Source organism: Nonomuraea sp. NPDC050643, assembly GCF_040654715.1.
GTDB lineage: Bacteria > Actinomycetota > Actinomycetes > Streptosporangiales > Streptosporangiaceae > Nonomuraea.
Genome location: NZ_JBFAIM010000018.1, coordinates 107,990 through 205,158, shown reverse-complemented (window position 1 = coordinate 205,158; position 97,169 = coordinate 107,990). Strand labels below are relative to the sequence as shown.

The window sequence follows — 97,169 nt, the reverse complement described above, 5'->3', positions numbered from 1 at the left end:
CACTCGTCATGATTCCCGGGCATCACCAGCCCGAGTACGCCCAACCACGATCAGGCAAGCCCCCTGAACTGCGGTTTCAGGTTGGCACATGCCCAGTGGTATCGCCTCCCGATACCAGCGGTTCCAGTTGCCGGCCTTATCGCCTGCTACCAGAAAGATCGCTTCCCGTGCCGGATCGAAGCAGAACAGCATCCGGATTTCACTCGTCCCCGATGAGGGTGGACGTAGTTCCTTCATGTTGTGGTAATGGCTGCCCTGTACCCGGTCGACCAGAGGACGGCGCGCCGTCGGGCCTTCCTACGCGAGCTGATCGATCGCGTCCTTGATCAGGTCTGCAGTCTCCGAATCGGTTGCGCATGTGGTCAGATACCACGCCTCGACCTCCGGATGAAGGCTGACCTCCCAGCTCATGCAGCTATTATAACCATCTAGTCATATTCTCCATATCCGCATCCCTGCTTCCCCTTCGGGCGGGTCGACGGTGGACGAGATGATCAGGCCGCCGATGTGCGCGCGTCGCGCGGGAAACACCAGATCGCGGGCTGATCATCGTGCCATTAGCGTGCCATTAAGGGTGGTAACAAGAGGTCAACCACGGTCACTCACGACCGGTCTCAGCCGCAGGTCAACGCCCCTACGAGCCAAGATCCCTGCAATTCCCGAGCTGACAGCGCGGGTTCGATTCCCGTCACCCGCTCCACAATGCAAGGCCTTCTGCTTTTGGGGCGCTTTGCGCGATCGAGGGCTTCAGACGTGCCTCCCAGGGGCTCTGCCCCCTTCGACCCCCTCACAACCCCGCTCGCTTCGCTCGCCCTCGGCCCGCCCGTTGCCCGATTACACGGTGGGCCGACTAATGCCCGCCCCGAGTGGGCCTCGCTGGCGCTCGGATGTCCCTCCGGGGTTGTCCCTGGGAGGGCGGCCATTGTGTGAGTCGGCGAAGAGCAGCTTGCCACGTAAGACAGAACGTCTTACAGTGGCTGCATGGCTGACACCATCACCATCCGCAGCGACTCGGAGACCGAGCACGCACTGGATGTCCTCACCCATGACGGCAGCTCACGCTCGGCGGCTATCCGCCAAGCCGTGCTGGAAGCCGCCCTCCGTAAGGAGCGCGCTGCCGCTATGCGTCGCGCTGTCCTGCGTATGCCGCTCGGTGAACCGGACGGTATCGACATCGCCGCGGAGATCGCCCACAGCCGCGAGGACGAACGCTGATGATCTATCTCGACTCGGCCGCCGTCGTGAAACTCGTCCACGCCGAGGCCGAGTCGCAGGCATTGCGCGACTGGCTCGACGAACGGGCGGAGACCGGATGGACGAGTTCGGTTCTGTTGGAGATCGAGTCATCACGGGCCCTAGCACGCTACGCCCCAGAAGCCATCGCCCGACTTCACCTAGTCCTCGACCTGATCGAGTTGGTGGACCTGGACGCCAGCATTCGCATCCTGGCCCAAACTGTGAGACCGGTGACCGTACGGAGCCTGGACGCTATCCACCTGGCAACTGCTCTCCGCATCCGCTCCCAGCTCACTTCATTCGTCACGTACGACAAACGACTGGCCGATGCTGCCCAGACAGCCGGACTGACCATCGACATGCCTGCCTGAGACATCTCTCCACCATCGGGATTTTCCTGACAGGGCTCCTGGCCGCGGATACCTGAGACGTCGCGCGAGCAAAGCGGCACCGACAAGACTGACCGTCTCAAGAACAGGCGCGAAAACTAGCTGCACGCGGTCTTCCGGAAGCCGATCGACCAGTGCATGCAATTCTTCACGCATCGCGCTCATGCTCGCGTGCACGCCTCGGCCGTCATGGCTAGCCCCACCCGATCGGCTAGTTCGAACACTTGGGAGACGGTCAGCACTGGGCGTTCTTGCGCGTGCTCGTCGCCGGCCCCTCGGATCCGGCACGGGTTGTGCGGGATGACACGGTCGTCGGCGGCGGTCATCAGCACGGCCCGTAGCAGCCGGTAGGCCTTGGCGGCCATGCTCACCGAGGTTGCGGCCGCTGCCGAGCAGATCAGCCCGCCACTGCCGAACGGTCGAAGTGCTGATCTTGGCTATCTGGACGTTGCCGAGATGCGGCGAGCTGGTGGAGGAACCATCTGACTGCGCAACAGGCAGCCCCTCCACCAGCACCAAGACGCGACGGAATGGCACGCCTGTACTCGCCAACCGTCGCGCCCGCCTATCGAGCCTCACCGTTGAGGAGAGCAATCCAGACGTCATGCGCCTTCTTGGACCGCCAGCGATACGTCTCGTGAACCTGATGCACCACCCCACCGAGACGCGTAGTCCGACGGATGTAGGCAAGGCCGCCCTCGCGACACCGTTCGTAAACCGTGTCCTCGCACTCGCAGGTGTACTCGATCACGCGTGGTGGACCCTGTTCGCGGACCACCTCCCGCCAGACAAGGCGCATGTAGTTCGGCCGAGGCGGACCAACATGAGGCGCGAAACAGCCGACGTAAATGCTCATAGCAGCGCACCCGCCCGTCCGGTCCCGTTGCACCGCCAGCAGTCATCGCGGTGTCGGTCATCGGGACCGACATCGCCTGAGTTGTTCTCGGCCACCACGGCCCGGCGGAGGCTGATGTATTTCCAGCCTCGCCCTGAGCAGGAGTTACACGGCGCAGTCATGCAGCGAGGATTGCCCGAGGACCTGTCACGTCTCGATCGCTCCCAAATACCGTCTGTGATCGACTCGTCTCTTTTCGTCTCCTCTTTGTCTCGTCCGAGCCCGTCTCTGTCGCTAACCTGGGCGTATATGGCACCCCAGCCCGAGGCGCGGATCATGACTGACCAGCCGATCCTGTTGAAGACTCTCCTGACGCAACGCCACTGGCAGACCTACAGCACGTTCTGTAAGGAGTACGACAAAGCCGCCAAGAAGGTTGACCCGTCGTTGCAAGGCGGTTGGCCAAGTCGAGCGCAGCTTCACCGATGGCTGAACGGGGAGCTCAAAGGTTTGCCCTACTCGGGCCACTGCCGCGTCTTGGAAGCGATGTTCCCAGGCAGGTCGGCACATGATCTCTTCACCACGACCGCCGTCGAGATCCCGGCACAGAGGACAGACCCAGAACCAGCCAGAAGCGCCGCCCCCGACACCGCAGCCTGCCCCCATGCCGCAGATGGCCGACGTGACCGCTGTCTTTAGCAGCCGCTCGGCCTTCTCCTCCGCATACCCGGCCTCGTCGATGTTCGACGACGCGAGGGAGATCAACGCAGCAGGCCTGTCGCTTAACATCCTCTGCCAGAGCTATCCCGATCACCGGCTCAAGCGTCTGCTGGACTCCGGCACGCGCATCCGCTGCCTCTTCCTCGACCCGAAGGGCCAGGCGATCCGCGCCCGCGAAGCAGAAGAGGGCTACACCGACAGCACCCTGACAACCCTCACGGCGCTCAACATCAGCATGCTGACCAGGCTGCGCGATCGGCTCGACACCACGTCGGCCCAGCGTCTTGAACTCCACGTCTACGACGAGACGATCCGATTCAATCTGATCATCGTGGACCGGGCATTGTGAGTGGTCCAGCCGTACCTACCGCAGGCACGCGGAGTCGATTCACCTACGTTCGTGATCACAGACGACACCGCAGCAGAGGGGCTGTTCCCCATCTTCGACCAGGTGTTCAGGGATATGTGGGAGCGGAGCAAACCCGTATGACCATCGACGCCAGGACTCTTCTCCCCATCGCTGAGCGCGCCGTGTCCATCGCGAGCGAGATCATCCGTACCAAGGCTCCCGGCGTCATCACGGCCAAGGGTGACCGGGACATGGCGACGGAGGTGGACTACGCCGTAGAACATGCCGTACGGGAGTTCCTGTCTCGCGAGACGCCCGAGATCGGATTCCTTGGCGAGGAGGAAGGTGTCAGCCATCTGGGCGACGGACTGATGTGGGCGCTGGATCCCGTGGACGGAACGGCCAACTTCTCGCACAGCATCCCGCTTTGCGGTGTCTCCCTCGGACTGATCGACAAGGACACGCCCACACTTGGTTTGATCGACTTGCCGTTTCTCAACCTTCGCTACTCGGCGGCCGAGGGTGTTGGCGCTAGCGCCAACGGATCTGCCATCCAGGTGAGTGATGCCCGCGAGTTGCAGACCGCGATCGTGGCGATCGGCGACTACGCCGTGGGGGAGAACGCCGACGAGCGCAACCGGCCCAGGCTCGCCCTGACCCAAGAACTCGCTGCTCGCGTCCAGCGCATCCGGATGTTCGGCTCAGCCGCGATCGATCTCGCATGGGTTGCAGACGGCAAGATCGACGCCAACATCATGCTCAGCAACAACCCATGGGACACCGCAGCGGGGGTCATCATCGCCCGAGAGGCCGGAGCGACAGTGGTCGATCTCGACGGCAGCCCGCACAGCATGACCGCCCACGCGACCATCGCAGCGAGCCCAAAGCTCGTAGCCGATCTCGTAGAACTCATCGCCGAGACCCGCAAGGCCGTGGTGTTCGACCGGAACATTGCCGAATAGCTCTTGTAGGTATCAAGGCGGCGGCGCGGCGCGGCGCCGTACCCCCGGCCCTCCGCCCGCCCGCCGTCCGGGCGTGCGGCCTGGGGGCCGGTCTCGGACGGCGGCGGGACACCGGGCCGGTCGTCGTATGCTGGCCTCGCCGTACTGACCGAACGCTCTGACCGGGGTTGCCCCGCCGCCGCACAGATGCAGCCCAACGATCGCCACGGCATGGCCGGTCGCCGTAGACGGCTGGGGGCGATCGACGATCCAGGGTTCGTTCCTCACTCTGGCTCACTGAGCAGCGTGGCGGACCTCCGATCAGACAGGCGGAGGCATGCGGCGGTATGTGCGATTCCGAGCCATGTTCACGACCCTTGACTGAGAGAGTCCACCGGCCGTTCGGGGCATTCCAGGCAGACGAAGAGGTAGAGCGACCCAGCGTCCTGGATCATGAGATCCGTAGGCTCTCGTATCTCGAGAGGGGCGTGCGGAGCGAGCAGAGAACGCTCTTCGACAGGAGCCCAACGCTTCCCACTCTCGATGTCGAACTCCCGACTAGCAATGGTCAGCAGATGCGCCATTTCATGGCCTTCACTGCATTCGACTTGCTCAGGATCCTGGATCCAGCGCACCCAGCCCGCGACCTTGCTGCCTGGAGCACTGGAGAGGTGCGGGAAATAACTCCAGTCGTCGGGATTTGGGAATTCATCTTCCCATGCCCAGATCCGCTCTCTGAGCTCAGCGGGAAGTCCCCAGCCCGCCGGATACTCTTCGACCCGCTCCGGCGACAGCACGCAAGCCATTGGGAGATACGAGTCGTCGCTATCAGGATCTGGCGTGGGCGCCTCCGTGAGGAGACTGCCGACCGCTTCCGCCCTCCGCCAGCGCACAATCGTGTGCGGCTGGAAGTACGGCTCGTGATCGAGCGGGCACCACAGCACTTGGAGGGTGTCGGCTTCATCGGGGAAGGGGAGTTCGGGAACATCTCGAGCGAAGAGTTGCATGACGGGGACCAGCGGAAGCGGATCCCACCCTTCTGAAGGGTCGTGAGTCTGCGGCTCGGGGCAGATGGGCCACGGTTCATTCGCAGGCCACAACAACGGCCCACCTATGGAACTGTCCGTGATGGTCGGTCTTCCTCGACGCGGATGCAGTCGAACGGTGGTCCTGCGTTGCCCCGCCAGTTCCGGGAAGACAGCCGCCACATCGAACGGCGCCGAGGGCGTCGTCAACCCCATGCTCACCACTCCAATCACAACGGACGACATCGTAATGGCACACCGTAGAGCAGAGGACCGACAGAACGAATCCCAGTTCGCGGCTTTGATCGTCGTGCCATTAGCGTGCCATTAAGGGCGGTAACGAGGGGTCAACCACGGTTACTCACGACCGCTCTCAGACCCAGGTCAACGCCACTACAAGCCAAGATCCCTGCAATTCGCAAGCTGACAGCGCGGGTTCGATTCCCGTCACTTGTTGCAACATCGAAGGCCCAGCTCAAGAATGTGATCTAGAACCGGGCCTCGCTTCATTCCTCTGGCGCCGGCTCTCGAGCAAGCCTGTCGCGGCACCGAGGCGCAGCGGCGTCGCTATATCCGGAATGCCGCCACCGGCCTCGATGCGAGACAGGGCCGGTTGGGACATCCCTGAGCGCTCCGTTACGACCTTCTGAGACAAGCCTCGGCGCTTGCGGATCTCACGCAGTTGGTCTCCGAGCTCCAGGTCACGGCCCGCCTGCTCGTATTCGGAGTGGGCTTGCGCATCCGCTTCCATCTCGCGCAGACGCTTCGCCTTGTAGGTTTCCCAGCGGCTGTGACCCATCATGCGCTCCTCTCGAACACGTGCGTGGTGGGTTAGGTCGTGCTCTGCCTCACACCGCTTTCTGGCAGTGACTGCTCGGTCGATGCCGGCGATCTGCGTTCCATCATGTGTCTTGCGGAAGACCGTCAGGACCACGATCAGGAGTGGGCGAGGCGGTTGTTGATCAGGCGTTGTTGTTCCACCGAAAGACCGCGAGCAGTCATGGCTCTGTTGAGAAGGTCAGCATCGAATCCCTGCGCCGCCATGTGGTCGAGGAGTGGTTCGTATCGATCGGATCGATCACGCAGGAGTTCTGTGGCCAAACGCAGTTCCAGGCGCACCACAGGGACGCGATGCGAGCCGCACGTGATCAGGACGTGGTGCTGCCACGGGCCACGGCCGATGCACTCCATTTCGTCGGAGTCGGTCTCCTGCTCAACCGTGCTGATTTCCAAGTGGACCCCGTTCACCTCGTACCTGGCGAAGTACTGCGAACTCGCGGGGAGCCAAGATGCCGCGTACAGGCAGGGAAAGGACGACAGAGCGGCAGCGAAGGTGTCAACGTCTCTCCGCTGAGCCACCAAGATGTCAACATCTCCGACCGGAAGATGCACACCTTGTAACAGGGCGGCACCCGTGCCGCCCACGCGGTATTTCGGGTCGGCCCTCACAGCCGTAAGGGCGGTGAGGGCCGTCTCGAGCGCCGACGTTACGTCCTCCAGCCGCAGAGACGCCTCACCAACTCCCATGGCGATCAGCGTACCGATCACGAGCGTCCTAGGTCAGGCGTTAGTTGTCCGGCATGCGTCCAGTTGCTCCACGTTGTGAAAAGCCAGGTCAGGGAACGGCTTTCGGTCTTTGGCGTCCGTTACGTGGGAGATCCGTCTGGGCTTTGGCTGTCCGGCATGCCGGAGCGCGTATCCCTCAAACCAGGGCATCAGCCGAACAGCCTCGTCTCTTTGAATGTGGGCGAGCGTGCGCATGACCGTTCACATTGCGTGGGCTCGCGTGCATCCGTACATGAGCAGTACGTCGTACCGTTCGGAGCATGTCTTTCGTCAATCGATCAGCAAGCGCTCAGAAGGGTGGTGTCACTCTGAGTGAGGCGTCGCTCGCCGTGATCGTTCTCGTGTCAGCGCTCGTGGGCGGCGTTGTGGTGAGCTTTCTGCCCTACGGTGACGTATCCCTTCGGGTGGCCGAAGGGCGGGCATTGCTGATGGGCGACGGTTCGGGACTTTCATCGCCAACGACGAGAGCATGTCGGCGTTGATCCCTCCGGGAATCCCATGGACCGACGCCAGCGGCGGTTCTCATATGGGCAACCGCCCGGACTGCTTCTCGTACGGGAAGAACGAGGTTGCGACGCAAGCTCAGGTGAGGGCCGGGTACAGGTGGATAGAGATGCCTGAAGAGCTTGGCATCCTTCCTCGGTTGCTTCTGGTCGCACTGCGTGACGGTCATCAGGGGTGCTGTCGTACTCCAGTTGGGGTTAACAGCCCGGGGGAGTCACCCACGGCGCTTGACGTATTCGATCTTGGGCGGGTCTGTGGAGTCCAGCGGCCCTGCCGGTGACCAGCCACATGCTTCGTAGAAGGCGTTGGCGGTGGTGTTGCCGGTGAAGCTCTCCAGGCGCAGGTCCTGGTACCGGGTGAAGAGCAATGCCTCGGCATGTGAGAACAGGAGCCTGCCCAGTCCTTGGCGATGGTGACGCTGGTCGATCATCATCAGATCGATGGTGGGTCCGTCGAGGATCGTGAATCCGACGATCTGCCCGTCCTGTTCCAGGCAATGGATGTGGCCCTGGTCGAGGTGGGTCGCGATGTGATCGTCTGAGGCGGCGCTGCCGATGAACCAGTCGACGGCCTCATCCCCGAGGAACGAGCGGTAGCCGGCGTTGATGGTGCGCCGGGCCAGGGCTTGGAGCTGCGCCAGGTCCTTTCCGGTGGCAGACCGTATGGAGGGACGGGTTGGCTGGTGTGTCGGCACGCGGACTCCAGGTCGGTACGGATCAGCCCTATTCAGCTTGTCAGGAGCTCGGGGCCTCCTACATGGCAGGGTGCTTCGTGTTGTGCCACACAACCACGGCCGCACAGCCTGATCGGATTCAGTTACTGACAGCAGCTCAGTGTTCGTCGCGCGGGCGCCGCCGGCCTCGCGAGTTGTTGCTCATCCGGCATGCCGGTCAAAGGGCCGCTGGGTTTCCAGCGGTTGCCGCGCGGAACGCTCATCGAGCGGTTGGATCTCCGCATGCCGGGCCGAGTTCCTGGGCAGAATCGGTCGCCCATGCCATGATCCGCCTATGGGTGAGGATGCCTTCTGGGCGCTCATTGAGCAGTCCGCGCGGGAGGCCGGCACGCGGAAAGTCCGCGTGAAGTGGCTGGGGGAGCGCATCGGCAGACTCCCGGTCGATGGCATCATCGACTTTCAAAGTGGCTCTACATCTGCGAATACCGAGCCAACACCTGGGATCTGTGGGTCGCCTATCACGCCGTCTTCCCTCTGGGCTCAACCGACGGCTTTCTATACTTCCGCAGATGGCTCATCGGCCTCGGGCAGGAGATCTTCGAACATGTCGTCGCCGATCCCGACACCCTGATCGAGGTTCCCGAAGTGCTCCGGCTCTGGGAACTCGCGCGACGACGCAGGAGCCGCCTCTGGACCAACGAGGAGGATCCCGAATTCGAATCGCTCGGGTACGTCGCATCCGAGCCGTACAAGAAGCGCACCGGTCTGGGACCGGCCACGCTCCACGGCCAGGCACATGCACGCACCGGCCTGGACGAGGATTGGTACGAGTTGCGCGATGAGCAGCCGAGTCCCATCGGTGAAGAAGGGTTCGCCCGCAGATTTCCGCGCATCCTGAGCTACTGGGGTGGGATGCCCGGCCCTTCGTGAGAGCAAGGGGGGAACCTCTGTGCCACTGCATTTCCGTGTCCGCTGTCTTTCGGTTGCCGGGCCTTATCCGCCCAACGCCTTGGCCGTCGGCGTGCCGTCGCACCCGTACAGTGCCGTCATGGACGGGTCGCTTCCTGTGGCAGATGACGAACCTTCTGCCTGCCCTGCGTGTGGAGCCGGACCCGAGCAGTCCACTGACCCGGGCCGCATGTGGGCCAGCGTCTGTTACTGCGGGCATCCGAGGTTTTATGACTACAAGCATTGTGACGGCACATGTCCCTGCATCGCCGGCCGCTGAATGCGATGCCTTCGGCTCCGGGGAATTGGAGGTGGAGAAGGCAGGGCATGTCCTTTAGGCTGCATTCGTGATCAGGGTAGACGACTATGATCCCGCGTGGCCTGGGCGGTTTGAGGTGCTGCGAAAGGAGTACGCCGCGGCTTTGGAAGCCGCCGGTGTGCCGGCGGTTTCCATTGAACATGTCGGTAGCACGTCAGTTCCCGGGCTGGCGGCCAAGCCGGTTATCGATTGCGACATTGTGGTGGCCGAGCGTGATGTCGAGGCCGCTGCGGACGTACTGATCGGGCTGGGTTTCTCGCCGTTGGGTGAGCTGGGGATTCCCCAGCGATGGGCGTTCAAGGAACCCGCACGACTTGCCGGGACCAACACCTACGTCATCGTTGACGGGTCGCTGTCGCTGCGCAATCACCTCGCGGTCAGGGACATCCTGCGGACCGATTCGGAGCTCCGTGAGCAGTACGCCGCGGTGAAGAAGCGTATTGGTGCGATGGCCGCCAACATTGACGATTACGGCCGAGGGAAGAATGCGATGGTTCAGGCGATCCTCGCGGCGGCTGGTCTGTCCGAGGCTGAACGAGCATCGATAGATGGCAATCAGGTGCCGTCGCACGATGAGGTTCCGAGGTGACGTACGGGTAGTGGCCTGCATGGAAGGGCGCACGGGGCGGCTCGTCGCCCGGTGGGATTGTTTTCTCCATCTGTCTGGGCTTTGGTCAGGAGGCGGTGGCGACCTTCCACAGATAGCCGTCGGGGTCGCTGAAATAGCCGGAGTAGCCGCCCCACTCGGCGGCGATCGCCTCCTTGACCACGGTGCCGCCGGCGGCGACCGCGGCGCTCATGACCGCGTCCACCGCTTCCCTGGAGTCGGTGATGAAGTGGAAGGAGGATCCGCGGAACCCGGATCCCTCCGCGGAGACGCCGGCGTCCTGTGCGGCTTCTTCCCATTCGTAGAGCGCCAGTGACGAGGACCCCTCACCCAGGCTGCACTTGACGAAGCCGGGATAGTCCTGGACCACCTCGCAGCCGAGTCCTTCGGCATAGAACTTCTTGGCGCGGGCTACGTCGTTGACGCCGAGCATGATGGTGCTCACCTGCAACTTGGTGTTCATGGCGGACACGTTAAGGGTGCGTCGATGATGGACGCTTCTCGATTCCTGCTCGAAGTGGGGGCTCGTCCACTTCTTCGCGGCAGGGGGTCGTTTTGGCTCATCGCGGGGTTGAAGGCGCCGGGGTGGTCTCGGGCGAGGCTTGGCTGATCAGGATTGTCGATCTCTGTGGGTCATCGGTTGGAGAGGTATTCGTGGTCGAGCACTGCTGCGAGTCGATGGTTCGCCATGTGGGCTGGGAGTGCGGTCTGCACGCTGACCCGTTTGCCTGTCCGGACGCGCTGATCAGCTTCGACGAGCGATTCGTCGAGTACGGCCTGATCATCCACGATGGCGGTACCTCCACCATTGGCATGTCATTCTGCCCCTGGTGCGGGACGCGGTTGCCCGAATCTCAGCGGGACCGGTGGTTCGATGAACTGGGAGAGCCCGGCAGTGAGGACGTTCCGGTCGAGTAGCAAGGTGGGGCTGGTTGTGGCCACTGCGACCCGTTCCGACCGATCGCCCTCGCCAGAGCGCCGGTGCCGGTGATGGGGGGGCGACGACGTACCGGTTGGGGGGTTGTCGTCTGCGATGCTGGCGAGTTCCGGATCTGTCTCGACCAAGCGTGGAAGGCGTCGCGCCTGGTCAGGTGACGGCCGTTCCGCCAGGTGGTGTAACTCTTCTTGCCCGTGTCCGGCGTTCCTGCTCGCGAGTGTAAGTCTTTTGCGCGAAAATGTGGTCGATCCTCCGCAGGGCATGCTCTGACCTGCGCCATTGGCAGTCGGCCTCTGAGTCGATGGTGGCGAAGGCGCTGTGCCGGGAAGACCATTGCTCGCTGACTGTAACTCTTTCGGTGCTTACGGCTATTTCTCCTGTGTACGGCTGTCGCCTGCACGTGAGGAGGGCTCATGCCTGAGCATCGGTTCAACTCTCCGCCCGGCTGGCCGGTGCCGCCCCGCGGGTGGAAGCCTCCGCAGGGGTGGCAACCGGATCCGTCGTGGCCGCCGGCTCCTAACGGTTGGGAGTTCTGGGTGCTGGAGGAGGTGCCGGTTCCAAGTGCGCCGCAGCCGCTCGAACGGAAAGGCGGCGGGCTCTTCGGCGGCAAGAAGCGGCTGGAAGAGGAGAACGTTCAGTTGCGGCAATGGGTGGAGCGGCTGGGCGGAATGGACGCCATGCGGATTTCGGCCATGACCGAGGCCCTCCACGTGGAGCACGCGGGACTGCGAATCGCCATCGATGAGGCCGGCCGCCGCCTGCGCGAGACCGAACAGCGGATCGTACAGACCGAGGAGACCGTTCTGCTCCAGGAGGTGGGCGTCTACGAGTATCGGCACCCGCTGAGCGACGCGGTGGCCTACAAGGACCGGCTCGCGCGGGTGAAGGCGCGCACCAAGGAGATGGCCAGAGAGGGACGAGCCGTGGTCGGTGCCACCAACTGGCAGGTGAACGGGTCGGCGGCCGAGGGGCGCAAAATGGTGCGCGACTTCTCCAAGCTCATGTTGCGCGCGTACAACGCTGAGGCGGACAACTGCGTACGTACGATGCGCCCGTACAAGCTGCAGTCGGCGATCGATCGGCTGGAGAAGGTGGTGGAGACGATCGTCAAGCTGGGACGGACGATGAACATTCACGTCCATCCCGACTATCACCGGACGCGGATCCAGGAACTGGAGCTGACCGCCGACCACCTGGCCAAGCAGGAGGAGGAGAAGGAACTCGTCCGCGCGCAGCGCGAGCAGCAGCGGGAAGAGGAGGCCGCGCGCCGGGAGTTCGAGCGTGAGAAGGCCCGCCTGCGCAAGGAGGAGGCGCACTACCGGTCGGCGCTGGCCAAGCTCGTCAAGAACGGCGCCGCGTCCGCGGAGAGCGTGGCGGAGTTGAAGGCCAAGCTGGAGGAGATCGGTGTCGCGGTCGCCGACGTCGAGGCCCGCGAAGCGAACATCAGGGCCGGGTACGTGTACGTCATCTCCAACATCGGAGCGTTCGGGGAGAACGTCGTGAAGATCGGTATGACACGGCGGCTGGAGCCGGAGGACCGTGTCCGGGAACTGGGTGACGCGTCGGTGCCGTTCAGGTTCGACACGCACGCGCTGATCTTCAGTGAGGACGCGGTGGGGCTGGAGTCGCGGCTGCACGCGGAGCTGAACGATCGCCGGCTCAACAAGGTGAACCTGCGACGAGAGTTCTTCCGCGCCACCCCGGCCGAGGTGCGCGACCTGTTGCGGAAGATCGCCGGTCAGCACCTCCTGGAATACCGCGACACGGCCGAAGCCCTGGAGTGGCGACAGTCGGTCGGGGCGACTGAGACCGTTTAGCGGGCTCGGCTCCCTTTACCTGGCCCGGGGACGGGGGCGAATCCTCGATATGCGCGGAGTAATGCGTTTTCCGGTCAGAATTTCAGTAGTCGGTTCGCGAGTTGCTCGAGAAAGGGTGGCGCTGGAACGTGTGCCGGGCGGACGCTGTAGCCGGGGAATCCTCCCCAAGAGAATGACAGTCGCAGGTATTCGACGAACGAGATGGACGCCGTCACCGCCACCCCCGTGAGTTGGGGATCGGGGTTTGCTGTGGGCAGATGGATGTCATGGCTTCCGCCGCTGAAATTGGCCTTGGCCGCCTCGTCGGGTGCGATGCTGAAGGCGAATCCCCTCGCATGGAAACCGCACTGCTCGTCTTCTTCCGGGTCCGTGCAGGCGCATCCGAGGCTGAGGTCTCCCACGCTGGAGTTGAGTTGGTTCCAGAGCATTTGGCCTGGGTGGAGGACCAGCGGGTCTGGGTAAAGGTCGCCGGAGGGGAGCGGGGGTGTGTGGTAGCGGACGTGCGGTAGCAAGGGGTCGCCGTCGCCGCACAGGTCGACCGAACCCGCGATTTCCAGACAGGTCCGCACGGCCAAGGGGAGAGGGCCGGTGACGGTTTCGGATTTGGCGAGGGCTTCGAGATCGTCTGCTGATGGGGGGTGCCGGATTTCGGCGGGGTGGGCGAAGGCGTATTTCGCGGAGGAGAGGTGGTCCACCAGGAGGTCGAGGTTGGCGGAGACTCGGTGCATGGTCTCGCGGGCCACCTCCTCGGCATCGTCCCGTAGGTGGTCGGGTACTCCGGTCGCTCCGAAGGCGCGCAGGTCGTTCCACACGGCAATGTGCTCGCCTGACCTGTAGCGGCTTGTCCAGGATGCCATGGCGATCATGTTAGGGCGGCCGGACATGGGGACGTGTTTCGCCTCGGCCTCAATAGGTGATCAGTGGTATTGCGTGTGTGGTTATCGGCGGCGCTGGATGTGTCCGGTCAATGTCCGGTAATAGCCCTGGAGACTCGCCTTTTCCATGACGAAACTCGTGCCATGAAACTTCTGATGAAGGCATTCGTCGCCGGCTCGGCACTGGCCTGTATGGCCGTGGTCGGTGCGGCGGGCACGGCGCACGCCGCCACCGGACGGCTGACATTGATCAGCGGAACCGCCAGCGCCACGGTCACCTACGATTCCTGTCAGCCGCCAAGGCAATACCAGTCGAACCTGTTCCAGCTCGACGCGTTCGACAACCAGCCGGCCCCCGGCTGCCAGGCCGTCCTGATCAGCCGCGCGGGCGCCAGCAAGGTGCTGTGCGTCGGGCGCGGAAACGTACCGGCCGAATTCCGCGATGCGCGGCTCGTTCAGTTCAGGCCCGGCACCGCGCCGAATTGCGGTTTCGAGACGAACTCAGCCGGATGAGCTGAGTCACCTCTCGCGCGGGACGGGGAGCGTGAAATCGGGGCCGTGCTGCGGTGGGCGATTCCGGAGTGAAAGGGCTTGGGTGATGGCTTGGCGCATCGCTCCGGCCCTTCCGGTACGTGGTGACGTCCCGATGCGCAAGGCCACCGGTACGTCATGATGTCCCGATGCACAAAGCGACCGCGTACCACGACGAGTTCGGCGACTTCTTCGCCCAGCATGCCGGCACCAGCCCCTACAACGCCTACATCGACAGACCCGCCATGCTCCGGCTCGCCGGGGACGTCGCCGGGGACAGGATCCTGGATGTCGGCTGCGGGGCGGGGCATTACGCGGCCGAATTGCTGGCGCGCGGTGCCGAGGTGGTCGGGGTGGACGGGAGCGCGACGTTGCTGGGGCATGCGCGGGACCGGGTGAACGGGCGCGCCGAGCTGCATCTGCATGATCTGGAATCGCCCCTGCGCTTCGCCGCCGACGCGTCGTTCGACGGGGTGATCTGCGCGCTCGTCTTCCAGCACGTCAGAGATGTGCTGGGCGCGGGGTTCGTGCTGGAGCGGCTGATCGAGCCGCGCCCCGTCGACGACCTGCGGGACGTCGACGAGGCAAGCTACGACCGGCTCAGCCAGGCTCCGAGTTTCCTCGCCGCGCGGCTTCGGCGTCCCTGATCAAGTCCCTGGTCAAGGTCCAGTAGCGGGCGTCAGATCCAGTACGCCGACCGTCTGGCCCTCGCTCAGCTCGCCCGTGAGCTCGAATCCGAGCCTGCGGTAGAAGCCCTCGGGGCCGTCCTCGCCCGGCTCCCACGTGACGTACATTCGCCTCTCCCCACGCCGCCTGACCTCGGCGGCCACGGACTCGACGGCGAAGCGGCCGACGCCGCGGCCCTGCGCGTCGGGTGTCACGTTGAGGCGCCACAGGCCGGAACGGAAATCGACGCCCTTGCCGTTCCAGTCGATCTCGAGAAAGGCCATCAGGAAGCCCACGGCACGGTCGCCGTCGATAATGAGGCGGGGCCACGCCGAATCCTGGTGTACGTAGGCTTCGGCCAGCGATTTCACCACCGGTGACACGAAGCGTTCTTGGTCGGGGCGGACTTTCACGGCCAGGGCCGTTTCGATGTTGGCGGGGGTGATGGGCGCAAGGCGGAGGCCATTCGTCATGCGAGAACGATAGGGGGCGGGGGAGCGGCGTCATCGGCGAGAGGATTGGTCTTCGCGGGGGCCGCGTGTTCGAGTGGGAGGTCACTGGCGTCGTGACCTTTGGAGAATCGCCATGGACGCCGAACGAGTACTCATCGAGAAAGGGCCGCGTTCCGGCTTGCCGATCATCGCCGCCGTGCATTCCACGGCGCTCGGTGTCGCGGTCGGCGGCTGCCGGATGTGGGCCTATCCCGACTGGCGTGATGGGCTGGACGACCCCTGCGGCCGGCCGAGGCGTTGACGTTGACGTTGACGTTGACGTTGACGTGCGCCTCGGCGGGGCTCGCGCTCGGCGGCGGCAAGTCTGTCATCGTGCTGTCCGAGTCGGCGGTGGCGGTGGAGGCCGCGCGTCGGAGCGAGGCGATGCGGGACCTGGTGACGCGGTGGAGCGGTTCGGCGGTGACTACCTGGGTGGGCGAGGACGTCGGCACCACGGCCGAGGACATGCTGAGCGTCCGCGAGCGTACGTCCTGGGCCTTTACCTGCCCGCACGGGAGGGCGGCAGCCGACGGCCGTCGGGGTGTACGCGGCCATCCGGGCGACCGCCGGGCACGTCTTCGGTACCGACGACCTGGCCGGGCGGCGGGCTGACGCGGGAGGTGGTGCGGCGGTTGCGCTGCGCGGCCGTGGTCGGGCCGGCCAACAACCAACTGGCCGACGAGGGGGTGGCGCGGGCCCTGCAGGAGAGGGGCATCGTGTGGGCGCCCGACTTCATCGTCAACGTCGGGGGCGCCGTTTATGGTGTCGGGGTCGATATCGACGGGCGGCGGGCCCGGGGACGCGATGGCCGACGTCGAGTTGATCGGGCGGCGGCTCGAGGAGTTGTTCGGCAGGGCCCGTCAGACGGGAGACGCCGTATGCGGTCGCGCTGCGGGAGGCGCACGCGCGCATCGCGCATGCCGCCGGGTGAACGGCGAGGTCAGAGCTTGATCGGGTTCAGGATCTCGTCATGGGGCCATTCGTGCGCGATGACCCGGCTCAGCAGTTCGTGGGAGCTTTCGACGACGTACGGTAAGTTCTCCGGATCCCGTACGACCGCCCGCGCCGGTGCGGCCAGCAGCTCCGTGCCCCACGGTTCGATGCCGTTGGCGAGGTAGCCGGACAGTTCGAGGTCGATGTACTCGGGGGCCGTCCACACCTCGTACGCGGCCTGCAGATCGGCGGGTTGCACCGCGAGCCAGAGCGCGAAGGTGGCCGAGTAGCCGTGGGAGAGTTTGACCGGCAGGAGGCATCTGACGAATGCCCCTAATTCCTTGACGGCCATCATGACGTCATTGCCCCACCGGCGGGATTCGAGGTCGGCGGGGGCCAGGTCGAGTACGGGGTCGGGCAGGTGGAACCGTATTTGACGGTCGAGGTGGTCCAGAGGGGAACCGCATTCGCACACGGCCGGCGAATCGTTGTCCGTCATGGCCGAGAGCCTTTCATGAAACGGCCGGGCATTCCGTGAGCAACTCCGCGAGGCGGTCGGTGAATTCTCATGCGAGCCACTCCTGCCGGCCGCCGTGCATCGCGGTGACGGCGAGGGGCCGGCCGTCCAGGGCGAGGACGTACAGGGCGGTGTCCGGCGACGGTCGCCGGGGGAGGCGGGCGGTGATGCCGGGGAAGACCTCCGGGGCCTCTTGGGAGATCCAGTGACCGTCGAGCCGCTCGACCTGCCAGGCGAACGTGGCCCTGTCCTCGGCCGGCAGGTACCAGAGCACCGCCGTGTGGAAGACGACGAGTGTGGCGTGCGAGGGGGCCTGGGCGGCGACCTCGGCGAGGCGGGCGTTCAGGTCGCCCCGGACGATGCGGGGCGGCGCCGTCCGGGCGATCGCGATGGCGGTGTCGAGGCGGTGCAGGCGGTCGTGCTGTTCGGGCCAGACCAGCGTACGCAGCCAGTGGACGTCGTCGGGGTCGGTGACGTCGAGCGGGTTGAGGTCGATGCCGGCCCGCCAGACCACGGTGACGGCATCAGGCCCGGGGAGTCGCGGGCCGCCGCCCTCACGGCTCTCCGGGTCGCCGCCCTCACGGCTCCCCGGGTCGCTGTCCACATAGCTCCCTGGGCCGCCGTTCACTGGGCGCTCCGGGTCGCCATCCACAGGGCGCTTCGGGTCGACGCCCACACGGCGCCCCGGGGCGCCGGTTACGTGGCAGTGCAGCCGTAATGGGCTGTTCAGGGCGCCGGACAGGTGGCCGTCGTAGTCGTAGCCGTACCGGTCGGGCAGCAGGCACAGCCCGGCCGACGCGCCGACCTCCAGCAACGCCAGCGGCTGGGGCAGCGCGGCGAGCAGGGGATAGAGCGCGGCGCAGCGGGCCGGTTCGTTGGTCTGGGTGGAGCGGGACAGCATCGTAGCGACGACAGCGTCCCGATTGCCGAGCACGTCCCGCCGGAACGCGTCGTAACCGTCCGGTGTGCCGTTGACGTGCCGGCCGGCCGCGAACAGCAGGTTGGGCTGGCGTTTGGCCGGTGGGAGGCCGGCCAGCAGGCCGAGCAGCTCGTCGTCGCCGGCCACCCCGAGGGCGAGCCGCTGGTAGAGCGGCGACGCGCCGCGCGCCTCCACGGACGCGAAGCGGCGGTACTGCTCCGCGATCGACGTTCCCTCCGGTGGCATGACACCCTCCTGCCCGTCCACCCGCAATCATGTCCTCATGGGGACCTGGGTGTACGTACGGGGCTGGCTGGAGTTCCACGGCCAGCGGCCGCAGGCGGAGCGCATCATCAAGGACGGCGACGCGGAGGGCTGGACCTTCCCGGACGGCGGCTGGCTGGAGGCCGTCTCCTACGCCCGGGCGGTACGGGCGAGCGCGCTGGAGGGCGTGCTCGACCAGGTCCGGCGGATCGCCGCCCTGCCCGCCACCGACGAGGACGGCGACCGGGTACGCGGGTTGTTCCTCGCCGGCCACGAGACGGACGGCCAGGCCGAGTGGCAGGTGCGCGACGGGCAGGTCTTCGTCGGCCCGGCCCCGCCCCGCTACGACTACCTGGCGGACTGAGGCTGCGCGGCTTGAGGCGGCGCGGACTGAGGCTGCGCGGCTTGAGGCGGCGGCCCCCGGGGCGGGCATCAACCGATCGGTGGATGCCGCGTCCCGCCGCGGCCCGTGATCCTCGAGACATGACAGCGATCGAGCTCAAGGGCCTGACCAAGCGGTACGGCACCAGGACCGCCGTGGACGGGCTGACGCTCACCATCGAGCCCGGCCGGGTCACCGGCTTCCTCGGTCCGAACGGGGCCGGCAAGTCCACCACGATGCGCATGATCCTCGGCCTCGACCGCCCCTCCGCGGGCACCGTGACCATCGGCGGACACCGGTACGGGGACGCACCCGATCCGATGCGCCAGGTGGGGGCCCTCCTGGACGCCCGCGCCGTGCACGGCAGCCGTACGGCGCGCGACCATCTGCTCTGGCTGGCCCACGCCGGCGCGATCCCCGAGAGCCGGGTCGACGAGGTGCTCCGCCTGGTCGGGCTGGAGTCGGTGGCGCGCGGGCGGGCCCGCACCTTCTCTCTGGGCATGAGCCAGCGGCTGGGCATCGCGGCGGCGCTGCTCGGGGATCCGGAGGTGCTGCTGTTCGACGAGCCGGTGAACGGGCTGGACCCCGAGGGGGTCAAGTGGATCCGCGAGCTGATGCGGGGGCTGGCCGCGCAGGGCTGTACGGTGCTGGTCTCCAGCCATCTGATGAGCGAGATGGCGCTGACCGCCGATCATCTCGTCATCATCGGCCGGGGGCGGTTGATAGCGGACGTCGGCATGCGGGAGTTCGTCAGGGACACCTCCGGCGTGCTGGTCCGGGCCGACGACCGGGACCTGCTGGCCGGGCGGCTGGCCGGCGCGGGTGGCGGCGTGACGGACGACCCGGACGGCGCCCTCGTCGTCACGGGATTGGAGGCCCGGGAGATCGGCCGGGTGGCGATGGAGGCCGGGGTCGTGCTGTCGGAGCTGACGCCGCAGCGGCTCTCGTTGGAGGAGGCGTACATGGAACTGACCAGGGAGAGCGTCGAGTTCGAGGCGGTGGCGGCATGACCGCGCTCCACGCCGAATGGACCAAGTTCCGGACGATCCCGTCGAACCTGCTGAACCTGCTGCTCGCGATGGGCCTGATGGTGGGTCCCGGCACGCTCGCCGCCTACCGCGCGGCCGAGGGTTACCAGGGCTCGGGGGCGTTCGACGCGGCGAACGTCAGCATGTACGCGGGGTTCCTGTTCGCCCAGATCGCGGTGGGCGCGCTGGGCGTGGTGGTGGCCGGGTCCGAGTACGCCACCGGCATGATCCGTACGAGTCTCACCGCGGTCCCGCGCCGGGGCCGGCTGCTGGCCGCCAAGGTGGGCCTGTTCGGGAGCGTCGCCCTCGTCGCCGGAGAGGTCGCGAGCTTCGTGTCGTTCCTGTTCGGGCAGGCGGTCATCGCCGCCGCCGGGGCGCCCGCGGCGTCGCTCGGCCAGCCGGGGGTTCTGCGGGCGGTCGTCGGCATGGGGCTGGTCTGGGGGCTGGTGGGGCTGGTCGGCGTGGCGCTCGGCTGCCTGCTGCGGAGCACGATGACCGCCGTGACCGTGCTGGTGGCGGTCGACTTCATCATCCCGATCATCATGCCCAGGCTGCTGCCGGAGGCGGCGGGGGAGGCGCTGATGACGTACTGGCCGATCGCGGCCGGGCTGCAGGTCGCCACCACCGTGCAGAACCCCGACCGGCTCGGCCCGTGGCCGGGGCTCTGCGTGATGGCGGCCTGCACCGCCGTGCTGCTCGCCGTGGCGTTCGCGCTGTTCAGCTCGCGGGACGCCTGAGATGCTCGTCGAGCAGCGCGAAGAAGGTGTCACCGCGGACGATCTCGAAGGGGTCGCCGAGCAGGCCGCCGAGTTCGGCGATGTCGCTCGGCGCCCAGTTCCAGGCGTTGACCGCGCCGGCGATGAACAGCGGCGCGCGGCCGTCCCAGCCCTCGACGCGCTTCAGCAGCGTGTCTCGATACTCCTGCGCCCGGCCCTGCGGCGAGAAGTTCCCGATCACGGGGATGCCGCCGGGACGCGCCAGCAGGTCCCCGCTCTCCCACGACTGGACGATGCCGCGCAGCGGCGTGTTCTTCCGGTACGACGCCACGATCCGCTCGTCGAAGGGCACCCAGCCGTCGCCCTCCGGCGTGCGCTGGTTGTAGGCGTAGACCAGGTCCATTCCGGTGCGGCGCAGGAACCGCCCGGTCAGCTCGGTGTAGGCGTCCAGGGCCGCGCGCGGCCAGGAGCCCGGATAGGTGTAACCGGCGCCGGAGGGCCCCGCGATCAGCAGGTCGTTGGCCGTGGCCGTGCGCTGGTAGTACGCCAGCAGCGCCGGGCCGATCTCGGCCAGCAGCGGGCTGACCGTCCAGTTCGTCGGCACGCGGCCGCGGGCGGGGTCGTCCCAGATCTGACGCATCCGGCGCTGGCAGTACTGGATGTTGTCGCCCTCGCCCACCGTGAGCGTGAGGTAGACCCGGTTGCGCAGGGTGGCCGGCGGCCTCGGGGGCACCCGGTCGGAGACCTTGGCCTGGACGCCCGCGTGCACGGTGGCGTTCATGTAGTAGTCGGCGGGCACGACCTCGACCGCGTGCTGCGAGGCCCGGTCCACGCCGCCCCACTCCCCGGCCACGTCGTTGGCGAACCAGCCCGCGTACGGCGTGGTGGGCTTCACCTTGCCCAGGATCTCGTCCAGTAGCTGCCCGGTCTGCCCGGTGGGCGGCAGCCAGAAGACCATGGCGCGCGTCGCGACCGTGTAGTCACGGAAATACGGGAACGGCTCCACCCGCGTCGGCGCGGTGGTGGTGGACGTGACCAGGAACTGGTTCCACAGGTCCACCTCGACGAGCAACTGGCGGGTGCCGGCGGGCGCGGTGAAGCGGTAGATGAAGTAGCCGCCGCCGTCGGAGAAACGGTTGGCGTCCCCGCCGATGGCCGAGTTGAGGCCGTCGAACAGGTACGGGGCCTCGGCCTCCGTGCCCGGCGTGAACGCGGCGACCTGCGCGCCGTCGGCCAGCACCTTGACCGAGCCGACCGAGGCGCCCCAGCCGTCGTCGCCGAGGGAGTCCTGGAAGCGCAGGTAGACGCCGTCCTGGCCGGACAGCTCCGGGCTGAGGTCGAACGTGCGCACCTCACGGTTGGAGGAGTCCCTGACGCGCTCGGTCTCCCTGGCGATCTCGCGCCACTGGACGCCGTCCACCCGTACCGTCCTGGTCGGGGGCAGGCCGCTGAGCAGGGCGTGGGTGCAGCGGGGGAAGAGGGTGTCGAGCTGCCAGCGGTACATGGCCAGGGCGTCGTCCGGGTCGAAGCGGCCACGGAGGTCGGTGATGGTCCTGAGGCGGTACTCGGCGGCCTGGTCGGCGGTGGCGGCGACGGCGTTCTCCAGGCCGGCGAGGGTGGTGGCGATGTTCACCGAGTCGGGGACGGCGGGGTCGTGCAGGATCGCGCCGCGTACCTCGCCGCGGTAGCGGGCGACCAGGTCGAGGGGGCGGTCGTGGCGGGTGACGGTGGCGCCGGTGCTGGACAGCCAGGTCACGTCGTAGTTCTCGGCGTTGTAGTTGAAGTACAGGCGCGGTCGTGTGCGGTTGACGACGCCTTGGAGGGTGGTCAGGAGCAGTTGGTCGTTTCCGTGGAGGGCGGCGATGTCGGCGAAGTCCAGGCGGGTGGGGCGGCCGAAGCCGGGGAGGAGGGGGGCGGCGGGGCGGGTCGCGGCGGCGGCCGGGTCGGACAGCGTGATTCCGAGGCCGCCGGCCGCGAGGGCCAGGCCGTTCGCCCACAGGAAACTACGTCGGGACACCATCAGCGTTCACTGCTCCTCGGGGGGAGGGACCAGGACTGACAACGTTGTCAACAGTGAACGTAACAACCCCGTGAAACCGTGTAAATACGCCTGAATCAGTCGAAGTCGCCCGAGTTGCCGATCCTGGCCGCGACGCTGGAGCGGTCGGCCTCCAGACCGGGCACGGCCTTGGCGATGAGATCGTCGAGGTTCAGGAAGGCGAGCAGGTTGCTCACCGCCTGGGCGGGGTCGGCCTTGATCCTGCCGATCTCCTCCTGCCGTTGCGCGGGGGTCGCGTCGGGGCCGACGTGCCAGACGCCCTCCCGCTCGATCACCTCGATGGCCGCGTCCGTGAGGGCCTTGACATCGGTGATCGACATGATCATCGTCAGCTCGACGCGGACGTCCTGTCGTTCTTCGAGATCTGCCATGCTCCCCAGCTTAGGAAAGGCGGGTGGGGCGGCGGTTCGGCCGAAAGCGGGAGACGGACCGTACTTTCGGCCGGTATGACGCCAGGGGCCCGGCTTCTAGTGTGTGGCGCATGCTGGAGCGACGGGCCTTTGCGGAGAGTGTGCGCCGCGTCGTCGTCGGCGGGCTGAGGGTCGGCTGGCTCCGTGATGCGGGGCTGGGGGTCGTGTTCGCGGTGGTGATCGCGTCCTGGGCCTCCCGGGTCGCGGGCACGTGGGGTGCGGCGTACTGGCGGTTCGGCTGCGTCGCCGGGGTGGTGGTGTGCGTGATCGCGCTCGGCCGTCGCCGGCACCGGCTGGGGGCCGCGGTCGCGGGCCTGGTCGTCGCGGCGGTCGCCATCCCGATCGCCCGGCTGGCCGAGCTGCCCGCCGAACCCGGGCCCGGCCTCGCGCTGGGCCTGGCCGTGCTGATCGGTTCCGCGGTCGCCGCGCTGCCCGAACGGCAGGCCGTCGCCGTGGTGCTGGGCGGGCTCGCGGTGCTCGGCGGCAGCCTGGCCGCCGCCCTCACCTCCCCCTCCTCCCACCTCTCCGTGGTGGCGCTGAACGGCGCCGGCTGGCTCGCCGCCGTCGCGGGCGGCCTGACGCCACGCCTGCTCAGGGCCCGCCACCATGCCACCACCGAGCGCGTACGCCGCCAGGAACGCCTCGCCCTGGCCAGGGAACTGCACGACGTCGTCGCCCACCACGTCACCTGCGTCGTGCTCCAGGCCCAGGCGACCAGGCTCGTCGCCCGCAGGCATCCGGAGCGGGTGGAGGGCTCCCTCACGGGCATCGAGACGGCCGGCTCGGAGGCGCTGGCGGCGACGCGGCGCGTCGTCGGCCTGCTGCGCGAATCCGGGGGCGCGGCCTTCGGCGAGTTCGGCCCTGACCGGCTCGGCGAGCTGATCGACCGCTTCAACGGCCCTCCGGTACGACTGCGGCTGCCCGCCGGGGAGCAGAGGTGGCCGCCCGAGATCGCCGGCACCGTCTACCGCGTCGTCCAGGAGGCGCTGACCAACGTGTCGCGCCACGCCCCGCACGCCCGCTCGGTCACCGTCAGCGTCGCACGGGGCGGGAGCGTGCTCACGGTCGAGGTCGCGGACGACGCCCCGCCGGCCAGGGCGCGGCCGCGCAAGGACGCGCCGGCGGGGGCACGCCTGGGCGGCGGGTACGGCCTGGTCGGCATGCGCGAGCGGGTCGAAGCCCTCGGCGGCACGCTCACGGCGGGCCCACGCCACACGACCGGCTGGAAGGTCCTCGCCACTTTGCCCGTCACCGAGCGTGCCGCCCGGCCGCTCGGCTCGGGGCGGCGCCGGTGAGCATCTCGGTCCTGCTGGCCGACGACCAGGCGATGATCCGTGACTGCCTGCGTCTCATCCTCGAGGACCAGCCCGACATCCGGGTGGTCGCCGAGGCCGGGGACGGGGCCGAGGCGGTCGAGCTGGCCCGCAGGCTCCGCCCCGACGTGTGCCTCGTGGACGTTCAGATGCCCCGGCTCGACGGCATCGAGGTCACCCACGCCCTGGCCGGCCCCGAAGCCTTCGACCCGCTCCGGGTGATCGTGGTCACCACGTTCGACCTCGACGAGTACGTCTACGGCGCCCTCCGTGGCGGCGCGGCCGGTTTCGTGCTGAAGGACGCCGGCCCCGACCTGCTCGTGGAGGCGGTCAGGGCCGCCCACGCGGGCGACGTCCTGATCTCGCCGTCGGTCACGCTCCGCCTGCTGCGGCACTTCACCGAGCACGCCCCCGCCTCCGGCGGCGGACCGGCGAGCCTGTTGTCCGGGAGGGAGACCGAGATCGTCCAGGCGGTCGCCAGAGGGCTCACCAACCGGCAGATCGCCGACGAGCTGTACATCTCCCTGAGCACGGTCAAGGGCCACGTGTCCGCCGTCCAGGCCAAGCTGGGCATGCGCAACCGGGTCGAGGTCGTCGCGTGGGCGTGGGAGCACCGCTTGATCACGTGAGATCGGCGGGATGACGTACGGCGCTCGTCGGCCCGGCGCCACCGGTAAGAGAACCCTCGGCACCGTCCGTTCGGCCGAGCGCCCCGATCGGGCCAGAGCGTCTGCTCGCCCTACTCCGGTAGGTCCTTGCGTGAGGGGAGACCGAGTTTGCGCAGGGCGCTGGCGACGTGGCTCTCGACCGTCCGCCTGGACAGGAACAGCTCGTCCGCGATCTCCTGGTTCGTCTTCCCCGTCGCCGCCAGCCGCGCCACCTCGCGCTCCCGTGACGACAACGTCTGCCCGTGCGACGGCCGGCCGCCCCGCCACGGGTACGGGATCGGCACCCCGTTCTGCCGCATGACCCGGGAGATGCGTGCGATGTCGCGATCGGCCCCCATCGCCCCGTAAGCCCGCAACGCGTCCTCCAGCAGCCCTCCACCGTCCGTCCTGCCGTCCGTCCCACCGTCCGCCCGGGAGGACGCTCGGGAGGGCGCCCGGGAGGACGACGTGGCGGGCGCCCGGCCCTCTACCCGGACGCGTTCACAGCGCCATCGGCCCAGGCGTTCGCAGGCCAGCGCCTCCTCATAACGCAGCCCGGCCTCCGACAGGAGGGCCCGCGCCCGGTCCAGCAGCCCGTCGGCCCGATCCGGCGCCTCCGCCCGCGCCCGCACGGCCCGCGCCGTCAGCAGCGCGGCCTGCGCGAGCGGCGCGTCGGACCCGTCGATCCCGGCCTCCAGCTCCTCCACCGGCCCGTCGGCCGCCTCGGGCGTGCCCAGGGCGTCGAGCGCGTCCACCAGGCACAGCACGCTCTCCGCCCCCCACACCCAGTTCCCCTTGGCCCGGACCAGGGCGAGCGCCTCGGTGGCGTGCCCGGCCGCGCCCGCCGCGTCGTCCAGAGTCAGCAGCAGCCGGGACATCGCCGTCCTGGCCGGGATCAGCGGCCGGACGGCCCCGACCCGCTCGGCGACCGCGATCACCTCGGTGAGGCACGCGGTGGCCTCCTCGGCGGGGCCCGTCGCGGCCAGCAGCGCCCCGCGCAGCAGCCGCGAGTCCAGGGACGCCGCCGCGAACGTGACCGCCTCCCCGCCCAGCCGCCGCACGCGGCGCTCCAGCCCGTCCCACCGCCCGGCCGCGTGGTCGACGGCCGCCGCCACCAGCTCGACGACCTCCGCCACCCGCAGGTACTCCGCCTGCCCGGCCACCTGGCGCCCCTCGGTGAGCAGGGCCTCGGCGCGTTCGAGGCGGCCGACGTGCAGGGCGCCCTGGGCCCAGTTGAGGCAGGCGCGGGCGTGCTCCCGTGGCGTGGCGCGCAGATGGTCGTCGCGCAGGAGGTCGTCGATCAGCCGCCAGGCCACCGGGTCGCCCTGTTCGAGCAGGAGGGAGGCGCGGGCGATGCGTACCGCGATGGCGGTGTCGCGGTCGCCGCTGCGGCGCGAGGCCGCCTCCGCCTGGTCGCAGCGGGCGGCGTGCTCGCTGATGTGCCGGTCCACGACGGTCTCCGGCGCGGCCAGCACGGAGAGCGCGCGGCCCAGGAGCTCGGGCTGGTCGCCGAGGTCGTCGATCGCGCGCTCGATCTGCAGGTAGCCGGCCCGCGCCTCGCCGTGCTGGCGCAACATGCGGCCGAGGGCGAGGCGCAGTTCGCCGCGCAGGTGGGTGGGCAACGGTTCGGTGGCCAGCAGCCGCTCGAGTATCGGTACGCCCTGCGCGTGCGCCAGCCCGTCCACCGCGACCCGGCCGAGCTTGACGGCCAGCCGCACGCGTACCTCGCCGGAGAGCTCGCCGACCTCCAGCGCCTGCAACAGGAAGCGCGCCGCCGTGGCGTCGTTGCCGTGGGCGAGCGCGGTGTCGGCGGCGGCCTCCGCGTTGCCCACGAAGTCCGCGGTACGTCCCGCGTGCCGGAAGTGGTGGGCGAGCCGGGCCACCGGCCGGGGCCCGTCGCCCGACTCCAGGGCGCGGGCGGTGCGCAGGTGCAGCCAGCGCCGGCCGGGGGCGGCCACGGACTCGTACACGATCTGCCGGGCCAGCGCGTGGCGGAAGCGGCTGCGGCCGTCCTCCTCGTGCAGCAGCCCGACCGCCTGCGCCTTGGCCAGGGCCTTGGCGACCTCCGGCGGGGTGCGGTCGGTGACCTCGGCGAGCACCCGGTCGTCGGGGGTCATGCCGATGACCGCGGCGGCCCCGACGATCTCCTGCGCCGGGTCGTCGAGCGAGGACAGGCGCTGCAGCACCACGTCGCGCAGCACGGTCGGCACGGCCAGCCCGGCCAGCGCGTCGGGGCGGCCGGGGATCTCGTTCGCGGGCAGTCGTTCCAGCAGCGTGCGCAGCACCTCCTCCACGACGAACGGGATGCCGCCGGTCTTCTCGTAGAGGGGCGCGGCGAACGTGCGGGGGAGGTCGGCCTTGAGGATGGAGCGCGCGAGCTCCTCCACCTCGGACAGGCTCAGCGGAGTCAGGCCGACCGTGCGGGCGGGACCCGACGGCGCGCGGGCGAAGGCCTCGCGGATCGGCAGCAGCCCCGCCTCGGTGCGGACGGTGAGGATCACGCTCAGCTCGCGGGGCTGGTGCGCGGCCAGGAAGGCGAGGAAGTCGTGGGTGCCGCCGTCGGCCCAGTGCACGTCCTCCAGCACGAGCACCAGCGGGCTGAGGTGGTCGAGCAGGGCCACGGCCGCGCGGAACACCCGGTGCCGCTCGGCCCGCTGGTCGGGCAGCGGGGACAGGGGCGGCGGCAGGTGCTCGGCGATCTCGGGCAGCAGCGGCGCCAGCGCCCCGATCACCGGGTTGGACGCCTTCCGCCCGGCCAGCTCCGCCCCGGCCAGGCGGAAGGCGTCGAGCAGCGGCGACAGCGGCAGGGGCTCCTGGAGTTGCTCGCACTGGCCCACGAGCCGGCGCGTCCCGGCCAGGCCGGGCGCCGCGAACAGCTCCGCGACCAGGCGGCTCTTGCCGATCCCGGCCTCGCCTTCGATCAGCGCGAGGGAGGGCGGGGCGGCGATGACCGTACGCAGGAGCGCCAGCTCAGCCCGCCGGCCGATGAGCACGTCGGAGAGCGAGCCCGAGGGGGCGACGCGGGGCATGCGGTCACCCCCAACCTGCGCTTATAGCGGTATATCAGCGCAAACAGGCTACCGGATCGTCAACTGCCGTTAAGTAATGACCAAAAATCCGTATACGGTACGGATGCCGTCCCCGGCCGTCCCTCAATAGCCTCGGCGATCGTCCGCGTGATCCGCGGTGACGCATGGAGGGGCGACGATGGATCTGTCCAAATCTCCGGGATTCCCCAGACGGCTGGCGACGACGGCCGCGGTGACCGGGCTGACGCTGGCAGGGCTCGCCTGGCCGGGTACGGCCTCAGCCGCCGCGGCGGAACAGAAGACCTACATCGTGCAGATGGCCCCTGACCCCGTCGCGACGTACGAGGGGGACGTGGCCGGTCTGCCGAAGACCAAGCCCGACCGGGGCGAGAAGATCGAGCCTCGCTCGGCCGAGGTGACCAGGTACGTCGACCACCTGAAGGGCCGGCACGACGCCGCGCTCAAGAAGACCGGCGGCAAGAAGCTCTACGAGTACGTCTACTCCTACGGCGGTTTCGCCGCCCGGATGACCAAGGCCCAGGCGGCCGAGATGCGGGCGTTACCCGACGTCGTGGCGGTGACCGAGGACAGGAAGGTCTCGGTCGCGACCTCCTCGACACCGGCCTTCCTCGGCCTGGACGCGCCGGGCGGCCTCTGGGCCCGGCTCGGCGGCCCCACCGGTGGCCCGCGGGGCCAGGGCGCGGGCGAGGACCTGGTCATCGGCGTGATCGACAGCGGCATCTGGGCCGACAGCCAGAGCTTCGCCAACCCCGACGTCGCCGGGAAGGCGTATGGGACGGCCGTGGACTACACCGGCACCTGCACGCAGAGCAGCCCGGACAAGTCCTGGGAAGCCGCCCTGTGCAACCGCAAGATCGTCGGAGCGAAGCACTTCAACACCGGCTGGGGCGGCGACGCGGGCATCAAGGAGCAACTCCCGTGGGAGTTCCGGTCGCCGCGTGACTACAACGGGCACGGCACGCACACCGCCTCGACGGCGGCGGGCAACCACGACGTGGTGACGACCGGCCCCGCCGCCGGGTTCGGCAAGATCAGCGGCATCGCGCCGCGCGCCAGGGTCGCGGCGTACAAGGCGCTGTGGTCCACGCAGGACGCCTCCACCGCGAACGGCTACTACTCCGACCTGGTCGCCGCCATCGACCAGGCGGTGGCCGACGGCGTGGACGTCATCAACTACTCGGTCTCGGGCACGAGCACCGACTTCCTCGACCCGGCCGAGGTGGCGTTCCTGGCCGCCGCGGAGGCGGGCGTGTTCGTCGCCGCCGCCGGCGGCAACAGCGGGCCGGCCGCGGCCACCGTGGCACACCCGTCCCCCTGGGTGACGACGGTCGCGGCCGGCACGCACAACCGGGGCACGCAGGGCGCGGCGACGCTCGGCAACGGCGCCACGTACAGCGGCGCCTCGCTGGCCGCCACCAAGGCGGGCCCCGCGCCGCTCATCGACGCCGCCACGGCGGCGCTGCCCGGCGCGGACGCGACGCTCGCGGCGCAGTGCTGGGCCGCCAGGGACAACGAGGGCAAGGCCGTGCTCGACCCGGCCAAGGTCAAGGGCAAGATCGTGGTCTGCGACCGCGGCGTGACACCGCGCGTCAACAAGAGCGTCGCGGTCGCCGAGGCCGGCGGCGTGGGCGTGATCCTGGTCAACACCGACGAGAACTCCCTCAACTCCGACCTGCACGCCCTGCCCACCGTCCACCTGCCGGTCAAGGACAGGCAGGCCGTCAAGGACTACGCCGCCACGTCCGGGGCGACCGCGACGGTCGAGCAGACGAAGATCACCACCGACGCCCCGGCCCCGTACGTGGCCGCGTTCTCCTCCCGGGGACCGCTGAGCGCCGGCGGCGGCGACCTGCTCAAGCCGGACGTGACCGCCCCCGGCCAGGACATCCTGGCGGCCTTCGCCCCTCCGGGCGCGAACGGGCTGGAGTTCAACGTCTCCAGCGGCACCTCGATGGCGGCCCCGCACGTCGCCGGGCTCGCCGCGCTGCTGAAGGACCTGCACCCCGACTGGTCGCCGATGGCGATCAAGTCGGCGCTGATGACCAGCGGCTCCGACGTCAAGGACGGGCCGTCCACCGACCCGTCGGTGATCTTCGGGCAGGGCGCGGGCCACGTCACCCCGAACAGCGCCGCCCAGCCCGGCCTGGTCTACGACAGCGGGATCAAGGACTGGCTGGCGTTCCTGTGCGGCAGCACCGGCGGCGTCCAGCCCGAGACCTGTGACCTGCTGAAGAGGCAGCGCTACTCGTTCGACGCCAGCGACCTGAACGTCCCGTCGATCGCGGTCGGCCGGCTGCCCGGCACGCAGACGGTGACCCGCAAGGTCACCAACGTGGGCTCCACGACCGCCAGCTACACCGCGTCCACGACCGGTCTGGCGGGGATCACCGCCCAGGTGTCGCCGAACAGCCTGACGCTCAAGCCGGGCGAGACGAAGTCGTTCACGGTCACGTTCACGCGGACCACGGCGGCGATGAACGTCTACACGGGCGGGCAGCTCACCTGGAAGGACGGCACCCACGCCGTACGCGTGCCGGTGCTGGTGCGGCCGACGCCCGAGAAGTGGGCGGCCACGTACGGGATCGCGGGCGGTGACGACACCGCCGAGTTCATCGCCACCGACCCGGCCGGCAAGCGCGTCTACGTGACCGGCGCCAGCTACGGCAGCACGCCCGGCCTGCTCAGCCCGCGCATCGCCACCGTCGCCTACGACGCGGCGACCGGCGCCGAGCTGTGGAGCAAGACCTACACGGGCCCGGCGGGCAACTTCGACGAGCCGCACGCCATCGGCGTCAGCCCCGACGGGAGCAAGGTGTACGTCGTCGGCGTCAGCGCCGGGACCGACACCGGCAACGACGCCGTGACGCTCGCGTACGACACCGCCACCGGTGCCGAGCTCTGGGCGGCCCGGCACACCGGCGAGGGCCAGGGCACGGAGTTCGGCAACGGGCTCGAGGTCGGCCCCGACGGCAAGAGCGTGTACGTCACCGGCATGGCCACCCGCGGCGAGGGCGGCATGGAGGACTACTTCACGGTCGCGTACGAGGCCGGCACCGGCAGGCGGACCTGGCTCGCGTACTTCGACGGGCCCGGTGAGGGCACCTCCAGCACCGACGACGGCCGGGTGATCAAGGTGACCCCGGACGGGTCCAGGCTCTTCGTCAGCGGTCAGAGCCAGGGCGAGGAGGGCACGGGGCTGGCCGACTGGGGCACCGTGGCCTACGACGCCGCCACCGGCGAGCAGCTCTGGACCGCCCGCCACAACGGCCCGGACAACGGCATCGACATCCCCTCGAGCATGACGGCCGACGACAAGACGGTCTACGTCACCGGCAGCAGCGTGCACCCGGACACGCAGACCGACGTGACGACGATCGCCTACGACGCCACCACCGGAAAGGAGCTCTGGGCCGACCGCTACGACGGCCCGGGACACGAGAGCGACACCCCGCACGACATGACGCTGGCCGGCGGCCGGCTCTACGTCACCGGCAACACCGTGGGCGAGGGCACCGGCTCGGACTTCACGACGATCGCCTTCGACCCCGCCACGGGCAGGCGCTCGTGGGTGCAGCGCCACGACGGCAAGGCCAAGGGCGAGGACTACGCCTGGAGCGTCAGGGCGACGCCCGACGGCACCAAGGTCGTCATCGCCGGCCAGAGCGCGGACGACGCGTCGGGCACGGACTACGTGACGATCGCGTACGACGCCGCGACCGGCGGGCCGATCTGGACCGGCCGCTACGACGGCGCCGCCGGCGCCGGGGACAACGCGCACGCGCTCGCCGTGGACGCGACCGCCGAGGCCGGGGTCCGGATCTTCGTGACCGGGGCGAGCGCCACGGGCGGCGCCCTGCCCGACGCGCTGGAGGTCGACTTCGCCACGGTGGCGTATTTCCAGCCCTGGAAGCAGTAGCCCCCTGAAGGGCTGGCCCCTGTGAAGAGGTGGCCGTGAAGGCAGGCCCCCGTCCCCTGTGGACGGGGGCCTGTCGCGTTTCAAAAGCCACTACAGCGGGTAAAGCCGACGTTAAATTCTGAGCTGCCTGTTATTCAGGAGCCACAGATGTCCCGTATCACGCTTACTCCCGCGGCGCGTGAAGCCTTACGCCACGAAGAAGTGGTCTTCTTCGACTGGCACGTGACGGGCCTCTGCTGCGCGGACGCGGGGGAGTTCTCGGTCAGGCCGCTGCCGCGCTCCCGGTTGCCCCGGCGCGCGCGACGGCTCGGGACCGACCTGGTGTACGCCCACCCCACTGCCTGGGTGCATCTCACCGAGCTGCCCGTCACGATCGACTGCCGTCCGCTGTGGCGCTGGCGGCGCTTCACCACCGATCTGCCACCGGACGCCGGACTGCGCTGCTGCCTGGGGCGCCCCTTGTATGGCCCGCAATATGGGAGGTAACCGGTGAAGCTGCGTTCCATTCTCATCTGGGCGGCGGTCGCCATCGTCGGCGCCGTCGGCTGGGGGGTCCTCGCCCTCTCCAGAGGCGAGAACGTCAACGCCGTGTGGCTCTTGTGCGCCGCGCTCGGTTCGTACGCCATCGCCTACCGGTTCTATGCCCGCTTCATCGTCCGCAAGGTCCTGCGCGCCGACGACCGCAGAGCCACCCCGGCCGAGCGGCTCGACAACGGCATCGACTACCAGCCGACCGACCGGCGCATCCTGTTCGGTCACCACTTCGCCGCCATCGCCGGGGCGGGGCCGCTGGTCGGGCCCGTGCTGGCCGCGCAGATGGGTTACCTGCCCGGCACCATCTGGATCGTCGCCGGTGTGATCTTCGCCGGGGCCGTGCAGGACATGGTGATCCTGTTCTTCTCCATGCGGCGCAACGGCAGGAGCCTCGGGCAGATGGCCCGCGAGGAGATCGGGCCGTTCGGCGGGGCGGCGGCGCTCATCGCGGTCTTCGCCATCATGATCATCCTGCTCGCCGTGCTGGCGCTGGTCGTGGTCAACGCCCTGGCGCAGTCGCCGTGGGGTGTCTTCTCCATCGCGATGACCATCCCGATCGCCCTGTTCATGGGCTTCTACCTGCGGGTCATCCGGCCGGGCCGGGTCGTCGAGACCACCGTGATCGGGGTCGCCCTGCTGCTCCTGTCGATCGTGGCCGGCGGCTGGGTGCAGGAGTCGAGCTGGGCGCCGTTCTTCACGCTGAGCCCGTCGGCGCTGGCGCTGTGGCTGATCGCGTACGGGTTCGTCGCCGCCGTGCTGCCCGTGTGGATGCTGCTCGCGCCGCGCGACTACCTGTCCACGTTCATGAAGATCGGCACCATCGTGCTGATCGCGGTCGGCATCGCCATCACCATGCCGCCGCTGCAGACCACGGCCTTCACCGACTTCGCCTTCAGCGGCAAGGGGCCGGTGTTCGCGGGGTCGCTGTTCCCGTTCGTGTTCATCATCATCGCCTGCGGCGCGCTGTCGGGGTTCCACTCGCTGATCTCGTCCGGCACGACGCCCAAGATGATCCAGAAGGAGACCCAGGTCCGCATGATCGGGTACGGCTCCATGCTCATGGAGTCGTTCGTGGCCGTCATGGCCATCACCGCGGCCTGCGTGCTGACCCCCGGGCTCTACTTCGCGATGAACTCCCCCGCGGGCGTCGTCGGGGCCACGGTGGAGACCGCCGCGGCGGCGGTCACCAACATGGGCTTCGTCATCACGCCCGAACAGTTGCAGGCCGCGGCGGCGGCCGTACAGGAGGAGACGCTGATCGCCAGGACGGGCGGCGCGCCCACGCTGGCGGTGGGCATCTCGCAGATCTTCTCCGGGTTCCTCGGAGGCGCGGGGCTGCAGGCGTTCTGGTACCACTTCGCGATCATGTTCGAGGCGCTGTTCATCCTCACCACGGTCGACGCGGGGACGCGGGTGGGGCGGTTCATGCTCCAGGACACGCTGGGCAACCTGTGGAAGCCGATCGGCCGGGTGAGCTGGTGGCCGGGGCTGGTCGCGGCCAGCGCCGTGGTCGTGGCGGCCTGGGGCTATTTCCTCTATCAGGGCGTCAACGACCCGCTCGGCGGCATCAACCAGCTCTTCCCGCTGTTCGGCATCGCCAACCAGCTCCTGGCGGCCGTCGCGCTCACCGTGGCCACGACACTGCTGATCAAGAGCGGGCGGCTGAAGTGGGCCTGGGTGACGGGCGTGCCGCTGGCCTGGGACGCGGCGGTCACGCTGACCGCGAGCTACCAGAAGGTGTTCTCGCCCGACCCCACGCTCGGCTTCTTCGCCCAACGCGACCGCTACCAGACCGCCCTCGACCAGGGGCAGCTCCTCGCGCCCGCCAAGACGACGGACGCGATGCGGCAGATCGTCATCAACTCCACCGTGGACGGCATCCTGGCGGCGCTGTTCGCGATCCTGATCATCGTGGTCATCCTCGACGCCGCGCGCGTGTGGGTGAAGGCGATCAGGTCGCGGGAGCCGCTGCCGAGCACGGAGGCGCCGTTCGAGGAGTCCAAGATCCTCGCGCCCGCCGGGCTGATCGCCACCCGTGAGGAGAAGGAGATGATGGCCAAGGCCGGGTCGGGCGGCTGACCGTCAGGGCGCGAGCCACCGCTCCGTCGGCCAGGTCTCGCGCCGCCAGGCGCTGTCCCAGAACATCCACTCGTACGCCGCCGCCCGGCAGTAGGCCACCTCCATGGCCTTCCGGGTGGCGGCGTCGGCCGTCTCGGCGAGCCGGTCGGTGATGGCCCTGGCCTGCTCGGAGGCGGCCGCGAAGTCCGGGTCGGAGTAGGTGGAGATCCACTTCTCGTACGGGTGCCCGGCCAGGTCGCCGACGCGCTTCAGCAGTGCGGCGCCGACGTCCTGGTAGATCCAGAAGCATGGCAGCACCGCCGCCGCGAGCACCGGGTAGGGCGCGGACAGCGCCGTGGCCTGTAGGTACGACGCGTACGCCAGGCAGGTCGGCGACGTGGCGACGGCGGCGGGGCCGAGCTCCTCGATGTACCCGGCGTGCAGCAGGCGCTCGGCGACCAGCGCGGTGTGGGCGCTCTGGGCGTAGAACGCGGCGTCGCCCGGGTCGGTGGCCCGCGCCGAGGCGGTGGCCAGCGCCTTGGAGAACGCTTCCAGGTAGCGGGCGTCCTGGACGATGTAGAAGGCGAAGCGGTCGCGGTCGAGGGTGCCGTCACCGAGGGCGGTGAGGAAGGGGTGCTCGTGGACGGCGCCCATCAGTTCGGCCGTGCGCAGCCACATGTCATCGCAGAACATCGATATGACGTCCCTTCGCTAGTGCGAACTAGATCAGGTTCGACGGGTGTTAACGTCACTAAAAGCCACTCTAACGAAGGCCCGGAAGATGCCTCCACAAAACAATGCCACTGTCGTTGCCATCGGCTACACCCGCGTCTCCACCAAGCGCGAAGAGATGATCAGCCCAGAGCTTCAGGCCCATGAGCAGGACACTTACGCCGCGCGACACGGGATCCGCATCGTGGAGCGGGTGGAGGACATCGACCTGAGCGGGCGTGACTTCGCCCGCCGTTCAGTGGACTACATCGTCAAAGGGATCAAGGAAGGTCGCTGGAACACGGTCCTGCTGTGGAAGTGGTCACGATGGGGGCGCAACCTCCTGCAATCACGGCTCTATCTGGCAGAGGTAGAGCAGGCGGGCGGCCAGGTCATCGCGGTTACAGAGGACTTCGACACCACGACCAGCGTGGGCAAGTTCAGCCGTGATCAGATGCTGGCGATCGCCGAACTTCAGTCCAACCAGATCGCTGAGAGTTGGAAGGAAGCGCACGCGCGTAGGCGGCGGATGGGCCTGCCGCACACCAGCAATCCCCGGTTCGGTTACACCTACAGCAAGGATCACGGGTATCAGGTTGACGAGAGAGATGCAGCCTTGCTCAAGTCTCTCTATGAGCGCTTCGTTGCCGGTGAGCCCATGCGGCAACTGGCCTTGGACCTCAATAGCAGCGGATACCGAACGACGCGCGGTAACCCCCACACCGGGGTCTCTCTGGGGCGAATGCTCGACAACGGATTCGCCGCTGGTCTCATCCGTGAGCGCTCAGAGGCTCCAGAAGCGGAGAGCACCGGGAAGCGCATCAGCCAATACGACATTTGGCGAAAGGGTGCCCACGAGGCGATCATCTCAACGGAGCTGTGGGAAGGATACCGAGACAAGCGACTTGCCAATGAGCACACCGCCCCACGGCTTCGGGTCGCGGTTCATTCACTCTCAGGGTTGGTGTTCTGTTCTCAATGTCTGACGCGCATGTCAGCTACTAAGGGCGGCAGCGGGGGGACCTGGCGCTGCCGACGTATGCAGGAGAGTGGCGCGTGTGTAGGGGCGAGCATCGGTTACAACCGCCTTCAGAACGCTGTTCGGGCCTGGGTGATGAAGAACGCGCAGGGCGGAGAGAGCGTCGAAGCCGACGCACGACGTGTCCTAATCGCTCAAGAGGCGACTTTGGATGTTGAGGCGTGCCAGCGTGAGGTAACCCGCCTCAAGAACAAGCGCAAGCGACTCCTCGACATCTACACGGACGGGGGAGCCGACGAGGAGGACTACAAGGAGAAGAAGGCTGAGATCGACGCCGAACTAGAATCGGCGGACAGCGCCTTGCGTGAGGCCAAAGCGGCGGCACGAGAGGTCGGCACCGACTACCGGCAAATCTTCACTACGCTCGCAGACCTTTGGGATGCGGCGACTCCGCATGAAACGCGTGAGCTGCTGTCCAAGCTGATTGAAAGGATCGAGATCGAACGTGGCTCAGGTAAGCCGAAGCGCTGCACTGTTTTTGTCCAGCCCAGATGGGGCGGTGAGCGGGTTCGCGTGGCTTGATCATCGAGATCCCCGGAACTGTAACAAGGGATAACCCGACTGCCTAGTGCAGTCGGGTTCCTTTTCCTTCAGTTCACTCGTATTTCCTCGCTGTCATTGTCGCGGCGTTCGAACGCGTCTAGGGTCAAGAAGGCATCTTCCGAGCGCTCCGGCGCTATATGCCAAGCCTTTATGTGAAAAAGTCGAGGGCTGATCCGGTTACAAAGGCCGCTACTGCGCCCCAGCGAAAGGGGTTTCCGGGGCGGAATTTGCTGCGGTGGTGTCGCCCTCTGGCAAGTCCTATGGAGCGAGCAGCAAAAGATAGAATTGAGCCAGTCACAATCAAAACGCAATCGCGAATCAAAACCCACCCAGCTATCGCGATGAAGATAAATAAAATGGCAACTTCGGGGCCCAATGTAGATGCCATGGCGTATGCTCCAATCCAGTGCCATGCACCTTCTCCTCTGAAGGATAATGCTAGTCCCAATATGGATGGACCGACGACGATGTACACGAACTGGCAGTAGTAGTACAGAACTTTTCGCCATCGTTGACTATGAAAAGGCGATGGCGGTTTTGGCCAATTCACTGGCAGGTCAGGATCTTTGCCGCGAGGGTCTCTGTTTGCGTAAATAAGATAGACTACGAGTCCCTTGGTAGTTTGCCATCCGGTGCTGACAATTTGACGCGCAAGCGCCACGGAGTAGCGGAGAGTGCGTTTGCGGATGCGATCACTTATTTTCGTCAGACGATCTGGCCCTATGGCGTCAAAGAGCAGCGCGAAGCCACCGATAAAGATCAAGACTTTGGCCACTTTGCTCCATGCGTCCATGTCTAGCCTCACCTTCCTTGAATCCTTTTCTGTTGCGTCTTCTGGTGACGATTAGTCCACCCGTGTCGATTTAAAGGCAATTGCCCCGGCGTGATGGTTAGAGCGGGATCTAGTCCAAGGGCAGACAATGTACCGGTGTGTCCCGGAAGAGTGCCGCTCAAATGGGAGAATCGCTCAAACGTCGGAGGTTGCTCTCGCAACTGGGCAGAATAATGTCCTGGCGGTTGCCTAAATGTCGGAGCTCTGAATGAAATGATCATTCAGAGCTCCGACATTTGATGATGTTACTCAACGCTGTTGACGATTGACGTCACCATCTCCAGCACGGCGGCGGCGTTCGATGTTGGCCAGCACATAGGCGGCTACTTCCCAGAACTCCTCCCAGCATTGATCTTCGCTGGGGGTGTTCTCACGCTTGGACGGATCACGGTTCCTCGTCGGGGCATCACCTTCCTTCCCCAAGTTGTGCGGATTGGGGGGTTACTGGGTGCCGTCGCGGTGGAGGCGTCGGGCGTGGTTCCAGATGCGGCGGCCGATCCGCAGGCGTAGGCCGGTGCCGTTGCAGCGGGGGCAGAAGCGCCAGCCACGGCCGAACAGGTAGGGGATACGGCCGGTGCCCCGGCATCGGGTGTGTTCGCGGAACGGGTGGGCGTGGCAGAGGTAGATGTAACGGAGGGTGAGTAGGGCGGGGATGGCGATTGCTGCGGTCGCGGCGAACGTGTCTAGGGTCAAGACCACCTCCTGAGCGGGTTTTCGGGGTTGCCGGCAGTCAGGCTGCTACCTGCTACCGGCCTGGTCAGGGCGCGTTTTGAGCTGCTAGCGGGGTTGCTACCGGTAGCAGGGGCGGCAACTACCGGTAGCTACCTCGCGGGGTCAGTCCGCGCGGCCCTTTCGGTCACGTTCGGCGATTGCGCCGGTGAGATCGGCGAGGCGGATACCGCGTCTGACGCGCTGTTTGCCGTCTCGGCGGCGGCTGAGGTTACGGACCTTGACGCCAAGGGGCTTGAGGGCGCTGGTGAGTTGTTCGGACTGCCAGCCGTCGTAGACCTCGGGCCTCAGTTCGGCCAGGCGAGCGCACAGGGTTTCGTTCCATGCCCCGTCTTCCCCTGCCGACCAGACGGTGACAACATCGGCCAGCAGGTCATAGGCGGGGGGTTCGGGCCGGGTCTGCGTCTCGGGGGCTGGCATGGTGCCCGCCTCGGTGCGCGCCTTGATCGCCCTGTCTACGACCTGTCTGGCCTGGTCGGCGCTGACCTCGAAGCTGCGGCGGGCACCGGGCTTGCCCACCCCGACGACCATGCCCCAACCGGCGTCACCGGGGCCGTTCTCGTCGCCAGGCTCGAACACGGTCGCGCGGTATCCCGCCTTGTACATGCCGGTGCCCAGGATCATGTCATTGGCGACTTGATCGCGTACCGACATGCACACGCGGGTGTTGACGTTGCGGGTGATCCCGGTGGGCAGGCTGTCCTTGTCCGGGATCTGCGTGTCGAGAATAAGGATCACGCCCAGCGCACGCCCGAGCTTGATCACCTTCTCGCACAGCTCCCCGGCTTCGCCGCCGTACTCCCGGTGCTGGAACAGCTCCTGTGCTTCGTTGAGGAACACCACGAGCGGATGCAGCCCTGAGCCCTTGCGCGCGGCCAGCTCCGGCGTGACCTTGTTCTCCGGAGCCATACCGAGCGCGTGATAGTGGGCGATCTTCGCCGCGCGTTGCTGGCATTCGGTGTGATACAGCCACTTGACCAGGGCTGCGGCCCTGCCAAAGGTCTGGTCATCCTGGCCGTTGCCGTACTCGGCACAGACCGGTTCGACCACCATGAAGTCACCGACGCCCTTGAACTCATAGCCGCGCAGTTCGGCGCGCGGGTCGAGACTGGCGGCCAGCACCAGCAGGCGCAACAGGTTCGTCTTGCCCGAACCGGGTTGTCCGCCGATCAACCAGTTCCGGAAGATCAGCATGGCGTTGACGATCTCCATGCGGGGCGTGGTGAACAGCGGGAACGAGGCGAACACGTCCACGCTGCCGCTCTTCAGCAGCGGCCAGGACGGCGGTTGCATCGCGCTGGCCGGTTGGTAACCGACCCACAGCGCGAGCCGTCCAGGATGGCCCTGAGCGGGCTCTGGCCATACCTGGTCGAACGGTAGCCGCATGCCGGAGGCCAGCCGTCCCCGCCGCGCGACCACATCGGCGGCTTCCACCCCGTAGGGGAGATCGACAATGGCCAGGTGCCCGGGGCCGTCCCGATGGATGTCGGCCGGAAAGCTGATCGCGTGCTGATCCTTGGCAACGGCCTGGTTGATCGCCGCAACGCCAATGGACAGCAGCCCGCGCCGCACCAGCTCCGCCGTGAGCTTGCGATAGCGCGGCCCATGACTGACCCGGTCGGTGATCGGCTTGTCTTCCGGACGCCCGGCATGCGCCAGCAGCGGCACCGAGGCGGCCAGCAGCGCCCACCATGCCTCATCCGGAATGCTCACTTGAAGGGCGAGCACGGCCGCCACCGAGGCCCCGGTGAGCAGGGCGGCCAGCAGCAGCACCGACCAGCGCCAGCGCGATTGCCGTTCGCGCTGCTTGTCCAGGCGTAGCCAGGTGGCGGGGTCGTTGCGGTCGGCGGCTGCCTGACGCAACGCCCGGTTGTCCTGCTCAGCGGTTGCCCAGCGCAGCAGGCGGGCGATACTGGAGGCCAGCCCGGCAGGCGCGTACACGACCGTCTTGGCCACGTACTTGGGCAGACGCACCGTGTGATAGCCGAGCGTGTACCCGGCATCCCGAAGCGACCAGGCGAGCATGGCGCGCCTACCGGCACCCGTGCGCGTCCAGGTGGGCAGGATCGGGGCGCGCCCCTGACCGGCCGGAGACCGGTCAGGGGAGACGCCGTCGTCGTCGACCCGATCAACCGGCGGCCCGAACGCCGGTTGATGGGCGGGAACGGACTCGCGATCGTGGAACGCATCCTCGCGTGCGCCCTGGTCGTCGTCGAGGTCAGGACCCGGGCCGACGCGGTCGGCGCGAATGTTGCCGGCGTCTGCGGTGGGATCGTTGTCTGCGGGCGGGGCAGGCCAGGCGAACCCCCGCAGCGGAGCGGCGGGAGAGGGTGCGCCCGTGTCGTCGGGGTCGGACGGTGGCCACGTCATGCGGCACCGTCCGGGCTGTTGCGCGTGCTGTGGCCTGCCTGGTCGGCGAGTTCGTCACGCAGGTAAGACAGCGGGTCGTGCTCGCCGTCCGCGTCGGCGGCCAGCGTGGCGCGTATGGCGGCGATCAGGTTCGCCCGGATAAGCCGGGTCATGCTGATCTCCGAGCGAAGGCGCATGATCTCCGCGACCAGGACCAGCGTGTCCTGAAGCGCGGCGGTGACGTGCTGCCAGAGGTCTGTCAGGGTGGCGGTGGATCGGGCGAAGGTGTCGATCAGGTCGTGTGCGATGCGGTTACGGTCGAGAACCTCCTGAAGAGCACGGTCAGGGTAGGGATGGCGGTTGGTCACTGAGGCATCACCCTCTTCCGGGTCGGTGGACAGGTCAGGAGCCAGGGGTTACCCAGTCCAGGAGCGCTTTCAGGGCGCGGTCGATATCGGGGGCCAGCACGGTTGTGGCCAGCAGGTAGCCGAACACGGCGCACACCAGCGCCATCCACAAGCGGAGCTTCAGAAAACGCACAGCCAGCACAACGGCCAGCCCGAGGAGCACCACGAGTGGAATCGAGACGGTCAAGGGTCATCACCTCCTTTCGGCATAGGCGTTGGACGTGAGGGAACGTGGGATGTCAGATGCCGTCGTGACGGGCCTTACGGCGACGCCAGCGGGCGCGGGCACGGCACTTACGGCACCACTTGCTGCCGGGCTCCAGGACAGCGCCACAGGGGCACTCACGACTCAGCGGGATAGTGCGCAGCGTTGATCACCTACTTCCTCCTCTGTCGGAACGGGGAACGGGGTTGGTGTTCTTGGGCCGGTCGGTTCGGCGGGCGTACATGAGTACGCTCCGTGACAGGTGCTCTGGGGCGTTGTGGGCTCGGTCGAACGGGCTTTTGCGCTGGTCAGCGGCGTGGATGACGTAGGCCAGCACCGTGAGCAACCCCAAAATGACCAGCGCTGCTATGAGCGCGAGAACGACGATCATCAGGGGGAGATCCACTTATGCCTCTGAGGGCGAATCGGTGAAAACGCAGTCCCGATAGGAGTCCTGAGCGTCGCGACGGTCTCTCGCTGCCCGCGTGACCAAGATGGCCTCGTAAGCGACCGTTCCGAAGTTCGCGCAGGCGACGTGCTGTCCGTACTCGACCCGGGTCGTGACGCCCAACAAGGCGGCGATCCGCTCGACTTCCACGAGCGCTTCGGCCTCGGTGGTGGCGTCGGTGTCGTACTGCGGATGGACCCTGATACTCACCGGCCCGTATCGGGGAACGGGCAACCCCGGGTTCCTGTCCAGGAAGTCAGCCAAGCCGCGTAGATCGGCGATGAGTCGGTCTCGATTGACGTGATTGGGCTTGTAGGTCATGGGAAATCAGCTCCTCTCGAAGCGTGCGGTGCAGAGGGTGAGCACGTCAGGGCAGGTCTCCAGCGCATCCGCCATCCCGTGAAGGGCAACGACCACGAGCAGCAGCACCGTGGCGGCGACGACGGTGGAGACCAGGCCATCCGCGCAGTTGTCGAGCAGTTCGGCCACAGTGCGGATGATCGTGATCAGCCGGCTGTGCCGTGTGCTCTCTGGGCTGGTCACCGCTGATCACCTCCACCTGAACCCTCTGACTGGACTGTTGACGCGTTGCCCCTGGTCGATAACCGTGTAGGGGGGGCTACACGAAGAACCGTACAGCCCCCCCTACACGACCGTCAAGAGGGGACTGTACGGTGGCGCGTCTAGCCCCCCCTGTCCGAGGCGGGTTACGCTGCCTACATGGCAAGAGAAGGCGTGAGCGAGGCGGTTCTCACCGCGCTAGCTGACCTCGAACGCGCTTTCGGTGCAGCACTTATGGCGATAGATGCGGACACCGACCGCAACCGCGCATACAACGGCGCAACGGAGCTGGTTGAAACCCTGAGAGGACTCTTTGAAGCCTCTGGTCATCAAAGAGCCCTTTCAGCCGCCCGCATTTTCGAGCAAGAGGAGATGTCGTTGGCTAGTCTTGCTGACCGCATCGGCGTATCGAAAGCACGCGCAGCACAACTCATCAGGACCGCCAAAGACACCAAAGCCCGTAATGAGCGAGATGAGCGAATCTCCATGGGGCTAACGAAAGTGGCGATATCAGCAGCGCAGGCTTCCCGGCTAGCGACGAAGCAAGCTGAAGACTCCGACACCCGAGACAAAACATAGTGATAGGGAGTTAGGGTGAGCGAGCGGACAGAGGTCATCGTTGAAGTCTGGCCGGTATCGGCAGATGGCATCGGACTGTGGCTCATAAGCGGAAAGGACGCATGGCGTTCCGAGGCAGTTAGACAGGACAGCGATCCTCATACCGCCGTCACAGACCTTCTGTCCGTTAATGACGTCTCAGATGGTGTCAAACTACTGCACTCGACTTCATGGCGGGCTGAAGACACCGCCGTCGTTCTCACCTATGTCGCCGTCATCGGTTGCGGCGCGTTCGTGCGGGATAAGTGGAAAAATGCAGCGCCTATCAGCCCCGCCTTGCCGGACGCGGTAGGCAAGCCAATAGCAGTCGAGGCGACAGAAGCGCCGATTCCTCGATACATCGATGTTCTTATGCATGGCCTGCGCCACTTGCAATTCCTTCTACAAACGGACTCTGCCGCGCGCTCGGCTCTCTGCGGTAGATGGCCAGACCACCTAGCAGCGTTCCGGCCGGCACTTGCCGGAATGTACGACCACGAACACGGGCAAGAGCCGATAACACTTCCGGAGGGGCAATAGGCGCAGTAATGGCGCTACGGGGAAAGGAGAAACAACGTGCCACAACCAGAGGACCTAGAAAGACTGCGCTTGCAGCACGAGAAGAAGAAAAGGGACTTGGATCAGTTGCACTTGCAGCAACGCACCGTTGATGCGCTAAGGGATCTTCTGGCAAGGATCTCTAACGAGAACCTGCCGCTAATAACCTGGTCGATACACAGCGCCCCTGCCAAAGCAGCGCTGACCGGTGTCTGTGACGCCGAAGATTCCGAACAGCGACGCGCAGATTTCGAGACCTGGCGCGAAGCCCTGAATGCAGAGATGCAACCGAGCAAAACGGAAGGCGAGAGTGGAACGCGTCTACTCGCTACGGGGCGGGATAACTATCTAGATCTGTCTATCGACATCATTGCAGACGTCTAGGTAAGATCTCCACCGCCGAGAGAGTTAAAGAGCCCCCGCAGTGAGCGACTTTCAAGCGAATGTCGATCGCCACGACTCCCGCTTAATGGCATCTTCTGCGGGGGCTCGGGCCCTAGATAAAGCCCCGGGGACTGGGCGTCATCTAGGGAGCCATATGCTCATTTCCCCTTTTGCTCCCGCGTAGCGGCTTGCATAAGCTGAGTGGCGCGAGCCTTGGAAACACCTATCTTCGTTGCTAGGCCAGCTAGAGAAAGCTCCTCAGCCTTGCTTATCTGCGCTGCGGACTTGGCGCGGGCCAAAGCCGCCTCGTCCGCAAGTTCTCTTAGGCACTCCGCGAGTTGCGTAGCAAGTTGATATGCCTGCTCAAGATCAGATGTGGATTGCAGTACCGTATCAGCTTCCTTGTAAGCCTGCCGAACGGCAATCAATGCCGCGTGCTGGGGGTCCTGGTTGACTTCTTTCTCCGTGCTCATAGATCACGCTCCTACTTAAGAAGCTCCACTGAGGGACGGGGCACCGGGCGGAACGAAGGACGGGCAGCACGCAGGGTGCCAGCACGTACGGAGGGCTGTTGGCTGCGAACCACCGGGTGCGTTGAGCGGCTCATATCCCTGATCTTAGATGGTTACTCGCCAGTAGTCAGCACCGTAGTAAACAGTCTACAAGCTTGTAGTAAGCCTACTACAGGGTGCATCGAGCCAAATCGGTCATCACTAGGGCATCTACCTACGGTTAACCTGTGATCAACTACGAGGCTGACTCCCCGGTATACGCGCAGATCGCGGAGCTACTGCGTGCCCGGATCGAGCGGGGCGAGTGGGAGCCTCGTCAGCGCCTTCCCAGCGTCACTCACCTTGAGCAAGAGTTCGGGGTTGCCCGACAGACCGTCTTGCAGGCGCTTGGGGTTCTTCGCGATCTTGGCATTGTCTACACCGTGCGCAACCGTGGATCCTTCGTGAAGCTTGGTGCTGGCTTCGTCACTGTGATCACGGTTGAGCCAGGAATGCGCATCATCGTGCGTCAGCCGAGCGACTCAGAACGACGTGAGCTTGATCTACCGCACGATGGCAGCGTGGTTGTGGTGGAACGACCGGGAGCAGCGGTTGAGGTACTGCCCGCCGACAAGGTGGAGATCCGGGGCCCTGAGTCCTGACTGAGCCCCTCCACAAGCCCCCGTTCGACGCTCCCACACAGCTCCCCTCACGGCGAGCCGGCATCGGCCCCGTCCACCGGAACCAGCCCCACACCCTCCGACGCGCCCTCTTGGCTGACCTCACAGGAGTGGATCGGCAGGCCAGCCAAGGACCCCGAACCCCAGAGCTACTGACCTTCCTTCGCGTCCCTAATGGTCCACGGCACCGCAGTAATCGGCCACAGACCGACCGCGATAATGAAGCTAATCGCAAACAGTGGCACTCCTCCCCTCGCCACGTTAAGACTCATGCGATGCCTAAACCCCTCATTCGTCTTGATGCGAATAGGGACGAACACGCCCATCACCACCGCGCCGATTCCGTAAATCATGAACAGCCATTGTTGATCAGTAATCACGACCTAAGCCTTTCTCTCTCGTATACGACCAGGACTCGTTCGCCTGCGCAGCCGTCCCGCCACCGCTAGGCCAGCCGGAATCTGCGCCGTCTCCTCGCACCGGGGCTGAACCCGCCCGGCACCACCCGGTTCGGAGCCGACTCAGCTCTGACCACCACTCCCTCAGCAACCAGCTTCCGCAGCCAGGTCCCAACCTCGTGGCGCGTAGGCACGTTATCGAAATGCGCGCGCACCTCATCGATCGTCGCTCCCTCAGGGACCGCCTCTAAGTATTCGACAACCCGTGTCCGCGCCGCCTTATTCATGCGGCCTCCGTTCCGCCACGACCAGGCACGAAAGGACCACCCTCGGAGGCTGGATGTGGTCGACCCTCTCTCGTTCTAGCGAGGCTCCGATAGCCGGGCTTCCCGGGCCGCTTCGGCGGCGACCTTTCCTGCCAGCTCGGCAAGGCTCCGGGTGACGAAGCCGTAAGAAAGGCCCTGGTCGTACTGGTCTTGGGTATATTTCGCGCGCCGCGTGGCAGAAACACCCCTGCCATAGGGGAACACCTGTATGTCCCACGCCCGCCCGTACTTGGCCCGCAACTCCTCAACCGTGGTCATGGCACCTCCGGACGGAAGCCGGGAATCACAGCCGTGCCGTACATCCGCCTGTACCGCTCCTGACACGAATCAACGATCCGCCCCACCGCCGTCTCCATCGCCGAGCACGGGCACACCGTGTACTCCCACCTCCCCGTCCCGCTTCCGTCACTCACCGACCAGCGGAAGCGCCACGCGCCGCGCTCCCACTCACACCACACCGTCAACCGCACCGACCAGATCCCCACCAGCGCGATCCCGTGAGCCTCGAAGATCTCCGACCTGACGCCACGACGACCCAGCCGCTCCGCCAGCTCAACCGCCAGCCGCCCCGCAGGGCTCGCGGCCCGGCTCACGTCACCCGCTCCTCTGATCGGCCGGTCAGAGGCAGCAACGCCCACACGACCCGTTCGCCCACCATCGTCAACTCGGTGCCCCAGCAGCCATTCGTGAGCGCGTCCACCACCCACAGCCCCCGCCCCGACTCCTCACTCAGGGCAGGCATGCGCGGCATGGGAACCGACCCCGACCGGCCAGGGTCCACGACCGCCACCCGCCAGTAGCGCCGCCCGCCCTCTACCTCCGGACGCAGACTCAGCCGCACCCACGCGCCACCACCATGAACCACCGCGTTCGCCACCAACTCCGACGCGACGGCCTCAAGCTCACCAAGCGCAGGATGATCCCCCATCCACACCCGAAGCTCCCGACGAGCCAGCCCGGGCACCAGAGCCTCGTGATCAAGCTCCCTGAGCATCCACACCTTGATGCCTGCGTACGGGGGATTCGACACGACTTTCATCGGTGCTACCTCCACTGACGCCTCATTCGCCATCAGCATCCTCGGTTTCCGATCGTTTTAACTACGCGATCTTCATCCTTTGTGTGCCAGCAGGACCATGGTTGCCCTGCCACGTGCCACGCTCCCATCACAGGGAGGTAGTGCGCCATTAACACGGTTACTTGTGGCACACAGATACTTGTGTTTCTGTGGTAAATAAACCGCCCCCGAGATGATGCGCCAGGAGAAGCAATGCGCCCTCCAAAAGACCTGGACCCAGACGCAGGCGAAGACGCGCGATTCGGATACGAGTTGCGAAAGGCCCGAAATACGGCGAAACTGACGCTCGGGCAAATGGGGGTCAAAGTGGGCTTCCATGCCAACACGATCGGAGCCGTGGAACGGGCGGAGCGGAGGCCGTTTGATGAGCTAGCAACGAAGGCAGAGGAGGCTCTAGGGCTCAAACCTGGGAGCCTCGCCCAGTACCTACCCGACGACAGACGACCGTGGGTCTACAAAAACGTGCTTCCCCCATCCTGGTTGGAGATCGAGGCCGGAGCGACAGAGCTATGGGTCTTCACCCCCACCATGGTTCCCGGCCTTCTGCAGACAGAGGGCTATGCCCGCGCGGTGATGCTGGGTGCCCCACGGCCCGACCCTGCACAGATTGAGGAGCGCGTGAGAGCGAGGATGCACCGACAGGAAGTCCTGGACTCTCCAGATGCCCCCATGGTGTGGGCCGTACTGGACGAGACCATCCTCCACCGCGTTGTAGGGAGCGAGGAGATCACCCGAACTCAGTTCACCCACCTTGTAGAGCTGGGCAACAGCGACAACGTGTCCATCCAGATCCTCCCGGTAGACGCCATGTCTACAACAGGGCTCCTCGGAGGCTTCACCATCGCCCACTCACCCGAGCGCCCAGACAGCGCTTTCGTAGATGGCCCTGTAACTGGGAAAATGTGGGACACCCCAGCAGAAGTAGAGACTCTCAGGCTCAGGTATCAGAAGTGCCGACAAGAGGCAGAGCCTAAGAGGCGCTCTCTGGAGATGATCAAGGAGAGGTTGGCAGCACAATGGACAAAGCAGTGAGCGAGGACGGTTACCGTACCTCCTCGTTCTCCGGGGACAACGGGGACTGCGTGGCGTTCAAGGACCTTGGCAACGGCTACGTGTCGATCAAGGACACCAAGGACCCCACCGCACCAACGCACACGTACTCCTACAGCGAGTGGCGTGCGTTCACCAGGGGAGTACAGAACATGGAGTTCGAGGTCTAACTCCCCCAAAGGAGGGACCCGCCAACTCACGTGGGCGGGTCCCTTTCTCGCGCCCGGTTTACCACCGTCGTGTGCAGCGCTACACCCGACACCCACGGTTCTTCTGTGGGGGCGAGATGGCACAGGACGCATCCGCACCGTGGGAGCCCAGTGCCCTGATGCGGCCCTCTCCGCTTCTAGCTACATGAGGGCTGATCGCAGCCAGAGGCGACAACAACACCTATACATCGTTGAACGAGCTGTTGTTTGGAGATGTCTACAGGTGTGATCTCAGCCCGGCCGTCCGGGCACCCCGCGTCAACGGCTCACTGTAACAGGGCGCTCAGACGTGCAGCTCCGGCGGGAAGCCCGTCCAGCGCAGCTCGGTGGGCAGGTGGCTCACGTCGTTGTAGAGCAGCACGGAGGACGGGCGGCCGGGCGCGTACCGGATGACGGTCAGGGCGGCGTTGGCGTGGTTGATGCCGAGCCAGCGCCACGCGGGGGCGTCGAGCGCGTGGCGCACGAGCCAGCCGACCAGGAAGTTGTGGGTGACGACCAGCTCGTGGCGGGTCTCCTCCGCCGGGCCCGTGAACAGCTCGAGAGCCTGGGCCGCGAGCCGCGCCCCCTCCTCGCGCTCCTCCGGCGTGACCGGGTCGAAGAAGCGCGCGTAGTGGCCGGCGACCTCGGCGGGCAGCTCGCCCGGGCCCGGCACGTACGGGACGTAGTCGCCGGCGGCCTCGTGGACCTGCGGCCGTACGCCGGTGAGGTGCTCGCCGATGAGGTGGGCGGTCTGGGCCGCCCGGGGGAGCGGGCCGTGGTGCACGGCGGCGAAGGGCACGTCCTTGAGTCGTTCGCCGAGCAGCGCGGCCTGGCGGCGGCCGTTCTCGGTCAGCCCGGTGCCGTCCGGCGAGGCTTCGCCGTGGCGGGTGAGGTAGAGGTGGCGCGTCAAGGCGGCTCCTTGGTTGACCATACGTTCGAGTATCGGCATGGTAGGACAGGTGGCCGCTGATGAGACACGCGAGGGTGTCGCCCTGACCAACCTCGACCAGCCGCTGTTCGACGGCGCCGGCGCCACCAAGCGCGATCTGGTCGACTATCTCGACGCCGTGCGCGACCGCATCATCCCGGCACTGCGCGACCGTGCCCTCTCCGTCATCAGGGTGCGGCCGGGCCAGCAGCCGTTCATGCAGAAGAACCTGCCCAAATACGCCCCCGACTGGCTGGAGTCGGTGTCGCTGTGGGCCGACGCGTCGCGCCGGCAGGTGACCTACGCCCTGTGCAACGACAGGAGGACGCTGCTGTGGTTCGCCAACCAGCGGGCCGTGGAATACCACCCCGCGCTGTTCGTCGGTGACCACGCCACCCACCTGATCCTCGACCTCGATCCGCCCGACGACTCCGACGCCTTCTCCCTGGCGGTGCGCGGCGCGTTGCTGGTCCGCCAGGCGCTGGCGGACGCCGGGCTGACGGGGGCGGTGAAGACGAGCGGGGCCAAGGGCGTGCACGTGTTCGTGCCGATCGAGGCCGGCACCGCCGTGGAGGACCTGGCGGCGGCCACCCGCGCCGTGGCCGCCCGCGCCGAGCGCATCGACCCGGCGCTGGCCACCACGGCGTTCATCCGCGAAGACCGCGAGGGCAAGGTCTTCCTCGACTCCACCCGCGCCGGCGGCGCCACCGTGGCGGCCGCCTACAGCCCGCGCATCCGGCCGGGCGTGCCCGTCTCCTTCCCGGTGGCCTGGGACGACCTCGATCGCGTGGCGCCGGGCGACTTCACCGTGCACACGGCGCCCGAGCTGCTCAAGGGCGACCCCTGGGCCGAGCAGATGCCCGCGCCGCAGCGGCTGCCGGACGACCTGGTCGCGGAGGGGCACACGATTCCGGTGGCCCGCGTCCAGGCGATGCACGAGGGCAAGCGGCGCGCCCGCGCCCGCCGCGAGGAGTAATTGTCCGGTTTTTGCCGCCTTAGTGGGTCTTCCCAGCGGTTCCTGCCCGGGTTACCGTCCGTTCGCGGCGGCTCGGGGGGCTCATCGCCGCGATTCCTGTGAACCAGGGGGAGCCTGAATGCGCAGAATCGTCATCGCACTGGTCACCGTACTCGTCTTACCGCTGGCCATGGCCGCGCCCGCCCAAGCGGGAGGGCTCGACGACCTGTTCGCCAAGCTGCTCGTCAAGACGGTCAAGGGGGCCAATGTCACGAAGCACCTGAACGCCCTGCAGGCGATCGCCAACGCCAACGGCGGCAATCGCGCCGCGGGCACGCCCGGTTACAACGCCTCCCGTGACTACGTCGCGGGCAAGCTGCGCAAGGCCGGCTACAAGGTGACGCTCCAGCCGATCAACTTCGTCGAGGGCTGGACCGAGGACAGCCCGCCCACGCTGAACCTCACGGCGCCGAACGCGAAGACGTACGTCCCCAACGAGGACTTCTTCACCTTCCAGCCCTCCCCGGCGGGCGACGTGACCGCGCAGGTCCAGGGCGTGGACCTGACGCTGCCGCCGACTCCGACGCCCACCTCCACCAGCGGCTGCGAGGCGGCTGACTTCGCCGGGTTCGTGGCCGGCCGGATCGCGCTCATCCAGCGTGGCACCTGTGCCTTCGCCCAGAAGATCCGCAACGCGGGCTTCGCCGGGGCGTCCGGCATCATCGTGTTCAACGAGGGCCAGCCGGGACGTACGGACGCGTTCCCGCTGGACATCGGTGAGTGGCGGGCCGGCGTCCCGATGGTGTTCGCCGACTTCGCCGTGGGCAACGAACTGGCCGCCACGCCCGGCGCGACGGTCCGGCTCGCGGTCGACTCCACGCTCACGCTCGGCACCAACGACAACGTGATCGCCGAGTCCCGCTTCGGCGACCCGCGCAACGTCGTCATGGTCGGCGCCCACCTCGACAGCGTCCCGGCCGGGCCCGGCATCAACGACAACGGCTCCGGCACCGCCTCGATCCTCGAGGTGGCGGAGGAGATGGCGCTCTTCCCGGTCAAGAACAAGGTCCGGTTCGCCTTCTGGGCCGCCGAGGAGATCGGCCTGCTCGGGTCCGACCAGTACGTCGAGTCCCTGTCCGAGGCGCAGCGCGACCGGATCAGGGTGTACCTGAACTTCGACATGGTCGCCTCGCCCAACTTCGCCTACAAGCTCTACGACGGCGACGACTCAGACGGCGTCGGCTCACCGGCCGGCCCGCCCGGATCGGACGACATCGAGGCGCAGCTCGCGGCCTTCTACGGGTCCCGCAGCCTGCCCACCGTCGGCACCGACTTCGACGGCCGCTCGGACTACGGGCCGTTCATCGCGGTCGGCATCCCGGCGGGCGGCATCTTCACGGGCGCCGAGGGCATCAAGACGCCCGAGGAGGCGGCGCTGTTCGGCGGGACGGCGGGGGTGGCGTACGACGCGTGCTACCACCTGGTGTGCGACACGATCACCAACATCAACGCCACGGCCCTCGACGTGGACGCCGACGCCATCGCCGACTCCACCGCCAGATACGCCTTCAACCTCCGTTCCATCCCACCGAGAACCGCTCCGAGCCAGGCGGCCGCCGCATTGGCGACCACCGCTGAGTGAGTGACGGCCGGCCGGGTGCGCGGTTCGCCCGCCCACCCGGCCGGCTCGTTCAGCTCGCCGGGGTCGGGAAGGCGGCCGGGCCGCGGTGGCCCTGCTTGTCCACCGCGCGGACGCCGAACTGGAAGTTGTCCTTCGACAGGCCCTCGACCGTGTACGACGTCACGTTGCCGACGAAGCGGGAGTGCGTCCACTGGGGCTCGGTCGTGCCCCGCCAGACCACCTCGTATCCCGAGATGTCGGGCTCGGGGTTGGCGTCCCACCGCAGGTCCGTGTCGTTCGTGAGCCGGCTCGTCACGATCGCCGTCCGGCCGGGAGCCCGGGGGGCGCGGGCCAGCACCGCGAGGGCGGCCAGGTTCACCTGCGTCACCCTGGCCACGTAGTCGTTCTCGACGAAGGCCAGCAGGTCGCCGTACTGGACGCCGTCCTCCACCCGTACGTCCTGGTGCTGGTGCAGGTAGTTCTCGTGCACCTCGGTGAAGCGGACGGCCGCGTAGCCCTGCTGCAGGAACGGGATCTGGTCCCCGCCCCGCAGGTAGCGGTCCCTGCGGTAGTACATGCGCGCGTCGAACGACGGCACGTACTGCTCCGCCGTCTCGTTGACGAAGCGGGCGAGCTGCCGTGACACCCCGTCGTTCTCGCCCCCGACCGACTGCCGGACGGCGGCCTGGGCCGGGGTCTCCGAGGTGGGCACGCCTTCCGAGAACACCCGTACGGCCCTGGCGTCCCGGCCGTTCTCGCCGTCGGCGCTGCCCACGATGTCGTTGGTGAACATGCCCGCGATGTCGACGCCGCCCTGCTTGGCCTGCTGGGCGTAGTACGCGGACCCGTACAGGCCCTGCTCCTCACCCGCGACCGCCATGAACACGAGGGTCGCGTCGAACGTGCGCGTGGCCATGACGCGGGCGGCCTCGATGGCCACCGCGACACCCGAGGCGTCGTCGTTGGCCCCCGGGGCGTCGCAGATGGCGTTCATGACGTCGCTGCAGCGGGAGTCGTAGTGGCCGCTGACCACGTACGTGCGGCCGGCCGAGGCGTCCTGGGTGCCGCGGAGCGTCGCGACCACGTTGGTGATCACGGTCGGCGCGGGGATGCGCGGCGAGACGGGCTGGACGAACGACTGCTTCTCCACGGTCATGCGCCCGCCGGAGGTGGCGGCGATCCTGGAGTATTCGTCGTGGATCCAGTCCCTGGCGGCGCCGATGCCGCGGACCGGGTCGTCCTGGCTCGACAGCGTGTGCCGGGTGCCGAACGAGGCGAGCTTGGCGATGATCCGGCCGATGTTGCGCGCGTCGACCTGCTGGACCATCTTCTCGATCTCCCGGTCGCGCGGCGCGCCCGCCTCGGCGGACGGGGTCAGCACTCCGGCGAGCAGGACGGCGGCGAAAAAGGGTAAGGCTGATTTTCGGACAAGAGAGGACATGGTGCGGCTCCACGGGGGACGGCGGGCCGGACCGCGCGAGCCCGGCCCGCAGGGAGGAGCTAGCGGGTGATCTTGACGTCGTCGATGCCCGCCTCGACCAGGGAGGCCCCCGAGGCGTCGGCCGCGTCGATGACGATGCGGACCGTCTGGCCCGCGAAGGCGTTGAGGCTCGCCGTGGCCGTGGCCCAGGCGCCGTTGCGGTTGGAGGCCGCGCCGGTCTGGTTGAGCACGGTGGCCGTGGTGCTCCCGACCACGCGGACCCGCAGGTAGTCGGCGCTGGAGGCGTTCGAGCCGTGCGCCAGGTACCACGAGAGCGACAGGTTCAGGGTGCCCGTCGGCAGCGTGATCGGCGGCGACTGGATCGAGGTGACGCCGCCGTCGATGTCGTACTCGCCCGCCGAGGCGCCCGCGAGCCGGCCGGTGACCAGGTCGTTCGCGCCGCTGACCGTGGTGCCGAGCTGCTTGGCGCCGCTGGAGGTGGTGGCCTCGGGGTCGCCGCGCTCCCACTGCCCGATGGTGGCGGTGTCGGCGCTGCCGGGGTTCGTGGCCCAGCCGTTCGCGGCCTCGAACGTGTCCTGCCAGACCACCACGGGTGGTACGGCGGTGCCGATCGTCCACACCGCGTACGCGATCGCGTCGGCGTTCCTGTTCAGCGCGGTGTCGTTGATGTTGGCCGTCGTGTCGCAGGCCCGGTGGTAGCAGACGTCGAACGCCTGCCCCGCGGTGCCGCCCCACAGTGTGGCCTGGGCGGAGGACTTGATGCCCTCGGCACCGGTGAACGTGCCGCCCGCCGGGATGCCCACGGCGATGAAGGGGCCGTAGTCGGAGCGGCCGTCGAAGTCGGTGCCGCGGGTCGGCACGCCGATCGAGGTGAAGTAGTCCTGGATGGTGCGTTCGATGGCCGCCGACCCGGCCGGTCCTGGGCCGGAGCCGGTGCCGTCGGAGTTGTCGCCGTCGTACACGAAGTATCCGGGGTTGGGGGAGCCGACCATGTCGAAGTTCAGGTAGCCCTTGATCCGCGCGCGGTCGGCGGCCGGCAGGTTGCTGACGTAGAACTGCGACCCGCGCAGCCCCAGCTCCTCGGCGCCCCACCAGGCGAAGCGCAGGTGCTTGGCCGGTTGGAGCGACTGGCGGGACACTTCGAGCGCGGTCTCGAGGATGGCCGCGCTGCCCGAGCCGTTGTCGTTGATGCCGGGCCCCGCGGTGACGCTGTCGAGGTGCGCGCCGACCATGAGGATGTCGTTGGGGTCGCCGCCGGGCCAGTCGGCTATGACGTTGTAGCCGGTGGCGCCGTTGTAGGTGAACGACTGCAGGACGGTGCTGAACCCGGCGGCGTCGAGCTGGGCTCTGACGTAGTTGGCCGAGGCCAGGTAGCCGGGCCGGCCGTGGGCCCGGGTGCCGCCGTTGGCGGTGGCGATGGACTGGAGCTGGGACAGGTGGGCTTTGACGTTCGCCAGGGAGATGTCCGGTGCCGCGGCCGCCTGGGCGGGTGCGGCCGGTGTCAGGGCGGCCAGGATCAGGGAGAGTGCTGCGATCGCCGCGACGATGGGTGATCTCATGCCGTTTTTCCGGGTGAGCTGCCCAGATAAAAGCATGGCGGCGCCTCCATCCGAGGTCGAGGGTGGAAGATCCCGAGATGGTGCTGTATGGAACTTAACCCCGCAAAAGGGGTTCGCCTAGCTCGTGACTCAGGAATGCGCGGCCGGCTCGGCGCGCAGGGCGGTCAGGGCCTGGTCGGGGGCATCGGCGAAGCACCGGATGGAGGTGACCTCGGCGCGGGCGCCGAGCGGGCGGACGACGGTGATCGGTTCGGTCAGCTCGATCGTCAGGTTGGTCTGTGAGGCGACCGCCACCGTCAGCCTGCCGTCCTTGACGGTGACCATGCCGGCCTCGTTGTAGGCACGGCCGGTCCGTACGGCGGCGATGTGGTCGCGGGGCACGCGCAGGTCGAAGTAGACGCCGTACCGGATGCGCAGTTCGCCGGGCGTGACGACATGGGGGCGGGTGACGCAGGCGGCGGCCAGCATGGCGCTGAACAGCAGTCCGTACAGGTCGGCGACCAGCACGGTGTACCGGATCCAGGCCGGCACGCCGAACCCGGCCAGCAGCAGGTCCACGACCACCGTCTCGACCGCCATCGCGAACGTCATCAGCGACAGCATGAACGACTGCTCCTTGGCGTAGGTCAGCACGGTCGCGCCCGCGGGCACGCCGTGGCGTCGGCGCGCGACCCACAACCCGATGCCGGCCAGGCCCTTCAGCTCGAACTCCAGGATCCGCAGCGCGGCGCTGACCATCATGTTCCCCTCTCGGTGCCGTCACCACCGATTAGAAACGTTGACGCCGCGTCAAGGTCAAGCCGGGGGACGATCGTGCCACGGGACCTCGGATTGCGTGCGATCCGCACATGTTATTGTGTGCTTATCGCATGCATTCCGCAGAAAGGGAACCCATGAGCATCGTCACGCACCACTATGTCCGCGACCCCAACGGGCACAGCTACGAGGTGTTCACGGCGGTGCCAGAACCGTCCTGAATGACGTTGAACCGTTCTCCTGCCGACGGCGTACAACCTGGCGGAAACGGCACGTAGGACGGCCGGGAAACCGGCTCATCCGCGTGCATCCACTGCTCTGCTCGGGTGACGGGGATGGCGATGGACTTTCAGGGATGGAGCGACGGCCTGGCCCTACGGCCGCGCGATTACCTGGGAAGAGGCGAATCGCTCGCCGCGGTCGTCGGGGCGGCGGGGCCGTACCGGGGAGAGGCGCTCTACCTGCTCGCGCTCGGCACCGCGGCCACCATGGCCAGGCTGCACCTGGGCGGGATCGCGGGACTGCGGCTCAGCCCGGGAAACGTCCTGATCGGGCCGCGCGGTCAGGTGCTCTTCGCCCCGGGGCCGCGCGACAGCCTCTTTCCCGCCAGCGACGTCAGGGACTGGGCCGACGTGATCGTCTTCGCGGCGACCGGGCGCGACCCGGGCGAGGGCGCGGAGCCCGATCTCGACCGGCTGCTCCCGGCCCTGCGCGCGGTGATCGACGAGTGCCGCCGCGCGGAGCCGGGGTCGCGCCCGTCCGCCGTCGACCTGGTCCGCATCCTGCTCGGTCACTCGGGCGCCGCCCGCGGCGCCACGGTGCACGAGTTGCTGCTCGAGGCCGAGCGGCGGACCAGGCCGGACGAGTCGGCCCCCGTCGCGCCGGTTCCCGTGCCCGCGCCGCTCTGGCGCAGGCCCGCCTACCTGCTGGGGCTGGCGATCGGCGTGCTCCTCGTCGCGGGGGCGTCCGGAGTGGTCGCCATGATCGCCGGCCCGGCGCGGCAGCCGGACACCGACGACGTGATCAGCGCGATCGGCCGCCGCACGGCCACGTTCCAGCAGCGGGCCGGGGAGATCACCGCCGAGGGCCGGCTGAGCTTCGACCGGGACGGCGCCACGTCGTACGAGATGAGCCTGACGTGTGGGAACGCTCCAGCTCCCGTCGAGGTGTCCCTCGCGGGGAACGAGGGAGTGGCCGCCGGCTCACGGTTCGACGCGGGCCGTCCGGCGCCGGAGGAGTGCGCCCAGTCGGAGGGTGCGGCGGTGCGCCGCTACAGCTCCCCGTACACGATCAAGGCCCTGCTCGACGCGGCCGGGCCCGGCGTCAGCGCCACGCCCGCGCGGGGCGGCGGGCGCACGATCACGGGATCGGCGCTCGCGCACCGGATCAGGGGTGAGGAGAGCATCGCCGCGTATGCGGGGTCGGGGGCGGAGGGGCCGGTCGCCTTCACCCTGTGGGTGGACGGACAAGGGCTCCCGAGACGCCTGGAGCTGCGGATGGACAGCAGGATCAACGGCCCGCTGGACGTCGAGACCGTTTATCGGGATTGGCGCGCCTTCGAAGTCATCGAGGGGGAGACACCGAATGGCTGAGGAATTCACCGCCGACCGCCAGGAGGCCGCGAACGTCTCGCGCGACCTCAAATCCATTCGCGCCGCGCTGGACGGCGGAAAGACCGGCGCGCTCGACGCGAGAACCGGCTCGGAGAAGGTGGACGACGCCATGCGCAGGTTCTTCGAGGAGTCCTCCGACAACCGCGAGCGCATGGACCAGTTGCTCGAACGCGCGGCCGGCCTGCTCGACGCCCTCGTCGAGGGCACCGGCACGCTCGACGGCTCGCTGGCCGACTCGTTGTCCACCGGACAGAGGAGCGCGTGATGAAGGACCTCGTGCTCGGCGTGCTCACCGGCGTCCTGGTCGCGACGATCGCCGCCTCGCTGGTGTTCGCGCTGACGGACAGGACCTCGCCGGCGACCACGACGCGGGTCTCCCTCACGGAGGAGTACGTCAATGACTGACCTCCCCTTCGGGTTCACGGTACGGGTGCCCGAATCCTGGTACGAGTTCGACGTCTGGCGCGCCGGCCGTACCGGTGACCTGGCCCGCCTGGTGGACGCCCGCGTGGCCGCCGCGCCGGGGCTGGCGCCGCACCGGTCGGTGCTGCTGAAGGTGCTGCGCGAGGTCGCCGACATGGCGGCGCGGCACGGCGCCGTCTTCGGCGCGGCGATGACCGACCACGTCGAGGACGTCGGCACGGTCCTGGCCACGCTCATGGTCCTGCACACCAGGGGCCGCCCGGACCCGGAGGGCAACACCGTCGAGGCGATCGCCTCCGGCGTCATCGCCATCCCGCCCAGGCACGACACGCCGGCCTGGCGGGACGTGCGGATCGTGGAACTCGACGCGGGCCGCGCCGTACGGGTGACCGGTGTCGAGTCCGGCGAGATCGAGGCCGTGACCACGCAGACGCTCATCCCCGTGCCCGGCGGGCACGGCGTGCTGGACCTGGTGCTCACCAGCCCGCACCTCAGTCTGACCGAGCCCATGCTCGACCTGTTCGACGCGATCAGCGCCACCCTGGCCTGGTCCGGCCCCGAAGGAGAGTGAATCGTCATGGCAGGTGGGACCCATCACCTGAGTTTCCCGCAGGTGGAGAACAGCGCGACCCGGCTGAACAAGGAGAAGGAGGACATCGAGAGCCGCCTGACCCAGCTCAAGTCGATGATCGACCAGCTCGTGAGCAGCGACTTCGTCACCGAGCGGGCTTCCGGCAAGTTCCAGCAGGACTACGACCAGTGGAACAACGGCGCCCGACAGGTCATGCAGGGCCTGGAGGGCATGAGCCAGTTCCTCAAGACCGCCATCGCCAAGCACCGCGAGCTGGACGCCTCGCTGAGCGGAGGCGCGGGCGCGTGAGACCGCCCGGGGCCGAGCAGGGCCGCGGGCGCAACACGGCGGGCAGGCCCAAGAGGCTCCGCGTCTACATCGAGGCGAGCTGAACCAGCTCCAGCCGCCGGGCCGTGGCCAGGTACGCCCGCCCCGCCGGCCCGGCGAAGAACTGGTCCGGTTCGAGGTGCACCCCGTGCTCCCGGGCGATCACCCGGTTGGTGGGGGTCAGCAAAAACCGCGTTCCCGACCGCAGCATCTCCGTGACCTCCCCGGCCAGCGACCGCCGATGCCCCTCCAGCAGCGGCGTCGCGTCACCGGCCAGGATCAGCGCCCGCCGTCCCAGCTCGGCGGGCGCGAGGATGTCCTGCGGCAGCGTGGGCAGCGTGTCGAACCCCTTCTCGGCGGGCGTGATCGTGAGCTGGTCGAAGTCGTCCATCACGACGGCGTACGGGTGGCCCTCGAAGGCGGCGACGACCTCGCGCAGGTCGGCGTCGGCGAACGAGGTGCCCGCCAGCGTCCGCGCCCCCGGCAGCGACCGGACCAGCGGCGAGCGGGGCGGGCCGACGGCCAGCACGTTCACCCCGGCCCGCAGCAGCGTGGTGGCCATGACCAGCGCCGCGTTGCTGCGTCCCGACCCGGGTGGCCCCGACACCAGCACCAGGTGCGGCCCCGTCTCGAACAGGTCCAGCCCGACCGGGGCGACCTCGGGCCCGCCGACCCCGATGGCGGAGCCGTCGAACGGCACCCGGGCCGGCAGCGGCGGGAACGCCTTGACCGGCCACGCCGGCTCGCGGCTGTGCCGGGCGGGCGCGGGCGGGTGCGGCACCCGCTCGGGCGGCAGGCAGATCTGCACGTGCAGCCCGCCGGCCGCCTCGATGGCCCGCCCCGGCAGCACCGGTGGCGACACCATCCCCGACGACAGGTACGCCCGCCGCGTCTCCTCCCTGGGGAACGGCAGGAACAACCGCCGCGAGAACAGGTCGGGCGTCTTGCCCCGCAGCATGTCGTGCCCGCCCACGGCCACCGTGTGCACCCCGACCTGCGGCCCACCGGCCACGATGCCCCGCAGGGTGACCAGCAGCGGCGTCTCGAAGAAGTCGGGGTTGCCGCGATCCTCGAAGTACTCCCAGCCGTCGATCACGAACACGATGGCCGGCGCGTCGGACCCGCCGGGCGACAGCCGGGACAGTCGCCGCCGCTCCACCTCGCCCGCCAGCCACGTCACGATCCGCCGGACCCGGTCGGGCTCCCCGGCCCCGGCGACCGCGCCGCAGTGCGGCAGGTCCGCGTACGCGGCCAGTCCGCCCGGCTGGTTCTCCACGACGTACAGCCACACCTGGGCAGGCGAGCAGCGCGCCGCCAGGCTGGAGAGCAACGTGCGGCAGAACGTGGTCCGCCCCGACTGCGGCCCGCCGGCGACCATGAGCCGCTCCGTCCCGGCCAGGTCCAGCCCCATCGCGGGCTGCGCCTGGTTGACCGGATCGTCCGCCAGCCCGTACGGCACCCCGTCGGCTTCCAGCTCCATCAGCGGCACCACGGCCGGCAGCGGCGGCAGCAACGGCCGGAACGGCGGCGCGGCGGGCAGTCGCCCGGAGGCCGCGATCACCGCCGCGATGGCCAGATCCTGGTCGCTACGCCCGGCCCGCGGCGCGTCCCTGTTCTCGGGCCGAGGCAGGCCGAGCGTGGGCCAGGGCAGCAGCCGCGCCGAGGCCGTGGCCGCGCCGGTGGGCGGCGGGTCGCCGAGATAACCCGTCTGGAAGAGCTGGGGAGTGCGCTGCTCACCGCCCACCCGCATGATCATGCCCCGGCCGCGCAGCCGCGACGGGATGGTGGCGGCGTCGGGCACGCCGAGCACCTCGGTGCTGTCGGAGGGCTCGTTCTGCCGCAGGGTGATGCGCAGCGAGATGTTGTTCTTCAGCTCGGGCGACAGCTTGCCCTGCAGCGACTGGGTGGCCAGCACCAGGTGCATGCCCAGCGAGCGCCCCTTGGCCGCCACGTTGACCAGCTCGCGCAGGAAGTCGGGCGAGGTCTCCAGCACGCGGGCGAACTCGTCGAACACCATGACCAGGCGTGGCAGCCGGCCGCCCGCGTTCCAGTAGACGTCGATCTCGCCGCCGTACCGGGCCAGGGTGGCCTCTCTGCGCCGCACCTCCGCCCGTACGGAGGCCAGCACCCGCCGCGCCGCGCTCTCGTCGAACACGTCGGCCGCCGTGTCCCCGGTCGAGCGGATCAGCCCCACGACGTGCGGGCAGTGCTCGAACGGCAGGAACGCGCCGCCGCCCTTGAAGTCGACCAGCACCAGGTTGAGCTCGTCCGGCCGGTTGGCCAGCAGGAGCGAGGTGACCAGGGTCTGCAGCAGGATGCTCTTCCCCGCCCCCGTCGCCCCGCCCAGCATCGTGTGCGGCCCGTCCGTCGCGAGGTCCACGGTCACGGCCCCCGAGCCGTCGGCCCCGACGCACACGCGGGTGGTCGGCCCGGGATCGGCGCTCCAGCGCGACAGCACGGCCTCGGCCGACGGCTCCGCCAGGTCCAGCACGTTCAGCAGGCGGACGGCGTCGGGGATCACGCTGTCCGCCCTGGCCAGCGTGAGCCGGTCGCGCATGGGGGCCACGGCGCGGGCGATGCGCTCGGCGGCCTGCTCCCCGAGGCTCTCGGGCTGCACCGACACCGGCAGCCCCTGACGGCCACGGGTGAGCAGCATGCCGGCGCCGTCGAGCTCGCAGACGCCGCGGCACTCGTTCAGGCTGCGCTGGTCGGCGCAGATCACGTACACGCCGACCGAGGGGCCCTCCCTGAGCACCTCCTTCATGCCCGGGATGTCGCGTAACGCGCGAGCGCCGTCGAGGACGACGACCACCTCCTCGCCGAAGCGGCGGTCCCTGACCTTGAGGCGCTCGTTGACCAGGTCCTTCAGCTCCTCGATGCGCTCGGTCCTGGTCTCCCGCGTGTTGCCCACCAGGCACGGTACGGGGCCGTCCACGTTGAGGTGCGGCAGCCAGCGCGCCCAGGCCAGATGCTCGCCGCCGGACGCGGTGATCAGGACCAGGCGCAGCTCGTCCGGCGCGCGCAAGGTGCCGAGCTGGACCAGCAGCCAGCGCAGCAGGGCGTCCACCGGCTCGGGCGGGCCGATGACGCCGAGGACGCCGATCTCGCGCAGGTCCACCGTGACCGGCACCCCGCGCAGCAGCGGCTTGACGAAGTCCGGCCACTGCTCGCCGTCGAAGCCGATCGTGGCCGGCTCGTCGGCCACCCCCACGCGCAGCGTCAGGCCGTCGGGGGAGTCGGCGTTGCGCGGCCACAGCCCGGGGCCCTCGTGGGTGGCCGCGAACGTGAGGTCCACCTCGTCGGGGGCGACGACGTGCCGAAGCCACTGCTCGTGCACGACGTGCCGGCGCATCAGCTCGACGGTCTCCCGCCTGCGCTCGTCGAACTCCCGCTCTTTCTTCTTGCGCTGCCGCCCTTCCGCCCACTGCGTGGCGAAGAACGTGATCGGCGTCAAAATTCCGAACAGCAGAAAATACGCGCTTTTCAACAGGATCGCCATGGCGATGGAAATGGGCAGCGGCAGCAGCGACGAAAGCAGCGCGACCGCGATATTGCGCTGCGGCACCTCGTTCCTGGGCAGGGCGAGCCTGGCCCCCGGCACGGCGGGAGCGGGTGAGAACGCCCGGTCGAAGTCGATGTGCCCGTCCCTGGCGCGGGCGGTCCTGAGCCGGGACGGCGGCAGCGGCGCCCACCGCAGCCGGTTGTCGCCCACCTGCAGCACCCCGTCGGGGCGCAGCACCGCCGGGCCCCGCAGGCCCAGTTCGTCCACCGTCGTCCCGTTGCGCGAGCCGAGATCGACGACCGTGGCCTCGCCCGACCACGACACGTCCAGCCGCGCGTGCTGCCTAGACACCTTCGGGTCCCGCAGGAGGCTGATGTCGGTCCATTCGCGGCCGATGACGTGGCTGCCGGGGCTCAGCCAGACCACCTGGCCGGCGTCGGGGCCGGCGAAGACGCGGATCGCGCCGGCCGCGGCGAGCGGGCGCCAGGGCGGCACACGCTCGGGCTCGCCCACACTGATCGTCGCCCCGGGCACCAGGGGGCTCTCCGCGACCGTGGATTCGGGGTCGAGCTTGCCGCTGCCGACGAAGCAGGGGCGTCCCTGAACGGGGAAGGGCAGGGCCCGCAGCAGGGAGCCGATCAGGGTCTGCGGCTCGGCCGTCACCTCGACGTCGACCGCGCTGGAGGCCGCGGGGTCGCGGACCGTCAACCGAATGATCATAATCCCCTCTCCAGGGGACTGAAGCCCGATTTAACCAAGAAATCTAACTGCTCAGTAACAGGGCAAAGTACCTGACCCGGGCGTCCGTCCGTGGCTAGAGTAATAAATCCAATATCGGCGTACCTAGCGGGATATTTGATGATATCCGCAGCGCGAGGAGCCGCAGGCGTGAAACACCGCGTGACCGACGAAGCCATGGTCCAAGCCCTCTACCGCGAATACGGCCCCTCCCTGATGGCCTTCGCCGTCCGGCTGACGGGCGGCGATCGACGCTGGGCAGAGGACGTCGTCCAGGAGACCCTGGTGCGCGCCTGGCGCAACCTGCACGAGCTGCGTACGGACTCCGGCTCGCTGATGCCCTGGCTGGCCACCGTGGCGCGCCGCGTCGTCATCGACAACCGCCGCCGCTCCGGCTCCCGCCCCCTCGACACCGTCGAGGAGATCCCCGAACGCGTCGCGCCCGTGGCAGCCGAGGACGAGCGACTGCTGAGGGAGATCGTCGTGACCGACGCCATGCTTTCGCTCTCTCCCGCGCACCGCCAGGTGCTCACAGAGACGTTCCTGCTGGACCGGACGGTCCAGCAGGCGGCGGAGACGATCGGCGTGCCCGTGGGCACGGTGAAGTCCCGCGTTTACTACGCAATGCGCGCGCTGCGTGTCGCGTTGGACGAAAGGGGGGTGACGTTGCCGTGATCAAGGTGCGTCACGCGAACTGGGGGGTGGCGCCATGACGGAGATACAGCACGAGGACGTGGCCGCGTACGCGCTCGGCCTGCTCGGAGACGACGAGCGGGCCGCTTTCGAGCGCCATCTTGACGGCTGCGCGAGCTGTGCCGGGGAGGTCGGTACGTTCGTCGCCATGGGGGAGCTGATCAAGACCGTCCACCCGGACGACCTCCTGCCTCATCCACCGGACGCGCAGGTCGAGTCCCTCCTGGTACGCCGGGCCGCCGCCGAACGGCGGCGCCGCCGTTTCCACCGCACGTTCATGACCGCCGCCGCCTGCCTCGTCGTCGCGGCCGGCGTCTTCCTCGCGGTCGGCTCCTTCACCAACAGCGGCCCGAACCCCGACAGCATCCACGGCCCGGCCCGCGACCTGCTCCTCACCGGCCGCACCCAATCCTTCAGCGACGCCGCCACCGGGGTGTCAGGCGTCGTCGGCCTGGAGGACAAGGGCTGGGGGACCCATGTCGCGCTGGAGCTCAAGGGTGTCAAGGGGCCGCTGCAGTGCCGGCTCAAGGCCGTCGGCGACGACGGCCGCTCGGAGGTCGTGGCGAGCTGGGGCGTGCCGGACAAGGGGTACGGCGTGCCTGGCTCCCCCGACCCGCTGGTGCTGCACGGGGGCACCAGCCTGCCGCAGTCCGACCTGAACCACTTCACCGTCGAGACCTTCGACGGCAGAAGCCTGGCCACCATCGCGGTCTGACAAGATCGAGGGCGATGCGTATCGATCTGCACAGCCACAGCACCGCGTCCGACGGCACACAGCCGCCGTCGGACGTGGTGCGCCGGGCCCGCGAGCGGGGGCTCGACGTGCTCGCCCTGACCGACCACGACACCGTCGCCGGGCACCGCGCGGCCATCGAGGCGTTGCCCGCCGGGCTCACGCTGGTGCCCGGCATGGAGCTCTCGTGCCGGCGCGGCGGCCAGAGCATCCACCTGCTGGCCTACCTGTTCGACCCGCTCGAGCCGGAGCTGGCGGCCGAATGCGCGCGCATCCGGGAGGCCCGCGAGGTCCGCGCCCGCCTGACCGTCGAGCGGCTGGTCGCCCTGGGGGTGCCGGTGACCTGGGAACAGGTGGCCGAGCTGGCCGCCGGAAGCCCGGTCGGGCGGCCGCACATCGCCCGCGCCATGGTCGCCGCCGGGGCGATCGCCGAGCCCGCGCTGGCGTTCACGCCGGAGTGGATCGGGGCGGGCGGTCGCGCACACGTCTCCCGCTACGCCCTCGACCCCGAACGGGCGGTTCGCCTGGTGCGGGCGGCCGGTGGGGCGGCGGTGCTGGCCCACCCGAAGGCGGCCGAGCGCGGCAAGGTCGTGCCGGACGAGTGGATCGGTGAGCTGGCGGCGGCCGGGCTCTTCGGCGTGGAGGCCGACCACCTCGACCACGACGCGGCCGCCCGGGAGCACGTGCGCGGGCTGGCCCGCGACCTCGGCCTGGCCGTGACCGGCTCCAGCGACGACCACGGCGAGCTGACCGGGCACCGCCTGGGCTGCGAAACGACCTCCGCCGAGGTCTACGAACGCCTGACCACCACGGCGATCGGCGCCACCCCCGTCGCCGCCCAGGCCCACTAGCAGGGCCTCTAGCAGGACTTCTCACAGGACGTCTCGCAGGACTTCTCACCCGGGCTTCTCGCCCGGTTTGTCACAGGGCGAGTAACCGCGCCCGCAGCTCGCCGACCTGTTTCGGTTCGGCGATCCCGTCCCAGGGGCGCAGGGCCGCGAGCCCGGCCTCCTGGTGCTCCTCGGCCCGCTCGCGCCGCAGCCGGCCCAGGTGCAGGTGGGCCAGCGCAGTGCTCACCCCGGTCGGCGGCAGCCGCGGCGCGGCCTCCTCCAGCAGCGCGATCGCCCGCTCCTCGGCCTCCTCCGCCGCCACCTGGGCCGGCGGCCGGTTCTCGGCCTCCTCCAGCAGCGCCCCGGCCCGCTGCACCAGGCAGCGCGCCCGCCCGATCTCGTCCGCGGTCCCGCCGTAGCACCGCTCGGCCTGCTCCAGGTGGTAGTTCGCGTCGTAGGGCGAGCTCAGGTAGCGGTGGGCGAGCGCGAGCAGCTCGTGGGCGTGCGCCTGCCCGCCGGGGTCGCCGGCCCGCCCCGCCAGGTCGAGCGACTCGAACAGCACGGCACGGGCGTCGGCGTACAGGCGGCGGGCCTCGGGGCCGCGGCCGTCGTGGTCGAGCGTCTGGCCCTTGCGCATGAGCAGCGCCGCCACGTCGGCCAGCCGGAGCGCGTGCCCGGCGACGTCCCCACCGGCCAGCGCCTGCCCGTAGCGCACCAGCGCGGACTCGACGTCGGTGAACTCGTCGCCCTCCGCGAGCAGGATCGCGGCCTGCTCCAGGTGCAGCTCGGCGGGCCAGAGCGTCCTGTCGCCGTACAGCTCGGCCGCCTGGCCGAAGTGCTGCCGGGCGCCGCGCGGGTCGCCCCAGGTGAGCAGGATCGCGCACTGGCGCAGCTCGGCCGTGGCCCGCACGCGTCCGTCGCCGAGCGCCTGGGCGGCCTTGGCCAGCGCCTGCGCCGCGCGCAGCCGGTCCTCGTGCCGCTGTTCGAGCCGGAACCAGGTCTCCAGCGCGTCCGCGATCCGCCCGAGCGCGCGGCCGGTCTTGGGGCCGGGGTGCTCGCGGGCCAGCACCTCCAGCAGCACCCGGTCCTCGATCGCGAAGAAGGTGCGGGCCTCGTCGGCGGGCAGCAGGGCCGCGTACGAGCCCGCCCGCGCCGCGAAGTGCTCGACCAGCCGCCGCCAGGCCGCGCTCTCCCGCGGCGTACCGGTCGCGGTGCCGCCGCGGAACGCGCCCGTCACCCTGACCCGGGCCATCCGCACGTTCTCCAGCAGGCCGAGCCCGGCCAGCTCCTCGATCGCGTCCTCGGCCGACGGCACGCCGAGCAGCGCCGCGGCGGCCAGGTGGTCCACCTCGGCGATCGGCAGGCCGGCCAGCAGGATGAACAGTTGCTTGGCCGTGGGCCTGAGCTGCTTGATGCTCAGGTTGAGCACGAAGTCGAGCGTCCTGTCGATGGGCAGGCTGCGCAGGTCGTCCACCAGGGACTGGAGCGGGACCTTCGGGTTGCGGGCCAGCCACCGGCCGACCCTGACGATCTCCAGCGGGCTGCCCAGGCAGGCGTCGACCAGCAGCTCCAGCGCCTTGGGGTCGCGGGCGACGCGTTCGTCGCCGACGTGACGGGCCAGCAGCGCCCGGCCCGCGTCAGGTGAGAGCGGGCCGAGCTGGACCGGCTCGCTGTGCTGCGGCGGCCCGTCCGTGAGCGTGCCCGCCACCACGACGTGCGCGCCCGGCACGCGGGGCGGCAGCCAGGAGACCTGGCCCCACGCGCTGACGTTGTCGAGCAGGAGCACGCAGCCGGTCCCGGTGAGCGCCTCGATCACCTGCGCGGTCGCGTCCTCCGGCTCCTGGATGGCGCCCGGCGGCCGGTTGAGGGTGCGCAGCACCCGCTGGGCCACGCTCAGCGGCGTCTCCGGGCGGTCCCGGTCGGGGCCGCGCAGGTCGGCGTAGCGCTGCTTGCGGGCCTCGCCGGCCAGGTCCCACATGGCCCTGATCGCCACCGCGGACGTGCCCAGCCCCATCCCGCCCCGCACCACGACGACGCCGTGCTCCCGGGCCCGATCCTTGACGAGCCGCAGCTCGGCGTCCCTGCCGATGAGGCCGTCGATCCTGTCCGGGAACGGCACGCGGGCGAGGACCGGTGGGGGCAGGCCCGACCTGCGGCGGCGTAACGTGCGGGTGACCCAGAAGGCCGCGACGGGCAGGGGCAGCGCGAAGAGGGCGGCCAGCCAGAGCGAGGGCGCCTCCACCATCTCCTGCACGAACAGCAGCACTTCGGCCACGGTCACCAGCCCGCCGAGGCTCAGCTCGGGCAGGTGGTTCCTGGCCCGCCGGTAGAGCCGCGAGAGCCGGAAGCGCAGCCGGTCCCAGCGCGAGATCTCCGTCATCGCCGCACCCCTTGCGTCAGCCCTCGGTACAGCAGCCGTCCGGCGGCCAGGACCACGGCCACGGGCACCACGGTCGCGATGACCGCCTGCGCCGCCAGCGGGGCCGCGGCGGTGGTGAAGTGGCGGGAGCCCTCCAGCAGGATCAGGGGTAGATGATCGCCCGCCGGCCAGTTGAACAGCAGGCCCACGACCGAGTCGTTCCAGACCAGCACGAACGCCAGCACCCCGGCCAGCACCACGGCGGGCCGCGCCTCGCGTACGACGTGGAGCAGCTCCCGGCGGCCCCGTACCAGCATGGGCGCGGGCACCCGGACGAACGCGTTGTGCAGCACCAGCACCGCGAGCGGGATCACCAGCGCCGCGTGCACGAGGGCCAGGCCGAGGGTGCTGCCCGGGCTGAACGGGCGCTGCAGCGGCACGGCGAACGCCTGCGGCGGCAGCGCGGTCAGGGCCACCAGGACCAGCAGCGCGGGCCGCCAGGTGCGGCGCGGCAGGAGATGCTCATGGGCCAGCACGTACGCGGCCGGCACGGCGGCGAGCAGCACCAGCCCGGCCACCACGAGCGCGCGCAGGCAGGTGGTCGCGAACGCGCCCATGAAGGCGTCGTCCTGCCAGGCCGCCACGTACGACTCGACCGTCCACGGGCCGCCGGTCCACCACCCGGTCAGCGTCGCGGCGGCCGGCGCGCGCAGCGAGGTGAGCACGAGCGCGGCCAGCGGCAGCAGCCACAGCGCCACCACCACCCCGCCCAGCGGCCACAGGTACCGGGCGCGCCCGTGGCGGGCGGGGGGCACCCGCTCGGCCCAGCCGGCGCGCCCGCGCAGCCCGAGCAGGGCGACCGCGGCCATGGCGGCCACCACCCCGGACAGCAGCAGGGCGAACGCGGCGGCCCGCGAGGCGCCCAGGTCGCCGTGGTGCCGCCACCAGTACAGAGCGCCGCCCTCGACCAGCGGCTGCATCGTCCCCGGGACGCCCATCAACACCAGGTCGAACACCCGGGCCGCCGCCACCAGCGCGAACAGGTACGCCAGCGCCGCCGGCCCGGCCAGCGCGGGCACCACGACGGACCAGAGCCTGCGCCGCCGTCCGACCCCGAAGGCCCTGGCCATCCGCAGCAGGTGGTGCGGCAGGCGGGCCAGGGCCTCGTGGAAGACCAGGAACGCGATCCCGGCCCACTGCCAGACGAACGCCAGCCCGAGCACCAGCCAGATCCACCCGGGTCCGAGGAAGGCCACGTCCCGGCCGAGCAGGGCGGCGGCCAGGCCGCGCCGGTGGTCGGTGTCGAACAGCATCCGGAAGATCGCCCCCGTCGTCAGCGGGGACACCGCGGCGGGCAGCACCAGGGCGAAGCGCATCACGCCGCCGAGCACCGGCCCCGCGTTCCTCGCCAGCCAGGCCAGGCCGAGCCCCACCGCGCACACGATGACGACCAGCACCCACCACAGGAACGTGTTGCCGATCGACTGCCACGCCTGGCCGTCGGAGAGCACGTCGGGCCAGGCTTGCGGGTCCAGGAAGGCGACGGCCACCGTCACGAGGAGCGGAACCAGGATCGCGCCCGCGGACAGCAGCACCGCCAGCAGCAGGAAGGAGCCGGCGCGCCACAGCCCGAGCCCGCGCCCGGCCGCCGGCCCGCCGGCGTCGTGCCGCGGCGCCACCTCGAACAAGAAGGCGTTCCGCTCACTCATCCCGCGCCTTCCCTCAAGCGACGCCCCTCCGGAACGCCGCGCCACCCTTCACACGACGCCCCTCCGGAACGTCGCGTTTCCCTCATGAGGTGCTTTTCCGATGGTCGCGCGCCACGCTCTCGGCGAGCTTGGCGCGGGCCGTGTCGGCCGCCTGGTCGGGCTGGTGCCGGTTGATGACGGCGTCGATGAACAGCTCGGTGAGGATGCGGAACAGCCCGCGCCCGTCGCCCGCCTCCAGGCCGCCGATCAGCCGGTCGGACAGGCCGTAGCGGCCGCCCGCCTCGTCGGCCAGCTCCTGCGCCGGCCCCCGGAGGGGCTCGGGCGAGCGGTCCGGCGGGATGAGCGGCGTGAGGAAGCCGCCGTCGCGCACCCACCGCTCCAGCGGATCGTTCCCGTCGCGCGCCCGCAGCCCGGTCAGCCACTCCACGAACACGGCCGCGCCGCTCCGGATCGCCACCGCCATGTCACCCCCGACCACCAGCGGCGCCCGCTTGCCCGCGCTGGCAGGGAAGCGGAAGTGCCTGGCGGCCGACCGTTTGCCGTGGGCGGCGATGATCGGCCAGGCGAAGTCGGGCGCGGCCACCACGTCGGCCGTCTCGCGGACGAAGACGTCGATGACCGCGTCGTGGAACTGCTTGGTGAGCGCGCGCCTGCCCGCGTCGCTGTCGAGCCCGTTCTGCCAGATGCGGGCCACCCGCTGCAGCGCGTCCTTGACCGGCTGGGTGTCCCATTCCCCGGGCGCGCCGCCACCGCTGTCGAAGAGCGTGTCGTACGCCGTGGGGTGGCAGGCGAGCAGGACGTTCTCGAACCAGGAGCTCAGCACCCAGCCCTCGGCCGCGCCGATCGACAGCCGCCCCGGGGCGTCCGCCCAGGCCTCCAGGTTCTCCGGCGGCCGGTAGGGGGCCTCGCCCGGCCGCGGCGCCCGGTGCCAGACGAGCGACTTGTGCGCGATCTTGAACCAGGAGGCCAGCACCCGGCCGTCCGGCCGCGACACGAGCTCGCGCCAGAACGCCGACGGCCCCGCGTCGACCGACAACGGGGCGGCGCGCCCGCGTACGTCGAGGTCCCGGAGCAGGGCCAGCCGGGGGATCACGGCCACGTCGGGCAGGACCTCCTCGACGGGCCCGCGCAGCAGGGCGCTGACGTTCTCGCCCGCGGAGTAGACCCGGACCGTCCGCTGGAACCGGTCCTCGAACCCCTTGACCACCTCGCGGAAGTGCCGCAGCTCGTCACCGCTCCAGACCACCGCGACGCGCAGCGGCGGCGGCCCGCCGCCGCAGCCCGCCACCGCCGCCACCGGTGCGGCGGCCAGGAACGTCCTACGGCTCAGCGACATCGGCGATCTCCCACAGGTGAGAAGGGGAGGCGAGGCTGGCCACCCTGGTCCTGTCGTCGGTGACGACGACCACCGCCAGCCCCGGATCGGCCCGCAGCGCGGCACTCACGGCCGCGTGGCAGGGCCCGTAACCGGTGCGGTCCTCGATCACCATCGCCTTGACCGGCAGCAGCCGGCACAGGGCGCGAGCCAGGGCGACGTTCAGCCGCTCCTCGTGGCCGAGCTGGTGCGGCTTGGCGCTCAGGTGGCTGTGGATGCCCATCCGCCTGGCCATGAACTCGACCCGGCCGTGCACGAACGGGGGCGCCAGACCGTAGCGTGCGGCCAGGGCCAGGTTCTTCGCCACGGTCATGTGCGGCAGCAGGCCCGCCCCCGCCGGGACCAGCCCGATCTCGCGTTCGGCGGGCAGCCGCATGGTGATCTCCTGCCCGCCGACGCTGATCCGGCCGCCGGCCGGCATCTCCAGGCCGAGCAGGATGTCGATGAAGGCGTCCGCCTCGGCGGCGCCGCCCGCCACCACCACGGCGGTGCGCCCTGAGTCGACGGTCAGCGGGTCGGGTGCGATGCCGCGCAGCCGCCCATGGGCTCCCCAGGCGAGGCCCGAGAGCTCGAGTAATGGCACGTCCGCACCCGCCGTCATGTCGGGAAGGTCATCCGTTATCGACGTTCGCACAAAGCAAAGGTCGCGGCAACGTAGTTGAACGATCTCGCTACGTGTGCATCCACGACTCCTTCCGTGGGGCGGCGAAGTGGGTCGTGAACCAGGCCGTGGCATGCTCGGCCACGGCGTCCAGCGCGCCCGGCTCCTCGAACAGGTGGGTGGCGCCGGGCACGACCGTCATCCGGCTGTCGCCGCGCAACCGCTGCTGCGCTCCCTCGTTCAGCTCCACCACCACGGGGTCCCTGCTGCCCACGATGAGCACGGTCGGGGCGCTCACCGCCGCCAGCCGGGGCCCGGCCAGGTCAGGGCGGCCGCCGCGCGAGACGATCGCGGAGATCCGGTTGCCGGGCTCGGCCGCCGCCCAGAGGGCCGCCGCCGCGCCGGTGCTGGCGCCGAAGTAGCCGATCGGCAGCCCCTCGACCTCGGGCCGCCGCCGCAGCCAGGCGGTACGCGCCAGCAGCCGCTCGGCCAGCAGCCCGATGTCGAAGACGTTCGCCCTGTTCGCCTCCTCCTCGGGCGTGAGCAGGTCGAACAGCAGCGTGGCGAGGCCCGCGTCGTTGAGCGCGCCGGCCACGTAACGGTTGCGCGGGCTGTGCCGGCCGCTGCCGCTGCCGTGCGCGAACACCACCACGCCTTGGGCGGCGTCGGGAACGATCAGATCGCCGGACACCTGCCTCACCTCCCTTGATAGCGCTCCGCCGGGGGGTGGGCGTCCCATGTCGCTACCCCCGGATGACCGGCTCTATCCGCCGCGTCCCTGGGCAGGGCATGGGAGGGGGAGGTTGGGGGACCTTGGACACCGAATCGGGGCGCAGGCACGACCGTGCCGCCTCTCCGCTCGAGCGCATCGTGTCGGGCGGGGCGTCGGTGCTCGGGCGCGTCCGGAGCATGGGGGTCGGGCGCTGGCTGCGGATGGAGCGCGAGTCGCTGATCCAGACGGTCAAGGTGACGGCGGCCTGCGTGCTGGGGTGGTGGCTGGCGGCGTACGTGCTCAAGGTGGACCTGCCGGTGCTGGTGCCCATCGGCGTGCTGCTGACGGTGTCGGCGACCGCGTACAGCACGGTCGTGCGAGGGCTGCAGCAGGTCGGGGCCGTGGTGGTGGGCGTGGGCGCGGCCACGGGGCTGATCTGGCTGATCGGCGTGAACGTGGTGACGATGGCGGTGCTGGTGGTGGCGGGCCTGGTCCTGACGCGGCTGCTGAACCTGCCGGCCCAGAACGTGCAGATCCCGATCACGGCGCTGCTGGTGTTCGCGCTGGGCCACACGTACGGCTTCGAACGCCTTTCGGACGTGCTCCTGGGCGCCGGCCTCGGCATCGCGGCGAACCTGCTCATCCTGCCGCCGCGCTTCGTCGAGAAGGCCGGCAAGGAGCTGGCCCGGCTCTCCGGCGAGCTGGCCGACCTGGCCGGGGACATGTCCCGCGGCCTGCGGCAGGACTGGGACAGCGACATGGCGCAGGGCTGGCTGGACCGGGCGAGGGGGTTGTCGCAGCTCCTGGAGGAGACCAAGGACGCCGCCGACCAGGCGGCCGAGTCCGTACGCCTGTCGCTGCGCCGCCGCCGCTACGACCGCCGCCTGAGCCAGGTGGCCGAGGCCGCCGCCTGCCTCGACCACGCCTGCCACCAGCTCAGGGGCCTGGCCAGGGGCCTGGTGGACCTGATCGGCGGCGCGCGCGGCCTGCCCGTGGAGCGCGCCGCGGACCTGCCGGAACCCTTGGCCGAGGAGCTGGAAGCGCTCTCCCGCGTGTTCCGCGCCTTCGGCGAGCTGCAGCTCGGCGGAGGCGGTCAGGAGGAGCTGGAGGAGCTGCGGGCCGCCCTGCGCGACGGAGAGCGCGAGCAGCGGCTGCTGGCCGACGAGTTCCGGCGGACGCGGCACGTCGCGCTCGGGTCGCTGCAGGGGGCGATGCTCGACGACTGCGCCAGGATCCGCCACGAGTTCGACCCGGACAACGGCCCGCACAAGGCGGCCTTCCCCCGGCGGCCCCACCCCGAAAGCACCTGAAGGACCCCGAAACGGCCGACCCGGCGCCGCGCTCCCCGGGTTTCAGCCCGCGAGGCCGTCGTCCATGAGCCGGAGCCGGGTTTCCGCCTGGTCGGCGAGCTGGTCGAGCGGTTGCCGCCCCGCGCCCGAGACCACGGCCTTCTTGGCGTTGAACGCGCGTACCCACAGGCCGGCCGCCCAGGCGACCTCCCATTCCGCGCGCCCCCAGCGAGCCCCCCGCGCCTCCACGTAGGACTCCAGAAAGCGTGCGCTCTCCGCCACGGTGGCGCGCACGGCGGACCGTCCCGTCTCGGTGAACACCGCCGCGGCCGCCCCCGCCAGGGCCGGCTCGGGCAGTGCGACGGCGCTGTCCCAGTCGTGTACGGCCCGCACCTCGTCCCCGGCCCACCGCACGTTCTGCGACTCGAAGTCCCCATGGCCGACGACGGGCTCCAGCCGGGTCGCGAGGAGCGGCTCCCGCACCCGCGCGCTCAGGTCGTCGAGCCAGTCCGGCCCGGGGCGCGCGTTGAGGTCGGCGTCCACGTCGTCGGGCCACGGCCACACGCCGTCCCCCCGGTGCCCCCACCCCACCCAGGGCGGCGCCGGAGTCAGCGGGGCGACGACTTCGACGGCAGGAGCGAGCCGGACGAGCCGGGCGAGCGCCGCCGCGAACAACCGCGCCCGATCGGCCTCGGGATCCAGTTGCGTCCCGCCGGGAACGTACTCCTCGGCGGTCACGACCCACGAACCGCGCGGCACAGGCAAGGCCGATGGCTCGGGCCCAGTCAGTGGCCCAGTCAGTGGCCCAGTCACTGGCCCGGACAGTGGTTCAGGCGCGGTCAGTGGCGTCGGGCAGGGGAAGCCCGCTCCGGCCAGGTGCCGCTGCACGTCGACGCACCCCCGGACGCGTCCGTCCGGCGGCCGGCACTTGAGCACCACGCGCCGCCCGTCCGACAGCTCGACCCTGCGTACCACCGACAGATGCCCCGCACGGAAGAGCTCCCGCACCGGCGCGGCCCCCAGCCACCTCTCGCACCACTCCCGCACCCCGCCAGTATGCCCGGCATGATCGTTTTCGGGGTGGCAGTCGCCTGGCATACTGCTCGGATGTCCGAATTCGCCGAGTTCCGTGCCAGAGGCCGTGCGGCCCTGCTGGACGGCCGGGCCACCCACGACCTCCCCATGGTGGAGGGCGCGAGGCGCTGGGGCGCCGGGGCGGTGCTGCGCCCCGAGGGTGACGTCGTCGAGCGCCTGACGGAGCTGGCCGCCTCCGTCCCCGCCCCGGGCCACTGGGTGCACGGCGGTTCGACGCTGCACGTCACGCTCCGCTCCCTGGAGCCCTACCGCGCCCGCATCCCGGAGGACGACCCCCTGCGCCGCACGTACGGCGACGCCCTGACCGAGGCCGCCACCGGCCTGCCCCCGGTCCAGGTGCGCCTGGCGGGCCTGACCCCCCACCAGGGCGGCGTCCTGGTCTACGGCCACCTCGAGGACGACACCCTGCTCACCCTCCGGAAGCGCTACGCCCACGCCCTGGAGTGCCGCGGCGTCCGCGACCTCGAGCACGGCAGGACCCGCGACCGCTGGTACGTCAGCCTCGTCCACTTCGCCCGCCCCCTGGCGAACCCCCGGGAGCTCGTCGAGTGGTGCGACGCGAACACGGAGGCCGACTTCGGCGTGGCCGAGCTGACCACGGCGGAGGTCGTCCAGTTCACGCACACCGGCACGGGCATCCGCGTCGACCCCCTCGAACGCGCCCGCCTGACCCTCCATGAAGCCCCGCGCGAGACGACGGAGCGTCACCCGGGCCCCATACCTTAGGTGACGCCCCGCCGCCGCCCCGGTCAGCTCATCACCAGCGCGGTGACGAACTGCAGCAGGTGCCAGGCCACGTACGCGCTCAGCGAGCAGAACGCCCACTCCTTGCCCCGGCTGATCCTGGAGATCCAGCGCAGCTCCTCGGCCGGCTCCCGCCGCGCCCGCAGGCTCCTGGAGACGAAGTACGCCGACACCAGCCAGGCCGCGCCCGAGCTCATGACGAGCGCGAACGAGATGGCCAGCAGGAGCACCGGCGAGGCGGCCCCATCGCCGGGAGTGAGCTGGCGGACCCACGCCGCCAGCACGCCGGTGAGCAGGACGACGGTGATCCGTCTGTCCTTGCGCGCCTGTCGCTTGAGCCACTGAAGGTCTCGACGCAAATGATTCTTGAGCACCCGGATCACCTCCGCTGAATCGCTGGTGAAACCAGCTAACGAAAAGATCCGGGAAAGATCTGCGACCTTGCGCCCGAGAATTCCCGACTTTTATCGGGATTCAGCCGAGCTCCCGCAATTCTTCCGACACGAGCTGCGCCTCGAAAAGGTCGCCCACCTCGTCGAGCGTCCGCACGGCCTCACGGAGATACTCGCCGGCCGCCCCCAGATGGCCGAGTTTGGCGGAGATCAGCCCGAGCGCCCGCAGCGCGCAGCCGAGGTCCCGCCGGGTCCCGCACTCCTGGTGCACGTCCCTGGCCTGCCGCGCGTAGACCAGCGCCTCGTCGGCGCGGTCGAGGTCCAGCAGCACCATCGCCAGCGTCGTGAGCGCCGCCGCCCACCGGTCCCGGGTGCCGGTCTCGTTCTGCAACTCGGCCGTCTCCCTGGCCAGCTTCAGCGCCGCCGCCGGCTTGCCCGCCGTGTGCAGCGCCTGCGCCATCGACAGCAGCGCGCTGGCCCGGTTGTCACGCAGCTCCTCCCTGATCGCCAGAGACGCCTTGGAGGCCCGCAGAGCGGGCTTGTGCTGCCCCAGCGACAGGTACGTGTACGCCAGCGTCTCCTGCACCTCGGCCTCCGCCCGCCGGCTGCCCATGCCCTGCACGATGTCCAGGGCTTCGAGCGCGTACACGAAGGCCACCTGGGGCAGCCCCTGCCGCCGCCGCACCCGGGCCAGCCGGTTGAGCATGCGGGCCTCGACCGGCTCGTCATGGATCACCCGGCTGATCGCCAGCGCCTGGCTCAGGTAGTCGTCGGCGCGCAGGTAGTCCGACAGCCGCCAGTGCACCAGCCCGATGTCGCCGAGGGTCTCGGCCTTGCCCTGCTCGTGGTGGAGCTCCACCTGCACGGTCAGCGCCTGCTCGTAGTAGGCCAGCGCCTCGTCGTAGCGCGAGCTGTTGCGCGCGATGCGGCCGAGCGCGCACAGGGCCCGGCCGCAGCCGTACTGGTCGCCGGTGGCCGTGTAGCCGGCCAGGGCCCGCTCCGCGTCGCGCTGCGCGTCGTGCTGCAGGCGCAGCAGGTCGTAGATCTCGGCCAGGCAGAGCAGGGTCTCGGCCTCGGCGTGCTCGTCGCCCAGCTCGTGGCAGATCGACAGCGCCTCCAGGCCCTCCGACAGGGCCGCGTTCGGCTCGCCCAGGTTCCGCTGCACCCGGGCCAGGATGATCAGGCTCTGCGCGGTGCCCCGGCGGTCGCCGAGCTCCTCGCGCACGTCGAGGGCCTGGCCGGCGTGCTGGAGCGCGAGCTCGTACCGCTCCTGTGACAGGTGCAGGCGGGAGAGCGTGTGCAGGCAGCCCGCCACTCCGGTGAGGTCGCCGATCTCGCGGTAGAGGTCGAGGGCCTCGCCCGCGCACTCGAGCGCCTCCTCGCTGTTGCCGGCGATGCCGTGCACCTCCGCGAGGTCGTTGAGCGCCCTGGCCCGGCCCACGCTGTCGCCGAGCGAGGCGAAGTCGGCCAGCGCCTCGCCGATGAACCTGGCCGCCAGAGTGGACGGCCCGATGTCCCGGTGGATGGAGCCCAGGTGACTGCGCATCCGCGCGATCGCCCGCCGGTTGCTCACCTGCATCGCCGCGGTGAGCCCGCCCTGCTGGATCTCCAGGTTGTTCTCGTAGAACCGCAGGCTCCTGAACGGCTCGAACACGGCCTCCGCCAGCCGCCACGCCATCCCGTGCGCGCCGCTCTCCTCCGCCAGCCGCACCGCCGACACCAGCGAGCGCCGCTCCGCCTCGAACCACTCGCGCGGCGTGGCCGGATCGGTGGCGACCGCCAGGTAGTGGTCGAGCAGCCGTACGCGTGCCTCCCGCACACCCGCCTCCGCGTGCCGGCCCAGCTCCCTGGCCAGCCTCTTGACCAGGTCGTGCACCCGGTAACGCGGCCCGGGCAGCGGCTCGACCAGGTACGCCCGGTGCAGCCCCTCCACCGCGATCACCGCCTCGCTGACCGACACGCCCAGCGCCGCGGCCAGCACCTCCGGCGTGAAGTCCCGCCCCGGCAGCAGCCCGACGTGCCGGAACGCCCGCCGCTGCGGGGGACTCAGCGACTCGTACGCCAGGTCGAGCGCCGACCTGAACGCCTCCTCCGGATCGCCCACCAGGAGCTGATCGGAGCTGCGCAGCTCCCGCACCCGCGACTGCACGCTGAGCCCGGGGTGCTCGGCCAGCTTGGCCGCCGAGATCCGCAGCGCGAACGGATGGTAGGAGCACACCCGCGCCAGCTCGGCCAGCGCGTCCCGGTCGGCGGCCCGTGGCGAGCCCTCGCCCAGCACCGCCACCAGCAGCGCGACCGCGTTGCCCGAGTCGAGCACCGGCAGGTCCATGAGGTCGGCGTATCCGATGGCCCGCAGCGGCGCCATCCGCGTCCGGCTGGTCACCAGCACCACGCAGTCCTTGCTGCCCGGCAGCAGCGCCCGCACCTGCGCGGGGTCGGCGGCGTTGTCGAGGATGAGCAGGAGTCTGCGCCCCGCGATCCTGCTGCGGTAGAGCAGCATCAGCTCGGCCTCGTCGGAGGCCGGTTCGCTGATGCCGAGCGAGCGCAGGATCTGCCCGAGCGCCTCGATGGCGCTCATCGGCGGCTGGTTCGGCGACTGTCCGCGCAGGTCGATCACGATCTGCCCGTCGGGGAACCGGTCGGCGTGCAGGTGCCCCCAGTGCGTCACCAGCGCGGTCTTGCCGACGCCCGGCAGGCCCTGGACGACCATGGTGTTGGTCCGCCGGGGCCGCTCGACCCAGTGGGTGAGCAGGTCGAGGCTCTGCTGCCGCCCGGTGAAGTCGGCCACGTCGGCGGGGAGCTGGCGGGGGATCGGCACCTCGACGACCGGCAGCGGCTCGGCCGGCGCGCCGGGGCTCGACAGGAACGGCGTCACCCGCCCGCTCCACGGTGCCGACAGGTGCTCCCAGCTCCCGGCGGCGGTCCGCAGGGCCGGGGGGTCGGCGATCCGCAGCCGCCGGTAGCCGGGCCGTACCAGCCAGCCCCGGTTCACCCATTGCGTGAGCTGGCGCTGCACGACGTCGGGGGAGCTGCCGACGAGGTCGGCCAGCGTCTCCATGGACAGCGGCGGGGACGACTCGGAGGCCAGCCCGTACCGCTCGTCGAGGTGCAGCAGCCACACGGCCAGCCGGGCGGCGACGGGGGCGCGGGCGAGCGCCTCGTGCCTGCGGGCGGCCATGTTCCTGGCGAACAGCTCCTGGACCAGCGCGGTCGCCACGGCGGGGCCGGCGGAGGCGTGCTCGCGCAGCCGCCGCAGGTCGATCGGCCAGACCCGGACCTCGGTCAGCGCGTCGACCTTGACCCGGTCGGCGGGGCTCCAGAAGGCCAGTTCGCCCACGAGGTCGCCCTCGCCGCGCAGGTCGTGGACGGCCTCACGCTCGCCCGCCGGGGTGTACTCGCGGGCGTAGCCGTAGTCGATGAGGTAAACCTTGGTGGCCGGCCGCAATGGCGAGCAAATGGTCTCGTTACGTCGGTAGACGCGGGGCCGGCCGCCCTCGTCCACCAGAGATCTGAACAAACCCACCCCGAACACCACCCATCTGGGGACGGCGGTGTCCTCGACATGACAGGACCGAAACAGCCCGTACGAAAACCTGTCACATCAGTGGACTTCAGCGGTGAGCCCGCTGTCAATCGGCTCAGACGTGGGCGGGGTCGGTGCGGTCGGGGACGAAGCGGTAGCCGACGTTGCGGACGGTGCCGATCAGGGATTCGTACTCGGTGCCGAGCTTGGCGCGCAGCCGCCGGACGTGCACGTCGACCGTGCGGGTGCCGCCGAAGTAGTCGTAGCCCCAGACCTCCTGCAGGAGCTGGGCCCGGGTGAAGACCCGGCCCGGGTGCTGGGCCAGGTATTTGAGCAGCTCGAACTCCTTGAACGTCAGGTCGAGCACCCGGCCGCGCAGCCGCGCGGTGTAGGTGGCCTCGTCGATCGACAGGTCGCCGCTGCGGATCTCGTCGGGCACGTCCTCGCTCGCGGCCTGCGAGATGCGGCCCGTGGCCATGCGCAGCCGGGCCTCCACCTCTGCCGGGCCCGCGCTGTCGAGCAGCACGTCGTCGACGCCCCACTCCGCCGTCATCGCGGCCAGCCCGCCCTCGGTGACGATCACCAGCAGCGGGCAGTCGATACCGGTCGTCCGGATCAACCGGCACAGGCTTTTGGCCTGCACCAATTCCTTCCGAGCATCCACGAGGACGGCGTCGGCGGGAGGGGTGTCGATCAAGGCGGACGCCTCCGCCGGGGCGACGCGGACCGAGTGGAGCAGCAACCCCAGCGCCGGGAGCACCTCGGCGGATGGCTCGAGGGCGTTGGTCAGCAGGAGCAGGTTGCTCATTACGGCCTCCTCAAACGCGCGAGGACCCGGGGGCTACGTCGCCCAGGTCCTGTAGGTGAGGATATCCCACGAGTAAGTCGCGTCCATTGCGCGTCCACCAGGTGAACAGCGCGTCTCCTGAAACAAGGTTGTTAAGGGCGCCGCACAATAGACCCCAAAGCGATTGTGAGGCAGGCATGGCCACAGGAAAGATACGTTATTGGGCCGCGGCCAAGGAGGCGGCGGGTGTGGCGGAAGAACCGTTCGAAGCGGTCACTCTTGGTGAACTCATGACCAAAATCACACAAAATCGTGCAGATCTGGCACATGTCGTACGCCGCTGCTCGTTCCTCGTGGACGGTTCTCCGGTCGGCAGACGGCCCCATGACGAGGTGGTTCTCGGCGACGGCGCGACCGTGGAGGTGCTGCCGCCGTTCGCCGGCGGGTGATGGGGCGCTTTGCGGGGGAATGAGAGATGCCAGTCGATAGGCTCTGACCCCCGCCCGAGACAGGGAGCCCCATGCGCAAGCTGATCGTTTTCCTGATCGTGCTCATCGTTCTGCTCGTCGCGGTCGACAGGGTCGCGGTGGCCGGGGTCGAGCGCGACCTCGCGAACAGGATCGCGGCAGCCTCCAACCTCAGCGGCACGCCGACCGTGACAATTGAGGGCATCCCATTTCTCACACAGGCCGTCTCCGGGCGCTATCCAGAGGTACGGTTCAATCTCGGCACGTTCACCTACGGCGGCGTGCCGGTCAAGAACCTGCGGGGCGCCGCCTACGACGTGACGGCACCCCTGGCCGACGTCCTCCAGAACCGCGCCAACGTCCTGGCCCAGCGCGTTGCCATCAGCGGCACGCTGACCAGGGCGACCATCGACCGGTACGCGCCGAAGGGCGTGAAGATCGGCGGCAACGGGCAGCGGCTCACGGCGTCGGGCGAGGTGATGATGGGGGTGAACAAGGTGAAGTTCAACGCCGAGATGCGGGTCGAGCTGGCCGACGGGGGGATCAGGATCCAGGCCGAGAAGATCCAGGGCGTACCCGACCAGTTCGCGCGGCTGGTGTCGTACACGATCCCGTTCAAGGGCGACCTGCCCTTCGACGTGAAGGTGACCGGGGTCAAGAGCGTGGCCGAGGGATTGGAGTTCTCGGCCGAAGCGTCTGACGTGCCCATTCGTGGATGAGGTTGAACCGCTCCGCCCCGGCGTACGTGAAGAGGGTGTGAGCGCAGCGGGAACGGCCGACGAGGAACTCGTGAGGACCCTCTTCGACGAGCACGCCGGGCCGCTCTACGGCTATGTTCTGCGTCTGACCGGCGATTCCGGGCGGGCCGAGGACGTCGTGCAGGAGACCCTGTTGCGGGCCTGGCGGCATCCCGACGCCATGTCCGGCCGGCCCATCCGCGCGTGGCTGTTCACCGTGGCCCGTAACCTCGTCGTGGACCAGCATCGGGCCAAGAAGGCCAGGCCACCGGAGACCGGCGACGAGGCGCTGGCGGTGCTGCCGGCCGACGACGAGCTCGAGCGCGCGGTCGAGTCGTGGGCCGTGGCCGAGGCGCTGGCCGCGCTGCGGCCCGAGCACCGCGACGTGCTCGTGGAGGTCTACTACCGGGGACGATCGGTGAAGGAGGCGTCGGCGACGCTGGGCATTCCGCCGGGAACGGTCAAGTCGCGCACGTACTACGCGCTGCGGGCGCTCAAGCTGGCGCTGGAGGAGCGGGGGTTGGCGCCATGATGACGTGCGAGGAGGTTCGGCTGGCCCTGGGCGCGCACGCCCTGGGCGCACTCGACCCCGAAGAGGCACTCGAGATCGACACCCACCTGGCGACCTGTGAGGCGTGCGGTGGCGAGCTGCTCGAACTCGAAGGCGTGGCCTCGTTCCTGGGCAAGGTGTCGGAACGCGACGTCGCGCTGGTGGCCAGCCCGCCGCGCCAGGTGCTCGACCGGCTGCTCAACGACCGCGTCAAGCGGACCAGGCGCAGCCGGGTCCTGCTGGCCGTGGCCTCCGCCGCCGCCGTCCTGGTGGTGGGCGGCACGGTCTGGACGGCCATCCAGGACAGGTCGAACGTGGATCAGACCTCGGCGGCGGCCCCGGCGATGTCCTCGCCCTCCCAGGAGGCCGGCTCCCGCATGAAGCAGGACCAGAGCGCGGCGGAGGCGGACAGCGTGCAGCCGCTGAGGAGCGCCCCGCCCACCGAGTCCGCCTCCGATGCGCAGCTCCAGCCCACGCCGTCGCGGACCACGCAGGGCGAGGGCCGCAGGTTCTCCGGCTCGAACAAGGCCGCCGACTACCACGCCACCGTCGTGGCCTGGGCCATGGGCGCGGGCACGGCCCTCGACGTGCAGGTCACCGGCGTGCCGGTGGACACGACGTGCAGCCTCGTCATCGTCGGCAGGGACGGGCGGCGCGAGCCCACGCAGAGCTGGGTCGTCAGCCGCGAGGCGTACCAGGGCAAGGCCGTCTTCCCGCGCGAGACGACGATGGCGATGAAGGAGATCGCCCGGTTCGAGATCGTCGACGACGGGGGCAAGGTGCTCGTCAAGGTGCCCGTGCGGAAGTAGCGGAAATAGCGGAAGTAATCGCGGCCCCGCGTGGTTGCACCCGACGATGACTGGTCTTTGGGTGGCGCTGGCGACTCTGGCGCTCGGTACGGTGATCGGGGTGATCCGACTGCGCCGCGACGGACGCGTGCACGACGTCGACGGCGGCGCGGAGGGCGCCGGCGGCGACCGCCTGTCGGCCGCCGACCTCGGCGCCGGGCTCGGTGAGCGGGCGACGCTGGTGCAGTTCTCGACCGCGTTCTGCCAGCCCTGCCGGGCCACCCGGCGGATCCTGGCCGACGTGAGCGCGCTCGTGCCCGGGGTGGACCACGTCGAGATCGACGCCGAGTCCCGGCTCGACCTCGTACGGCGGCTCGACATCATGCGCACGCCCACCGTCCTGGTGCTCGACGCCACCGGCGCCGTCGTCAAGAAGGCCGCCGGCCAGCCGCGCAAGGCCGACGTGCTGGCGGCGCTGGCCCAGGCCGTACCGGAGGTGTGAGGAGAATGTCGTCTCAACAACCGGACGAGATGTGACAGATGACGAGACGCCGAGTAGTGTCGTCGCTATGAACCCATCGACAGAGCTGCTGACGAAGCGGCGCGCGGTTGATTTCTGCCGCGTCGCCACCGCGCTCTGTCGCGCTGCCTGAGGACGATCTCGCGCGGACTTCCGTGCCGCCCCGTCGACCCTTCAGGAGCATCCCAAGATGCGTGCCGATCCTAGAGCGCTGCGCTTCGGCGCGGCCATCACCACCCTGGTCCTCGCCTCCGTCCTGGTGACGGAGAGTGCCTGGCTGCTCGCCGCCCAGGCGGTGGTCTTCGCGCTCGGCGCCGCCTGGCGGTCGCCGTACGCGATGCTCTTCAAGGCGCTCGTCAGGAGCGCTCCGAAGGAGACCGAGGACGCACGTCCACCCCGCTTCGCCCAGGGGGTCGGGCTGGTCTTCGCGGTCGTGGGCCTGGCCGGGCTTCTCACCGGGATCGCGCCGCTGGCCCTGGTGGCCACGGCCGCGGCCCTCCTCGCCGCCTTCCTCAACGCAGCCTTCGGACTCTGCCTTGGCTGCGAAACGTACCTGCTCATTCGCCGTCTACTGCCCGCCGCCAAAATGGAGGTTTCCCAATGAGCCGCTCCGCCGCACTGGTGGACGCCGACTGGGTCGAGGCCAACCTCGACACGCCCGGAGTCGTTCTCGTCGAGGTCGACGAAGACGTCAGCGCCTACGACAAGGGCCACATCCGTGGCGCCGTGAAGGTCGACTGGCGACAGGACCTACAGGACCCGGTGCGCCGCGACTTCGTGGACAAGACCGGTTTCGAGGCTCTGCTGTCCGACCGGGGCATTTCCAACGATGACACCGTCGTGCTCTACGGCGGCAACAACAACTGGTTCGCGGCCTACGCCTACTGGTACTTCAAGCTGTACGGCCACTCCAACGTGAAGCTGCTCGACGGCGGGCGCAAGAAGTGGGAGCTCGACTCGCGCGAGCTGGTCCGCGACGTGCCCCAGCGGTCCAAGACGCAATACTCCGCGCAGGAGCAGGACAGCGCGATCCGCGCCTTCCGCGACGACGTGGTCGGCGCGATCGGCAAGCTCAACCTGGTCGACGTGCGCTCGCCCGACGAGTTCACCGGCAAGCTGCTGGCCCCCGCCCACCTGCCGCAGGAGCAGGCCCAGCGCGGCGGCCACGTGCCCACCGCCCGTAACATCCCGTGGTCCAAGGCGGCCAACGACGACGGCACCTTCAAGTCCGACGACGACCTGCGCGGCCTCTACCAGGAGGCCGGGGTCGACTTCGGCAAGGACACCATCGCCTACTGCCGCATCGGCGAGCGCTCCGCGCACACCTGGTTCGTGCTGCACGAGCTGCTCGAGCAGTCCAACGTGAAGAACTACGACGGTTCGTGGACCGAATACGGCTCGCTCGTGGGCGTGCCGATCGAGCTGGGGGAGGCCCGCTGATGTCGACCGCTGCACAGGGTTGCGGAGCACCGGAGCAGACGATCGCGCTGCCCGCCGGGATCGACCTGTCCAACCAGGCCGTGATCCAGGGCGTGGTGACCGGCGCCGGCACCGCGTACGCGCGGCTGCTCGACCACTCCGGTGAGTTCACCGGCGAGGTCGTCGTGTCCGACGAGGGCGTCTTCCGTTTCTTCGCCGCTCCCGGCGACTGGACCGTCCGCATCATCGCGGGCGGCGGCGTCACCAGGGACATCCAGGTCGAGGCCAAGCTGGGCGAAGTCGCCCAGCTCGCCGTAGCCGTCTGACCCGTCCGCTCACGTTCACGCTCATCCGAAGGCCCGCGTCCGTCCAGGACGCGGGCCTTCGGCGTGCAACCGATTCCGGACGAGCGGTGTTGTACCTGATGTGAGTGGAATCGACTGTCTCGACCCGGTGCGCAAAGCGCTGCTCGACGACCTCGACGAGGGCTTCGCCGAGTTCTACGGCGCCTACCGCGGCCTGGTCTTCTCGACCGCGCTGCGGCTGAGCGGCCGGTGGGCCGACGCCGAGGACCTCACGGCGGAGGCGTTCCTGCGGGCGTACCGGGCGCTGGCCGGCTACGACCGCGACCGCATCGCCGAGCTCCAGCCCCGCGCGTGGGTGATGACCATCCTGATGAACATCTGGCGCAACTGCGCCAGGGCCAAGTCCCGCAAGCCGCCGCCCGACCTGCGTGACGAGCCGATCGACGAGGCCGATCCCGGCGAGGACGTCGAGGAGGCGGCGGTGCGCCGCGAGACCGGCGACGAGCTGGCCGGGCTGCTGAGCCTGCTGCCGGACGAGCAGCGTGCCGCGGTGGTGCTCAGGCACGTCGTGGACCTGCCGGTCAGCGAGATCGCCACCGTGCTGAAGATCCCCCAGGGTACGGTCAAGTCACACGTGTCACGGGGACTGAAGCGGCTACGCGCACTGGGAGGTGCCCGATGACCCACGACCCACTGCTCACCGGACTCGCGGCGCTGGCGGCCGACCCGCCCGAGGGGCTGCTCGACAGGATCGCGGCGCGGTGGGTGGCCGTGCCGGGGCCCATCGGGGAGCTGCGGGTGGCGTTCACCGACCAGGGCGTGGCGTACGTCCACGTGGGCGACGGCTTCGCCCCCGCCTTCAGGGAGCGCTTCGGCCGCCCCCTCCTGGCCGCCGCCCGCCCGCCCGCCGGCCTCCTGCCCGCGCTCCGCACGGGCCGCGCGGCGGGGCTGCGGCTGGACCTGCGCGGGATGAGCGACTTCCAGCGCGAGGTCCTGGAGACGGTACGCACGATCCCGCGCGGCGAGGTGCGCCCCTACTCCTGGATCGCGGCCAACGTCGGCCGTCCCAAGGCCGTACGCGCGGTCGGCACGGCCCTCGGCCGCAACCCGGTCCCGCTGCTCATCCCCTGCCACCGGGTCATCCGGTCGGACGGCGTGGTGGGTGACTACGTGTTCGGCCCGGCGGCCAAGGAACGGCTGCTGCTGGCGGAGGGCGCGGACCTGGGGCGGGTGCGGGAGCTGGCCGGGGAGCGGGTGTTCTACCTGGCCAGCGACACCACGGGCGTGGTCTGCTTCCCGACGTGCCACAACGCCAGGCGCATCACACCGGCGCACCGGCACGGCTTCCGCGACCTCGCCCAGGCCAGGGCCGCCGGCTACCGCCCCTGCCGCACCTGCCGCCCGGCCCAGACCGGCGCGACGGCGTGAGGGCCTACACCGGCTTGGTCGGGTAGCGCATCAGCAGCGTGGCCCGCACGACGTCGGGACCGTGAGCCCGATAGCCGTGCGGCACGTCGGAGACCCACGAGATGTGGTCACCCGGCCCGGCGGTGAGCGGCTCGTCGATGGGCCCGGCGCTCAGGGTGCCGGTGAAGACCGTGACGTGCTCGCTCACGCCCTCGTGGTGCGCGGGGGAGGTCTGGGTGAGGCCGGGCGGGATGCGTACGCGGTAGAGCTCGTAGGTGACGCGGTCGTCCTCGAACACCTCGAGCAGTTCGGCCTCGATCGCCGTGCCCCGCATGATCTGCGGCTCGGGCGGCGAGTCGAGTATCGCCCCGATCGGCACCCCGAGCTGGGCGGTGATCGCCCACAGGGTCTCCAGCGTCGGGTTGCGCGTGCCGGTCTCGACCCCCGACAGCGTGGCCTTGCCGATGCCCGCCCGCTTGGCCAGCTCGGACAGCGAGACCCCGCGCGCCTGCCGCAACCGCCGCAGCCGGTCTCCCACCACGCGCGGATCGGTGTCGATTGCGGGCTGCGGCTCCATACAGTCATGCTGCCGCACGTACGTCGCCGAGGGGCGGCAAACGACGGCCGATAATTCATCTGTCACCGCCCGGGGCGTCCCGAGCCCGTGCCCGCCTGGTGTGCACGCTACGTGATCATGCAACTTTCTGGAGTTGCGGGTGCGGCACAAGGGACAGACCGATACGATTCGACAGATGTCCGGTTCGACAGGTGTGATGGCACCACCACGACCTGGGCCTACGCCGGCTCAGAAGGTGCCGTCCCCGTACTCGCTTCCCCTGCACGCGCTACGGCTGGCGGGGAAGTGCGCGCTGCCCTTGATCTTCTGGTTCTCCGCCGGCGAACTGGCCCGCTTCCTGCTGCTGTACGGCGCCGTCGAGGTGGCCTACGGCGACTGGCGCCAGGTCCGCCTGGTGGCGGTGATGGTGTTGACCACGCTCATCGTCCTCACGGCGATGACCGTCACCACCGGGATGCTGCACAGCCTGCGCGGCGCCATGTGGGAGATACGGGCCAGGACCGAGGACGGCGTGGCGGACGAGCGCTTCTTCAGGGCCCTCGACCGGGTGGCACCGGCCTTCGCCGTGCTGTATCTGGCGTGGGGCTTCCAGGTGGAAGACGCCAGGGCCGTCTATCAGATGGACATGTTCCACCACTACTACGACGGCACCGAGGCGGCGTGGTTCGGCGAGGAGTCACACGTCGGGCGCGGGTTCATCGACCTGGACTGGCGGGTGTCGCTCGCCGCGATGGTCGCGATGTTCGGGCTGAAACTCCTGTTCAGCAAGCTTCTCGAGAAGAAGCAGGGCGGGTTCTACGGCTTCGGCGCGGCGTTCAGTGAGTTCGCGTTCGTCTTCCTGGGGCTCAACGCCACGTTCACTGTCGCCAAGGCCCGCGCCGAGTGGGTCGAGCACCGCAACGTGGTCGTCGGCTCCGAGGACTTCTGGACGGAGGCGCAGACGACCGTGCCGGGCTGGAAGGCCGTCACCGACTGGTTCGGTGACGTCTGGCCGCTGATCATCGACGCCGTCGTGATTCCGCTGGCCTGGCTGACCGTGGCCATGCTCGTCTTCGGCGCCTTCTCCGACGAGACCCGTGCCCTGGTGAAGGGCACCCGCCTGGAGAAGGGCGTGGATCGGCTGGAGGGCAGCCACGACCTCACGCAGAAGTCGTTCAACCAGGTGACCGGTGGGTTCAGGGACCGGTGGGTGCCGCTGGCCAACTCGCTGCGGATGATCTTCAGGGGCGGATTCCCGCTGTTCGGCATGATGTGCCTGTGCTACGTGACCATCGACGTGGCCGGCCAGTACGCCGAGCGGGTCGTGCTCACGCTCATCGGCACCCGCGAGGAGTGGATATGGGTCGTGCAGGGGCCGCCGGTGTCGTTCGTGCGCGACATGATCGTGAGCGTGCTCACCATGGCCCTCCTGGCGGCCACGTACGACATCGCGGCCACCAGGGCCCGGCTCAAGGGCGAGCCCCTCAACGACGTTTGAACCTCAGGACACGGTCGTCCGGCTCCTTCGTCACCGTGTCCCGCTTGAAAAGGTCCTCCGTGGGGGTGTCCGAGCGGTAGGAGCTCGGCCGGAAACTGAGCTCGACCTCGTTCGCCACCGGGGTGGGCACGATGGCCATGCCCTCGATCTTGTACTCCTTGCCCACCTCGAGCTTGTCCGTCGGCAGGGAGCCGTACTGCTCCATGACCACGGTCCAGGTGCGGCCCGCGCGGTCGTCCAGCTTCACGTCGTAGGGCGCGGCGGTCATCGTGGCGTAGGCGGCGTCGAGCACCTTCTTCGAGATGACGACCTTGAGCCAGGTCACCTCGGGGCCGTGGCTGCTGTCCTTGGGGGCCTGGGTGGTGGCGACACTGGCCTTGAACTCGATGTCGTACACCTTGCCCGCCCCTCCGGCGGCGACGGTCGTCTCCTTGGTCTCCTTGGCGGTCACCTTCTCCTTGAAGACGTAGCCGTCGTACATCTCCGCGCCGGTGGCGAGGAGGGACACGAGCACGGCGCCCACGGCGACCAGCAGGGTGCGGCGCCGGCGGCGCGGCGCGGGCTGGGCGGGGGCCGGTGGCTGCGGCTCCTGCGGGACCGGCGGAGGCGATTGCCGGCCTTCGGGCGTGGGGCTGCCCTGCGGCCCCGCGACGGCCGGTGCCGGTGCCGGTGCCGGCACGGCGGGGATGGGCTGGGTGCTGCCCCCGACGGGCTCCCGGCCGGCGGGAGGCCAGACCTGCTGGTCGGGGTGAAGGTGCCGTGGACGCGCCGGGGACATCCCGTCGGGTGCGGCGGGCATCCCGCGCCGTCGCACCGGACGCGGCTGGCGCGGGACGTCCCGTGGCCCCATGGGAGCGCCACCCCGCGCACGTGCGACATCCGGCCCATAAGGAGCATCTTGCCCGTAAGGTGCGCCGCCCTGGGCCGGCGGCGGGTTCTGTCCGTAGGGTGCGCCGCCCTGGGCCGGCGGCGGGTTCTGTGCGTAGGGTGCGCCGCCCTGGGCCGGCGGCGGGGCCTGTGCGTAGGGTGCGCCGCCCTGGGCGGGTGAGGGGTTGTGCCCGTAGGGCGTGCCGCCCTGAGCCGGTGGCATGTTGTGGCCGTGCGTCGGGCCGAGTCCCGGCGGGTTGCCGGCCGACTGCGGCGGCGCGGCGTGGCTGTGACGCCCGCCTCGCTGCGGCGGCGTCCCCTGCTCGGAGGGCGGCGCCTGCCCCGGAGGCACGCCGGGTCCGCCGGGCGGCACCCCCTGGCCGCCGGGCGGCAGGACGATCTGGCTGAAGGGGACGGTCTCCTCGCCGGGCGTCGGCTGGTCGTAAGGGGCGCGAAGTCCGGCGGGAGGGGTCGGGCTGGGAGGCGGTGGCGGCCGCTCCTCGTCGGGCCGCCGCTCCTCCTCGCGCCGCTGGTCGTTCCTCGGCGCGAACCAGTCACGCCCGTCGTTCGTGCTCATCCTGCGATCACTTCTTATCGGTCGAGTAGACGTCCTGCGGCGAGGCGGCGAGCTTGCGCGCCGCCTCCTCGTCCAGGCCGAGATCCACCTCGACCTCGGGCTGGAACGCCTCCACCAGCCCCGCCTGCTCGGGGAGGGCGAGGACGACCCGCGCGTCCGGCAGCGCCGAGGCCGGAACCTCGAAGAAGAACCGGCCGCTCACCCAGATGTCCGGCTGCACCCATGTGTTCGCGAGCGTCAAGGTGTTCTCCACCCGGTCCGTGGCGTCGAACCTCTTGCCGTCGGCGGTCATCAGCACCGGCTGGCCCATGTGGTAGGGCTTGAGCAGGCTCTTGGCCGAGACGTTGACGATGAGGAAGAGATTGTCGGTCCCGATCGTCTTGTCCTTGATCTGGATCGACTTGGCGGCGGAGAAGGAGTCGAGCCGCGCCGTGAACCGCCCCGCGTCCACGATCTCACCCTTGGCGCCCAAGTACGTCAGGGGCGCGAGTCGCGCTTCGTCGTCCAGAGCCAGCGTCTGCATCCCGACGGCACCCACGACCAGTAGCAGACCGGTGACGGTGGCGATGAAGCCCGCTCGGCCGCCCTCGCGCCGGCGCCCGGACCGCCTGCCGCGCCGGCTGGGAGCGACGGCTGATCTTGGTTCCGTGGCGGTCACGCTCCGTCACCTCTCTCGACCGGCATCGTCACCCGGTTCATGATCTCGGGGAAGAACTTCTCGCCCTTCTGGTCGGTGACCATCCGCCAGGACGGGATGTCGTTGAGGAAGCCGGGTTCGTACTCGAAGGAGGCCACGTCGAGGACGACCTCCTTCGGCGGCTGCTCGGTTTCCTTCATCTTGTACCGCACGACGACCTGCGTTTTCACGCCGGGGTGCAACTGACCGGTCTCGCCGCCGCCCTTGGCCAGCCCGAAGGCGAACGGGCCGGCGTCCTTGCTGAAGGCCGGGGAGATCCTGACCAGGGAACCGGCGAAGGAGGTGCCCAGGTACGCCTTGTCCCACTGGCTGGGCGGTATGCCGACCGACGCGGTCTCGTCCCCCAGGTTGGTGACGTCGAAGACCATCTCCACGAACCGCTTGTCCTCCAGGAAGGTGGACTCGGACTTCTCCACCGTCACCCGCGCCCCGACGAACTTGGTGGAGAACTGGCCCTGGTCGATCACCACGTCCTTCGCGGCGGGGTCGGGCACCTCGGGGACCTCCGTGAGACCGCCCAGCAAGGCGGTGATGCCGACGGCGGTGAGCATCACCAGGCCCGTCGCGGGCACCACTACCGGGCGTCTGGGCTTGTCAGTGCTCTCGCCGGAGGGTTCCGTCATGGATAAGGATGGTAATAGGTCTCGCTTGTCCCATCTGCCGCAATGCTCCCATCGGACTGGGCGAATTGCCGAGAACCCTGCCGCTATCGGGGTTGTAGCTCATACGCTGTCACGAAGCGGAAAGGGCTGACCCCTACTCCTAATGACATATCGGCGGCCGGAGGGTCACGTGACGGACGTGCATCCTGAGCATGCCCAGCTCCAGGCGGACCGCATCTACCTGGGCTGGCAGTACATCCTGCTGCATCCCGACCCCGGCCCCCCGCCGAAACGGCCCTCGCCCGTCGAGGAGACGGTGGCCGACGCCGAGCCCGATCCCGCCCGGCTCGAGTTGCTGCGCCGCGAGCGGCTCCAGGAGGACATGCTCAACCGGCCGGTCAGAATTTTCCGTCTGTTCATGCTGATCCTGACCGTCCTGATCCTGGCCGCGGCCCTGACGGGCTATCTCGGCTGGTCGTTCGCGCTGCTGGGGCTCGTCGCCGCGGGCGGGGTGGCGGGGATCTGCAGCTACGCGCTGGTGCAGGGGGATCGGGCGGTCAAGTACCGGGTGCTGGAGCAGCAGGCCCGGGACGAGCGGCTGCAGCGGGAACGTGACAAGGAGCTGTTCCGCGCGCAGGAGGAGCACGCCCAGCGCTACCGCGAGTGGCAGGACTCCAAGGAGCGGCACGAACGGCAGCTCACCTGGTACGCCGTCGCCGTGCCCGACGAGATCGACCGCATCGACGTCGCCGGTGGCACGCTGCCGGGCTGGTCGGCGCTGATCACCCTGCTCGGCGCCACGCGGCTCTACAGCGGCGGCCATCTCACCGTGCTCGACCTGTCCGAGGGCGCCATCGCCAAGGACCTCATCGAGCTGGCCAGGAAGGGCGGCGACGACCCGCTGGTCTGGGTGCTGCCCGTCGATCTGCCCAAGCTCGACCTGGGCGCCACGCTCAAGCCTGAGGCGTTCGCGGACGTCTTGGCGCACGTGGTGAGCGTCAGCGAGGAGCACCGCACCACGCGCGACCTCAGCTTCGACAACGCGATCCTGGAGCGGGTCCTGGAGGTGCTCGGGGAGAGCGCCACGATCAGCCAGGTGACGGCGGCGCTGCGGGCGCTGGCGCAGGTCGGCGACCCGCGTGACGACCTGAGGTTCGGGCTGATCACCGCGACCCAGCTCGAGCGCATCGGGACGCTGTTCGGACGCGGGGTCAGCGACCGCGTGGTGATCGAGCGGGCCTGGGCGCTGGAGTCACAGCTCCGCAAGCTGGAGACGCTGGGCACCGAGGCCGTACGCCTCCCGCCCGCCAGGCTCCGCGTGGTGAGCATGGACCGCCAGGCGGGCGTGTTCGGCAACCGCGTGCTCGGCACGTACGTGGCCACCGCCCTGACCCACATCCTGCGCCAGTCCGCCGCCTCCGACCGGCCCTGGTACCACACGATCATCGTGGCCGGCGCGGACAAGCTCAGGGGCGACGTGCTCGACCGGCTCATGGACGCGTGCGAGACCTCGCGTACCGGCCTCGTCCTGACGTACCGGTCGCTGACCCCGACCGTGCGGGAGCGGCTCGGCCGAGGCCACGCCGCGGTGGCCTTCATGCGGCTGGGCAACGCCGAGGACGCGCGGGTGGCCAGCGAGCACGTCGGCACCGAGCACCGCCTGGAGCTGGCCCAGCTCACCGAGACGATCAGCGACTCGCTCCCCGGCCTCGACGGCGGCTACATCTCGACGGTCGCGCAGGTCGAGGACGACCGGGAGAACAGGGACGAGAGCCACGCCGACCTCGCGGGCGACATCACCGAGTCCACCGAATGGGGCAGGACCGCCGACAAGATCTCGGAGAAGGAGCGGGTGCTGCAGCGCTCGCGCGAGTTCCTCGTCGAGCCGCACCAGCTCCAGCTCCTGCCCACGACGTCCGTGATCGTCACGGACGCCACGGCCGAGGGCAGGCGCGTACGCCTCGCCGACGCCAACCCGGCCATCCTCACCTTCCCCAAGACCACGCTCGGCGAGCTCGAAGACGTACGCGAGGCCGTGCTGGCCCTCGACCCCAAGGACGGCGACGGCAACGGAGAGCCGCCACCGAACCTCGGGCCACCACCGCCACGCCTGGACTGGCGCAAGGGCAGGCAATGACATGGTCAATGTCAAGGTGACGAGCTGACGGTTGGCGGAATTTAACAAAGAACCGTCTGTGGGGGAATGAAATGCAGCCGAGTGTCTCGCTGAGCGGGCCCTGGTATCGAATCCAGTCGATCGCAGCACCCTCGCGTAGCTCGTCGGCTGAATGGGACTTCGTCACCGTGCTGCCCGCGGTGCTGTCGGCGGCCCAGCGTGACCGGCCCTTCGTGATCGGGTGGCTGTCGCGGGGGTCGGGCGCGCCGCTCGAGCTGATCACCAACGCGGGGCCGCTGTCACCGCCACGCCAGCCACGCAGGTCCACCGGCGCGCCCGACCGGCCGAGCGGGCCGCAGCCGCTGCTGTTCCCCGGCGGGGCCTGCGGGGTGCAGCTCGACGAGGAGTACTTGGCCGACCTCGCCGATCTGGTGTGGACGCCGTGCCCGGGGCGGCAGGCGCCGCCGCTGGGCAGCAAGGGGCGCGAGTTCGACCCCGACGAGCTCAGGCGGCCGACGCTGTTCGAGTCGACGCTGGTGACGCTGATGTCGCGGCCGTTCGCGTGGCTGGTGGTGGCCGAGCCGACCGATCTGCTCGACGCCGAGGTGGCCCACCTGCGCACGCAGCTCAACGTGCTGCGCCAGTACGGCGACGCCTCCGAGCGCTCCCGCTTCGACGCCGAGCGGGCCGAGCGCCGCATGCAGGAGCTGGACGCCTTCCGCGAGGCGGGCCTGTGGAACGTTCGCGTGCTGGCCGGCGGGGCCACGGCCGACGAGCTGCGCCAGATCGCGCCCGTGCTCGTCGGGTCCGTCGAGATGAGCCACCACCCGTACCGGCTGCGCAGCTCCCACGGCGCCGTCTACGCGCTGTCGGAGGCCCTGGCCATCACCATGCAGGACCCGGCCGACGGCGCCGCGGCCCCGTTCGCCGCCACGGCCGGGGCGCTGGCCGCGCTGGCCGGGCTGCCCCGGCGGGAGCTGCCGGGCGTGCGCGTGCTCGAGTCGGGCTTCTTCGACGTGACCTCGGAGGCCGAGGAGGGCGAGCTGGAGCTGGGCGAGATCCTCGACGGCCAGGACCGGGGCGTCGGCTCGTTCCGGCTGCCGCTGGCCACGCTCAACCGGCACGCTTTCGTCACGGGGGCGACCGGCTCGGGCAAGTCGCAGACGGTCAGGCACCTGCTGGAGCAGCTCAGCAGGGCCCGCATCCCGTGGCTGGCGATCGAGCCCGCCAAGTCCGAGTACGCCGCCATGGCCGGCCGCATCGACGACCCCGTCACCGTGATCAACCCGTCGGCCCCCGACGGCGTGCCGTTCAGCATCAACCCGCTCGAACCGGAGCCCGGCTACCCCGTCCAGGCCCACATCGACATGATCCGCGCGCTGTTCATGGCGGCGTTCGACGCCGAGGAGCCGTTCCCGCAGATCATGTCGCTGGCCCTGCAGCGCGTCTACGAGGCCACCGGCTGGGACGTCGTCACCGGCGGCGCGGTGCCCGGCTCGAACGTCCCGCCCAGCATCCCCACGCTCGAACAGCTCCAGCAGCACGCCATGGACGTCATCAAGGAGATCGGCTACGGCCGCGAGGTCCAGGCGGACGTCGAGGGCTTCATCTCGCTGCGGCTGCGCTCCCTGCGGGTGGGCTCGGCGGGGCGCTTCTTCGAGGGCGGGCATCCGGCCGACATCGGCGGCCTGCTGGAGCGCGACGTCGTGCTGGCGATCGAGGACGTCGCCAACGACGAGGACAAGGCGTTCCTCATGGGCACGCTGATCATCAGGATCGTCGAGCACCTGCGCATGCGGGCCAGGAAGGAGAAGTCCGCCGAGCTGCGCCACGTGATCGTGATCGAGGAGGCGCACCGGCTGCTGCGCGACCGCGGTCACGGCCGGGCCTCCACCCACGCCGTGGAGCTGCTGGCGGGCCTGCTCGCGGAGATCCGGGCGTACGGCGAGGGCATCGTGGTGGCCGAGCAGATCCCCACCAAGCTCATCTCCGACGTGGTCAAGAACACCGCGCTCAAGGTCGTGCACCGGCTGCCCGCCGAGGACGACAGGAAGCTCGTCGGCGCCGCCATGAACCTGAGCGAGGAGCAGTCCCGCCACGTGGTCTCGCTCCAGCCGGGGGCCGCCGCCGTGTTCGCGGACGGGATGGACCGGCCGCTGCGGGTGCGCGTACCGCTCGGCGAGTCCAGGGAGAAGGTGCTCCCGGGGCCGCCGCCGCCCATTCGCGGGCGCAGGTCGGCGGCGTGCGGGGCGCAGTGCCGTACCGGGCAGGCGTGCACGCTGGTGGAGCTGCGCGAGGCCGACGTGCTGGCCGACGCGCCCGAGTGGGCCTGGCTGCGCATCTGGTGCGACACGGTCGTCCTGGCCTTCGTCAGCAACCGGCCGCTGCCGGGTGTGCCGCGCGCCCTGTCGGCGGCCTGGTCGGACCTGCCGGCGCGGCGCAGGGAGTGCCTGCTCGCCACGCTGGTCGAGCGCTCGGTGCAGCGGCGCGCCTGGTCGCTGCGGAGCTGGTTCGACCCGGCGCTGCTGACGGAGAAGGCGGCCGAGACGGCCACGCGGCTGCTCTCGGCCCTCGACAGCGGCGGCGAGCGCCCTGGCGCGTCGTGGGTGATCCCGCAGGTGCGCTGGCTGCACGAGGTGGACCGGCTCTTCCCGTACGGCCAGCCGGCCCCCAACCTGCGCAGCCCCGCCCCGCCCATGGAGTACGCCCTGTTCCGCCAGCCGAACGGCGGCGCCGGGGGCGACCTCGTCCACACCGAGCTGCTCGGCCACCGCGCCAAGGCGCTGCGCCACCACCCGCTGTCGATGGAGGTGGACCGCAACCGGGCGCTGGCCTGGCGGGTCATCCTGGGCGACGACGAGAACGAGGGCGTGCAGCGGGACATCACGAACGTCGCGATCGGCATCGAGGCCACGGCCAGGATCCGGCACGTGGGGCAGACGATGGGGGCGGGCTGGCTGGAGGGCGTGCTGTCGTGGCCGCGCCGGTTCGTGCTCCCGTTCGACCACGGCGGGGCGCCGGAGATCGCCTTCGCGGATTCGCCGCCCGCCTGACCCGTGCGGCCCTGTTTTCGTGTGCGTCATCAGACCAAGGCCCAACGACGACTAGGATCCTTGGGCATGACCCAGCTTCCTCTGCGGGCCCAGCTTGCCAGCGCCCTGGGACGCAGTGCCGCCACGCTGTCCAGGATGACCGGGCGCGGCGACGGCTCGGTGATCGGCGGGCGGGTCGGCCTGCTGCTCGAGCCCGACCTTCTGCGCAAGCTGGCCCGCGATCGCAAGCTGGCCCTGGTCAGCGCAACCAACGGCAAGACGACCACGACCAGGCTGATCACCTCGGCCCTGCTCGACCTCGGTGAGGTGGCCACCAACGCCTTCGGCGCCAACATGCCGGCCGGCCATGTCTCCGCGCTCTCCCAGCACAAGGGCGCCCCCTACGGCGTGCTGGAGGTGGATGAGAAATATCTGCCGGAGGTGCTCGACACGACCGGTGCCGGCGTCGTCTGCCTGATGAACCTCAGCCGTGACCAGATGGACCGCGCGGCCGAGATCTGGCTGCTGGCCCAGAAGTGGCGCAGGGCGCTGTCCGGCAAGCCCACCCACGTCATCGCCAACTGTGACGATCCGCTCGTCACCTGGGGCGCCTCGACGGCCGCCAAGGTCACCTGGGTGGCCGGCGGGCAGCGGTGGAAGGAGGACTCCTGGTGCTGTCCCGAGTGCGGCGGCCCGCTCGACCGCAAGGACGCCGACTGGGCGTGCCGGGAGTGCACGTTCCACCGGCCTGAGCCGCAGTGGGTGCTCGACGACGACGTGGCGGTCGACCCGCGTGGGCAGCGGTGGCTGCTCGACATCCAGCTTCCCGGCCTGGCCAACCGCTCCAACGCGGTGATGGCGCTGGCCGTGGCCGAGACGTTCGGGCTGCCCGTCGATCGGGCGCTGCCCCGGCTGCGCGAGGTCACCTCGGTCGCGGGCCGCTACACCACCGTCGAGCGTGAGGGCCGCCACGCGCGGCTGCTGCTGGCCAAGAACCCGGCGGGCTGGCTGGAGGCGTTCGACGTCGCCGACCCGCAACTGCCGATCATCCTGTCCGTCAACGCGCAGGGCCCCGACGGCCGCGACACCTCGTGGCTGTGGGACGTCGACTACCGCATCCTGCGCGGGCGTCCGGTCTTCGTCACCGGCCAGCGCCGGCTCGACCTGGCGCTCCGGCTCGACGTGGCCGACGTGCCGTTCGCCCTGTGCGGCACGTTCAGCGAGGCCCTGGCCATGCAGCCACCGGGCCGGGTCGACGTGATCGCCAACTACACCGCCTTCCAGCAGATCCGATCGGAGTTCGGACGTGCCGTCTGACAGCGCCCTCAGCATCGTCTGGATCTACCCCGACCTGCTGAGCACCTATGGTGACCAGGGCAACGTGCTCGTCCTGGAGCAGCGGGCGCAGCGCCGCGGCATCGAGACCGAGACGATCCACGTGCGCTCGGCCGACCCCGTCCCCGAGTCCGGTGACATCTACCTGATCGGCGGCGGCGAGGACCGCCCGCAGATCCTGGCCGCCGCGCGCCTGCGCAGGGACGGCGGCCTGCACCGCGCGATCGCGCGCGGCGCGGCCATGCTCGCGGTGTGCGCCGGCTACCAGATCATGGGCAGCACGTTCGGCGGCGAGGAGGGCCAGCCGGTCGACGGCATCGGGCTGCTCGACATCGCCAGCACCCGTGGTCCCGCGCGGGCCGTGGGCGAGCTGGTGGCGGAGGTGGACGCGGCGCTCAACCTGCCCACGCTGACCGGTTTCGAGAACCACATGGGTGTCACCAGCCTCGGCCCCGGGGTCAGGCCGCTGTCCAGGACGATCAAGGGCATCGGCAACGGCAACGGCTTCGAGGGCTGCTACGCGGGCCACGTCGTGGGCACCTACCTGCACGGGCCGGCGCTGGCCAGGAACCCGGCGCTGGCGGACCTGCTGCTGTCGTGGCGGGCGGGCGAGCTGGCCCCGCTCGACGACTCACGCTACGAGGCCCTGCGGCAGGAACGCCTGGCGACCG

At 69.5% G+C, this 97,169-nt stretch carries 98 protein-coding genes and 2 pseudogenes (1 of these 100 cut by a window edge); 55 read left to right on the top strand and 45 right to left on the bottom strand.

Annotation, left to right across the window (positions count from 1 at the left end):
* Positions 1-6: 6 nt before the first annotated feature.
* Positions 7-282 (bottom strand): annotated as a pseudogene (locus AB0I15_RS25725) (type II toxin-antitoxin system RelE/ParE family toxin); the annotation flags it as partial.
* A 699-nt stretch (positions 283-981) separates the two neighbouring features.
* Here AB0I15_RS25725 and AB0I15_RS25720 point away from each other — a divergent pair.
* Together AB0I15_RS25720 and AB0I15_RS25715 are read left to right on the top strand one after the other, a co-directional pair.
* A complete protein-coding gene (locus tag AB0I15_RS25720) occupies positions 982-1,215 on the top strand; it encodes a hypothetical protein (RefSeq protein WP_019070418.1) in 234 nt (77 codons plus the stop codon).
* Positions 1,215-1,607, top strand: a complete 393-nt coding sequence (locus AB0I15_RS25715) for a type II toxin-antitoxin system VapC family toxin (protein ID WP_358100336.1) — start codon at positions 1,215-1,217, stop codon at positions 1,605-1,607. Before AB0I15_RS25720 ends, AB0I15_RS25715 begins: the two co-directional genes overlap by 1 nt.
* 179 nt (positions 1,608-1,786) lie before the next feature.
* Here AB0I15_RS25715 and AB0I15_RS25710 read toward each other — a convergent pair whose 3' ends face one another.
* Positions 1,787-1,990: a hypothetical protein gene (locus AB0I15_RS25710; protein WP_358100334.1), complete on the bottom strand. Its 204-nt coding sequence runs from the start codon at positions 1,988-1,990 to the stop codon at positions 1,787-1,789.
* 1,038 nt (positions 1,991-3,028) lie between these two features.
* Here AB0I15_RS25710 and AB0I15_RS25705 point away from each other — a divergent pair.
* Positions 3,029-3,670 (top strand): annotated as a pseudogene (locus AB0I15_RS25705) (DUF5919 domain-containing protein).
* On the top strand, positions 3,667-4,491 hold the full coding sequence (locus AB0I15_RS25700; protein WP_358100332.1) for an inositol monophosphatase: 825 nt from the start codon (positions 3,667-3,669) through the stop codon (positions 4,489-4,491). Before AB0I15_RS25705 ends, AB0I15_RS25700 begins: the two are co-directional and overlap by 4 nt.
* Before the next feature lie 347 nt (positions 4,492-4,838).
* On the opposite strand, the gene AB0I15_RS25695 is transcribed toward AB0I15_RS25700, so the two are convergent.
* The 4 genes from AB0I15_RS25695 to AB0I15_RS25680 form a co-directional block, all read right to left on the bottom strand.
* On the bottom strand, positions 4,839-5,477 hold the full coding sequence (locus AB0I15_RS25695) for a hypothetical protein (protein WP_358100329.1): 639 nt from the start codon (positions 5,475-5,477) through the stop codon (positions 4,839-4,841).
* A gap of 493 nt (positions 5,478-5,970) precedes the next feature.
* Entirely contained in the window at positions 5,971-6,429 is a 459-nt protein-coding gene (locus AB0I15_RS25690) for a helix-turn-helix transcriptional regulator (RefSeq protein ID WP_358100327.1), read from the bottom strand.
* Between the two features lie 2 nt (positions 6,430-6,431).
* On the bottom strand, positions 6,432-7,043 hold the full coding sequence (locus tag AB0I15_RS25685) for a hypothetical protein (protein ID WP_358100324.1): 612 nt from the start codon (positions 7,041-7,043) through the stop codon (positions 6,432-6,434).
* 736 nt (positions 7,044-7,779) lie between these two features.
* The gene (locus AB0I15_RS25680; protein ID WP_358100322.1) at positions 7,780-8,259 is read right to left on the bottom strand and encodes a GNAT family N-acetyltransferase; all 480 of its coding nucleotides are present in this window, start codon (positions 8,257-8,259) and stop codon (positions 7,780-7,782) included.
* A gap of 387 nt (positions 8,260-8,646) precedes the next feature.
* Here AB0I15_RS25680 and AB0I15_RS25675 point away from each other — a divergent pair, with 387 nt between their 5' ends.
* Both AB0I15_RS25675 and AB0I15_RS25670 read left to right on the top strand, forming a co-directional pair.
* Positions 8,647-9,168 carry a DUF4240 domain-containing protein gene (locus AB0I15_RS25675; RefSeq protein WP_358100319.1) on the top strand — a complete coding sequence of 174 codons (522 nt, stop codon included), beginning with the start codon at positions 8,647-8,649 and terminating at the stop codon, positions 9,166-9,168.
* A gap of 365 nt (positions 9,169-9,533) precedes the next feature.
* Positions 9,534-10,094, top strand: a complete 561-nt coding sequence (locus AB0I15_RS25670) for a GrpB family protein (protein ID WP_358100316.1) — start codon at positions 9,534-9,536, stop codon at positions 10,092-10,094.
* 85 nt (positions 10,095-10,179) lie between these two features.
* On the opposite strand, the gene AB0I15_RS25665 is transcribed toward AB0I15_RS25670, so the two are convergent.
* Complete coding sequence (locus AB0I15_RS25665; protein ID WP_358100313.1) at positions 10,180-10,575, bottom strand: VOC family protein; 396 nt, start codon at positions 10,573-10,575, stop codon at positions 10,180-10,182.
* Positions 10,576-10,697: 122 nt separating this feature from the next.
* On the opposite strand from AB0I15_RS25665, the gene AB0I15_RS25660 reads away from it, so the two are divergent.
* Positions 10,698-11,030, top strand: coding sequence for a hypothetical protein (locus tag AB0I15_RS25660; protein WP_358100310.1), 333 nt, complete (start codon positions 10,698-10,700; stop codon positions 11,028-11,030).
* A 567-nt stretch (positions 11,031-11,597) separates the two neighbouring features.
* Positions 11,598-12,866 carry a DUF4041 domain-containing protein gene (locus AB0I15_RS25655; protein WP_358100307.1) on the top strand — a complete coding sequence of 423 codons (1,269 nt, stop codon included), beginning with the start codon at positions 11,598-11,600 and terminating at the stop codon, positions 12,864-12,866.
* Between the two features lie 74 nt (positions 12,867-12,940).
* On the opposite strand, the gene AB0I15_RS25650 is transcribed toward AB0I15_RS25655, so the two are convergent.
* Positions 12,941-13,723, bottom strand: coding sequence for a hypothetical protein (locus AB0I15_RS25650; protein WP_358100304.1), 783 nt, complete (start codon positions 13,721-13,723; stop codon positions 12,941-12,943).
* Positions 13,724-13,885: 162 nt separating this feature from the next.
* Between AB0I15_RS25650 and AB0I15_RS25645 the strand changes: the two genes are divergently transcribed.
* On the top strand, positions 13,886-14,254 hold the full coding sequence (locus tag AB0I15_RS25645) for a hypothetical protein (RefSeq protein WP_358100301.1): 369 nt from the start codon (positions 13,886-13,888) through the stop codon (positions 14,252-14,254).
* Positions 14,255-14,421: 167 nt separating this feature from the next.
* Positions 14,422-14,919 carry a methyltransferase domain-containing protein gene (locus tag AB0I15_RS25640; protein ID WP_358100298.1) on the top strand — a complete coding sequence of 166 codons (498 nt, stop codon included), beginning with the start codon at positions 14,422-14,424 and terminating at the stop codon, positions 14,917-14,919.
* Between the two features lie 12 nt (positions 14,920-14,931).
* On the opposite strand, the gene AB0I15_RS25635 is transcribed toward AB0I15_RS25640, so the two are convergent.
* Positions 14,932-15,411, bottom strand: coding sequence for a GNAT family N-acetyltransferase (locus AB0I15_RS25635; protein WP_358100295.1), 480 nt, complete (start codon positions 15,409-15,411; stop codon positions 14,932-14,934).
* 112 nt (positions 15,412-15,523) lie between these two features.
* Here AB0I15_RS25635 and AB0I15_RS25630 point away from each other — a divergent pair, with 112 nt between their 5' ends.
* Positions 15,524-15,691 (top strand): hypothetical protein, encoded by a 168-nt coding sequence (locus AB0I15_RS25630; protein ID WP_358100292.1) that lies wholly within the window; start codon positions 15,524-15,526, stop codon positions 15,689-15,691.
* Positions 15,692-15,693: 2 nt separating this feature from the next.
* On the top strand, positions 15,694-16,041 hold the full coding sequence (locus AB0I15_RS25625; protein WP_358100289.1) for a hypothetical protein: 348 nt from the start codon (positions 15,694-15,696) through the stop codon (positions 16,039-16,041).
* 328 nt (positions 16,042-16,369) lie between these two features.
* Here AB0I15_RS25625 and AB0I15_RS25620 read toward each other — a convergent pair whose 3' ends face one another.
* Together AB0I15_RS25620 and AB0I15_RS25615 are read right to left on the bottom strand one after the other, a co-directional pair.
* Positions 16,370-16,861 carry a DUF2199 domain-containing protein gene (locus AB0I15_RS25620; RefSeq protein WP_358100287.1) on the bottom strand — a complete coding sequence of 164 codons (492 nt, stop codon included), beginning with the start codon at positions 16,859-16,861 and terminating at the stop codon, positions 16,370-16,372.
* A gap of 67 nt (positions 16,862-16,928) precedes the next feature.
* Positions 16,929-18,044 carry a DUF2332 domain-containing protein gene (locus AB0I15_RS25615; protein ID WP_358100284.1) on the bottom strand — a complete coding sequence of 372 codons (1,116 nt, stop codon included), beginning with the start codon at positions 18,042-18,044 and terminating at the stop codon, positions 16,929-16,931.
* A 37-nt stretch (positions 18,045-18,081) separates the two neighbouring features.
* Here AB0I15_RS25615 and AB0I15_RS25610 point away from each other — a divergent pair, with 37 nt between their 5' ends.
* From AB0I15_RS25610 to AB0I15_RS25600, 3 genes are all read left to right on the top strand, one after another.
* Positions 18,082-18,426 (top strand): hypothetical protein, encoded by a 345-nt coding sequence (locus AB0I15_RS25610; protein WP_358100281.1) that lies wholly within the window; start codon positions 18,082-18,084, stop codon positions 18,424-18,426.
* A gap of 119 nt (positions 18,427-18,545) precedes the next feature.
* A complete protein-coding gene (locus AB0I15_RS25605) occupies positions 18,546-19,454 on the top strand; it encodes an ABC transporter ATP-binding protein (protein ID WP_358100278.1) in 909 nt (302 codons plus the stop codon).
* Positions 19,451-20,209 (top strand): ABC transporter permease, encoded by a 759-nt coding sequence (locus AB0I15_RS25600; protein ID WP_358100275.1) that lies wholly within the window; start codon positions 19,451-19,453, stop codon positions 20,207-20,209. The genes AB0I15_RS25605 and AB0I15_RS25600 overlap by 4 nt, the downstream gene beginning before the upstream one ends.
* On the opposite strand, the gene AB0I15_RS25595 is transcribed toward AB0I15_RS25600, so the two are convergent.
* Complete coding sequence (locus AB0I15_RS25595) at positions 20,190-22,208, bottom strand: GxGYxYP domain-containing protein (RefSeq protein WP_358100272.1); 2,019 nt, start codon at positions 22,206-22,208, stop codon at positions 20,190-20,192. The genes AB0I15_RS25600 and AB0I15_RS25595 overlap by 20 nt on opposite strands.
* Before the next feature lie 95 nt (positions 22,209-22,303).
* Entirely contained in the window at positions 22,304-22,618 is a 315-nt protein-coding gene (locus AB0I15_RS25590; RefSeq protein ID WP_358100269.1) for a hypothetical protein, read from the bottom strand.
* Between the two features lie 110 nt (positions 22,619-22,728).
* On the opposite strand from AB0I15_RS25590, the gene AB0I15_RS25585 reads away from it, so the two are divergent.
* Together AB0I15_RS25585 and AB0I15_RS25580 are read left to right on the top strand one after the other, a co-directional pair.
* The gene (locus tag AB0I15_RS25585) at positions 22,729-23,952 is read left to right on the top strand and encodes a histidine kinase (protein ID WP_358100266.1); all 1,224 of its coding nucleotides are present in this window, start codon (positions 22,729-22,731) and stop codon (positions 23,950-23,952) included.
* Entirely contained in the window at positions 23,949-24,599 is a 651-nt protein-coding gene (locus AB0I15_RS25580) for a response regulator transcription factor (protein WP_358100264.1), read from the top strand. The genes AB0I15_RS25585 and AB0I15_RS25580 overlap by 4 nt, the downstream gene beginning before the upstream one ends.
* A gap of 110 nt (positions 24,600-24,709) precedes the next feature.
* Here AB0I15_RS25580 and AB0I15_RS25575 read toward each other — a convergent pair whose 3' ends face one another.
* On the bottom strand, positions 24,710-27,646 hold the full coding sequence (locus AB0I15_RS25575) for an AAA family ATPase (protein WP_358100261.1): 2,937 nt from the start codon (positions 27,644-27,646) through the stop codon (positions 24,710-24,712).
* A gap of 178 nt (positions 27,647-27,824) precedes the next feature.
* Between AB0I15_RS25575 and AB0I15_RS25570 the strand changes: the two genes are divergently transcribed.
* From AB0I15_RS25570 to AB0I15_RS25560, 3 genes are all read left to right on the top strand, one after another.
* The gene (locus AB0I15_RS25570) at positions 27,825-31,583 is read left to right on the top strand and encodes a S8 family serine peptidase (protein WP_358100258.1); all 3,759 of its coding nucleotides are present in this window, start codon (positions 27,825-27,827) and stop codon (positions 31,581-31,583) included.
* Positions 31,584-31,730: 147 nt separating this feature from the next.
* Positions 31,731-32,069, top strand: a complete 339-nt coding sequence (locus tag AB0I15_RS25565) for a hypothetical protein (protein WP_358100255.1) — start codon at positions 31,731-31,733, stop codon at positions 32,067-32,069.
* Between the two features lie 3 nt (positions 32,070-32,072).
* A complete protein-coding gene (locus AB0I15_RS25560) occupies positions 32,073-34,196 on the top strand; it encodes a carbon starvation CstA family protein (RefSeq protein ID WP_358100252.1) in 2,124 nt (707 codons plus the stop codon).
* Positions 34,197-34,199: 3 nt separating this feature from the next.
* Here the strand turns inward: AB0I15_RS25560 and AB0I15_RS25555 are convergent, their stop codons facing one another.
* Positions 34,200-34,868, bottom strand: coding sequence for a TenA family protein (locus tag AB0I15_RS25555; protein ID WP_358100249.1), 669 nt, complete (start codon positions 34,866-34,868; stop codon positions 34,200-34,202).
* An 88-nt stretch (positions 34,869-34,956) separates the two neighbouring features.
* On the opposite strand from AB0I15_RS25555, the gene AB0I15_RS25550 reads away from it, so the two are divergent.
* Positions 34,957-36,447 (top strand): recombinase family protein, encoded by a 1,491-nt coding sequence (locus AB0I15_RS25550; protein WP_358100248.1) that lies wholly within the window; start codon positions 34,957-34,959, stop codon positions 36,445-36,447.
* Between the two features lie 169 nt (positions 36,448-36,616).
* On the opposite strand, the gene AB0I15_RS25545 is transcribed toward AB0I15_RS25550, so the two are convergent.
* From AB0I15_RS25545 to AB0I15_RS25515, 7 genes are all read right to left on the bottom strand, one after another.
* A complete protein-coding gene (locus tag AB0I15_RS25545) occupies positions 36,617-37,261 on the bottom strand; it encodes a hypothetical protein (RefSeq protein ID WP_358100245.1) in 645 nt (214 codons plus the stop codon).
* Positions 37,262-37,741: 480 nt separating this feature from the next.
* On the bottom strand, positions 37,742-37,993 hold the full coding sequence (locus tag AB0I15_RS25540) for a hypothetical protein (protein ID WP_358100242.1): 252 nt from the start codon (positions 37,991-37,993) through the stop codon (positions 37,742-37,744).
* Positions 37,994-38,134: 141 nt separating this feature from the next.
* Positions 38,135-40,399, bottom strand: a complete 2,265-nt coding sequence (locus AB0I15_RS25535; RefSeq protein ID WP_358100239.1) for a cell division protein FtsK — start codon at positions 40,397-40,399, stop codon at positions 38,135-38,137.
* Positions 40,396-40,746, bottom strand: coding sequence for a hypothetical protein (locus tag AB0I15_RS25530; RefSeq protein ID WP_358100237.1), 351 nt, complete (start codon positions 40,744-40,746; stop codon positions 40,396-40,398). Before AB0I15_RS25530 ends, AB0I15_RS25535 begins: the two co-directional genes overlap by 4 nt.
* A gap of 34 nt (positions 40,747-40,780) precedes the next feature.
* Entirely contained in the window at positions 40,781-40,972 is a 192-nt protein-coding gene (locus tag AB0I15_RS25525) for a hypothetical protein (RefSeq protein WP_358100234.1), read from the bottom strand.
* Positions 40,973-41,396: 424 nt separating this feature from the next.
* Positions 41,397-41,759 (bottom strand): hypothetical protein, encoded by a 363-nt coding sequence (locus tag AB0I15_RS25520; RefSeq protein ID WP_358100231.1) that lies wholly within the window; start codon positions 41,757-41,759, stop codon positions 41,397-41,399.
* Between the two features lie 6 nt (positions 41,760-41,765).
* A complete protein-coding gene (locus AB0I15_RS25515; protein WP_358100228.1) occupies positions 41,766-41,981 on the bottom strand; it encodes a hypothetical protein in 216 nt (71 codons plus the stop codon).
* 177 nt (positions 41,982-42,158) lie between these two features.
* Between AB0I15_RS25515 and AB0I15_RS25510 the strand changes: the two genes are divergently transcribed.
* From AB0I15_RS25510 to AB0I15_RS25500, 3 genes are read left to right on the top strand one after another with little or no spacing between them, the layout of a single operon-like run.
* The gene (locus tag AB0I15_RS25510; RefSeq protein WP_358100225.1) at positions 42,159-42,578 is read left to right on the top strand and encodes a hypothetical protein; all 420 of its coding nucleotides are present in this window, start codon (positions 42,159-42,161) and stop codon (positions 42,576-42,578) included.
* A gap of 15 nt (positions 42,579-42,593) precedes the next feature.
* Complete coding sequence (locus AB0I15_RS25505) at positions 42,594-43,136, top strand: hypothetical protein (RefSeq protein WP_358100222.1); 543 nt, start codon at positions 42,594-42,596, stop codon at positions 43,134-43,136.
* A gap of 36 nt (positions 43,137-43,172) precedes the next feature.
* Positions 43,173-43,538: a hypothetical protein gene (locus AB0I15_RS25500; RefSeq protein ID WP_358100219.1), complete on the top strand. Its 366-nt coding sequence runs from the start codon at positions 43,173-43,175 to the stop codon at positions 43,536-43,538.
* A gap of 158 nt (positions 43,539-43,696) precedes the next feature.
* Here the strand turns inward: AB0I15_RS25500 and AB0I15_RS25495 are convergent, their stop codons facing one another.
* Positions 43,697-44,011 (bottom strand): hypothetical protein, encoded by a 315-nt coding sequence (locus AB0I15_RS25495; protein WP_358100216.1) that lies wholly within the window; start codon positions 44,009-44,011, stop codon positions 43,697-43,699.
* A 266-nt stretch (positions 44,012-44,277) separates the two neighbouring features.
* Here AB0I15_RS25495 and AB0I15_RS25490 point away from each other — a divergent pair, with 266 nt between their 5' ends.
* Positions 44,278-44,691, top strand: a complete 414-nt coding sequence (locus AB0I15_RS25490) for a GntR family transcriptional regulator (RefSeq protein WP_358100213.1) — start codon at positions 44,278-44,280, stop codon at positions 44,689-44,691.
* Between the two features lie 167 nt (positions 44,692-44,858).
* Here the strand turns inward: AB0I15_RS25490 and AB0I15_RS25485 are convergent, their stop codons facing one another.
* The 4 genes from AB0I15_RS25485 to AB0I15_RS25470 form a co-directional block, all read right to left on the bottom strand.
* Positions 44,859-45,089, bottom strand: a complete 231-nt coding sequence (locus tag AB0I15_RS25485) for a hypothetical protein (RefSeq protein WP_358100210.1) — start codon at positions 45,087-45,089, stop codon at positions 44,859-44,861.
* 380 nt (positions 45,090-45,469) lie between these two features.
* On the bottom strand, positions 45,470-45,691 hold the full coding sequence (locus AB0I15_RS25480; protein WP_358100207.1) for a hypothetical protein: 222 nt from the start codon (positions 45,689-45,691) through the stop codon (positions 45,470-45,472).
* Entirely contained in the window at positions 45,688-46,026 is a 339-nt protein-coding gene (locus AB0I15_RS25475) for a hypothetical protein (RefSeq protein ID WP_358100204.1), read from the bottom strand. Before AB0I15_RS25475 ends, AB0I15_RS25480 begins: the two co-directional genes overlap by 4 nt.
* Entirely contained in the window at positions 46,023-46,427 is a 405-nt protein-coding gene (locus AB0I15_RS25470; protein ID WP_358100345.1) for an ATP-binding protein, read from the bottom strand. The genes AB0I15_RS25475 and AB0I15_RS25470 overlap by 4 nt, the downstream gene beginning before the upstream one ends.
* 276 nt (positions 46,428-46,703) lie before the next feature.
* Between AB0I15_RS25470 and AB0I15_RS25465 the strand changes: the two genes are divergently transcribed.
* Positions 46,704-47,543 carry a helix-turn-helix transcriptional regulator gene (locus AB0I15_RS25465; protein WP_358100201.1) on the top strand — a complete coding sequence of 280 codons (840 nt, stop codon included), beginning with the start codon at positions 46,704-46,706 and terminating at the stop codon, positions 47,541-47,543.
* Entirely contained in the window at positions 47,528-47,731 is a 204-nt protein-coding gene (locus AB0I15_RS25460) for a DUF397 domain-containing protein (protein ID WP_358100198.1), read from the top strand. The genes AB0I15_RS25465 and AB0I15_RS25460 overlap by 16 nt, the downstream gene beginning before the upstream one ends.
* Positions 47,732-48,053: 322 nt before the next feature.
* Here the strand turns inward: AB0I15_RS25460 and AB0I15_RS25455 are convergent, their stop codons facing one another.
* Positions 48,054-48,659: a histidine phosphatase family protein gene (locus tag AB0I15_RS25455; RefSeq protein WP_358100195.1), complete on the bottom strand. Its 606-nt coding sequence runs from the start codon at positions 48,657-48,659 to the stop codon at positions 48,054-48,056.
* Between the two features lie 49 nt (positions 48,660-48,708).
* On the opposite strand from AB0I15_RS25455, the gene AB0I15_RS25450 reads away from it, so the two are divergent.
* Complete coding sequence (locus AB0I15_RS25450; RefSeq protein WP_358100193.1) at positions 48,709-49,653, top strand: ATP-dependent DNA ligase; 945 nt, start codon at positions 48,709-48,711, stop codon at positions 49,651-49,653.
* A 118-nt stretch (positions 49,654-49,771) separates the two neighbouring features.
* A complete protein-coding gene (locus AB0I15_RS25445) occupies positions 49,772-51,274 on the top strand; it encodes a M28 family metallopeptidase (protein WP_358100190.1) in 1,503 nt (500 codons plus the stop codon).
* A gap of 49 nt (positions 51,275-51,323) precedes the next feature.
* Here the strand turns inward: AB0I15_RS25445 and AB0I15_RS25440 are convergent, their stop codons facing one another.
* The 3 genes from AB0I15_RS25440 to AB0I15_RS25430 form a co-directional block, all read right to left on the bottom strand.
* Positions 51,324-52,694, bottom strand: coding sequence for a M28 family metallopeptidase (locus AB0I15_RS25440; protein ID WP_358100187.1), 1,371 nt, complete (start codon positions 52,692-52,694; stop codon positions 51,324-51,326).
* Between the two features lie 59 nt (positions 52,695-52,753).
* Positions 52,754-54,253: a M28 family peptidase gene (locus tag AB0I15_RS25435; RefSeq protein WP_358100184.1), complete on the bottom strand. Its 1,500-nt coding sequence runs from the start codon at positions 54,251-54,253 to the stop codon at positions 52,754-52,756.
* A 129-nt stretch (positions 54,254-54,382) separates the two neighbouring features.
* Positions 54,383-54,994: a hypothetical protein gene (locus tag AB0I15_RS25430; RefSeq protein ID WP_358100181.1), complete on the bottom strand. Its 612-nt coding sequence runs from the start codon at positions 54,992-54,994 to the stop codon at positions 54,383-54,385.
* Positions 54,995-55,350: 356 nt separating this feature from the next.
* Here AB0I15_RS25430 and AB0I15_RS25425 point away from each other — a divergent pair, with 356 nt between their 5' ends.
* Genes AB0I15_RS25425 through AB0I15_RS25405 form a run of 5 tightly spaced genes read left to right on the top strand, consistent with a single transcriptional unit; the run spans position 55,351 to position 57,925 of the window.
* Positions 55,351-56,601 carry a hypothetical protein gene (locus AB0I15_RS25425; protein ID WP_358100179.1) on the top strand — a complete coding sequence of 417 codons (1,251 nt, stop codon included), beginning with the start codon at positions 55,351-55,353 and terminating at the stop codon, positions 56,599-56,601.
* Entirely contained in the window at positions 56,594-56,887 is a 294-nt protein-coding gene (locus AB0I15_RS25420) for a hypothetical protein (protein WP_358100176.1), read from the top strand. Before AB0I15_RS25425 ends, AB0I15_RS25420 begins: the two co-directional genes overlap by 8 nt.
* Positions 56,887-57,027: a hypothetical protein gene (locus tag AB0I15_RS25415; RefSeq protein ID WP_358100174.1), complete on the top strand. Its 141-nt coding sequence runs from the start codon at positions 56,887-56,889 to the stop codon at positions 57,025-57,027. The genes AB0I15_RS25420 and AB0I15_RS25415 overlap by 1 nt, the downstream gene beginning before the upstream one ends.
* A complete protein-coding gene (locus AB0I15_RS25410; RefSeq protein ID WP_358100171.1) occupies positions 57,020-57,616 on the top strand; it encodes a hypothetical protein in 597 nt (198 codons plus the stop codon). The genes AB0I15_RS25415 and AB0I15_RS25410 overlap by 8 nt, the downstream gene beginning before the upstream one ends.
* A 6-nt stretch (positions 57,617-57,622) precedes the next feature.
* Positions 57,623-57,925, top strand: coding sequence for a WXG100 family type VII secretion target (locus AB0I15_RS25405; protein ID WP_103961595.1), 303 nt, complete (start codon positions 57,623-57,625; stop codon positions 57,923-57,925).
* Between the two features lie 64 nt (positions 57,926-57,989).
* Here the strand turns inward: AB0I15_RS25405 and AB0I15_RS25400 are convergent, their stop codons facing one another.
* Positions 57,990-62,165 (bottom strand): FtsK/SpoIIIE domain-containing protein, encoded by a 4,176-nt coding sequence (locus AB0I15_RS25400; RefSeq protein ID WP_358100168.1) that lies wholly within the window; start codon positions 62,163-62,165, stop codon positions 57,990-57,992.
* A 168-nt stretch (positions 62,166-62,333) separates the two neighbouring features.
* On the opposite strand from AB0I15_RS25400, the gene AB0I15_RS25395 reads away from it, so the two are divergent.
* The 3 genes from AB0I15_RS25395 to AB0I15_RS25385 are packed head-to-tail and all read left to right on the top strand — an operon-like array spanning position 62,334 to position 64,460.
* Positions 62,334-62,858: a sigma-70 family RNA polymerase sigma factor gene (locus AB0I15_RS25395; RefSeq protein ID WP_358100166.1), complete on the top strand. Its 525-nt coding sequence runs from the start codon at positions 62,334-62,336 to the stop codon at positions 62,856-62,858.
* A gap of 34 nt (positions 62,859-62,892) precedes the next feature.
* A complete protein-coding gene (locus AB0I15_RS25390) occupies positions 62,893-63,591 on the top strand; it encodes a zf-HC2 domain-containing protein (RefSeq protein WP_358100163.1) in 699 nt (232 codons plus the stop codon).
* A 14-nt stretch (positions 63,592-63,605) separates the two neighbouring features.
* Positions 63,606-64,460, top strand: a complete 855-nt coding sequence (locus AB0I15_RS25385) for a PHP domain-containing protein (RefSeq protein ID WP_358100160.1) — start codon at positions 63,606-63,608, stop codon at positions 64,458-64,460.
* 70 nt (positions 64,461-64,530) lie between these two features.
* Here the strand turns inward: AB0I15_RS25385 and AB0I15_RS25380 are convergent, their stop codons facing one another.
* The 5 genes from AB0I15_RS25380 to AB0I15_RS25360 all read right to left on the bottom strand — a co-directional run bounded on the left by AB0I15_RS25380 (position 64,531) and on the right by AB0I15_RS25360 (position 71,174).
* Positions 64,531-66,819 (bottom strand): hypothetical protein, encoded by a 2,289-nt coding sequence (locus AB0I15_RS25380; RefSeq protein WP_358100158.1) that lies wholly within the window; start codon positions 66,817-66,819, stop codon positions 64,531-64,533.
* Positions 66,816-68,507, bottom strand: a complete 1,692-nt coding sequence (locus tag AB0I15_RS25375) for an ABC transporter permease subunit (protein ID WP_358100155.1) — start codon at positions 68,505-68,507, stop codon at positions 66,816-66,818. The genes AB0I15_RS25380 and AB0I15_RS25375 overlap by 4 nt, the downstream gene beginning before the upstream one ends.
* An 82-nt stretch (positions 68,508-68,589) precedes the next feature.
* Entirely contained in the window at positions 68,590-69,843 is a 1,254-nt protein-coding gene (locus tag AB0I15_RS25370) for a hypothetical protein (protein WP_358100152.1), read from the bottom strand.
* On the bottom strand, positions 69,827-70,465 hold the full coding sequence (locus AB0I15_RS25365; protein WP_358100149.1) for an ATP-binding cassette domain-containing protein: 639 nt from the start codon (positions 70,463-70,465) through the stop codon (positions 69,827-69,829). Before AB0I15_RS25365 ends, AB0I15_RS25370 begins: the two co-directional genes overlap by 17 nt.
* 88 nt (positions 70,466-70,553) lie before the next feature.
* Positions 70,554-71,174, bottom strand: a complete 621-nt coding sequence (locus AB0I15_RS25360) for an alpha/beta family hydrolase (RefSeq protein WP_358100146.1) — start codon at positions 71,172-71,174, stop codon at positions 70,554-70,556.
* Between the two features lie 122 nt (positions 71,175-71,296).
* On the opposite strand from AB0I15_RS25360, the gene AB0I15_RS25355 reads away from it, so the two are divergent.
* Positions 71,297-72,505: an FUSC family protein gene (locus AB0I15_RS25355; RefSeq protein WP_358100143.1), complete on the top strand. Its 1,209-nt coding sequence runs from the start codon at positions 71,297-71,299 to the stop codon at positions 72,503-72,505.
* Positions 72,506-72,547: 42 nt separating this feature from the next.
* Here the strand turns inward: AB0I15_RS25355 and AB0I15_RS25350 are convergent, their stop codons facing one another.
* Positions 72,548-73,222, bottom strand: coding sequence for a hypothetical protein (locus tag AB0I15_RS25350; protein WP_358100140.1), 675 nt, complete (start codon positions 73,220-73,222; stop codon positions 72,548-72,550).
* Between the two features lie 369 nt (positions 73,223-73,591).
* Between AB0I15_RS25350 and AB0I15_RS25345 the strand changes: the two genes are divergently transcribed.
* Positions 73,592-74,305: a hypothetical protein gene (locus tag AB0I15_RS25345; RefSeq protein ID WP_358100137.1), complete on the top strand. Its 714-nt coding sequence runs from the start codon at positions 73,592-73,594 to the stop codon at positions 74,303-74,305.
* Positions 74,306-74,328: 23 nt separating this feature from the next.
* Here the strand turns inward: AB0I15_RS25345 and AB0I15_RS25340 are convergent, their stop codons facing one another.
* The 3 genes from AB0I15_RS25340 to AB0I15_RS25330 form a co-directional block, all read right to left on the bottom strand.
* Complete coding sequence (locus AB0I15_RS25340) at positions 74,329-74,697, bottom strand: hypothetical protein (protein ID WP_358100134.1); 369 nt, start codon at positions 74,695-74,697, stop codon at positions 74,329-74,331.
* A 100-nt stretch (positions 74,698-74,797) separates the two neighbouring features.
* Positions 74,798-78,238, bottom strand: coding sequence for a tetratricopeptide repeat protein (locus AB0I15_RS25335; protein ID WP_358100131.1), 3,441 nt, complete (start codon positions 78,236-78,238; stop codon positions 74,798-74,800).
* 115 nt (positions 78,239-78,353) lie between these two features.
* On the bottom strand, positions 78,354-79,046 hold the full coding sequence (locus AB0I15_RS25330; protein ID WP_358100128.1) for a response regulator transcription factor: 693 nt from the start codon (positions 79,044-79,046) through the stop codon (positions 78,354-78,356).
* 176 nt (positions 79,047-79,222) lie between these two features.
* Between AB0I15_RS25330 and AB0I15_RS25325 the strand changes: the two genes are divergently transcribed.
* From AB0I15_RS25325 to AB0I15_RS25275, 11 genes are all read left to right on the top strand, one after another.
* Complete coding sequence (locus AB0I15_RS25325) at positions 79,223-79,474, top strand: MoaD/ThiS family protein (protein ID WP_358100125.1); 252 nt, start codon at positions 79,223-79,225, stop codon at positions 79,472-79,474.
* A gap of 71 nt (positions 79,475-79,545) precedes the next feature.
* A complete protein-coding gene (locus AB0I15_RS25320) occupies positions 79,546-80,211 on the top strand; it encodes a DUF2993 domain-containing protein (RefSeq protein WP_358100122.1) in 666 nt (221 codons plus the stop codon).
* A 37-nt stretch (positions 80,212-80,248) separates the two neighbouring features.
* A complete protein-coding gene (locus AB0I15_RS25315) occupies positions 80,249-80,761 on the top strand; it encodes a sigma-70 family RNA polymerase sigma factor (protein ID WP_358100119.1) in 513 nt (170 codons plus the stop codon).
* Positions 80,758-81,588 (top strand): zf-HC2 domain-containing protein, encoded by an 831-nt coding sequence (locus tag AB0I15_RS25310; RefSeq protein WP_358100116.1) that lies wholly within the window; start codon positions 80,758-80,760, stop codon positions 81,586-81,588. The genes AB0I15_RS25315 and AB0I15_RS25310 overlap by 4 nt, the downstream gene beginning before the upstream one ends.
* A gap of 100 nt (positions 81,589-81,688) precedes the next feature.
* Complete coding sequence (locus AB0I15_RS25305) at positions 81,689-82,069, top strand: thioredoxin family protein (RefSeq protein ID WP_358100114.1); 381 nt, start codon at positions 81,689-81,691, stop codon at positions 82,067-82,069.
* A 67-nt stretch (positions 82,070-82,136) separates the two neighbouring features.
* Positions 82,137-82,220 carry a putative leader peptide gene (locus tag AB0I15_RS25300; RefSeq protein WP_350668905.1) on the top strand — a complete coding sequence of 28 codons (84 nt, stop codon included), beginning with the start codon at positions 82,137-82,139 and terminating at the stop codon, positions 82,218-82,220.
* Positions 82,221-82,277: 57 nt separating this feature from the next.
* Positions 82,278-82,691, top strand: coding sequence for a DUF4395 domain-containing protein (locus tag AB0I15_RS25295; protein ID WP_358100111.1), 414 nt, complete (start codon positions 82,278-82,280; stop codon positions 82,689-82,691).
* Positions 82,688-83,527 (top strand): sulfurtransferase, encoded by an 840-nt coding sequence (locus AB0I15_RS25290; protein ID WP_358100108.1) that lies wholly within the window; start codon positions 82,688-82,690, stop codon positions 83,525-83,527. The genes AB0I15_RS25295 and AB0I15_RS25290 overlap by 4 nt, the downstream gene beginning before the upstream one ends.
* Positions 83,527-83,832, top strand: coding sequence for a DUF1416 domain-containing protein (locus AB0I15_RS25285; protein WP_358100105.1), 306 nt, complete (start codon positions 83,527-83,529; stop codon positions 83,830-83,832). Before AB0I15_RS25290 ends, AB0I15_RS25285 begins: the two co-directional genes overlap by 1 nt.
* A gap of 100 nt (positions 83,833-83,932) precedes the next feature.
* Complete coding sequence (locus tag AB0I15_RS25280) at positions 83,933-84,493, top strand: sigma-70 family RNA polymerase sigma factor (protein ID WP_358100102.1); 561 nt, start codon at positions 83,933-83,935, stop codon at positions 84,491-84,493.
* The gene (locus AB0I15_RS25275; RefSeq protein WP_358100100.1) at positions 84,490-85,239 is read left to right on the top strand and encodes a methylated-DNA--[protein]-cysteine S-methyltransferase; all 750 of its coding nucleotides are present in this window, start codon (positions 84,490-84,492) and stop codon (positions 85,237-85,239) included. Before AB0I15_RS25280 ends, AB0I15_RS25275 begins: the two co-directional genes overlap by 4 nt.
* A 4-nt stretch (positions 85,240-85,243) precedes the next feature.
* Here AB0I15_RS25275 and AB0I15_RS25270 read toward each other — a convergent pair whose 3' ends face one another.
* Positions 85,244-85,795 (bottom strand): XRE family transcriptional regulator, encoded by a 552-nt coding sequence (locus AB0I15_RS25270; protein WP_358100097.1) that lies wholly within the window; start codon positions 85,793-85,795, stop codon positions 85,244-85,246.
* Positions 85,796-86,030: 235 nt separating this feature from the next.
* Between AB0I15_RS25270 and AB0I15_RS25265 the strand changes: the two genes are divergently transcribed.
* Complete coding sequence (locus AB0I15_RS25265) at positions 86,031-87,272, top strand: hypothetical protein (protein WP_358100094.1); 1,242 nt, start codon at positions 86,031-86,033, stop codon at positions 87,270-87,272.
* Here the strand turns inward: AB0I15_RS25265 and AB0I15_RS25260 are convergent.
* From AB0I15_RS25260 to AB0I15_RS25250, 3 genes are read right to left on the bottom strand one after another with little or no spacing between them, the layout of a single operon-like run.
* Entirely contained in the window at positions 87,259-88,716 is a 1,458-nt protein-coding gene (locus tag AB0I15_RS25260; RefSeq protein WP_358100091.1) for a hypothetical protein, read from the bottom strand. The two genes, AB0I15_RS25265 and AB0I15_RS25260, sit on opposite strands and share 14 nt — an antisense overlap.
* Positions 88,717-88,723: 7 nt before the next feature.
* Complete coding sequence (locus AB0I15_RS25255; RefSeq protein ID WP_358100088.1) at positions 88,724-89,374, bottom strand: hypothetical protein; 651 nt, start codon at positions 89,372-89,374, stop codon at positions 88,724-88,726.
* On the bottom strand, positions 89,371-90,036 hold the full coding sequence (locus AB0I15_RS25250) for a hypothetical protein (RefSeq protein ID WP_358100085.1): 666 nt from the start codon (positions 90,034-90,036) through the stop codon (positions 89,371-89,373). Before AB0I15_RS25250 ends, AB0I15_RS25255 begins: the two co-directional genes overlap by 4 nt.
* 178 nt (positions 90,037-90,214) lie before the next feature.
* Between AB0I15_RS25250 and AB0I15_RS25245 the strand changes: the two genes are divergently transcribed.
* The 4 genes from AB0I15_RS25245 to AB0I15_RS25230 all read left to right on the top strand — a co-directional run.
* A complete protein-coding gene (locus AB0I15_RS25245; RefSeq protein ID WP_358100082.1) occupies positions 90,215-92,152 on the top strand; it encodes a hypothetical protein in 1,938 nt (645 codons plus the stop codon).
* Between the two features lie 71 nt (positions 92,153-92,223).
* Positions 92,224-95,184, top strand: coding sequence for an ATP-binding protein (locus tag AB0I15_RS25240; RefSeq protein WP_358100079.1), 2,961 nt, complete (start codon positions 92,224-92,226; stop codon positions 95,182-95,184).
* A 66-nt stretch (positions 95,185-95,250) separates the two neighbouring features.
* On the top strand, positions 95,251-96,480 hold the full coding sequence (locus AB0I15_RS25235) for a MurT ligase domain-containing protein (RefSeq protein ID WP_358100076.1): 1,230 nt from the start codon (positions 95,251-95,253) through the stop codon (positions 96,478-96,480).
* Positions 96,470-97,169, top strand: the 5' portion of a protein-coding gene (locus AB0I15_RS25230) for a glutamine amidotransferase (RefSeq protein ID WP_358100073.1). The gene runs 14 nt beyond the window's last position; the window shows 700 of its 714 coding nt (coding positions 1-700); its start codon is at positions 96,470-96,472; its stop codon lies off the right edge, out of view. The genes AB0I15_RS25235 and AB0I15_RS25230 overlap by 11 nt, the downstream gene beginning before the upstream one ends.

Coding starts and splice junctions, on each gene's coding strand:
- AB0I15_RS25720 (WP_019070418.1), top strand. CDS start 982: ATGGCTGACACCATCACCATCCGCAGCGACTCGGAGACCGAGCACGCA.
- AB0I15_RS25715 (WP_358100336.1), top strand. CDS start 1,215: ATGATCTATCTCGACTCGGCCGCCGTCGTGAAACTCGTCCACGCCGAG.
- AB0I15_RS25710 (WP_358100334.1), bottom strand. CDS start 1,990: ATGGCCGCCAAGGCCTACCGGCTGCTACGGGCCGTGCTGATGACCGCC.
- AB0I15_RS25700 (WP_358100332.1), top strand. CDS start 3,667: ATGACCATCGACGCCAGGACTCTTCTCCCCATCGCTGAGCGCGCCGTG.
- AB0I15_RS25695 (WP_358100329.1), bottom strand. CDS start 5,477: ATGCAACTCTTCGCTCGAGATGTTCCCGAACTCCCCTTCCCCGATGAA.
- AB0I15_RS25665 (WP_358100313.1), bottom strand. CDS start 10,575: ATGAACACCAAGTTGCAGGTGAGCACCATCATGCTCGGCGTCAACGAC.
- AB0I15_RS25650 (WP_358100304.1), bottom strand. CDS start 13,723: ATGGCATCCTGGACAAGCCGCTACAGGTCAGGCGAGCACATTGCCGTG.
- AB0I15_RS25645 (WP_358100301.1), top strand. CDS start 13,886: ATGAAACTTCTGATGAAGGCATTCGTCGCCGGCTCGGCACTGGCCTGT.
- AB0I15_RS25640 (WP_358100298.1), top strand. CDS start 14,422: ATGCACAAAGCGACCGCGTACCACGACGAGTTCGGCGACTTCTTCGCC.
- AB0I15_RS25635 (WP_358100295.1), bottom strand. CDS start 15,411: ATGACGAATGGCCTCCGCCTTGCGCCCATCACCCCCGCCAACATCGAA.
- AB0I15_RS25630 (WP_358100292.1), top strand. CDS start 15,524: ATGGACGCCGAACGAGTACTCATCGAGAAAGGGCCGCGTTCCGGCTTG.
- AB0I15_RS25620 (WP_358100287.1), bottom strand. CDS start 16,861: ATGACGGACAACGATTCGCCGGCCGTGTGCGAATGCGGTTCCCCTCTG.
- AB0I15_RS25615 (WP_358100284.1), bottom strand. CDS start 18,044: ATGCCACCGGAGGGAACGTCGATCGCGGAGCAGTACCGCCGCTTCGCG.
- AB0I15_RS25610 (WP_358100281.1), top strand. CDS start 18,082: ATGGGGACCTGGGTGTACGTACGGGGCTGGCTGGAGTTCCACGGCCAG.
- AB0I15_RS25605 (WP_358100278.1), top strand. CDS start 18,546: ATGACAGCGATCGAGCTCAAGGGCCTGACCAAGCGGTACGGCACCAGG.
- AB0I15_RS25600 (WP_358100275.1), top strand. CDS start 19,451: ATGACCGCGCTCCACGCCGAATGGACCAAGTTCCGGACGATCCCGTCG.
- AB0I15_RS25595 (WP_358100272.1), bottom strand. CDS start 22,208: ATGGTGTCCCGACGTAGTTTCCTGTGGGCGAACGGCCTGGCCCTCGCG.
- AB0I15_RS25590 (WP_358100269.1), bottom strand. CDS start 22,618: ATGGCAGATCTCGAAGAACGACAGGACGTCCGCGTCGAGCTGACGATG.
- AB0I15_RS25585 (WP_358100266.1), top strand. CDS start 22,729: ATGCTGGAGCGACGGGCCTTTGCGGAGAGTGTGCGCCGCGTCGTCGTC.
- AB0I15_RS25575 (WP_358100261.1), bottom strand. CDS start 27,646: ATGCCCCGCGTCGCCCCCTCGGGCTCGCTCTCCGACGTGCTCATCGGC.
- AB0I15_RS25570 (WP_358100258.1), top strand. CDS start 27,825: ATGGATCTGTCCAAATCTCCGGGATTCCCCAGACGGCTGGCGACGACG.
- AB0I15_RS25565 (WP_358100255.1), top strand. CDS start 31,731: ATGTCCCGTATCACGCTTACTCCCGCGGCGCGTGAAGCCTTACGCCAC.
- AB0I15_RS25555 (WP_358100249.1), bottom strand. CDS start 34,868: ATGTTCTGCGATGACATGTGGCTGCGCACGGCCGAACTGATGGGCGCC.
- AB0I15_RS25550 (WP_358100248.1), top strand. CDS start 34,957: ATGCCTCCACAAAACAATGCCACTGTCGTTGCCATCGGCTACACCCGC.
- AB0I15_RS25545 (WP_358100245.1), bottom strand. CDS start 37,261: ATGGACGCATGGAGCAAAGTGGCCAAAGTCTTGATCTTTATCGGTGGC.
- AB0I15_RS25535 (WP_358100239.1), bottom strand. CDS start 40,399: ATGACGTGGCCACCGTCCGACCCCGACGACACGGGCGCACCCTCTCCC.
- AB0I15_RS25520 (WP_358100231.1), bottom strand. CDS start 41,759: ATGACCTACAAGCCCAATCACGTCAATCGAGACCGACTCATCGCCGAT.
- AB0I15_RS25510 (WP_358100225.1), top strand. CDS start 42,159: ATGGCAAGAGAAGGCGTGAGCGAGGCGGTTCTCACCGCGCTAGCTGAC.
- AB0I15_RS25495 (WP_358100216.1), bottom strand. CDS start 44,011: ATGAGCACGGAGAAAGAAGTCAACCAGGACCCCCAGCACGCGGCATTG.
- AB0I15_RS25480 (WP_358100207.1), bottom strand. CDS start 45,691: ATGACCACGGTTGAGGAGTTGCGGGCCAAGTACGGGCGGGCGTGGGAC.
- AB0I15_RS25470 (WP_358100345.1), bottom strand. CDS start 46,427: ATGCTCAGGGAGCTTGATCACGAGGCTCTGGTGCCCGGGCTGGCTCGT.
- AB0I15_RS25465 (WP_358100201.1), top strand. CDS start 46,704: ATGCGCCCTCCAAAAGACCTGGACCCAGACGCAGGCGAAGACGCGCGA.
- AB0I15_RS25460 (WP_358100198.1), top strand. CDS start 47,528: ATGGACAAAGCAGTGAGCGAGGACGGTTACCGTACCTCCTCGTTCTCC.
- AB0I15_RS25445 (WP_358100190.1), top strand. CDS start 49,772: ATGCGCAGAATCGTCATCGCACTGGTCACCGTACTCGTCTTACCGCTG.
- AB0I15_RS25440 (WP_358100187.1), bottom strand. CDS start 52,694: ATGTCCTCTCTTGTCCGAAAATCAGCCTTACCCTTTTTCGCCGCCGTC.
- AB0I15_RS25435 (WP_358100184.1), bottom strand. CDS start 54,253: ATGAGATCACCCATCGTCGCGGCGATCGCAGCACTCTCCCTGATCCTG.
- AB0I15_RS25430 (WP_358100181.1), bottom strand. CDS start 54,994: ATGATGGTCAGCGCCGCGCTGCGGATCCTGGAGTTCGAGCTGAAGGGC.
- AB0I15_RS25425 (WP_358100179.1), top strand. CDS start 55,351: ATGGACTTTCAGGGATGGAGCGACGGCCTGGCCCTACGGCCGCGCGAT.
- AB0I15_RS25420 (WP_358100176.1), top strand. CDS start 56,594: ATGGCTGAGGAATTCACCGCCGACCGCCAGGAGGCCGCGAACGTCTCG.
- AB0I15_RS25415 (WP_358100174.1), top strand. CDS start 56,887: ATGAAGGACCTCGTGCTCGGCGTGCTCACCGGCGTCCTGGTCGCGACG.
- AB0I15_RS25410 (WP_358100171.1), top strand. CDS start 57,020: ATGACTGACCTCCCCTTCGGGTTCACGGTACGGGTGCCCGAATCCTGG.
- AB0I15_RS25405 (WP_103961595.1), top strand. CDS start 57,623: ATGGCAGGTGGGACCCATCACCTGAGTTTCCCGCAGGTGGAGAACAGC.
- AB0I15_RS25400 (WP_358100168.1), bottom strand. CDS start 62,165: ATGATCATTCGGTTGACGGTCCGCGACCCCGCGGCCTCCAGCGCGGTC.
- AB0I15_RS25390 (WP_358100163.1), top strand. CDS start 62,893: ATGACGGAGATACAGCACGAGGACGTGGCCGCGTACGCGCTCGGCCTG.
- AB0I15_RS25385 (WP_358100160.1), top strand. CDS start 63,606: ATGCGTATCGATCTGCACAGCCACAGCACCGCGTCCGACGGCACACAG.
- AB0I15_RS25380 (WP_358100158.1), bottom strand. CDS start 66,819: ATGACGGAGATCTCGCGCTGGGACCGGCTGCGCTTCCGGCTCTCGCGG.
- AB0I15_RS25375 (WP_358100155.1), bottom strand. CDS start 68,507: ATGAGTGAGCGGAACGCCTTCTTGTTCGAGGTGGCGCCGCGGCACGAC.
- AB0I15_RS25370 (WP_358100152.1), bottom strand. CDS start 69,843: ATGTCGCTGAGCCGTAGGACGTTCCTGGCCGCCGCACCGGTGGCGGCG.
- AB0I15_RS25345 (WP_358100137.1), top strand. CDS start 73,592: ATGTCCGAATTCGCCGAGTTCCGTGCCAGAGGCCGTGCGGCCCTGCTG.
- AB0I15_RS25330 (WP_358100128.1), bottom strand. CDS start 79,046: ATGAGCAACCTGCTCCTGCTGACCAACGCCCTCGAGCCATCCGCCGAG.
- AB0I15_RS25325 (WP_358100125.1), top strand. CDS start 79,223: ATGGCCACAGGAAAGATACGTTATTGGGCCGCGGCCAAGGAGGCGGCG.
- AB0I15_RS25320 (WP_358100122.1), top strand. CDS start 79,546: ATGCGCAAGCTGATCGTTTTCCTGATCGTGCTCATCGTTCTGCTCGTC.
- AB0I15_RS25310 (WP_358100116.1), top strand. CDS start 80,758: ATGATGACGTGCGAGGAGGTTCGGCTGGCCCTGGGCGCGCACGCCCTG.
- AB0I15_RS25300 (WP_350668905.1), top strand. CDS start 82,137: ATGAACCCATCGACAGAGCTGCTGACGAAGCGGCGCGCGGTTGATTTC.
- AB0I15_RS25295 (WP_358100111.1), top strand. CDS start 82,278: ATGCGTGCCGATCCTAGAGCGCTGCGCTTCGGCGCGGCCATCACCACC.
- AB0I15_RS25290 (WP_358100108.1), top strand. CDS start 82,688: ATGAGCCGCTCCGCCGCACTGGTGGACGCCGACTGGGTCGAGGCCAAC.
- AB0I15_RS25285 (WP_358100105.1), top strand. CDS start 83,527: ATGTCGACCGCTGCACAGGGTTGCGGAGCACCGGAGCAGACGATCGCG.
- AB0I15_RS25275 (WP_358100100.1), top strand. CDS start 84,490: ATGACCCACGACCCACTGCTCACCGGACTCGCGGCGCTGGCGGCCGAC.
- AB0I15_RS25270 (WP_358100097.1), bottom strand. CDS start 85,795: ATGGAGCCGCAGCCCGCAATCGACACCGATCCGCGCGTGGTGGGAGAC.
- AB0I15_RS25260 (WP_358100091.1), bottom strand. CDS start 88,716: ATGAGCACGAACGACGGGCGTGACTGGTTCGCGCCGAGGAACGACCAG.
- AB0I15_RS25250 (WP_358100085.1), bottom strand. CDS start 90,036: ATGACGGAACCCTCCGGCGAGAGCACTGACAAGCCCAGACGCCCGGTA.
- AB0I15_RS25240 (WP_358100079.1), top strand. CDS start 92,224: ATGCAGCCGAGTGTCTCGCTGAGCGGGCCCTGGTATCGAATCCAGTCG.
- AB0I15_RS25235 (WP_358100076.1), top strand. CDS start 95,251: ATGACCCAGCTTCCTCTGCGGGCCCAGCTTGCCAGCGCCCTGGGACGC.